This window comes from Ectothiorhodospira marina (genome assembly GCF_900109495.1).
Lineage (GTDB): Bacteria > Pseudomonadota > Gammaproteobacteria > Ectothiorhodospirales > Ectothiorhodospiraceae > Ectothiorhodospira > Ectothiorhodospira marina.
The window spans coordinates 54456-169798 of sequence record NZ_FOAA01000003.1 but is presented as its reverse complement, the minus strand read 5'-3'; the positions used below and the strand labels follow the sequence as shown (position 1 = coordinate 169798).

The 115343-nt window shown below is 61.1% G+C and carries 94 protein-coding genes and 2 pseudogenes (1 of these 96 only partly in view); 52 read left to right on the top strand and 44 right to left on the bottom strand.

All coding sequences use genetic code 11. The annotated features are described in order from the left end of the window. Positions 1-8: 8 nt before the first annotated feature. The gene (gene rep / locus BMY52_RS04680) at positions 9-2009 is read right to left on the bottom strand and encodes a DNA helicase Rep (RefSeq protein ID WP_090251526.1); all 2001 of its coding nucleotides are present in this window, start codon (positions 2007-2009) and stop codon (positions 9-11) included. A 408-nt stretch (positions 2010-2417) separates the two neighbouring features. Here rep and ampD point away from each other — a divergent pair, with 408 nt between their 5' ends. From ampD to BMY52_RS04660, 4 genes are all read left to right on the top strand, one after another. Further along, positions 2418-2981 carry a 1,6-anhydro-N-acetylmuramyl-L-alanine amidase AmpD gene (ampD, locus tag BMY52_RS04675; protein WP_090251628.1) on the top strand — a complete coding sequence of 188 codons (564 nt, stop codon included), beginning with the start codon at positions 2418-2420 and terminating at the stop codon, positions 2979-2981. 158 nt (positions 2982-3139) lie between these two features. Then, entirely contained in the window at positions 3140-4045 is a 906-nt protein-coding gene (gene ampE / locus BMY52_RS04670) for a regulatory signaling modulator protein AmpE (protein ID WP_090251524.1), read from the top strand. An 11-nt stretch (positions 4046-4056) separates the two neighbouring features. After that, a complete protein-coding gene (locus BMY52_RS04665; RefSeq protein ID WP_177169848.1) occupies positions 4057-4662 on the top strand; it encodes a histidine phosphatase family protein in 606 nt (201 codons plus the stop codon). Positions 4663-4717: 55 nt separating this feature from the next. Next, positions 4718-5488 (top strand): inositol monophosphatase family protein, encoded by a 771-nt coding sequence (locus tag BMY52_RS04660; RefSeq protein WP_090251521.1) that lies wholly within the window; start codon positions 4718-4720, stop codon positions 5486-5488. Positions 5489-5707: 219 nt separating this feature from the next. On the opposite strand, the gene BMY52_RS04655 is transcribed toward BMY52_RS04660, so the two are convergent. After that, the gene (locus tag BMY52_RS04655) at positions 5708-6415 is read right to left on the bottom strand and encodes an arginyltransferase (protein ID WP_090251623.1); all 708 of its coding nucleotides are present in this window, start codon (positions 6413-6415) and stop codon (positions 5708-5710) included. 292 nt (positions 6416-6707) lie between these two features. On the opposite strand from BMY52_RS04655, the gene metH reads away from it, so the two are divergent. Then, positions 6708-10469 (top strand): methionine synthase, encoded by a 3762-nt coding sequence (gene metH / locus BMY52_RS04650; protein WP_090251519.1) that lies wholly within the window; start codon positions 6708-6710, stop codon positions 10467-10469. A gap of 434 nt (positions 10470-10903) precedes the next feature. Then, positions 10904-12445, top strand: a complete 1542-nt coding sequence (locus tag BMY52_RS04640; protein ID WP_090251514.1) for a bifunctional GNAT family N-acetyltransferase/carbon-nitrogen hydrolase family protein — start codon at positions 10904-10906, stop codon at positions 12443-12445. Positions 12446-12777: 332 nt separating this feature from the next. Here BMY52_RS04640 and BMY52_RS04635 read toward each other — a convergent pair whose 3' ends face one another. Next, the gene (locus tag BMY52_RS04635) at positions 12778-13365 is read right to left on the bottom strand and encodes an FKBP-type peptidyl-prolyl cis-trans isomerase (RefSeq protein WP_245740588.1); all 588 of its coding nucleotides are present in this window, start codon (positions 13363-13365) and stop codon (positions 12778-12780) included. A 17-nt stretch (positions 13366-13382) separates the two neighbouring features. Continuing rightward, positions 13383-14078, bottom strand: a complete 696-nt coding sequence (locus tag BMY52_RS04630) for an SDR family oxidoreductase (protein ID WP_090251512.1) — start codon at positions 14076-14078, stop codon at positions 13383-13385. A 192-nt stretch (positions 14079-14270) separates the two neighbouring features. Here BMY52_RS04630 and BMY52_RS04625 point away from each other — a divergent pair, with 192 nt between their 5' ends. The 4 genes from BMY52_RS04625 (at position 14271) to BMY52_RS04610 (ending at position 18339) form a co-directional block, all read left to right on the top strand. Then, a complete protein-coding gene (locus BMY52_RS04625) occupies positions 14271-15845 on the top strand; it encodes a response regulator (protein WP_177169846.1) in 1575 nt (524 codons plus the stop codon). Between the two features lie 167 nt (positions 15846-16012). Continuing rightward, a complete protein-coding gene (locus BMY52_RS04620) occupies positions 16013-16870 on the top strand; it encodes an HDOD domain-containing protein (protein ID WP_090251505.1) in 858 nt (285 codons plus the stop codon). 1 nt (position 16871) lies between these two features. Continuing rightward, positions 16872-17399 (top strand): Slp family lipoprotein, encoded by a 528-nt coding sequence (locus BMY52_RS04615; protein WP_090251618.1) that lies wholly within the window; start codon positions 16872-16874, stop codon positions 17397-17399. 19 nt (positions 17400-17418) lie between these two features. Continuing rightward, positions 17419-18339 (top strand): pentapeptide repeat-containing protein, encoded by a 921-nt coding sequence (locus BMY52_RS04610; RefSeq protein WP_090251616.1) that lies wholly within the window; start codon positions 17419-17421, stop codon positions 18337-18339. Here BMY52_RS04610 and BMY52_RS04605 read toward each other — a convergent pair. Next, positions 18331-19269, bottom strand: coding sequence for a hydrogen peroxide-inducible genes activator (locus BMY52_RS04605; protein ID WP_090251502.1), 939 nt, complete (start codon positions 19267-19269; stop codon positions 18331-18333). The two genes, BMY52_RS04610 and BMY52_RS04605, sit on opposite strands and share 9 nt — an antisense overlap. A gap of 235 nt (positions 19270-19504) precedes the next feature. Here BMY52_RS04605 and BMY52_RS04600 point away from each other — a divergent pair, with 235 nt between their 5' ends. The 3 genes from BMY52_RS04600 to BMY52_RS04590 all read left to right on the top strand — a co-directional run bounded on the left by BMY52_RS04600 (position 19505) and on the right by BMY52_RS04590 (position 23366). Further along, entirely contained in the window at positions 19505-20941 is a 1437-nt protein-coding gene (locus BMY52_RS04600) for an adenylate/guanylate cyclase domain-containing protein (protein ID WP_090251500.1), read from the top strand. Beyond that, the gene (locus tag BMY52_RS04595; RefSeq protein ID WP_143050425.1) at positions 20938-22080 is read left to right on the top strand and encodes a coiled-coil domain-containing protein; all 1143 of its coding nucleotides are present in this window, start codon (positions 20938-20940) and stop codon (positions 22078-22080) included. Before BMY52_RS04600 ends, BMY52_RS04595 begins: the two co-directional genes overlap by 4 nt. 71 nt (positions 22081-22151) lie before the next feature. Beyond that, the gene (locus tag BMY52_RS04590) at positions 22152-23366 is read left to right on the top strand and encodes a TraB/GumN family protein (protein WP_090251494.1); all 1215 of its coding nucleotides are present in this window, start codon (positions 22152-22154) and stop codon (positions 23364-23366) included. Positions 23367-23380: 14 nt separating this feature from the next. Here the strand turns inward: BMY52_RS04590 and BMY52_RS04585 are convergent, their stop codons facing one another. Next, positions 23381-24328 (bottom strand): GGDEF domain-containing protein, encoded by a 948-nt coding sequence (locus tag BMY52_RS04585; protein ID WP_245740586.1) that lies wholly within the window; start codon positions 24326-24328, stop codon positions 23381-23383. 195 nt (positions 24329-24523) lie between these two features. Here BMY52_RS04585 and BMY52_RS04580 point away from each other — a divergent pair, with 195 nt between their 5' ends. After that, entirely contained in the window at positions 24524-26422 is a 1899-nt protein-coding gene (locus BMY52_RS04580) for an ATP-binding cassette domain-containing protein (protein ID WP_090251489.1), read from the top strand. A 218-nt stretch (positions 26423-26640) separates the two neighbouring features. Here BMY52_RS04580 and BMY52_RS04575 read toward each other — a convergent pair whose 3' ends face one another. From BMY52_RS04575 to BMY52_RS04565, 3 genes are read right to left on the bottom strand one after another with little or no spacing between them, the layout of a single operon-like run. Continuing rightward, entirely contained in the window at positions 26641-28812 is a 2172-nt protein-coding gene (locus BMY52_RS04575) for an HAD-IIB family hydrolase (protein WP_090251487.1), read from the bottom strand. Then, entirely contained in the window at positions 28809-30182 is a 1374-nt protein-coding gene (locus tag BMY52_RS04570; RefSeq protein ID WP_245740585.1) for a glycoside hydrolase 100 family protein, read from the bottom strand. Before BMY52_RS04570 ends, BMY52_RS04575 begins: the two co-directional genes overlap by 4 nt. Positions 30183-30222: 40 nt before the next feature. Continuing rightward, positions 30223-31296, bottom strand: a complete 1074-nt coding sequence (locus tag BMY52_RS04565; RefSeq protein WP_090251482.1) for an EAL domain-containing protein — start codon at positions 31294-31296, stop codon at positions 30223-30225. A gap of 154 nt (positions 31297-31450) precedes the next feature. Between BMY52_RS04565 and msrB the strand changes: the two genes are divergently transcribed. Then, positions 31451-31879 (top strand): peptide-methionine (R)-S-oxide reductase MsrB, encoded by a 429-nt coding sequence (gene msrB, locus BMY52_RS04560; RefSeq protein ID WP_090251479.1) that lies wholly within the window; start codon positions 31451-31453, stop codon positions 31877-31879. On the opposite strand, the gene BMY52_RS04555 is transcribed toward msrB, so the two are convergent. Further along, the gene (locus BMY52_RS04555; protein WP_090251614.1) at positions 31812-32798 is read right to left on the bottom strand and encodes a glutathione S-transferase family protein; all 987 of its coding nucleotides are present in this window, start codon (positions 32796-32798) and stop codon (positions 31812-31814) included. The two genes, msrB and BMY52_RS04555, sit on opposite strands and share 68 nt — an antisense overlap. A gap of 664 nt (positions 32799-33462) precedes the next feature. On the opposite strand from BMY52_RS04555, the gene BMY52_RS04550 reads away from it, so the two are divergent. Then, the gene (locus BMY52_RS04550) at positions 33463-36006 is read left to right on the top strand and encodes a protein kinase domain-containing protein (RefSeq protein ID WP_177169845.1); all 2544 of its coding nucleotides are present in this window, start codon (positions 33463-33465) and stop codon (positions 36004-36006) included. Between the two features lie 264 nt (positions 36007-36270). Here BMY52_RS04550 and BMY52_RS04545 read toward each other — a convergent pair whose 3' ends face one another. From BMY52_RS04545 to BMY52_RS04535, 3 genes are all read right to left on the bottom strand, one after another. Beyond that, positions 36271-37461 carry an efflux RND transporter periplasmic adaptor subunit gene (locus tag BMY52_RS04545; RefSeq protein ID WP_090251473.1) on the bottom strand — a complete coding sequence of 397 codons (1191 nt, stop codon included), beginning with the start codon at positions 37459-37461 and terminating at the stop codon, positions 36271-36273. Between the two features lie 341 nt (positions 37462-37802). After that, positions 37803-40166, bottom strand: a complete 2364-nt coding sequence (locus BMY52_RS04540) for an ABC transporter permease (protein WP_090251470.1) — start codon at positions 40164-40166, stop codon at positions 37803-37805. Positions 40167-40179: 13 nt separating this feature from the next. Continuing rightward, positions 40180-40839 carry an ABC transporter ATP-binding protein gene (locus tag BMY52_RS04535; RefSeq protein WP_090251612.1) on the bottom strand — a complete coding sequence of 220 codons (660 nt, stop codon included), beginning with the start codon at positions 40837-40839 and terminating at the stop codon, positions 40180-40182. A gap of 203 nt (positions 40840-41042) precedes the next feature. Here BMY52_RS04535 and kaiC point away from each other — a divergent pair, with 203 nt between their 5' ends. After that, positions 41043-42716 carry a circadian clock protein KaiC gene (gene kaiC / locus BMY52_RS04530; protein WP_245740583.1) on the top strand — a complete coding sequence of 558 codons (1674 nt, stop codon included), beginning with the start codon at positions 41043-41045 and terminating at the stop codon, positions 42714-42716. After that, positions 42713-42994 carry a circadian clock KaiB family protein gene (locus BMY52_RS04525; RefSeq protein ID WP_090251464.1) on the top strand — a complete coding sequence of 94 codons (282 nt, stop codon included), beginning with the start codon at positions 42713-42715 and terminating at the stop codon, positions 42992-42994. Before kaiC ends, BMY52_RS04525 begins: the two co-directional genes overlap by 4 nt. A 14-nt stretch (positions 42995-43008) precedes the next feature. On the opposite strand, the gene gshA is transcribed toward BMY52_RS04525, so the two are convergent. Then, positions 43009-44580, bottom strand: a complete 1572-nt coding sequence (gshA, locus tag BMY52_RS04520; protein ID WP_245740582.1) for a glutamate--cysteine ligase — start codon at positions 44578-44580, stop codon at positions 43009-43011. A 301-nt stretch (positions 44581-44881) separates the two neighbouring features. Here gshA and BMY52_RS04515 point away from each other — a divergent pair, with 301 nt between their 5' ends. The 5 genes from BMY52_RS04515 (at position 44882) to BMY52_RS15355 (ending at position 48219) form a co-directional block, all read left to right on the top strand. Beyond that, complete coding sequence (locus BMY52_RS04515; RefSeq protein WP_090251459.1) at positions 44882-45199, top strand: zinc-dependent peptidase; 318 nt, start codon at positions 44882-44884, stop codon at positions 45197-45199. Next, complete coding sequence (locus BMY52_RS04510; RefSeq protein WP_090251457.1) at positions 45196-45768, top strand: DUF2058 family protein; 573 nt, start codon at positions 45196-45198, stop codon at positions 45766-45768. Before BMY52_RS04515 ends, BMY52_RS04510 begins: the two co-directional genes overlap by 4 nt. A 63-nt stretch (positions 45769-45831) precedes the next feature. After that, the gene (locus tag BMY52_RS04505) at positions 45832-46254 is read left to right on the top strand and encodes a flagellar basal body-associated FliL family protein (protein WP_245740581.1); all 423 of its coding nucleotides are present in this window, start codon (positions 45832-45834) and stop codon (positions 46252-46254) included. 115 nt (positions 46255-46369) lie between these two features. Then, on the top strand, positions 46370-47104 hold the full coding sequence (locus BMY52_RS04500; protein WP_090251454.1) for a DUF2914 domain-containing protein: 735 nt from the start codon (positions 46370-46372) through the stop codon (positions 47102-47104). Then, positions 47101-48219, top strand: coding sequence for a CobW family GTP-binding protein (locus BMY52_RS15355; protein ID WP_090251451.1), 1119 nt, complete (start codon positions 47101-47103; stop codon positions 48217-48219). The genes BMY52_RS04500 and BMY52_RS15355 overlap by 4 nt, the downstream gene beginning before the upstream one ends. A gap of 134 nt (positions 48220-48353) precedes the next feature. Here BMY52_RS15355 and BMY52_RS04490 read toward each other — a convergent pair whose 3' ends face one another. Then, entirely contained in the window at positions 48354-48656 is a 303-nt protein-coding gene (locus tag BMY52_RS04490) for a BolA family protein (RefSeq protein WP_090251449.1), read from the bottom strand. Positions 48657-49601: 945 nt separating this feature from the next. On the opposite strand from BMY52_RS04490, the gene pepN reads away from it, so the two are divergent. Together pepN and recQ are read left to right on the top strand one after the other, a co-directional pair. Then, positions 49602-52247 carry an aminopeptidase N gene (gene pepN, locus BMY52_RS04485; RefSeq protein WP_090251446.1) on the top strand — a complete coding sequence of 882 codons (2646 nt, stop codon included), beginning with the start codon at positions 49602-49604 and terminating at the stop codon, positions 52245-52247. 13 nt (positions 52248-52260) lie between these two features. After that, positions 52261-54093, top strand: a complete 1833-nt coding sequence (gene recQ / locus BMY52_RS04480) for a DNA helicase RecQ (RefSeq protein WP_245740576.1) — start codon at positions 52261-52263, stop codon at positions 54091-54093. Between the two features lie 46 nt (positions 54094-54139). Here recQ and crp read toward each other — a convergent pair whose 3' ends face one another. After that, positions 54140-54778 carry a cAMP-activated global transcriptional regulator CRP gene (crp, locus tag BMY52_RS04475; RefSeq protein WP_090251444.1) on the bottom strand — a complete coding sequence of 213 codons (639 nt, stop codon included), beginning with the start codon at positions 54776-54778 and terminating at the stop codon, positions 54140-54142. Between the two features lie 191 nt (positions 54779-54969). On the opposite strand from crp, the gene BMY52_RS04470 reads away from it, so the two are divergent. The 12 genes and pseudogenes from BMY52_RS04470 (at position 54970) to BMY52_RS04415 (ending at position 69260) form a co-directional block, all read left to right on the top strand. Beyond that, complete coding sequence (locus BMY52_RS04470; protein WP_090251441.1) at positions 54970-55386, top strand: OsmC family protein; 417 nt, start codon at positions 54970-54972, stop codon at positions 55384-55386. A 280-nt stretch (positions 55387-55666) separates the two neighbouring features. Continuing rightward, positions 55667-56290, top strand: a complete 624-nt coding sequence (locus tag BMY52_RS04465; protein WP_090251438.1) for an XrtA/PEP-CTERM system exopolysaccharide export protein — start codon at positions 55667-55669, stop codon at positions 56288-56290. An 85-nt stretch (positions 56291-56375) separates the two neighbouring features. After that, positions 56376-57938, top strand: coding sequence for an XrtA system polysaccharide chain length determinant (locus BMY52_RS04460; protein WP_090251436.1), 1563 nt, complete (start codon positions 56376-56378; stop codon positions 57936-57938). Next, positions 57935-59008, top strand: a complete 1074-nt coding sequence (locus BMY52_RS04455) for an XrtA-associated tyrosine autokinase (protein WP_090251433.1) — start codon at positions 57935-57937, stop codon at positions 59006-59008. The genes BMY52_RS04460 and BMY52_RS04455 overlap by 4 nt, the downstream gene beginning before the upstream one ends. Beyond that, positions 59005-60417 carry a TIGR03016 family PEP-CTERM system-associated outer membrane protein gene (locus BMY52_RS04450; protein ID WP_090251431.1) on the top strand — a complete coding sequence of 471 codons (1413 nt, stop codon included), beginning with the start codon at positions 59005-59007 and terminating at the stop codon, positions 60415-60417. The genes BMY52_RS04455 and BMY52_RS04450 overlap by 4 nt, the downstream gene beginning before the upstream one ends. Positions 60418-60425: 8 nt before the next feature. Then, positions 60426-61460, top strand: a complete 1035-nt coding sequence (locus BMY52_RS04445) for an XrtA/PEP-CTERM system-associated ATPase (protein ID WP_090251428.1) — start codon at positions 60426-60428, stop codon at positions 61458-61460. A gap of 38 nt (positions 61461-61498) precedes the next feature. Further along, entirely contained in the window at positions 61499-62338 is an 840-nt protein-coding gene (locus tag BMY52_RS04440; RefSeq protein ID WP_090251604.1) for an XrtA system polysaccharide deacetylase, read from the top strand. Continuing rightward, positions 62335-63399 carry a FemAB family XrtA/PEP-CTERM system-associated protein gene (locus BMY52_RS04435; RefSeq protein WP_090251426.1) on the top strand — a complete coding sequence of 355 codons (1065 nt, stop codon included), beginning with the start codon at positions 62335-62337 and terminating at the stop codon, positions 63397-63399. The genes BMY52_RS04440 and BMY52_RS04435 overlap by 4 nt, the downstream gene beginning before the upstream one ends. A 127-nt stretch (positions 63400-63526) precedes the next feature. Beyond that, positions 63527-64819, top strand: a complete 1293-nt coding sequence (locus BMY52_RS04430) for a TIGR03087 family PEP-CTERM/XrtA system glycosyltransferase (RefSeq protein ID WP_090251424.1) — start codon at positions 63527-63529, stop codon at positions 64817-64819. A 160-nt stretch (positions 64820-64979) separates the two neighbouring features. Beyond that, positions 64980-66569 (top strand): exosortase A, encoded by a 1590-nt coding sequence (gene xrtA / locus BMY52_RS04425; RefSeq protein WP_090251422.1) that lies wholly within the window; start codon positions 64980-64982, stop codon positions 66567-66569. A 166-nt stretch (positions 66570-66735) separates the two neighbouring features. Further along, positions 66736-68646 (top strand): XrtA/PEP-CTERM system amidotransferase, encoded by a 1911-nt coding sequence (locus BMY52_RS04420; RefSeq protein ID WP_090251420.1) that lies wholly within the window; start codon positions 66736-66738, stop codon positions 68644-68646. A gap of 320 nt (positions 68647-68966) precedes the next feature. Then, positions 68967-69260: pseudogene (locus BMY52_RS04415) on the top strand (HigA family addiction module antitoxin). A gap of 114 nt (positions 69261-69374) precedes the next feature. Here BMY52_RS04415 and BMY52_RS04410 read toward each other — a convergent pair. Continuing rightward, positions 69375-70442, bottom strand: a complete 1068-nt coding sequence (locus tag BMY52_RS04410; RefSeq protein ID WP_090251417.1) for a 3-deoxy-7-phosphoheptulonate synthase — start codon at positions 70440-70442, stop codon at positions 69375-69377. A gap of 127 nt (positions 70443-70569) precedes the next feature. Here BMY52_RS04410 and BMY52_RS04405 point away from each other — a divergent pair, with 127 nt between their 5' ends. From BMY52_RS04405 to BMY52_RS04365, 9 genes are all read left to right on the top strand, one after another. Then, positions 70570-70821, top strand: a complete 252-nt coding sequence (locus tag BMY52_RS04405) for a type II toxin-antitoxin system Phd/YefM family antitoxin (protein ID WP_090251415.1) — start codon at positions 70570-70572, stop codon at positions 70819-70821. A gap of 291 nt (positions 70822-71112) precedes the next feature. Then, a complete protein-coding gene (locus BMY52_RS04400) occupies positions 71113-72027 on the top strand; it encodes a hypothetical protein (RefSeq protein WP_143050423.1) in 915 nt (304 codons plus the stop codon). A 44-nt stretch (positions 72028-72071) separates the two neighbouring features. After that, on the top strand, positions 72072-72914 hold the full coding sequence (locus BMY52_RS04395) for an FkbM family methyltransferase (protein WP_090251409.1): 843 nt from the start codon (positions 72072-72074) through the stop codon (positions 72912-72914). Between the two features lie 193 nt (positions 72915-73107). Continuing rightward, entirely contained in the window at positions 73108-73848 is a 741-nt protein-coding gene (locus BMY52_RS04390) for a class I SAM-dependent methyltransferase (RefSeq protein ID WP_090251406.1), read from the top strand. A 31-nt stretch (positions 73849-73879) separates the two neighbouring features. Beyond that, positions 73880-75007, top strand: a complete 1128-nt coding sequence (locus tag BMY52_RS04385; RefSeq protein ID WP_090251602.1) for a TIGR03088 family PEP-CTERM/XrtA system glycosyltransferase — start codon at positions 73880-73882, stop codon at positions 75005-75007. A gap of 57 nt (positions 75008-75064) precedes the next feature. Next, entirely contained in the window at positions 75065-76414 is a 1350-nt protein-coding gene (locus BMY52_RS04380; RefSeq protein ID WP_090251404.1) for a phenylacetate--CoA ligase family protein, read from the top strand. Next, the gene (locus BMY52_RS04375; RefSeq protein WP_090251402.1) at positions 76411-77607 is read left to right on the top strand and encodes a glycosyltransferase family 4 protein; all 1197 of its coding nucleotides are present in this window, start codon (positions 76411-76413) and stop codon (positions 77605-77607) included. Before BMY52_RS04380 ends, BMY52_RS04375 begins: the two co-directional genes overlap by 4 nt. Before the next feature lie 51 nt (positions 77608-77658). Then, complete coding sequence (locus tag BMY52_RS04370) at positions 77659-78816, top strand: glycosyltransferase family 4 protein (protein WP_425429218.1); 1158 nt, start codon at positions 77659-77661, stop codon at positions 78814-78816. Positions 78817-78881: 65 nt separating this feature from the next. Beyond that, the gene (locus BMY52_RS04365) at positions 78882-80120 is read left to right on the top strand and encodes a glycosyltransferase (RefSeq protein WP_245740566.1); all 1239 of its coding nucleotides are present in this window, start codon (positions 78882-78884) and stop codon (positions 80118-80120) included. Here BMY52_RS04365 and BMY52_RS04360 read toward each other — a convergent pair. Next, positions 80068-80349: an acyl carrier protein gene (locus BMY52_RS04360; RefSeq protein WP_090251397.1), complete on the bottom strand. Its 282-nt coding sequence runs from the start codon at positions 80347-80349 to the stop codon at positions 80068-80070. The two genes, BMY52_RS04365 and BMY52_RS04360, sit on opposite strands and share 53 nt — an antisense overlap. 40 nt (positions 80350-80389) lie before the next feature. Between BMY52_RS04360 and BMY52_RS04355 the strand changes: the two genes are divergently transcribed. From BMY52_RS04355 to BMY52_RS04340, 4 genes are all read left to right on the top strand, one after another. Beyond that, positions 80390-81877: a lipopolysaccharide biosynthesis protein gene (locus BMY52_RS04355; RefSeq protein ID WP_090251396.1), complete on the top strand. Its 1488-nt coding sequence runs from the start codon at positions 80390-80392 to the stop codon at positions 81875-81877. A gap of 94 nt (positions 81878-81971) precedes the next feature. Continuing rightward, positions 81972-85010 (top strand): pyridoxal phosphate-dependent decarboxylase family protein, encoded by a 3039-nt coding sequence (locus tag BMY52_RS04350; protein WP_090251393.1) that lies wholly within the window; start codon positions 81972-81974, stop codon positions 85008-85010. Positions 85011-85136: 126 nt separating this feature from the next. Then, on the top strand, positions 85137-85961 hold the full coding sequence (locus BMY52_RS04345; protein ID WP_177169844.1) for an FkbM family methyltransferase: 825 nt from the start codon (positions 85137-85139) through the stop codon (positions 85959-85961). Between the two features lie 250 nt (positions 85962-86211). Beyond that, entirely contained in the window at positions 86212-87000 is a 789-nt protein-coding gene (locus BMY52_RS04340; RefSeq protein WP_177169843.1) for an ATP-grasp fold amidoligase family protein, read from the top strand. A 24-nt stretch (positions 87001-87024) separates the two neighbouring features. On the opposite strand, the gene BMY52_RS04335 is transcribed toward BMY52_RS04340, so the two are convergent. The 22 genes and pseudogenes from BMY52_RS04335 to BMY52_RS15600 all read right to left on the bottom strand — a co-directional run bounded on the left by BMY52_RS04335 (position 87025) and on the right by BMY52_RS15600 (position 108237). Next, positions 87025-87795: a sulfotransferase family protein gene (locus BMY52_RS04335; RefSeq protein ID WP_143050422.1), complete on the bottom strand. Its 771-nt coding sequence runs from the start codon at positions 87793-87795 to the stop codon at positions 87025-87027. Then, positions 87792-88793 (bottom strand): glycosyltransferase family 2 protein, encoded by a 1002-nt coding sequence (locus BMY52_RS04330; RefSeq protein ID WP_177169842.1) that lies wholly within the window; start codon positions 88791-88793, stop codon positions 87792-87794. The genes BMY52_RS04335 and BMY52_RS04330 overlap by 4 nt, the downstream gene beginning before the upstream one ends. A 76-nt stretch (positions 88794-88869) precedes the next feature. Beyond that, a complete protein-coding gene (locus tag BMY52_RS15990) occupies positions 88870-89331 on the bottom strand; it encodes an FkbM family methyltransferase (protein ID WP_425429219.1) in 462 nt (153 codons plus the stop codon). Positions 89332-89453: 122 nt separating this feature from the next. Then, positions 89454-90464: a glycosyltransferase gene (locus BMY52_RS04320; protein WP_090251378.1), complete on the bottom strand. Its 1011-nt coding sequence runs from the start codon at positions 90462-90464 to the stop codon at positions 89454-89456. Between the two features lie 175 nt (positions 90465-90639). Continuing rightward, positions 90640-91407 carry a glycosyltransferase gene (locus BMY52_RS04315; protein ID WP_177169841.1) on the bottom strand — a complete coding sequence of 256 codons (768 nt, stop codon included), beginning with the start codon at positions 91405-91407 and terminating at the stop codon, positions 90640-90642. A 313-nt stretch (positions 91408-91720) separates the two neighbouring features. Next, on the bottom strand, positions 91721-92869 hold the full coding sequence (locus BMY52_RS04310; RefSeq protein ID WP_143050419.1) for a glycosyltransferase family 4 protein: 1149 nt from the start codon (positions 92867-92869) through the stop codon (positions 91721-91723). 261 nt (positions 92870-93130) lie between these two features. Beyond that, positions 93131-94108, bottom strand: coding sequence for a hypothetical protein (locus BMY52_RS04305; RefSeq protein WP_090251373.1), 978 nt, complete (start codon positions 94106-94108; stop codon positions 93131-93133). 188 nt (positions 94109-94296) lie between these two features. Then, complete coding sequence (locus BMY52_RS15100) at positions 94297-94860, bottom strand: hypothetical protein (protein WP_143050418.1); 564 nt, start codon at positions 94858-94860, stop codon at positions 94297-94299. Between the two features lie 476 nt (positions 94861-95336). Next, entirely contained in the window at positions 95337-95579 is a 243-nt protein-coding gene (locus tag BMY52_RS15985; RefSeq protein WP_177169840.1) for a transposase, read from the bottom strand. Positions 95580-95868: 289 nt separating this feature from the next. Continuing rightward, positions 95869-96213: pseudogene (locus BMY52_RS04290) on the bottom strand (UDP-N-acetylglucosamine 2-epimerase); the annotation flags it as partial. Between the two features lie 42 nt (positions 96214-96255). Then, complete coding sequence (locus tag BMY52_RS04285) at positions 96256-96924, bottom strand: PIG-L deacetylase family protein (protein ID WP_090251368.1); 669 nt, start codon at positions 96922-96924, stop codon at positions 96256-96258. Then, entirely contained in the window at positions 96921-97802 is an 882-nt protein-coding gene (locus BMY52_RS04280; RefSeq protein WP_090251367.1) for a methionyl-tRNA formyltransferase, read from the bottom strand. Before BMY52_RS04280 ends, BMY52_RS04285 begins: the two co-directional genes overlap by 4 nt. Then, entirely contained in the window at positions 97799-98959 is a 1161-nt protein-coding gene (gene neuC / locus BMY52_RS04275) for a UDP-N-acetylglucosamine 2-epimerase (protein ID WP_090251364.1), read from the bottom strand. The genes BMY52_RS04280 and neuC overlap by 4 nt, the downstream gene beginning before the upstream one ends. Next, complete coding sequence (gene neuB, locus BMY52_RS04270) at positions 98956-99963, bottom strand: N-acetylneuraminate synthase (RefSeq protein WP_090251361.1); 1008 nt, start codon at positions 99961-99963, stop codon at positions 98956-98958. The genes neuC and neuB overlap by 4 nt, the downstream gene beginning before the upstream one ends. Beyond that, on the bottom strand, positions 99956-100576 hold the full coding sequence (locus BMY52_RS04265) for an acetyltransferase (RefSeq protein ID WP_090251358.1): 621 nt from the start codon (positions 100574-100576) through the stop codon (positions 99956-99958). The genes neuB and BMY52_RS04265 overlap by 8 nt, the downstream gene beginning before the upstream one ends. Beyond that, positions 100573-101730, bottom strand: a complete 1158-nt coding sequence (locus tag BMY52_RS04260; protein ID WP_090251356.1) for a LegC family aminotransferase — start codon at positions 101728-101730, stop codon at positions 100573-100575. Before BMY52_RS04260 ends, BMY52_RS04265 begins: the two co-directional genes overlap by 4 nt. Continuing rightward, on the bottom strand, positions 101727-102728 hold the full coding sequence (locus BMY52_RS04255) for an NAD-dependent 4,6-dehydratase LegB (protein WP_090251353.1): 1002 nt from the start codon (positions 102726-102728) through the stop codon (positions 101727-101729). Before BMY52_RS04255 ends, BMY52_RS04260 begins: the two co-directional genes overlap by 4 nt. Further along, positions 102718-103401, bottom strand: coding sequence for an acylneuraminate cytidylyltransferase family protein (locus BMY52_RS04250; protein WP_177169839.1), 684 nt, complete (start codon positions 103399-103401; stop codon positions 102718-102720). Before BMY52_RS04250 ends, BMY52_RS04255 begins: the two co-directional genes overlap by 11 nt. Further along, on the bottom strand, positions 103398-104435 hold the full coding sequence (locus BMY52_RS04245) for a nucleotidyltransferase family protein (protein WP_090251348.1): 1038 nt from the start codon (positions 104433-104435) through the stop codon (positions 103398-103400). The genes BMY52_RS04250 and BMY52_RS04245 overlap by 4 nt, the downstream gene beginning before the upstream one ends. 21 nt (positions 104436-104456) lie before the next feature. Beyond that, on the bottom strand, positions 104457-105455 hold the full coding sequence (locus tag BMY52_RS04240) for a sulfotransferase family protein (protein WP_090251346.1): 999 nt from the start codon (positions 105453-105455) through the stop codon (positions 104457-104459). A gap of 120 nt (positions 105456-105575) precedes the next feature. Further along, positions 105576-107363 carry an ABC transporter ATP-binding protein gene (locus BMY52_RS04235; protein WP_090251343.1) on the bottom strand — a complete coding sequence of 596 codons (1788 nt, stop codon included), beginning with the start codon at positions 107361-107363 and terminating at the stop codon, positions 105576-105578. Positions 107364-107418: 55 nt separating this feature from the next. Next, positions 107419-108237: an arsenate reductase/protein-tyrosine-phosphatase family protein gene (locus BMY52_RS15600; protein WP_245740594.1), complete on the bottom strand. Its 819-nt coding sequence runs from the start codon at positions 108235-108237 to the stop codon at positions 107419-107421. Between the two features lie 399 nt (positions 108238-108636). Here BMY52_RS15600 and BMY52_RS15595 point away from each other — a divergent pair, with 399 nt between their 5' ends. Next, positions 108637-108927: a hypothetical protein gene (locus BMY52_RS15595; protein ID WP_245740596.1), complete on the top strand. Its 291-nt coding sequence runs from the start codon at positions 108637-108639 to the stop codon at positions 108925-108927. A gap of 11 nt (positions 108928-108938) precedes the next feature. On the opposite strand, the gene BMY52_RS04225 is transcribed toward BMY52_RS15595, so the two are convergent. From BMY52_RS04225 to BMY52_RS04215, 3 genes are read right to left on the bottom strand one after another with little or no spacing between them, the layout of a single operon-like run. Next, positions 108939-110222: a carboxylate--amine ligase gene (locus BMY52_RS04225; RefSeq protein ID WP_177169838.1), complete on the bottom strand. Its 1284-nt coding sequence runs from the start codon at positions 110220-110222 to the stop codon at positions 108939-108941. A gap of 20 nt (positions 110223-110242) precedes the next feature. Then, positions 110243-111226, bottom strand: coding sequence for a polysaccharide deacetylase family protein (locus BMY52_RS04220; protein WP_245740562.1), 984 nt, complete (start codon positions 111224-111226; stop codon positions 110243-110245). Then, positions 111226-112683, bottom strand: coding sequence for a putative O-glycosylation ligase, exosortase A system-associated (locus BMY52_RS04215; RefSeq protein ID WP_090251334.1), 1458 nt, complete (start codon positions 112681-112683; stop codon positions 111226-111228). The genes BMY52_RS04220 and BMY52_RS04215 overlap by 1 nt, the downstream gene beginning before the upstream one ends. A 380-nt stretch (positions 112684-113063) precedes the next feature. Between BMY52_RS04215 and BMY52_RS04210 the strand changes: the two genes are divergently transcribed. Next, positions 113064-113882, top strand: coding sequence for a GNAT family N-acetyltransferase (locus BMY52_RS04210; protein WP_177169837.1), 819 nt, complete (start codon positions 113064-113066; stop codon positions 113880-113882). 674 nt (positions 113883-114556) lie between these two features. Here BMY52_RS04210 and BMY52_RS04205 read toward each other — a convergent pair. After that, positions 114557-115343, bottom strand: the end of a protein-coding gene (locus BMY52_RS04205; protein WP_177169836.1) for a chondroitinase-B domain-containing protein. The gene runs 2063 nt beyond the window's last position; only the last 787 of its 2850 coding nucleotides appear in the window; the start codon falls outside the window, past its right edge — the gene reads right to left on this strand; the stop codon is at positions 114557-114559.

Here is a 115343-nt window from a genome sequence, read left to right as displayed (position 1 = left end):
CATGAGAGTTAACCCAGCAGACTCTTCAGGTTGCTCAGGTGGGCCTTGCCGGTCAGCTTGACCTCCTCCGGGTCCTGAGGCTTGGCATCCGGCCATTCCAGAAATTCTTCCGGCAATTCCTGCAGGAAGCGACTGGGCTCACAGTCCACGATCTCCCCGTAACGGGTGCGTCGGCAGGCATAGGTGAGGGTGAGGCCCTTCTGGGCTCGGGTGATCCCCACATAGGCCAGGCGGCGTTCCTCCTCCAGCGTATCTTCCTCCAGGCTCACCCGGTGGGGCAGCAATTCCTCTTCCATGCCCACCAGGAACACGAAGGGGAACTCCAGGCCCTTGGCTGCGTGCAGGGTCATCAGGTGTACCCCGTCCGCCTCGGCCTCGCCCCCAGCCCGGTCCAGGATATCCATTAGCGTCATATGTGCCACGATCTCGCCAATGTTCTTGCCCCCGGTGGCCCCTTCCCTGGAGAGACGCCCCATCCAGTCCAGCACCTCGTTCACATTCTCCATGCGCCGGCTGGCCGCCTTGGGGTTGGCGCTCTGTTCCAGCAGCCAGTCCTCGTAGCGCATGTCCTCCACCAGGGCTCGGGCCACCTGGGCCGGGTCCTCCTGCCCGGCCTTCAGGCTGTGCTCCCGCAGCCAGTCGGCAAAGCCTTGCACGCGGCCCACGGCACGACTCGACAGGACCTCTGTCAGCCCCATCTCCTGGCTGGCGGTGAACAGGCTCACATGGCGTGACGAGGCGTATGCTCCCAGCTTCTCCAGGGTGCCCGCACCGATCTCCCGGCGGGGGACGTTGACGATGCGCAGGAAGGCGCTGTCATCCTCCGGGTTGGATAGCAGGCGCAGATAGGCCAGTACATCCTTCACCTCGGCTCGCTCGAAAAAGGACTGCCCACCACTGACCTTGTAGGGGAGGCTGTTTTCCCGCAACAGCTTCTCGAACACCCGCGCCTGATGGTTGCCCCGGTAGAGGATGGCGTAGTCCTTGTAGTCGGTGCGGTGCTTGAAACGGTGCTTCATGATTTCCGACACCACCCGCGTGGCCTCGTGCTCACCGTCCTTGCAGGGCAGGATGCGAATCGCTTCCCCCTTGCCCAGGCCACTCCAGAGACGCTTTTCAAACACGTGAGGGTTGTTGGCAATCAGCCGGTTGGCGGTCTGCAGGATCACGTTGGTGGAGCGGTAGTTCTGCTCCAGCTTGATGATTTTCAGGCGCGGGAAGTCCTCCTGCAGGGTGACCAGGTTCTCCGGGCGGGCACCGCGCCAGGCGTAGATGGACTGGTCATCATCACCCACCGCCGTGAGACCCCCCTCCACGTCCACCAGCAGTTTCACCAGGCGGTACTGGCAGGCATTGGTGTCCTGGTACTCATCCACCAGCAGATGCCGCAGGCGATGACGCCAGCGCTCGCGCACCCCGGGGTTTTCCTCCATCAGGCGCACCGGCAGGATGATCAGGTCATCGAAATCCACGGCGTTGTAGGCCTTCAGGGCCCGCTGATAGGCGGCATACAGGCGGGCCTGGCCGGCCTCCACCTCGTCGGCCGCGTGGGACAGGGCCGCGTCGGCGCTGATCAGGTCGTTTTTCCAGCGGCTGATCCGATGCCGTGCGGCTTCCACCTCCACCCCTTCGTCATCGCGATGGGTCAGTTGCTTGAGCAGGGACAGGGCATCGGCGGCGTCGAAGATGGTGAAGCCAGGCCGGTAGCCCAGTTGCCGGATCTCGCGGCGGATGAAGTCCAGCCCCAGGGTGTGGAAGGTGGAGACCGTCAGCCCCCGGCTTTCCTCTCGGGAGAGCAGCTTGCCGGCCCGCTCCTTCATCTCCCGGGCGGCCTTGTTGGTGAAGGTGATGGCGGCGATATGCCGCGGCGCCATGCCCTTGTCCCGGATGAGGTGGGCGATCTTCTGGGTGATCACGCGGGTCTTGCCGCTGCCGGCACCGGCCAGCACCAGCAGGGGACCGTCCACATACTCGACGGCGGCGCGTTGTTGCGGGTTGAGTGTATCCATGGGCCGCCGGGGGCGAAGGGCAGGGGGCGTCGTATTGTACCTGCGAGGCCGGTCGGCTGACAGGCGTGGGTTGTCGTCGTTGCGCCGGTGCCCGCCGTCTCCCCCTCATCCCCGGCCCTTCTCCCCCGAGGGGAGAAGGGAGCAATAGAGCCTCTCTCCCCCGAGGGGAGAAGGGAGCAATAGAGCCTCTCTCCCCCGAGGGGAGAAGGGAGCAATAGAGCCCCTCTCCCCCGAGGGGGGAAGGGAGCAATAGAGCCCCTCTCCCCGAGGGGGAAGGGAGCAATAGAGCCCCTCTCCCCGAGGGAGAAGGGAGCAATAGAGCCCCTCTCCCCGGCGGGGAGAGGGGTTGGGGTGAGGGGGCGGTATCATCGATGATCCATGAATCCGATGATGTCCAAGGATCACTGCATGCACATCACCCCCCAGGGCTGGCTCCACCCCGCCACCCACATCCCCTCTCCCAACCACGACCCACGCCCGCCGGGCATGGCCCCCGAACTGATCGTGATCCATGCCATCAGCCTGCCCCCCGGGCAGTTCGGCGGGCCGTGGATCGACCGCTTGTTCACCAACGCCCTGGACCCCGCTGACCATCCCTATTTTGAACAGATCCACACCCTCAGGGTGTCGGCCCATTTGCTGGTGCGTCGGGAGGGTGCGCTGGTCCAGTATGTGCCTTTTCATGAGCGGGCCTGGCATGCCGGGGTTTCCCGGTTTGCAGGGCGCGAACGTTGTAACGATTTTTCCATCGGTATCGAACTGGAGGGCGCGGATGATGCCCCCTTTGCTGCGGTGCAGTATGAGCGCGCATCCGAGGTGATTGAGGTGCTGGGAAAACACTATGAGGGCTTGCAAGGCGCCCCCATTGTCGGGCACTCGGATATTGCCCCGGGGCGCAAGACGGACCCCGGGCCCTGCTTTGACTGGCAATGGTTTGAGGCGTGCCTGGGCAGGCCCTGCCACAAGGCGTAAATCCAGGTTGCTTTCTTGAGTTTGTGGTGTTTCCCGAAACCAGATCAAGTGATCGGGATTTAGTAAACCCTCGGGGGGGATTTTGCTATTGTTGGACCTTGCATGCGGAAATTCGAACAACGAAACTTTGTTCACTCTCTTAACCTTGGAAATCCACCATGTCTCTGATCACCATTCTCATCGCTGTCGTTGTGGAACGTCTGACCCATGCCATTGAGAACCTGCGGAGCTTCACGTGGTTGCCCCGCTTCACCGGCATGATTCGGGCACGCGCAGAGGGCTTTGGCCTGGGAGGTACGGCCGCCCTCGTGGTGACCCTGGCCGTGCCGCTGGTCATCGTGGCCGTGATCTTCCAACTGTTGGGCGGGCTGTTGGCCGGTCTTGTCGGGCTGTTGCTGGGTTTGATCGTGCTGCTGTTCTGCCTGGGGCCCCGGGATCTGAACCGGCAGGTGGATGCCTACCTGGAGGCGGGGGCCATGAAGGATGAGGACCGTGAACTGAAGCACGCCCGGGAATTGCTGGGTGAGGATAACGTGCCCGACGATGCCGCCGAGCGTTCCAGCGCTGTGCTGCAAAAGGCCCTGTCCGAGAGCAATCCCCGACTGTTCGCCGTGCTGTTCTGGTTCGTGATTCTCGGCCCGCTGGGTGCCGTGCTCTATCGGCTCTCCCACCTGCTGCAGACCCCCATGGCTCAGGAAGGTGATGAGAAGCCGCAGGCCGAGTCGGCCGAGGACGGCTTCCGGCAGGCGGCGGTGCGTCTGGTGGCCCTGCTGGACTGGATCCCGGCCCGTCTGGTGGCCCTGGGGTATGCCCTCACCGGCACCTTTGACCGGGCCTTTCCGGTGCTGCGCAGCAACTTCACCGGTCCGCTGGCCGGCATGGCCGAACAGAACGAACGCCTGCTGCGCGAGGCTGGCTGCGAAGCGGTGCAGTTGGACGACGTGAACATGAAGGATCCGCTGGAAGCCCGTTCTGCCGTGGAGAGCGCCTCCAACCTGGTGTTCCGTACCCTGATTGCCTTCGTGGCGGTGCTGGCCCTGCTGACCATCGTTGGCCTGGCCTGATCAGGTGTTGAATGATCTGTATTGATCTGCTGCGTCATGGTGAGCCGACCGGCGGCCTGCGGTATCGGGGCAGCGGGGTGGACGATCCCCTCACACAAGAGGGCTGGCGGCAGATGTGGGAAGCGGTGGGTGGCCAGGTGACCCCGGGTGGCCCCTGGGATCGTCTGGTCAGCTCGCCCATGGCCCGCTGCCAGGATTTTGCCGAACAATTGTCGCAGCGTCTGAGCCTGCCCCTGGCCATCGAGCCCGCGATCCGCGAGGTGGGGTTCGGGGCCTGGGAGGGGCGCAGTCACGATGACCTCAAGCTCAACAGCCTTGTTGAATACCTGGCCTTTTTTCAGGATCCCGTGAAATCCCGGCCCAAAGGGGCGGAACCCCTGGGCGACTTCCGGGGGCGCGTGTCTGATGCCCTGGCGCGGGTGGAAACCCGTTACCGTGGTCAGCACGTGCTCCTGGTGACCCATGCGGGCGTGATCCGTGCCGGCATCTGCGCGGCCCTGGATGTGCCCCTGGAGGCCATGTATCGCATCAAGGTGCCCTATGCGGGACTCACCCGCCTGCGCCGCGACGAGCGGGGGTTGATGCTGGAATTCGTGAACCGCACCCGGGTGTCGTGAAAGGCCGGGTAGCCCCAGCCGTGTTAACCTTGAAGGCCTTAAAAACTTTCAGGGGATCTTCATGAATCCATTCCTCAAGACTGCCATTGATGCCGCGCTCAAGGCCCAGGGCGTGATCCAGCGCCATTATCGTCAGGGCGTGGAGGTGGAGCTCAAACCGGACCAGACGCCCGTGACCATTGCCGATCTGGACTCGGAGAAGGCCATCAAATCCGTGATTTTCGGGGCCTTCCCCGACCATGGCACCTATGGCGAGGAGACCGGCCAGGAGCGCATGGACTCGGAATACCTCTGGTTGATCGATCCCATCGATGGCACCAAGAGTTTCGTGCGTCGTTACCCCTTCTTTTCCACCCAGATTGCCCTGCGCCATGGTGAGGATCTGGTGGTGGGGGTGTCGAATGCCCCGGAATTCGAGGAAATGGCCTATGCCGCCAAGGGAGAGGGGGCCTTCCTGGGGGAGCAGGCCATCCGGGTGAGCGATGTCACCACCCTGGAAGACGCCACCCTGTCCCTGGGTAACATCAAGACCCTGGCGGGTGGGCCGGGCTGGCAGGGTCTGTCGGAGATCGTGCAGCGGGTGAACCGCACCCGGGGTTACGGGGATTTCTATCACTACCACCTGCTGGCCTCGGGCCGCATCGACCTGGTGGTGGAGTCGGATGTCAATATCCTGGACATCGCCGCCCTGGCGGTGGTGGTGCGCGAGGCGGGCGGGGTCTTCACCGATCTCCAGGGTCAGCCCCTCACCCTGGAAACCACCAGCGCGCTGGCCGCGGCCACGCCGGAACTCCATGCCACCGCCCTCAAGATGCTGAACAGGTAGTCTGGGGGCATTGGATGCGCCAGCAGGGTCGTTCGCGAACGACCCGTACAGGTCATGGCACCCATCGATTCAAGTGAGGGGCGCGCAAAGGGGCGCTTCACCAGCATGGGCCGCGACGGCACCCGCCCGGGCAAATGAGGGGCGCGCGTAGGGGCGCTTCGGGAAGCGCCCGGCTGGGGTGCCCGATACCACCGAGCCCTTCCGGGCTGGCCGCCGCCCTCAGGGTGCCGGCCCCCAGATCCCGTCCACCAGGCCCTCGGCGGGTTGAAAGCGGATCTTGTAGGCCATCTTGGGCGTCTGCGCGTTCCAGAAGCCCAGATAGACATAGGGCAGCCCCATGCGTCGGGCTGCCTTCACCTGCCAGAGGATGGCCAGTGTGCCCAGGCTGCGGGCCGCCAGGTCCGGGTCAAAGTAGGTATACACCGCCGACAGCCCCATGGGCACCTGATCCGTGACTGCCACGCCCACCAGTTGCTCGCCCAGGCGAAATTCCACGAGCTGTGTCTGGCCCCAGTGACTGGCCACGAACCCCCAGTAGCTCTCCGGCGTGGGATCATCCATGCCGCCGCCCTGATGACGGGTATTCACATAGCGTTCATATAGTTGGAAATGCGCCGGATCGAACGCCGATGGGCGGATCCGCACGGTGATGTCCTGATTGCGCGAGGCCACCCGGCGCTGATTGCGATCCGGGCGGAACCGGTCCACCGGTAGCCGTAAGGGCACGCAGGCGTGACAGCCCCGGCATTGATGGCGATACACGTGATTGCCGCTGCGGCGAAAGCCCAGTTCGATCAGTCCGCCATACAGAGCCGGACTCATGGGCTGCTGAGGGTCGGCAAACACGCTCACCATTTCCCGATCGCCCAGGTACGGGCACACATCAGGGACCGTGGCGTAAAAGATCAGGGATTCCTTCCGGGGCACATGCACTTTCCGGTGGTTCCTTTTGGCGTCAAAAAAAGGGCCGCAAGGGTGTATGCGGCCCGCAGGCGTGAGGATGGAGAATCCGCAAGTCAATCAGGTGAATGGCCCGGAGACAGGAGACCCAGAGCATGCCTCGCGAACCATGATATAAGCGTAGAACAATGCCCTGTCGAAATCTCTGACATGGATCAGTTGAAAGCCGCGTGTGGCGCGGTTTTACGGCCTGTAAAAATCGTTTTATTCAATCATGTTATGATAGTTGGCTATCTGTGAAGCAACGGGACCGATTTTTATGAATTCCGACCGACTTAGAAAGCTTGAGAAAGAGATCGAACGCCGCATCATGATCCTGGATGGGGGTATGGGTACCACCATTCAAAACTACGGCCTGCAAGAGGCCGACTACCGCGGTGAGCGTTTCGCTGACTGGTCCTGCGACGTCAAGGGCAACAACGATCTGCTGGTTCTGACTCAGCCCAAGATCATTCGGGAGGTTCATGAAAAATTCCTCGAAGCCGGCGCTGACATCATCGAGGCCAACACCTTCAATGCCACCCGCATCGCCATGGCCGACTACGAGATGGAAGACCTGGTGCCGGAGATCAACCGCGAAGCGGTGCGCCTGGCACGCGAGGCGGCGGATGCCTGGACGGAAAAGACCCCGGACCGCCCCCGCTTCGTGGCCGGTATCCTCGGCCCCACCAACCGCACGGCCAGCATCTCCCCGGATGTGAACGACCCGGGCAAGCGCAACACCCACTTCGATGCGCTGGTGGACGCCTACAAGGAGGCCGCCAACAACATGATCGACGGCGGCGTGGACATCCTGCTGATCGAGACCGTCTTCGACACCCTGAACGCCAAGGCGGCGGTGTTTGCCGTGGAAACCGTCTTCGATGATCGTGGCGAGCGTTGGCCGGTGATGATCTCCGGTACCATTACCGATGCCTCCGGCCGCACCCTCACCGGTCAGACCACCGAGGCCTTCTGGAACTCCCTGCGTCACGCCCAGCCGTTCTCCGTGGGCCTGAACTGCGCCCTGGGGCCCAAGGACATGCGCCCCTATGTGGAAGAACTCTCCCGCATCGCCGATACCCGCGTCTCGGCTCACCCCAACGCCGGTCTGCCCAATGAATTCGGTGGCTACGACGAGACCCCCGAGCAGGTGGCCGAAGAGGTCGCCCGCTGGGCCAAGGAAGGTCATCTGAATATCGTCGGCGGCTGCTGCGGTACCCAGCCGGACCACATCCGCGCCATCCGCGAGGCGGTCAAGGAATACGAGCCGCGCCAGATCCCCGAGATCCCGCCGGCCTGCCGCCTGTCCGGCCTTGAGCCCTTCAATATCGACCCCGACACCCTGTTCGTCAATGTGGGCGAGCGCACCAACGTGACCGGCAGCGCCCGCTTCAAGCGCCTGATCAAGGATGGCGACTTCGAAACCGCCCTGGAAGTGGCCGCCGAGCAGGTGCAGAACGGCGCCCAGGTCATCGACGTGAACATGGATGAAGGCATGCTGGATGCCATGGAAGTGATGCCGCGCTTCCTGAACCTGGCTGCTGCCGAGCCGGACATCTCCCGGGTGCCGGTGATGATCGATTCCTCCAAGTGGGAAGTGATCGAGGCCGGCCTCAAGTGCATCCAGGGCAAGGGGATCGTGAACTCCATCTCCCTGAAGGAGGGCGAGGAGAACTTCATCTACCAGGCCAAGATGCTGCGTCGCTATGGTGCTGCTGTGGTCGTCATGGCCTTTGACGAAGAAGGCCAGGCCGACACTCAGGCACGCAAGGTAGAAATCTGTCAGCGGGCCTACAAGATCCTCACCGAGCAGGTGGGCTTCCCGGCCGAGGACATCATCTTCGACCCCAACATCTTTGCCATTGCTACCGGTATCGAGGAGCACAACAACTACGGCGTGGACTTCATCGAGGCCACCCGCGAGATCAAGAACACCCTGCCGCACGCCATGGTGTCCGGTGGCGTATCCAACGTCTCCTTCTCCTTCCGGGGCAACAACCCGGTGCGCGAGGCCATTCACGCCGTGTTCCTGTATCACGCCATCAAGGCGGGCATGGACATGGGCATCGTCAACGCCGGCCAGCTGGCGGTGTATGACGAGATCCCCGAAAAGCTGCGCGAGGCCGTGGAAGACGTGGTCCTCAACCGCCGCGATGACGCCACCGAGCGCCTGCTGGACCTGGCCGAGGAATTCCGCGGCAGCGGCGCCGAGGCCAAGAAGGAAGACCTGGCCTGGCGCGAACTGCCGGTGGCCGAGCGTCTCCGACACGCCCTGGTCAAGGGGATCGATGCCTACGTGGTGGAGGACGTGGAAGAGGCCCGTCAGACCTTCGAACGGCCCATCCAGGTGATCGAAGGACCGCTGATGGATGGCATGAATGTGGTCGGTGACCTGTTCGGTGCCGGCAAGATGTTCCTGCCCCAGGTGGTGAAGTCCGCCCGCGTCATGAAAAAGGGCGTGGCCCACCTGATCCCTTACATCGAGGCCGAGAAGACCGACGACTCGAAAAACAATGGCCGCATTCTCATGGCCACGGTGAAGGGCGACGTGCACGACATCGGTAAGAACATCGTCGGTGTGGTGCTCCAGTGCAACAACTTCGAGGTCATCGACATCGGCGTGATGGTGCCGGGCCAGAAGATCCTCGAGGCGGCTCAGGAACACAAGGTGGACGTCATCGGCCTGTCCGGCCTGATCACCCCCTCCCTGGAGGAGATGTCCAACTTTGCCGCCGAACTGCAGCGCGTGGGCCTGAAGACCCCGCTCATGGTGGGCGGCGCCACCACCTCCCGCGCCCACACCGCGGTGAAGATCTCGCCCCAGTACGAAGGCCCCACCGTCTGGGTGAAGGACGCCTCCCGCGCCGTGGGCGTGGCCCAGAGCCTGGTCAGCCCGGAACTGCGCGGCCCCTATGCCGAAAAGATCTCCAAGGAATACGCCGAGGTGCGCGAGCAGCACGGCGCCCGTCAAAAGAAACAGGACTGGCTCAAGCTGGATGAGGCCCGGGCCAACAAGGCCCCCATCGAATGGTCCGGCTACACCCCGCCGCGCCCGGCAGTGCTGGATGGCGACGCCGGCATGGACAAGGGCGGCCCGGCCCCGAAGATTCTGCGCACCGAAGGCCAGGACAGCGTGCTGCTGCGCTTCGAGGACTACCCGCTGGACAAGCTGGTGGACTACATCGACTGGACCCCGTTCTTCCGCGCCTGGGACCTGCACGCCGCCTATCCGCGCATCCTGGATGACGAAGTGGTCGGCGAAGAGGCCCGCAAGCTGTTCGCGGACGCCAAGCCGATGCTGCAGCAGATCATCGACGAAGGCTGGCTCAAGGCCAGTGGCGTGGTGGGCTTCTTCCGCGCCAACAGCGTGGACGAGGACGACATCCAGCTGTTCAAGGACGAGGCCGGCAACGAGGAGTTGATGCGCCTGCACAATGTGCGTCAGCAGACCCGCAAGCCGCGCCAGGCCCCCAATATGTGTCTGGCGGACTTCGTGGCCCCCAAGGACACGGGTCTGAATGACTACCTGGGTGCCTTTGCCGTGACCACCGGTGGCGACATCGACAAGCACGTGGAACGCTTCGAGAAAGGCAACGACGACTACTCCGCCATCATGCTCAAGGCCCTGGCCGACCGCCTGGCGGAGGCCTTTGCCGAGCACATGCACGCGCGGGTGCGCCGTGAGTTCTGGGGCTACGCTCCGGATGAGGGCCTGAGCAACGAAGAACTCATCAAGGAGAAGTACCAGGGCATCCGCCCGGCACCCGGCTACCCGGCCTGCCCGGAGCACACCGAGAAGGGCCTGCTGTGGGAGCTGATCGATCCGGTGGAAAATGCCGGCATGACCCTGACCGACAGCTTCGCCATGGACCCGGCCTCGTCCGTGTCCGGCTTCTACTTCTCGCATCCCGAATCCCGCTACTTCGGCGTGGGCAAGCTCAACCGGGATCAGGTGGAAGACTATGCCAAGCGCAAGGGCATGGACCTGGACGACGCCCAGCGCTGGCTGGCGCCGAACCTGGGGTACGATCCGGACTGATCCGGGGCGGGGGGCTGCATTGTGTGGCCCCTTGGGCTCCCGCGCCCTCACCCCCGGCCCCTCTCCCCGAGGGGAGAGGGGAGCATGGCGTAGGCTCTGGAGGTGAGTGTCCTCTCTCCCTATTGCTGGGGAGGGCAATGATGCAGGCCCTGGGGTGGGTGTGACCTGCGCCGGGTGTCGACCGCAGGGATGCGGTCGTCAAGCCTCCAGGGAAGGATTCACGGCGTCCCGGCGCGGGTCATACCCACCCCAGGGCCGTCCCGCAAGCCACCCGTCCTCCCTGCTTGCCCGAAGTCGTATCGCAAGCCCCCTGCCTGCCCGTCCAGCGAGCCCTCCGCCCCATACTGGGGGCGCCTCGACACCCCCCTGTCAACCGCATTTTCCGCTATCCTAATCGGCCACCCAAACCCCATCCTGTGCCGGAGCAACACCCCATGTCGGACGCACCCGAATCGGAACATGACGAACACCGCCTGACCCTGCGCAATACGCGTGTGGATGATTACAAGGACATTGAAGAGATCATGGAAGCGGTGTACCAGGGCCTGGACGGTGCCTGGACCCGGGAACAGTTCGAATCCCAGATCAACCGCTTCCCTGAAGGCCAGATCTGCATTGAGGACAACGGCAAGGTCGTGGCCGCTGCCATCAGCCTCATCGTCGACTACCGCCGCTGGGGCGACCGGCATCGCTACTGGGAAATCACCGGCAAGGGTTACCTCACCACCCACGACCCCGACGGCGACACCCTCTATGGTGTCGATGTCTTCGTGCATCCCGAATACCGCGGCCTGCGCTTGGGGCGACGCCTCTACGATGCCCGCAAGGAAGTGTGCGAAAAGCTCAACCTGCGCGCCATTGTCGCCGGTGGCCGCATCCCGGGTTACTACAACCACCGGGAAGAAATGAGCCCGCAACAATACGTGGAACTGGTCAAATCCAAGGAAATCATCGACCCGGTGCTCACCTTCCAGCTTTCCAACGACTTCCACGTGCGCCGGATCATCAACGACTACCTGCCCGACGACAAGGAATCCCAGGCCTACGCCACCCTGCTGGAATGGATCAACATCTACTACGATGAAAAGGAAAAACTCATCGGCGGCACCAAGCAGGTGGTGCGGGTCGGTGCCGTGCAGTGGCAGATGCGTCCCCTGAACTCCCTGGATGACCTGCTGCAGCAGATGGAATACTTCGTGGATGCCGTCTCCGGTTACCAGTCGGACATCATCCTGTTTCCCGAATTCTTCAACGGCCCCCTGATGGCCCAGTTCAATCAGGAAAACACGGCCGAGGCCGTGCGCCACCTGGCGGAATATACCGAGCCCCTGCGCCAGGAAATGGTCAAGCTTGCCCTGTCCTACAACATCAACATCGTTGCCGGGAGTATGCCCGAGTACGAAGACCAGGAACTGCGCAACGTCTCCTACCTGTGTCGACGTGACGGCAGCTGGGACAAACAGTACAAACTGCACATCACCCCGGACGAGCGCGCCTACTGGGGCCTGCGCGGCGGCAACGACGTGCGCATCTTCGACACCGACTTCGGCAAGATCGGCATCCTCATCTGCTACGACGTGGAATTCCCCGAACTGCCCCGCATCCTCGCCGAGCAGGGCCTGCAGGTGCTGTTCGTCCCCTTCTGGACGGATACCAAGAACGCCTACCTGCGCGTACGCCGCTGCGCCCAGGCTCGCGCCATCGAAAACGAATGCTACGTGGTCATCTCCGGCAGCGTCGGCAACCTGCCCAGGGTGGAAAACATGGACATGCAATACTCCCAGGCCGCCGTGTTCACCCCCTCCGACTTCGCCTTCCCCCACGACGCCGTGGCAGCTGAAGCCACCCCCAACACCGAGATGACCCTCATCGCCGACCTGGACCTTGACAACCTCAAGGAGCTGCGCACCCACGGCAGCGTCCGCAACCTGGTCGACCGCCGCCTGGACCTCTACAGCGTCCGCTGGAAACGCTGAGAATTTCAGGTCAACCCCCCCCCCCTGTAGGGCCCCAATGTGTCCGGGTCAGTCGGGGTGGGGTATTCCTTGGAGCGGGTGTCAGCCGCAGGAAGCGGCTGCCCAAGCCTACATGGACGTATTCACGGCGACCCGCGGAAAGGAATACCCCACCCCGACTGACCTGACCCCGAAACCAACCCAACCACGATGTGTCCAGCCTGTTGGTGCGGGGTATCCCTTGGAGCGGGTGTCAGCCGCGGGAAGCGGCTGCCCAAGCCTACAGGGACGTATTCACGGCGTCCCGCGGAAAGGGATACCCCGCACCAACAGGCCTGCCACCCAGCCCCAACTCACCGCCCCAGCCCAGGCACCGTCTCCTGCATCGGGTCCAACACCTCCTCAACTTCCTCCACCGGCCCCAACACCTCCAGCAACGCCAACTCAAAGATCAACGTCTCCCCCGGACCGATCACATCCCCCATCCGGCCGCCCCCGTAACCCAATTGATAAGGCACCACCAACCGCGCCTCGCTGCCCGCGGGGAGATTCACCAATGCCTCCTGCCAACCGGGGATCATATCCTCGACCGTCACCACGGACGGCACCTCCCGACGATAAGAACTATCAAAGACACGCCCATCCAGATGCATCCCACGGTAATGCACCACCACCCGGTCCTCCCGTTCCGGCACTGGCCCATCACCCAACTCCAGCACCTCCACCTGCAGGCCACTGGACAACGTCACCACCCCCGGCCGCGCCGCATTGGCCGACCGGTAGGCATCCCCCTCCTCAATATTCAACTCCGCCAACAACGCCTCCTCCGCCCGCTGCTCCGGCGTCAACCCACAACTGCGGGCACCCACAAAAATGATCACCAGCGAGATCAGACTGACCACCGCCAGAAACAACACATTACGCAACAGCGAAGCAAGCATCGTTGGTATCCCACTCCCTACCAGGGAATATCCGCCCCATTGATATCCATGAACCGCCCCGCATCCGCCGGCGTGATGTCATCCATCAGCCCCCGCAGCGCCGTTGCACTCTCCGTGACCGTCATCTCCGCACTGGGGCCCCCCATGTCCGTCAGCACCCAGCCCGGATGCATCGCCACCACCGTGATCCCCCGGGGCTGCAGATCCAGCGCCGCGCTGGCCACCACTGCGTTCAGGGCCGCCTTCGTGGACCGGTACACATACAAGCCGCCCGAACCATTGTCCGCGATGCTGCCCATCTTGCTGGTGATGTTCACCATCAGGCGCCGATCACTCTCCGCCACCCGGTCTACCAGCGCCTCCATCATCTTCAGCGGCGCCACCGTGTTCACCCGGAACGTGTCCATCCAGGCCTCCACATCCGTATCGCCAAAAGGCGTTGCCGGACCAAAGGCCCCCGCGTTATTGATGAGAATATCCAGCGGCGTATCCCCCAGCATGTCCACCATGGCCTGAATCTGTGCCGGGTGGGTTACATCCAGCGGATGCAGGCTCACCTGGCCCTGTTTGCTGGCCGCCAGCCGGCTCAGATCCCGCGCGCTCTCCGGATTGCGGCAACAGGCAAACACCCGAAAACCCGCGTCGGCGAACTGACGGGTCATTTCCAGACCGATGCCGCGGTTGGCCCCGGTGATGAGTACGGTTTCAGACATGTCAGGCAATCCTCCCAGATGGAATATGATGATGGCTTGATGATGAACCGCCCCGGGGCCGCTATCAAGGCGCCGACGAAAGGAAGCGCCCACCAGACTGACAGGTCGAGACCTCACCGGGGTTACGGCTACACTTGCCGCGGGGCATACTGAAGATCAGAACAACCACCGTGGAATATGGGGGAAGGGCCAATGACTTCACCGACCGATACCACCGGGCCGCAGGATGACGCACCACTGATTCTTGTGGTGGACGACTCCCGGGTGATGCGCCAGGCGCTCAACAAGATCCTGCGGCGGCGCTATCAGGTGGTGGATGCCCCCGACGGCATGGAGGCCTGGACCCTGCTGGAGCAGAATCCTGGGATCGCCTGCGTATTCACCGACCTCTCCATGCCCCAGCTGGACGGCTACGGCCTGTTGCAGCGCATTCGTGACAGTGACGACACCCGTCTCAAAGCCCTCCCCGTGGTGATCGTCACCGGCAACGAGGACGACGAAGGCACCCGGCGCAAGGCTGCCGAGCGCGGCGCCAATGACGTGGTGATGAAGCCGTTTCGCGCCGACAATGTATTGGAGACCACCGAGCAACTCCTGGCAGGGGACGCGGCGGCCCCCCTCACACCTCCGGCAGAACCCACCACCCAGCCTGTGCCGGAACCCCACCCCGACACGGCAGCGCTTGCGAACGCCCAGACCGAAATCAAGAACCTGCGCGAGCAACTGGAACACGCCCAGACCCAGGCCCGGGCCGCCGTCAAGGAACGGGAACGGCTACAGGGAGACATGCGCCAGCTGCGCACCGAACTCATGCTGCGCCAGCAGACCTCGGACGAACGGGAAGCCAAGGACCGCATCGCCGCCCTGGAGGCTGAACTGGCCCAGGGTCGCGAGGCCCTGGAAGAGGCCGAACGGACCCATGGACAGCTACGTACCCGGCTGCGTGAACAGCAGGAAGAGGCCAGTCGCGCCCAGGAGCGCGTGGAAGGGTTGCAAGGGGAGCTGCGGGAAGCCTCTGCCCAACTGCTGGAGCGCGATGCCCAGGTCCGGGAGGCCGCCACGGCCCGGGAACAGGCCCAGGAGGAACTCCACGCCCTGCGCCAGGAACTGGAGCAACTGCGCCAGGAGCCAGCCGAGGGGGATGCGGACGAAGTACGCCGACTCAAGGCTGAACTGGAATCTGCTCGGGAACGCACGGGTGCCGCTGAGCGCGCCCTGGCCAGCTCCAACGGCGAGGCCCCTGCGGAACCGCAAGGCAATCTTCAGGCCCGGGCGGAGGCCGCGGAACTGGCTCGTCTGCAGGTGGAGGACGAACTGGTACAGGCCATCTCGCGGGTGGAACGTCTGGAGCAGGAGCGCGAGACCTCACAGGGCGAAGTGCGTACCCTGCGCGGTGAGCTGAATCTGCTGGAGAAGAAGCAACAGGAGCTGCAGCGCCAGGAGGCGGAAAAGCGCAGACACCTGGAAGCCCAACTCTCCGAGGCCCTGGATACCCTGGAACGCTCCGTGCCCCGGGGGGATGAGAACGCAGCGCCTCAACAGCCCGCCAAGCCCGCGGCCGGCCCGGCGGATCAGGTGTCCCTGGATGGCGTCGACCGCCCGACCTCCCCGGAACGCCCATCCTCCCAGAGCGCCCGCGACACCTCGGTGCATCGCTGGGAGGAAAACCAGCAACGCCGACGATTCCAGCGCAATCTGGCCCTGGCGGGCGTGGGTGTCGTTGCCCTGGCGCTGCTGGCATTTTTTCTGGGCGGGGCGCTGCTGTAGGCCCCGGGGAGGGGAGGGTTGAGGAGCGTGTTTCCTGTCCATGCATCAGGATGCTCCCGAACGCTGAGGGTGTATGATGGGGTCACGTGTCCTGGGCGTCGTGATCTGGTCTATCATCCAGAGGAGTCTGCCCGCTCACGCCTGGCAGTGGAGAATCGGGGGATGGCATGTCACTGAGTATTGAAAAACTGGTGGAACAGGGGTCGGGACTGGTCTCTCTGCCCGCGGTGGCCAGCCGCTTGAATGCCATGGTGGACGATGATGAATCCACCGCAGCCGATATTGGCCAGGTGATCAGCCAGGATCCGGCGCTCACCATTCGCCTGCTGCAGGTGGCCAACAGCCCCTTCTACGGCCTCTCCCACCGCATCGATACCATCACCCGGGCCGTACAGGTGATCGGCACCCGCCAGATCCGCGACCTGGTACTGGCGACCACCGTGACCAAGGCCTTTGATGGCATCCCCAACGATCTGATGTCCATGGAGGACTTCTGGCGTCACAGTATCTATTGCGGCCTGGTGGCCCGGTTGCTCAGCGAAGATCTCAAGATGCGCGATGGCGAGACCATGTTCATTGCCGGTCTGCTGCACGACATCGGGCGCTTGCTGATCTTCAACCGCGAGCCCGATGAGGCCCACGAGGCCTTCCTGCTGGGGCTGCAGAACGCCGGTCGCATGCCCCCGCAGAAGGCGGAGCGGGACGTGCTGGGCTATGACCATGCCCAAGTGGGGGGTGAATTGGCGGCCCACTGGCATCTGCCCGAAAAGCTGCTGGCCTGCATCCGCTACCATCATGAACCCACCGCGGCCAAGGAGCATCAGACCGCCGTGGCCCTGGTGCACATTGCCAACACCGTTGCCCACATGGCCGAAGTGGACACCCGCGACCCCAGGGATGCCCCGCCCATCCAGCCCGAGGCCTGGGAGCGCTCTGGCCTTGATCCCTCCGTGCTGCCGTCCATCATCGATCGGGCCCAGCATCAGGTGGTGGAGGTAGAGGCCCTGATCCTCGATCATGGATGACATGTCCTCTTGTACCTGGCGACCCCGATGCCGATGCGGATGGTGGGGGCTGCTGGTATTGGTGGCCCTGGGACTGGCAGGTTGTGCCACCGGGCCCCAGTTCGATACCCGGGACACCCTGTCCGCTCTCACTCCGTCACAGGTGGCCTTGTCCGAGGAGGGGGCTGCCGGAGCGCGCGTGGTCTGGGGCGGTATGATCGTCAATACCCGCAACCTGGAGCAGGCCACCCAGGTGGAGATTCTGGCCTATCCCCTGGACCGCCAGCAGCGCCCCCGGACCGATCGTACGCAGCAAGGGCGTTTCATGGCCCGGGTGCCCGGTTACCTGGAAAGCGTGGACTACAGCCCCGGTCGTTTGCTTACGGTCACGGGTAGGCTGGAGAAGGTCGTCACCGGTCAGGTGGGTGACACCCCCTATCGTTACCCCGTGATGGCAGTGGACAATGATTACCTGTGGCCGCAGGAGGCCGACCCGGTGAACACGCGCCCGCGTTTCAATATCGGTATCGGTGTCATACTGAGCAACTGAGACCCTCGTGACCGAGTTCATGGAGCTTATGGAGAATGAGCATCAACTCTGGTTCACTCGCCGCAATGGAGAGGTGAGGGGACCCTATCCGGAACGGTTGATCCGCAGCTACCTATTGCTGGGGCGGCTGCGCATGGATGACGAGGTCAGCCTGGACCAGCAGCGTTGGTATGCCCTCCGCTCCCAGCCTCACCTGATCCCGGTGGAGTTCTACGATACTGACACCCCGGAAGGGCGAGAGCGTCTGCTGCAGGCCAAGCGCCGCGAGGACGAGCGCTCCCCCGAACGTCGGGCCCGACCCTATCCCGATGAGCTGTCCTCCCAGACGGATCAGCGGGCGGGCGATCGCCGTCGCCCCGAACCCCCCGAACTGGTCAGTCACCGCTACCAGCGGGTGCAGTTGCTGCAGTCGCCCAAGCCTTCGAGCAATCTCCCGCAGGGGCCGCGCCTCTGGATCGGGCTGGCGGTCGGGCTGCTGGGCCTGTTGTTGTTGCTGTGGCTGGGAATGGACCGTCAGGAGCCGGACGCTGCGGCAGACTGCCTGGCGCCGGCCCAGCCGGGGGTCAACTGGAGCTACTGCCGCATGGTGGGCATGGACCTGCGCGGGCAGGATCTCACCGGCGCAAACCTGAGCAACGCGGACCTGCTGGGCGCCAAGCTGTCGGAAGCACGCCTGGTTGGGGCCGATCTCGGTTATGCAGACCTCAGGCGCGCCCGGCTGGACCGGGCTGATCTGAGCGGCGCGCGCCTCACCGGTGCGATGCTCCAGGAAACCGTGCTCACCGACACCCGTCTCGCGGGTGCCGACCTGAGCCATGCCGACCTGCGTGGCGCCCGGCTGGACCATGCCGATCTGACGGGCGCCATTCTCAGTCGCACCCTCTGGACCGACGGACGCGTCTGCGCTTCTGGCTCGATAGGCACCTGCGAATCACCGTGAGGGATCGCCGATCATCTCCAGGCAGGGGACGTGCGTGTCAAGAATGGCCTGGCGGATCACCTCGATGGCCTTGGGGCGCGGGAAGCTGGTGCGCCAGGCCAGGGCCACCTGACGGGTGGGCACCGGCTCCTGGAAGCGACGAATGGAGAGCAGGTGCTGGGCATAACGATCTGCACCCGCGGCCGAGCAGGGCAGGATGGTGACCCCCATGCCCGTGACCACCATGTGGCGGATGGTCTCCAGGGAACTGCCCTCCACCGTGTGCTGGATGCTGTTGCCCGAGGACATGGTGGCGTGGCAGTCCGGACAGAAGTGCAATACCTGCTCCCGGAAACAATGGCCCGCGCCCAGCAGCAGCAGGGTTTCCCTGGCCAACTCGTTGATGTCCAGTTTCTGCCGTCGGCTCAAGGGGTGATCCGCCGGCAGCACGGCCACGAAAGGCTCTGAATACAGGGGCAGGGTGACCACGCCGGGTTGCTCGAAGGGCATGGCCACGATGATGGCGTCCAGCTCTCCCTGCTTGAGACTCTCCGCCAGCCGGGCGGTGTAGTTCTCCTCGATGATCAGCGGCAGTTTGGGGGCGCGCCGGTGTACCTCGGGCACCAGATGGGGCAGAAGATAGGGGCCGATGGTGTGAATGGCCCCCAGGCGCAGGGGGCCACAGAGTTGATCCCGCCCCTGTCGGGCGATGGTGGTCAGACTGTCTGCCTCCTCCAGCACTCGCTGGGCCTGACGAACCACCTGATCCCCCACCGGGGTGATACTCACCTCCGTCTTGCTGCGCTCGAACAGCACCACCCCGAGTTCCTCCTCCAGTTTCTTCACGGCCACACTCAGCGTGGGCTGACTGACGTGGCAGGCCTCGGCCGCCCGGCCAAAATGCCGTTCGCGGGCCACCGCGACGATGTAGCGAAATTCGGTCAGGGTCATGTCGGCAAATTGTCCAGCGGTGACGGTGATCCCGAGTGTACTGAACGAGACTGGGTGAAGGCCATCACGGTGATCAGCGCCGCGCGAGACATTCTTCAACGGCCCGTGCGAGTGCCCGATTCCACCGGGATTTCGGCACCGGTGGGGGCGGTCGGGGGGCCGCATGGCGTGTTATGATCCTGGCAACCGCGACCCCCGGATGGCGGGGCCCACATTCACTTCAGCGAGGCCATACATGGCATCCCTGCTCGACAGGCTGCGGAGCGGATGGGCCGCATTCCTGCCCGATCATGTGCCCGTCGCCTTCAAGCTTGGTCTGACCATCTGCGCGCTGATCGTCACCTGCATGGCCCTGGTGGGCGTGGTGATCCTCAATCAGCAAAGTGCCCTGCTGCGCAGTCAGATGGACGATTTCGGTCAGGCCATGGTGATGCAACTGGCAGAGTCCTCCAAGGAACTGGTGCTTGCCGACGACAGCCTGGCCCTCAACGCCCTCATCACCAACCTGGCCGGCAGCGAGGCCGTGCTGGGCGCTGCCGTCTTCGACCGGGACGGCGAACGGCTGGCCCATTCCGGCATGATCCCCGAAGCGGAGAAGGACCAAAAGGGGTCCTTCTCCGACACCGAGGCCACCGCCTACCGCGGCGAGATCCGTTTTCAGGACATCACCCTGGGGTCCGCCATGGTGACCCTGAGCCGTTCAGCCCAGCAGATCGGTACCCGCACCACGACCCAGGCCATCATCCTCACCACCGTGTTCATGAGTGTGCTGGGTGGCGCCGCAGCCTTCATCATGGGGCAGCGTCTGTCTCGCCCGGTGCATCGCCTGGTGGAGGCCACCCGCGCCATCGGTGATGGTGATTACCGCTATCGCCTGCCGGACGGGCGCCGGGATGAGATTGGCCACCTGATGTCGGCCTTCAATCGCATGGCTCAGGGGTTGCTGGAAAAATCCCAGGTGGAGGGGGCCCTGAGTCGTTACGTGTCGGCGGGCGTGGCCCGGGAGATCATGAGCAATCTGGACCGGGTGAGCCTGGGCGGGCGCCAGGTGGAGGCCTCGGTCATGTTTGCCGACATCGCCGGGTTCACCCGGCTGTCCGAGACCATGGATCCGGATCAGGTGGCGCGGCTGCTCAACGAATACTTCACCCACATCAGCCATATTGCCCGGCAGCATCAAGGCAGCATCGACAAGTTCATGGGAGATGGCGTGATGGTGGTCTTTGGCGTGACCGACGAGGATCCGGACCACCGCTTCCATGCCATTGCCAGTGGCGTCATGCTGCAGCATCTGGTGTCCCGGCTCAACCGGGTGCGCGAGGAGGGTGGCCAGGAGGCCGTCCGTTTCCGGGTGGGGATCAATAGCGGCCCCATGATGGCGGGCAACATGGGGGCAGAGGACCGCATGCAATATACGGTGGTGGGGGATGCGGTAAACCTGGCCTCGCGCCTGATGACCGCCGCGGAGCCCGGCCAGGTACTGATCCATCAGGCACTGTTCGATGACCCGGATATCCGCTGGCGGGTACGCGGCCAGCCCTATCGTTCCATTGCCATCCGCGGCAAGTCCCAGCCCGTGGCCACCTGCCAGGTACATGATCTGAGCGACCTGTACCAGGAGGCGATGGAACGGCAGATCGAACGGCTGCTGTGCCGGGAGCGGATCACATGAGGCATGAGGCGCCACCCTGGGCTGCCCTGATGCCGGTGGGCCTGCTGATGCTGCTGGTCGGGTGTGCCACCCTGGAGGTGGAAACCACGACGCTGACCGAAAAGGTGGATGCAGCCTTTAACGCCCATGAATACCAGCGTGCCCAGACCCTTCTGGCACAGTTGCCCCAGGAGGATCGCACCGCGCGAATGATATCCCGGGAAGCGTGGCTGGCGCGGATGACCCGGCACCTGGAGCAGGCGATCCTGATGCAGGCGGCGGCTCAACTGCGGCGTGAGCAGTGGCTGGACGCCCTGGCGTCCTATGACCGGGGGCTGGCCATGCTGCCGGACAGTGCCGCCCTGCGGGCCGCGCGGGACACGGCCAGGGCCCAGCATGAGGGTCGCCTGACCGACCTGCAGGTGCGCTTGCTCATGGCCCGTGGACGTTCTCTGGCCGCCTTGCGCCCCATTTACGCGGAATTGATCCGGGTGGATCCCGCGGATGTGGCTGCCGCACGGGAACTGGAGCGCATCCGCGAGGAATCCCGGGAGGTGGCCGATGACCTGCAGACACTGGGCCGACTGGCCCTGGCGGCCGAGGAGTTGCGTCTGGCCGTGGATGCCTTGAGCCTGTCTCAGGCCCTGAGGCCGGCGGATGATACCCTGGAGATGCTCCACGCGGCTCAGCAGGCGAGGGCGGACATCCTGGCGACCCAGCGCCAGGCCGATCATGCCCGCCGTCAGGCAGCCTGGGAGGCCCGCTCCCGGGAATTGTTCGACCGCTACCACGAGGCCATGCAGTCGGGCGACCTGACTGCCGCCAGCCGACACCTCAAGGGGCTTGAGCGCACGCGCCCGCGGGATGACTCCCTGCCGCGCCTGCAGCGGGAACTGGATCAGGCCATCGATACCCGCATCACCCTGGGCCTGGAGGAGGGGCGGCGTCAGTACCTGGACGGAGACATCGAGCGGGCGGTGGAGACCTGGCGCGAACTTCTGGATCTGCGCCCCAACCATGTCGAGCTCCAGGCCCATGTGCAGCGTGCAGAGCGGGTGCTGGAGTCCCTGCGGGGGCTGGAAGGGGAGACGCCGCCAGTGACGGTGCCCGTGCCCCAGCCCATCCTGGATGTGGGAGAGCCGGCCGCCGAGGCGCAATAGCAGACAGGGCCCCCCGCGCCTGCTAAGGTTGCGATCTTTCATCAGAACCGCCGTACCCCTCTGGACACCCCATGGACTCTCAGCAGACCCCGCATTCGGAAGACCCCCGTTTTCACACTGAACTGGACGGCACCCGCATCACCGTGCTGGGCACGGCCCATGTCTCCCAGATATCCGCTGATACGGTGAGCGAGTTGCTGCGTAGCGGCGATTACGATGCCGTGGCCGTGGAGCTCTGTCCCAGTCGGCATAATGCCATTGTTCGGCCCGATGACCTGTCCCGCATGAATCTGTTCCAGGTGCTGCGTCAGGGCAAGGTGCCCATGGTCACGGCCAGCCTGGCCCTGGGCGCCTACCAGCAGCGCCTGGCGGAGCAGTTCGGCATCGAGCCCGGGGCCGAGATGCGTGCCGCCATCAACGGGGCCCGTCATGCCCATCTGCCGGTGCTGCTCATCGACCGGGAGGTGGGCACCACCCTGAAGCGCTGCTATCGCAACGTGCCCTGGTGGCGGCGCATGAATCTGTTCGGCGGGCTGATGGCCAGCGTCATGAGCCGTGAGCAGGTCACCGAGGCGGAGATCGAACGCCTCAAGAGCGGCGACATGCTCGAATCCACCTTCAACCAGTTTGCTGAGGAATCCCGGGCCCTGTACGAGCCGCTGATCCAGGAGCGCGACCACTACATGGCTGCCCGTCTGCGACAGGAAGCCGCCAACAAGGACTATCGGCACATCCTGGCGGTGGTGGGCGCCGGGCATCTGTCCGGCATTCGTGAGGCCCTTGGGGAGCAGGGGGGGCAATCTCCCGACGAGGTGGTCGAGAGACTGGACAGGGAGCCTCCGCCGGCCCGCTGGCCCAGGTTGATCCCGTGGCTGATCGTGGCGCTGATCGTCACCGGCTTTGTCATCGGCTTTACCCGCAACCCGGATCTGGGCTGGCAGCTGGTGGCCGACTGGGTGCTGATCAACGGCGGACTGGCCGGATTGGGGGCCATCCTTGCCTCGGCCCATCCCTTGACGGTGGTCACTGCGGCGCTGGCGGCGCCCTTGACGTCACTCAATCCAACCATCGGGGTGGGCTTCGTGGCTGCTGCTATGGAAACCTGGCTGCGTAAGCCCACGGTGGGAGATTTTTCCCGCCTGCGCCAGGATACCGCTCGTTTCAGAGGGTGGTGGCAGAACCGGGTCTCCCGGGTGCTGCTGGTGTTCATCCTGACCACCCTGGGCTCGGCCATCGGCACCTATGCGGCGGGGTTCCGGATTGCTGAGCGCCTGCTGGGGGGGTGAGTCCAACGAGGGCCTCAATCCGCCCATTCGATCCGGTCGCGACCGCCATGCTTGGCGCGATACATGGCCTGATCGGCCCGCTTGAACAGACTGGCCGGGCTGTCGTCAGGGTGCTGCAGGGCCACACCGATGCTTGCGGTGATCCAGATCTGCTCGCCTGCATCCAGCGTCAGGGGGGCGCTGCGTATCACCTCCTGCACGCGCCCCGCCGCCGTGGCGGCCGACTCGGCGTCGGTCTCGCTCAGCACGATCACGAATTCCTCGCCACCGTAACGGAATACCATGTCACTCTTGCGGGTAAGGGCACTCAGCCGTTCCGCCACCGCCACCAGCACGTGATCACCGGCCTGATGGCCATGGGTATCGTTCACCCGCTTGAATAGATCCACATCCACCACCAGCATGCATACCTGTCGCCCGGAACGGGCGGCCATGGCCAGCTCCCGGTCCACCATGCGGGTCATGGATATCCGGTTCAGTAGGCCGGTGAGCGGATCGGTCTGGGCCGAGGTGAGGGCCTGGTGATAGAGCAGGGCATTGCGCAGAGGGTAGGTAAGGGCGCTCAGGGCCTCTTCCAGCGCGATGAGTTCGCTCTCCTTGAACTTGCGCCCCCGCAGCAACCGGATCTGGCCGATCTCCGTGCGCTCCACCATGAGGTTGTAGCTGCATACATGCCGGGACAGGCGACCGCGACTGATGTGGATGCCCATGTCCGGCTGGTCGAAGGTCAGCCCGTCGTGGGGCACCATGCCGGCGACTGCATTGGCGAAGATCTCCAGCAACTCTTCCAGATCCAGGGTGGTCTGCAGCCGATGCAGCATCATGGCCGGGGTGATGGCCGGTACGCTGGGGGCGTGACGCTCGGATTGTGCCAGGCCGCCCTGGAGTAGTTGGGGGCCCGCCATCAGGGTGTTGTCGCCATTGTTGGCCTGTTCCAGCATGGGGCGTATGACATGTCGCATGACAGGGTCTCGGCTGAGTTTGCCCTGTCTGATGCGATTTTTGTGCCATGATAATAACTTCATTTGAAACAAAGAAGTGCATGTTCTTTCTTCGGCGGTGCCGGAAATCCGGCGTCCCGGGCTGCAGGGTTTTGCCGCTGGACGTCAGAATCCCGTGATGCCTGTGAGCGATCCGGACTGATAAACTCCGCCACCATGCTCCGATTCGATCACCTCACCCTGCGCCGCGGCACCAAGGTCCTCTTCGAGGATGCCGATCTCACCATCCATCCCGGCTGGCGGGTGGGCCTCACCGGCGCCAATGGCACCGGCAAGTCCAGCCTGTTCGCCCTGTTGCAGGGGGAACTGGGGGCCGACCAGGGTGAGTGTTCCCTGCCGTCGGATTGGGTGATCGCCCATGTGGCCCAGGAGGTGGAGGCCAGCGAGCGCTCCGCCCTGGACTATGTCATGGATGGGGATGAAGAACTGCGTCGCTTGCAGGCGGCCGTGGCCGAGGCCGAGGCGGCCCGGAACGACAGTGACCTGGGTGAGTTGCATGCCCGACTGGATGCCATCGATGCCTGGACCGCCGAGAGCCGGGCCGGGCGGTTGCTGCATGGCCTGGGCTTCAAACCGGGCCAGGAGGTGGCGCCCATGGCGTCGTTCTCCGGTGGCTGGCGCATGCGCCTGAACCTGGCCAAGGCCTTGATGTGCCGCTCCGACCTACTGCTGCTGGATGAGCCCACCAACCATCTGGACCTGGAAGCGGTGCTCTGGCTGGAGCAGTGGCTGGGGGGGTATCCGGGGACCTTGCTGCTCATTTCTCACGATCGGGACTTCCTTGACCGGGTGGTGACCCACGTGGCCCATATCGAGCGGGGCGGCATGACCCTGTATACCGGCAACTACTCCGCCTTTGAGCAGGTCCGCGCCGAGACCCTGGCCCTGCAGCAGGCCCAGCACGAGCGTCAGCAGCGGGAGATCGCCCACATGGAGCGCTTCGTGGAGCGCTTCAGGGCCAAGGCCACCAAGGCCCGACAGGCCCAGAGCCGTCTCAAGGCCCTGGAGCGCATGACCCGGGTGGCGCCGGCCCACGCGGATTCCCCCTTTCGTTTCAGCTTCCGTGCCCCGCAGCGCTTGCCGGACCCCCTGCTCAAGCTGGATGGGGCCTGCGCCGGTTACGGGGACCCGGCCGTGCTGCAAGGGGTGGAACTGTCCCTGCACCCTGGAGAGCGTCTGGGTCTGCTGGGTCCCAATGGGGCCGGCAAGTCCACCCTGATCCGGCTCATGGCCGGGACCTTGATGCCGCTGGCCGGTGACCGGGAGCCGTCACCGGACCTCAAGGTGGGCTATTTTGCCCAGCACCAGCTGGAGCAACTGGACAGCCAAGCCAGTCCGCTGCTGCATCTGCAGCGCCTGGATGAGAAGGCCCGGGAACAGGAGTTACGGGATTTTCTGGGGGGCTTTGGTTTCCATGGCGATCAGGCCCTGGACCCGGTGGGGCCATTCTCCGGTGGGGAAAAGGCCCGGCTGGTGCTGGGTCTGCTGGTGTATCAGCGCCCGAATCTATTGCTGCTGGACGAACCCACCAACCACCTGGACATGGACATGCGCTATGCCCTGGAGCAGGCCCTGCAGGGATTCGAGGGGGCGCTGGTGCTGGTGTCCCATGACCGTCACATGCTGCGCAGTGTCTGCGATGAGCTGCTGCTGGTGGCCGACGGGCAGGCGGTGGAATTCGATGGTGATCTGGAGGACTATCGGGCCTGGCTGGCGGCCCGGGAGAAGGCCGCCGATGCGGCCCGCGACGTCAACCGGGACCTGGGGGAGCAAAGCGCTGCTTCCCGCAAGGCCCGGCGCCGGGACGAGGCGGAGCAGCGGCGCCGGCAAAAGCCCCTCAGGGACAAGGTGGCCAAGCTGGAAAAGGCCCATGCCCGTCTGGAGGAGGAACGCACCTCACTGGAGGCGGAACTGGCCGACCCCAGCCTGTACGAGGCCGACGGAAAGGCCCGACTCCAGGAGCTGCTGGGGCGTCAGGCCCAGGTCAACCGGGAGTTGGAGGATGTGGAGGCCCAGTGGATGGAAGCTTGCGAGGCCCTGGAGCAGGCCGACTGATCCCCGCGGACAGGAACCCTTGTGGGAGTGGGCCCTTGTGGGAGCGGGCCTCGCCCGCGAATGGGACCGGAGCCGCGCCGCCTTCAGCGGCGATTCGCTGGCAGGCCAGCTCCCACAGGGGGGCTTCCACAGCTCCCACAGGGGGGGGGGCTCCACAGAGCTCCCACAGGGGGGGGCTCCACAGAGCTCCCACAGGGGGCAGGGGATACAAAGGGGGCTCAATCCCCTTCGGGCACCCCGCAGTCACCGAAGAACTGATAGTGATCAAAGGCCTCGGCGATCCCTCCCGCATGAGTGGCATCGGCAAAGTACACCCGCTTGAATCCATACAGCCGCTCCAGCTCCTGCTGGTGATTGCCCACCACCACCCCCAGGGTGCTGCCGCGGAGCATGTCCTCGTCGTTGCCCGAATCCCCGGCCACCAGCACCCGCTCCAGGGGGATGCCCCACTTGTCGGCGAAATAACGTACCGCGAACCCCTTGGAGGCCCGCGATGGCAACAGGTCCAGGTAATGGTCGTGGGAATAGATGATGTTGGCGTGCAGATCCTTCTGGTGTAGCAGACGCTCGATCTCCTTCATGGAGGGGGACAGGCTGGGGTCCACGAAGAAGCTGATCTTGTGGCGGCGCTGGTCCACCTTGGGCTGCAGGGTGATGCCCGGCAGTTCCAGCAGGGCCTCGCGCAGTGCGTCCGGCTGCCAGCGATAATCGATGTGCCGGGCCCAGCCGTCGTCCTTGGTCATCTCGGGGCCGTAGTGGATCTCCGAACCCACCGAGGTGATCATCACGTCCGGCGTGGGCACGCCCCATTCCTTGAGGATCTCGATGGCAGAGTCCAGGCGCCGGCCGGTGGCGATACCGAAGGCCACATCCCGACCCTCCTCTCTGAGCCGCTGCAGCATGGTGCGCAGGCCGCCCTTGTCCCCCAGCAGGGTATTGTCGATGTCCGAGATCAGGGCCCGGTCGGCCTTGGCCAGCTTGCCGGACAGGCGCTGCTGACCCCGACGGCTGCGGCTGGCCTCGCGGCGCAGGCCCTTGATGCGCCTGACGTAGTTCTGGGCATGACCCTCCCAGGCGTAGTGCTTGCGCACCCCCTTGAGCCCCCGTTCCGAGAGCTTCTTCCAGTGATCGGCATCGCTGAGGATCTTGAAGATGGCCTTGCCCATGCCCTCCACGTCCAGGGGGTCCACCAGGACCCCGTTCTGGCAGTAGCGCAGGATGTCCCGGGGGCCGCCATCGTCAGTGGCCACGAACGGTGCGCCGCTGGCGGAGGCCTCGATCAGGGTCAGACCGAAGGGCTCGGTCAGTGCCGGATTGACGAACACGCCCCGGGTGCGGGTGACCAGTCGGTACAGGTCCGGCACATCATCGGCGCTGTGCTGCTTGGGATAGGCCACGGAGCCGTAGAGGTCGTGATCGTCGATGAGCATCAGCACCTCGGTGAGTACGTCCCGGGCGCCCCGGTCCAGGGTGCGGATGGCGTCACGGTTGCCGGCAACGATCACCAGGTTGGCCAACTCCCGAAGCGCCGGGTGCTCGGCGAAGGCCTTGATCAGGGTGGGGATGTTCTTGCGCTCATCGGGTCGCGACAACGCCATGACCATGGGCTTGTCCGGCTTGCTCAGGAACCGGGCGAGGGTCTTGTAGATAGGGGGGCGCGGTGAGCGGGCCTTGGGGGGGTGAAACCGACGCAGGTCAGTGCCCGGGGGGATCACCACCATGCGTTCCGGCTGATAGTGATCATAGGAGGCATACTGCTCTTCCACTTCCTGCTGGGTGCTGGCGATCACCATGTAGGCGTTGCCCAGTACCTCCTCTTCGGCTTCAATGCGGCGGCTGATGCTGTAACGGGATTCGACTTCCTTTTCCGAGGCCCCCTTGGCCAGCAGGCGGTCGCGCTTGACCCGGCCCAGGGAGTGCCCGGTCTGCACCAGGGGCACGCCCATCAGATTGGCCACCCGTACCGCCACATGGCCGGCATCGGCGTAGTGGCCGTGCACCACATCCGGCATCAGACCGACGCTGCGGATGTGCTTGATGGCGTTGTCGGCAAAGCAGTCCAGATAGGGCCAGAGCTTCTCCTTACGCAGGTAGCGCCGCGGGCCACAGTCCAGGCGGATGATGCGTACCCCTTCGCCCAGATCCTCCTCCGGTTGGGCGTAATCATCCGACACCCGACTGTCCTCCACCCGGCGGGTGAGCAGATCCACCCGGCCCACCTCCGGGTGCCCGCCCAGGGCCCGGGCCAGTTCCACCACGTACTTGATCTGGCCGCCGGTATCCGCGTCGCGGCCCAACTCCAGGTTCTCGCCACGCACCAGACCATGGACGCTCACCAGAACGATATACAACCCCTCGCCTCGGGTTGCCTTGCTTTGGGTCTTTTTCATGCCTTCTCAAATCCCTTCAGACTCAATACGTCCAGAGTGGACGGATCATCGATGAACTTATGGGTGAGGATCAGCGCGGTGGCGGACCAGGTCTGGTTGTAATTGGCGCGACGCCCGATCAGTCGACCGTTGCGACCATCGTAATACTCGGGCCAGCCGTTGGCGGCCAGGCGTCGAGTGGCCGCTTCCCGCGCCCGCAGGGCCAGATCGCCGCGACCGGCATGCAGTGCTGCGGCCGTGAAGGCCCAGAGCAGGGCGGGCCAGTTGCCGCCATTGTGATACGACCAAGGGATGTTCTTGGGGTCCGAGCCGGTCTTGAGGCGCCATTCCTCGCCCTGCATGGCGGGAAAGCACAACTTCACCGGCATCATGCCCATCAGATCATCCCAGCGCTGGTCATACAGGTGCATCACCCGCCTGGACTGCGACTCATCGGCCAGCCCGAACAGCACCGACAGCAGGTTGCCCAGGGCAAAGAAGCGAAAATCCATGCGCCCCGGGCCCAGGTTGCCCACCAGGTAGCCTGCGTCCAGGGGCAGCCAGTCGCTCACCCAGTCGGGGATGCTCTCCGGATGAATGTTCAGGGCGTTTTCCGAGTCGTAGCCGAAGATCTCGGTCCGGAAGCGGTGGATGCGGTTGAGCCGATCATCATCCAGCCAGTAATAATGACGCACATAATCCACCAATTGTTCCAGACGCTTGGTGGATTGTTCGCGCACGCCCTGGTTGTCGGGTTCGGTGTCATCCAGCATGGCCAGCGCAGCCTTGAGGGCCCCGAAGAACAGCGACTGGATCTCCAGGGGGTGTCCATACACGCCCATGCGCCGATCCACCATGAAAGATCCATCGGGCACCAGCAGGGTGGGGAAGATCTCGAAGCGATCCTGCAGGCAGATGTTCAGGATCATGCGGATACCCCGCTGACACTCGCGCGAGCGGGTGAAGGCGGTATCCCCGGAAACCCGTTCATAGGCTACCAGCAGGATCAGCCACCACATCATGGAGTCCACCGGGGCCACCCGGCCGATGGCGCGGTCGCCAAAGTCGGTGTGGATCTCTTCCTCGCCCTGCTCATTGCACAGCACGCGGAAGCTGGCGGGCATCACCTTGGCCACGGCCCGGTGACCTTCCACTTCTTCCTGCTGGTCACGCAGCTTGAGCACCAGGGAAAGGAAGTTGCGCACGATGTCACCGCGGCCGTCCAGCAGAAACACCAGCGCCGAGGGGACAAAGTCGCGCACAAAGCAGTCCGAGTAATTGTCCGCTGGTGCATGGGAGTCGAGGCTGGCAATGGTGCCCACGACATCCCCCCGGTGATACACCAGGGAGGCCTCGAGCAGCCGGTAGGCGGAGCGGATGGGGTCGGTCAAGCGCGAAGATCCTCGGTGGCGTGGGGGGGGGAGGTGAGGTTTACGTGGGCACCACCGGTCGGGGCGGAGGGGAGCCGGGCCGGGCAAACAGATAACCCTGAACATAGTCCACGGCATGGGCCTTGAGCCACTGCCATTCGGCCTTTTCCTCCACCCCCTCGGCAATGGTCGTGATGCCCAGGTCGTGGGCCATCTCGATGAGTTTGGCGAGCACCTTCTGCTTGAAGGCATCCTGATCCACCTGGCTGACCAAGGCCCGGTCGAACTTCACGAAGTCCGGTTTCAGTTCCGAAAGCAGGTTCAGTGAGGCATAGCCCGCCCCCAGATCATCCAGAGCCACCTGAAAACCGGCCTCGCGGTAGAAGTCCACGATGCGCCGCAGGTGCCCCGAGTCGGTGACCTCTTCCGATTCCACCACCTCGAACACCAGTCGATCGGCGTCGGCCCCCAGGCGCTCCACCTCATTCAGGGTGGTCTGCAGGCAATAGGTGGGATCGTAGATGGTGGTGGGATTGAAGTTGATGAACACGCGCCCGTCGAAGCCATGCCCCACGGCCTGGCGAATGGCATTGACGCGCGCGGCGCGATCCAGCTGGAACATCATCCGGGAGGCGCGGGCCTGACCAAACAGGCGGTCCGGAAAGACCAGGCTCCGGTCCTCTTCCGACAGATACCCCCGCACCAGGGCTTCATGGGCGAAGACATGTGCCGGGTCCTGGCAATGGACAATGGGCTGGAAGTGGAAGATGAAGCGTTCCGCCTCGATCAGGTCGGCCAGCCAGCCGCTGCCCGCGCGGGCCAGCAGGGTCATCAGGCTTTGGGTGTGGGGCAGGGTGGCCAGGGTGAAGGGTTCGCCCTCGGGCAGGAACACGGCGCGGCAGTCGGCGATCTCTGCCTCGCTCAGGTGTTGGCGCAAGGTGGCGTCCATGGCCCCGGGGCCGCCGGTGGACACAGGCACTTCCAGCACCCCGGGATGGGTCTCTCTGGCCTGAATCCCCAGGCCATTCAAGTGTCGCTTGAGGGCCTTGAGGGTGTGGGACAGGAAGGGGGCCAGGAACAGGCTGCCCGGGCCCTGGGAACTGCGTTCAATGACCTGGCAATCTTCGCATCTCATCCTGTTCATTCCCCCTGGGCGGTATTCTCCTGGAGCCTTTGTCGACCAGAATGGTCCAATGCCCTGAAGGCATGCCCCATGATGCCGTGAGCTGTTCATGCTCCGAGGGGATCATACCCGATCCATTGTCAGCGTTGAAAATATGAGGTGTTTCATGACGCGGAAGATCAGTCAATCCGATGCCCAGTGGCGGGAAACGCTCAGCCCGGAGGCCTATCGGGTCACCCGGCAGGCAGGCACCGAGCCGCCCTTCACGGGGCAATACTACGACCATAAGGCCCAGGGCCTGTACCGCTGCATCTGCTGCGGTGCGCCGTTGTTCTCCAGTGAGCACAAGTATGATTCGGGCAGCGGTTGGCCCAGTTACTGGCAGCCAGTGGACGAGCAGGCGGTGACCGAGCATACCGACCGCAGCCTGCTGATGAAGCGGGTGGAGGTGCGCTGCGCCTCCTGTGACGCCCACCTGGGGCACGTATTCAATGACGGGCCCCATCCCACCGGTCTGCGCTACTGCATCAATTCCGCCGCCCTGGATTTCGAGTCGTCGGAGACGAAAAATCCAGATCCGGACCGCGAGGGATGATGCCACTGGGGTTCAGGTGCTTGTGGCTGCCATAGTAGTGGGTCTTGATGTGGTCCATGTTCACCGTCTGGGCCACACCCGGCACCTGGTAGAGTTCGCGGGTGTATTCCCACAGGTGGGGGTAGTCGATGAGGCGGCGGCGGTTGCACTTGAAGTGGCTGTAGTACACGGCGTCGAAACGCACCAAGGTGGTGAACAGTCGCCAGTCCGCTTCGGTGATCTGGTCTCCGGCGAGATACGGTTGTCGGGATAGACGCTCCTCCACCCAGTCCAGGGTGTCGAACAGCTTCTCGTAGTTCCGCTCGTAGGCCGTCTGCTCGGTGGCAAAGCCGCAGCGGTAGACACCGTTGTTCAGGTTTTCGTAGATGCGCTCGTTGACCAGGTCGATCTCCCCGCGCAGGTCCTTTGGATAGTAATCCGAACGCCGGTCGATGAAGGCGTCGAAGGCGCTGTTGAACATGCGGATGATCTCCGCCGATTCGTTGTTGACGATGGTGCGGCGCTTCTTGTCCCAGAGGGTGGGCACCGTGATGATCCCGGTGTATTCCGGGTCCGCCAGGGTGTAGGCCTGATGGAGGAATTCGAAGCCGTTCACTTGGTCGGGGGTGCTGCCCGGGTAGGGATGAAAGTTCCAGCCCTCGTCCAGCATGTAGGGATTCACCACGGACACGCTGATCAGATCCCCCAGCCCCTTGAGGGCCCGGAAGATCAGGGTGCGATGGGCCCAGGGGCAGGCCAGGCAGACATACAGATGATAGCGGTCCGGTTCGGCGGCAAAGCCCCCCTCGCCGCTGGGGCCAGGAGCCCCATCGGGAGTGATCCAGTGGCGGAACTGGGAGTCCTGGCGGATGAACTCGCCATCCTCGGTCTCCGCGGCCAGCCAGTTGCTGCGCAACTGACCCTTGATGAGCAGACTCATGGTGCCTCCCTGGGCAATGGTGGACCGGTCTGAGCCCCGAACCGTGGCGATCCGCTGGCCCCGGCCCATGGGTATCATCCCATGAGACCGGGATGCAGCAACAATCGTTCACCGTCCGCGTGAGGCGGCGTCCCCAACCGAAGCTTTCGTACGTGCGAAGCGGCGGCCCCGGCGGTGGGGCATCGTCGGGGCTGATGGCTGGCACATGCCCCCGTAGGGGCCGTTCGCGAACGGCCCGTGCGGTGTCTCTGAAATCGATGGCCTGTCGGGTGAGTGGGGGGTATCCGCAGCCCCGGCGGGGCGCTTCCCGAAGCGCCCGTACGGGTGAAGCGGCGGCCCCAAGCAAAGTGCCCGACCGGGTGAGGCGGCGGCCCCAAGCAAAGCGCCCGACCGGGTGAAGCGGCAGCCCCAAGCAAAGCGCCCGACCGGGTGAGGCGGTAGCCCCGACCGAAGCTTTCGTACGTGAGAAGCGGCGGCCCCGGCGGTGGGGTATCGTCGGGGCTGATGGCTGGCACATGCCCCCGTAGGGGCCGTTCGCGAACGGCCCGTGCGGTGTCTCTGAAATCGATGGCCTGTCGGGTGGAGGTAGGGGCATCGGCAGCGGATGGGCTTTACCCCGGATTTTCTGGTAAAACGAGGGCGACTGCATAGGAGATCCGGTCCCTTGTCCTTCCCGACGCTGCCCAAGGCTTTTCGCGGCCCCGTTGGCCTGATTGGCGTGTTGTTGCTGGCCGTGCTGGCAGGCAGCTTCAGCGATGTCCTGCGCCCTCTGGATGAGGGCCTGCAGCGACTGGCCACCGGGCTGGTGCCGGACATGCGCCCCGGTGTGCCGGTCACCCTGATCGAGATTCACGCGTCCGGGCAGGCCCTGGATCGGGCCCGCCTGGCTCGTGCCGTGGAACGCCTGGATGCCATGGGGGCGGCGGCCATCGGGCTGCATCTGCCCCTGGATCATCCGCACACGCCGCCCCGGCTGGAGCAGTGGCTGGGCCAGGCGCGGGCCTCCCTGGGCCTGGAGGCAGTCGAACCCTGGCAACGCGACCTGGCTACCGATGATCGCTTGGCCGAGGCGTTGGCCAGGCATGGCCGGGCGGTGCTGGCCGCGCCGCAGGCCATGGGCGCCGGGCCGGCTTTGGTGCCTCATCCCGACGCCTTGCTGGCAGTGGATGCCTCGGCCCGTGCCTGGTACGACTGGGCCGTGTTCCGCCCCCTGTTCCGACCCGCCCGGCTGCCCGGTGCCGACCTGGCGGTACACTGGCCCACGTCGACGCTGGCCAGTGCCGGCCTGCCCGCCGTCACTGCCACGCCGGATCGTCCTCGACCCCTGGCCCCTGGGGTGGTGCCGATGGCAGAGGGCTATCTGGCCGGTTTCGCCCTGCCGCTGGCGGCTGCCGCTTGGGGCGCCGAACTCAATGACATCACTGTGGAACCAGGTCGGGGCGTGCGCCTGGGAGAGGCCCGAATCACCCTGGGGCCGGATCGTTCACTGGGGGTGATTCCGCCCCGACATGATCCCCGCGGTCGGCAGGTGGAGACCCACCGCCTGGATACCCTCATGGCGGGGAATCTGGGTAACAGCCAGATCCAGGGGCGTGCGGTGATTCTGGGCATGGCGGAGGGCACGGGTCAGCCGCTCATGTCCCACGCGGGCCTGACCCTGCCCCAGGCCACCTGGAGTGCCTGGTCCACGGCCGCCCTGATCGAAGGCCATCGGGTGGGCATGGGGGGCTGGTTCCATGGTGCCGAGCGATTTCTGATTATCCTGGCGGCCCTGTATCTGCTGTGGTTGCCGGCGCGGTTGCATCTGTCCACCACGGGGGCATTGATCAGCGGGGTGAGCGTGTTCCTGCTGCTGAATCTGGCCCTGGGGCTGGTATTGTTCCTGCAGTGGTGGATCCCCGTGGTGTTGCCGGCCCTGGTGATCGCTCTGGGGCATCCGCTGCTGGCCCTGAGATACTGGGTGCTGGATCGCCTGCAGCGCGATCGCCGCGAGGCTTCCGAGGCCTGGCTGCAACTGGGTATGGGTCAGCAGGGGCAGGGTCACCTGGAACCGGCCTTCGAGGCCTACAGCCACTGCCGCATGGACAGCGACACCCTGTTTGCCCAGCTGTATCAACTGGGGCGCGACCTGGAGCGTCGACGCCAGTACGGGCGTGCCGTGGAGGTGTTCCGATTCCTGCAGGCGCGGCATCCGGCGTTTCGTGACACCACCCAGCGCCTGGAACGACTCAAGCCCTTCGTGGGCAGTCGTCAGCCCCGGCTGGGGGAGATGCAGCGCATGGGTGGGGGCAAGGAGCTGGCTGTGGATGACGACAGCCTGGAAAAGCCCATGATCGGACGCTATAACGTGGAGCGCCAGTTGGGTCGGGGCTCCATGGGGATCGTCTACCTGGGGGTGGATCCGCATATCCAGCGCAAGGTGGCCATCAAGACCCTGGCCCTGAACCGGGAGTTTGAGCCGGAACTCCTGGAACAGGCCAAATGGCGATTCTTCCGGGAGGCCGAGGCCTCCGGTCGGCTCAATCACCGCAATATCGTGACCGTCTACGACGTGGGCGAGGAGCACGACCTGGCCTTTATCGCCATGGATTACCTGCAAGGGGTGTCTCTGGACCAGTTCACTCGGTTTCCGCATCTGCTGCCCATCAACGAGGTCCTGGAGGTCTGCGCCCAGGTGGCCGATGCCCTGGACTATGCTCATCAGCAGGAGGTGATCCATCGGGACATCAAGCCGGCCAACGTGATCTACGATCAGGACAAGGGCCTGGTGAAGATCACGGATTTCGGCATCGCCAGCGTGACCGATCACAACAAGACCCGCACCGGCACCATCCTGGGCACGCCGGCCTTCATGTCGCCGGAACAGGTGGCCGGCAAGCCGGTGGACAGTCGCACCGATCTATTCTCGCTAGGCGTGATGCTTTACCAGATGCTCAGTGGCCAGTTGCCCTTCACCGCCGACACCATGGCCGGTCTGGTCTATCAGATCACCCAGACCCATCCCGCCGAGATCACCGACCTGCGCCCGGAATTGGGCCCCCTGGTGGGGGTGATCGTCACCAAGAGCCTGCAGAAGGACCCGGCCAAACGCTATCAGACCGGCGGCGAGATGGCCCGCGCCCTACGCGGCTGCATCGAAGCCTTCCGGCGCATGCCCAGGCCGGGGCAGTTCAGTGGGACGGCATCGGATTATTATCATGACCATTGATGGGGGCTGGATCCACGGCTCGGGTCGTTCGCGAACGACCCGTACAGGGCTCCTCGGGCCTTTGTCGGGCACTGGCCATTCGTAGGGGCGCTTCGAGAAGCGCCCGGCCAGGCCTTTGGGAGCCCTCGGGCCTATCGGTTCAACTGTGGGAACGGGCAGCCCCAGGGGGTAGACAGCCCCAGGGGTCGGGCAGCCCTAGGGGTCGTTCGCGAACGACCCGTACAGGTAACGACCCGTACAGGTTGGGTGGGATTATTTGCCGGACTACTCCGCCACCCTCACCCCATCATTCACTCGCTCGCCCGGATGGGTGATCACCTGCTCCCCGGGCGTCAGGCCCGACTCGATCTGGGTGCGCAGGCCGCTGCGACGACCCGTTTCCACGGGGCGCAGATGTGCCCGCCCGTCCTCCACCACGAAGACCGCCCAGCGATCCTGATCCCGGAACAGGGCGCTGGTGGGGATGTGCACCACATCCTCCCCCTCCCACAGCACGAACCGGGCCTCCACCCGGTAACCATCCCCCAGGTGTGCCCAGGCCTCCCGGGGTGAGGTGATCCGCGACCACACCCACACCCGCTGCTCCTCCACCCCCAGGGCCGACACCTTCTCGAATCCTGCCGGCTCCACCCGTCTGACCCGGGCCTCCAGTTCATTGCCGCCGCCCCAACGCTCCAGTATCACCCGCATCCCCGGCCGCACGCGCACGGCTTCCAGGGACAGCAGATCCACCCTCACTTCCAGATCGTCCAGGTTGCCCAGCTCCAGAATGGCCTCCCCCGCCTGGACCGGCCCCTCGTCGCGCCGATGGCGCCGGGTGATGACGCCGTCGATGGGGGCCTCCAGGGCAAGGGCAGGGATTGCCTCGTCGGCCCGCTGGCCATCGATAATCTCCAGTGGCAGCCGGGCCGAGGCCAGGTCGAAGCGGGCCACATCCACCGCATATCGGGCGGCCTGTTCTGCGGCCCGGGTGGCATCCCGCCGGGCGCGGCGGCGGTCCCGTTCCTCGGAGGAGATCAGAGCCCGCTGGTGCAAGTGTTCGGACCGTTCGTATTCCACCTGTGCTAGCTCATGCTCAGTGGCGCGGGCCTCCCGGTTGGCCTGGGCAGCCTCCAGGCGCGCCCGCGCCGCCGCCACCGCCTCGCGGGCCTGCTCCCGGGCGCGAGGGTCCAAAGCAGGTGCCGGGGCGGGTTCGATCTGGAACAGGGGCATGCCCGCCTGCACGGCATCGCCCGGCTCCAGGGTGACCCGTCTCAGGTAGCCGTGGATCGGGGCGGTCACGGTGAAGGGTTCGCGCAGGCGGGTGCGGCCCTCGTCCTCGATCACCTCGGCGAAATGGCCTTGCTGGACCTGGCTGGTGCTGACCGGGATCGGCGATGGCATCAGAGCCAGGGTCAGCAGGAGCAGGAGGGTGGCGGCTGCGAGGATGGTGAGGAGCTTTTTTTTCCAGGTCATACTGGCTTACCTTTGACGGTCTGGCGGCCCATTGTCTTGCGGGGGCTCCGTTTGCCCCTCATCCCCGGCCCTTCTCCCCAGAGGGGAGAAGGAAGCTAACTTTCCCCTCTCCCAAAGGGGAGGAAAGAGCTACCTTTCCCCTCTCCCCAAGGGGGAGGAAGGAGCTACCTTGCCCCTCTCCCAAAGGGGAGGAAGAAGCTACCTTGCCCCTCTCCCCAAGGGGGAGGAAGGAAGCTACCTTGCCCCTCTCAAAGGGGAGGAAGGAGCTGCCTTGCCCCTCTCCCCAAGGGGGAGAGGGGTTGGGGTGAGGGGGAAGCGGCGGGCACCATGCTTCCAACCCCTCACTCTGCCGTCTTCAACGCCGACACCATATCCAGTCGCCTGAGGCGCCGTGCGATCAACAACAGAGACAGCACCGAGGCCAGCAGCACGCCGCCGGCGGAGAAGGCATAACTGCGGGGCGTGATGATCATCGGCACCCGGTACATGTCCATGGTCATGGCCTCATTGAGCAGATAGGCGAATCCCGCCCCCAGCAGCCAGCCCAAGGGGATGGCTGCCAGGGTGATCACGCTGATCTCGCCGATGAGGATCCAGCTGACCTCACCCCGACTGAAGCCCAGCACCCTCAGCGTGGCCAGTTCCCGCGCCCGCTCGGCGAAGGCGATGCGGGCATTGTTATAGACCACCGCAAAGGTGATGGATCCGGCCATGAGCAGCAGGATGCCCATGGTCACCAGTACCGTATCACCGATGTATTCCCGGAACTGACGCTCCATATCATCGATCTGACCGATGCCGGCCACCCGTGGGGCCTCCCAGAGCCGATCGAACAGATCCGCTTGATACGCCGTGTCGGCGAGCAGCCAGACGCCGCTGATGGCCGGGCCCTCGCCCATGAGCCGGTTCAGGGCCCGACGTTCCATGTAGGCGCTCACGCCGATGGGCTCATCCACCGTGCCGGCCACCTCCACCCTCAGGGTGCGCCGGTGCCCCTCCAGGATCTCCACGTCCAGGGTGTCGCCCGGATGCACGCCCAGGTACTGGGCCAGATAATCGGTGAGCAACAGGCCCTCGGGTGGCAGGCGGATGGGGCGATGGTCCTGGTCCAGCAGACCGCGCAGGGCGGGCTCGGCCTCCATGCCCATGATGGCGGTGCGATAGTCCAGCCGGCCATGGGTGAGGTGCACGGGCACACTGCGATAGCCCTCGGCGAAGCTCACCCCCGGCATCGAGCGCAGTTCCGCCAGGGCCCGTTCCGGCGTGGGGTCGGTGAAGGTGACATGGAGATCCATCTTCATCACCAGCCGGTATTGCAGGTCCAGCAGGTGATCCACCGCATTGAACTGGTAACTGCCCAACAGCAGCAGGCTGCCGGAGAGGCCGATGCCCACCATGGACATCAGCCCCTTGAGTCGATGGCGGGAGAGGTTGCGGATGATGATGCGGGTGGGCTGATCCAGGCGCCGACCCAGGGCGGAACGTTCCAGCCAGGAGGGCCGAAAGCGCTCCGGGGCCGGTGGGCGCATGGCCTGGGCCGGAGGCAGGCGTACTGCCGCGCTTACCGCGTGCCAGGTGCCCAGCAGGGCAGCGCCGGACGAGATCATGAAGGCCAGGGCCAGGATGCGCGGCTGCAGCCGGAAACTGAGCTCCGGAAAGCGGAAGTATTCCGCGTAGATCCCGGCCATGCCCTCCGCAGCCCAGGCGCCCAGGGCCACGCCCAAGGCGCCGCCGCCGGCCACGATGACGCCAGTGAACAGGCCGTAATGGATCGCCAGGTCCCGGTTGTCATAGCCAAAGGCCTTGAGCAGGGCCACCTGCTGGCGCTGGGTGCGGATGATGCGGGCCATGAGCACGTTGAGCAGAAAGGCCGCCACCCCCAGGAAGATGGCGGGCAGCACCCAGGCCATCACCCGCAGCTGGTTCAGCTCCTCCGTCAGAAAGCGATGCGAGATCTGATCATCGCGCCCGGTGGCGCCGATGCCGCCGTACAGGGCCAGGGCCTGGTCCACCGCATCGATCACCTGGGCCTCCTGGGCCCCGGCCTGCAGGCTGAGCACCACGTTGTTGAAGGCCCCGTCCATGTCCATGGCATGGCCCAGGGCGCGACGGTTCATCCACAACACCGTGAAGCGGGCATAGTCGGGCAGCAGATCCGCCGGCCCCAGTTGATAGATGAACTCGGGGGAGAGCGCCACGCCGCTGATGGTGAGTCGCTCCAGGCGGCCATCAATGATCGCGGTGAGGGCGTCCCCCGGTGTCAGGTCATGGGCCTGGGCGAAGGGCTCGCCGATCACCACCTGGTCGCCCCGGCCGGACGCGGGCAGCGACCCCTGGCGCAGGTACAGCCGGTTCAGTTGGGGCTGTTCGCCATCGGGCAGCGAGATCAGCAAGCCCCGCACCGGGTCGTCGAAACCGGGCACCTCCAGGCGCACCGGGGCCTTCACCCGGGTCTGCACCTGGTTGACCCCGGGGATGTCGGCAAGCCGCCCGGCCACCCCCTCCGGGGCCCGTTTCAGGTCGGCAAACACCTGGGCGAAGTGATGGCTGTCGTAGAAGCGGCCTTTCGACAGGGAGATGGCATCGTGGGTGGTGACCGACAGGATGAGTACCATCACCCCGGCGGCGATCACCACCCCGATGGCCGCCGCCTGACCCTTGAGGCGGGCCAGATCTCGGAGCAGTTTGCGGTGCAGCGGGGCCATCACAGCAGGGCCATCACCAGGAGAGCTGCGCCGGGGATTTGCGCTGCGGGTTGTCGGTCACCTCCTGCACCCGTCCATCCGCCAAACGAATCACCCGGTCGGCCATCTCGCCAATCACGGCATTATGGGTGATCACGGCCGTGGTGGTCCCCAGTTCATCATTGATATCCTGCAAGACCTGCAGCACCCGGATGCCGGTGGTGGAGTCCAGGGCACCGGTGGGCTCATCGCAGAGCAGCACATCGGGGCGCTTGGCCACCGCCCGGGCAATGGCCACCCGCTGCTGCTCCCCACCGGAGAGCTGGGACGGGAAGTGATCCAGCCGTGAAGACAACCCCACCATCTCCAGGGCCGCCTCGGGCGTCATGGGATCGCGGGCAATCTCGGTGACAATCGCCACATTCTCCCGGGCGGTGAGGCTGGAGATGAGGTTGTAGAATTGAAAGACGAAGCCTACGTGATGGCGACGAAACCGGGTGAGGCGCTTCTCGGTGGCATGGACCAGATCCTGGTCCCGGTAGCGCACCTCGCCGCTGGAGGCGGTATCCAGGCCGCCCAGGATGTTCAGCAGGGTGGATTTGCCGGAGCCTGAGGCGCCGAGCATCACGACCAGTTCGCCCGCGTAAAGAGACAGGTCCACCCCGCGCAGGGCGTGGATCTCTACCTCTCCCATGACGTAGGTCTTGGTCAGGTGGCGGGTGAAAAAGACCGTCTCGTGGGCATCGGCATGACTGGGCACACGCTATTCCCTTGAAACCAAAGGGCCATGGACGCAGTATGCGATGCACGCATGAGCGCCACAAGCCACCGATTATCGCCCATGGGTGCCCGGATGGCCCTCCGGGTGAAACCACCCCCCATGTAACGGAGATCACTGTGAATTCATCGAAACCGGAAACCGTCAACACCGGCATCCAGGGCCTGGATTTCGTGCTGCAGGGGGGGTTGCCCCGCGGCCGACCCTCCCTGATACGGGGCGGTCCGGGCACGGGCAAGACGGTGATCTCCCTGACATTCCTGTGCCATGGCATCAGCCAGGGCGAACCCGGGGTGCTGGTCACCTTCGACGAAGATCCCGAGGCCCTGCTGCATCATGCCCAGGGGTTCGGCTTTCCCGCCGACACCTACGTGAAGGAGGGTCGCCTGCGCATCCTCGACATGCGCCCCGACCAGAGCGAGTCAGCCGGGGAGGGGATCGAGCTCACCGCCATCCTCACCCGCATCGAATACGCCCTGAAGCAGACCGGTGCCGAGCGCCTGGTGCTGGATGCCATCGATGGCATGGAGGGGGCCTTCCTCGGCCAGTCCGGGCTGCGCAAGGAGCTCAACCGCGTCTTTGATTGGGTGCGTGATCAGCGGGTCACCACGTTGATCACCACCGGTGAGTTGGAGAATTTCAGCACCCGCTTTGGTCTGGAGGATTACATCGCCGACTGCGTGATTGCCCTCAAGCAGGAGGTGCAGCACCGGGTGATGACCCGTCTGTTGCGTGTGGTGAAGCGTCGCGGTGGCCCCCACAGCGCCGGGGAGTTCCCCTTCCTGCTGGATTCCCGGGGCATCTTCATGGTGCCGGTGAGCGGTGCGGCGCTGGACGCCCGTGTTTCCAGTGAGCGCATTTCCTCGGGGGTGCCCGGGCTGGACGAGATGCTCGGCGGTGAGGGCCCCTACAAGGGGTCCACCATCCTGCTGTCCGGACAGGCTGGCACCGGCAAGACCAGCCTGGCCTCGGCCTTCGCCCAGGCAGCGTGCCGGCGTGGCGAGAAGGTGTTGTACATCAGTTTTGAAGAGAGCGTGGATGAACTGGTGCGCAATCAGAGCAGCATCGGTGGCAACCTGGCCCATCATGCCGGCCCGGAGGGCGGGCATCGCCTGATCATGGAGCCAGTGCGCGCCATCGAGATGGGGCTGGAAGAGCACCTGATGCGCATCATGCGCTCCGTGAGTCATCACGGTCCCGATCTGGTATTGCTTGACCCTGTCAGCAGTTTCACCAATCGACACGAAGGCGAGTGTGCCAAGGAGATGCTCCTCAGGCTCATGTATCTGCTCAAGGAGCAGCGAGTCACCACGGTGGCCACGGAGCTGCTGAGCGACTCCAGTGGCGGAGTGAGTCACCTGGATGTGTCATCCATGATCGATGTATGGATCAAGCTGCGCCGCCATGAGGGTAACGGTGAAATGAACCGCTTGATCAACGTGATCAAGGCGCGGGGGCTGTCCATCTCCAACCAGGTGAAGGAATTCCGCATGACGGATGCGGGCATGACGATCGAGACGCCTTACATTGGCGAAAGCGGCATTGTCTATGGCACGGCCCGGCACGCGCGCCAGGAGGAGGACGACCAGATCATTGCCCAGTTGCAGCAGGAGCTGGACCAGGCCCAGCGGCTGCGCGAGGAGATGGAGGAGACCAACGCGGCCCGCGAACGCCTGGCTCGGGCCGAGCGCGAAGCCAAGGCGGTGGAACTGGATCGCCAGGTGATGGAGCTGGAGCGGCGTCTGGCCTCCATTGAGGGGGCTCGTTCGGCCATCCGCAGGAGTCGCCAATGACGAAATACCTGCTCAGGCTCTACATCGCCGGCATGACCCCGGCCGCCCGACGCGCCATCGAGAACCTGGAAGCGTTGACGGCGGACATGGCGACTCAGGACCAGGAACTGCAGGTGGAGGTGGTGGACATCCTCGAGCGCCCGCAACTGGCGGAGGATGAGCGCATCCTCGCCACCCCGGTGGTGGTACGCAAACTGCCGCTCCCGGTGCGGCGGGTGGTGGGGGATCTGTCCGAACGGGAGCGGGTGCTGGTGGGGTTGGATATTCTGGAGCGGTGAGGGGGGCGCCCCCCTCACTGGGCAAAATAGCGCCGCAGATACTCCCCGAACTCCAGCTCATCCTCCGCCTCCATGGCCTGCTGTTGCTCCAGCGACGCGCGGGCCTGCGCCTCCAGCTCCGCCTCCCTGGCAGCCTCCAGCCGTGCATCCCGGAAACACGCCGCGTGTTCCCGGGACATGCGCTTGGCGAAGTGATGGAACCCCTCCTCGTTGTTCATCATCCGCGCCAGCATCTGCGCTGACGGGGTCAGGTCCGCGTCGCCCACCTTGGCCTTCTGGTGCGCCAGGGAGGCCGTGTAGGGCTTGAGTGGATCCTCGCCATCCAGGATTTCACACAGCGGTTCCATGGCCTGCAGCACCTCTTCCGCCCAGTAACGCAGCGAGATCGACTCGCCATCGCGCATCAGCTTGAGGGACGGATCCCGGCCCCGATGCGCGGTGGCGCCCTGGTTGTGGTCGATGGCGAACCGCTCCACCTCGTTGATGGGGGGGCTATCGTTGAGCAGGGCGAAGATCATCAGGGCTTCCAGGAAATGCAGCTGGGACTCGCCCACCCCCAGGGGTTCAAAGGCGTTGATGTCCACCGAACGCAACTCCACATAGGCCACCCCGCCCCGGCGCAGGGCCGCCGTGGGTTTCTCGTTGCCCTGGGTGATGGGTTTGGGCCGCACGGTACTGTAGTACTCGTTCTCGATCTGCAGGATGTTGGCATTGAGTTGACGGTATTCCCCGTCCACCACCACGCCCAGGCGTTCGTACTCCGGCGAGGGCGTGGCGATGGCGCGGGCCAGGCTGCGCACGTAGCCATCCAGGCAGTCGTAGTTGGCCTTGATGCCACTCTCTTCTTCCTTGCGGTTCTGGTAGCCGATGTCGCCCATGCGCAGGCTGGTGGCGTAGGGCTCGTAATAGGTGCTCTCATCGAACTCTGCCAGAGTGGTGGGCTTGCCCGCCAGGAAGGACTTGCATACCGCCGGCGAGGCGCCGAACAGGTAAGGCACCAGCCAGCCCAGGCGCTGCAGGTTGCGCAGCATGCCAAAGTAGATCTCATCCCGAAACGCGCGCGGGTCGCCGCCGTCACCCAGGGTTTCCTGATATGCCGGCCAGAAGGCCTTGCTCATGGAGAAATTGAAATGTACCCCGGCGATCACCTGCATCAGTCGCCCGTAGCGCAGCCCCAGGCCCAGGCGATAGACGGTCTTCATGCGTCCTGCGTTGGAGTGTCCGTACCAGGCCACGGGGATCCCGCGCTCGCCCTCCAGCACACAGGGCATGCTGGTGGCCCAGAGCAGTTCCTCGCCGATGCGCGGGTAGGTGAAGGCATGCAGGTCGCGCATGAAGTCCAGGGCCTCCCGGGCGCTGGCGCAGGGCGGCGTGATGAACTCCAGCAGGGCCTCGGAATAGTCCGTGGTGATCCAGGGGTGAGTGAGGGCGGAGCCCAGGGCGGCAGGATGCGGGGTCTGGGCGATGCCGCCGTCGGCACGCACGCGCAGGCTCTCCTTTTCCAGGCCGATCAGGCCACTGCGCAGGGTATGTGCCTGTCCGCGGGACAGGAGGCGCTCCAGGCGGGCTTCGTAGGATGCGTACAACGTGGCGGATCCTTCGTCTTTAGATGGGCTTTTATGGATGCTTGTGCCCTCAAGAATACTGCATGGCGGCGTGCCTGTGGGCCGCGCCCCATGACATGCCGCCGCATCTGGCTGATAATGCCCCCAGACCCAAGCCCGCGCCGACCCACTCCATGGCCTCCATGCTCCGCGTCTGGCAACGCCGCCGGGCGCTCGCCCCCGATCCGATTCCGCCCGCCCTGTGGCAGCAGGGGGTGAACGCCCTGGTGCTCCTGGATGGCCTGGACGCCCCCGCCCTGGAGCGGTTGCGTCAACGCTGGACATGCGTAATGGTTCGGCCAACGGCATGCCGCCCTTGCATCGGGAAATGCGGGTGCAGGACTGGACCCGGATCATGACGGCGGCCTACGATGACCTGAGTCGGCGTCTGGACCTGGAACAACCCTGCGATTTTGACCCCTACGCCGTAACGGATCCCGGAGAGTTTTTCGCCGTGATGAGTGAGTATTTTTTTGCCCAGCCCCGGGTGCTTCAGCGGGGCTATCCGGATGTGTATGCACCGTTTCGCCAGTTCTACCGCCAGGACCCGGCAGAGCGTCGAATGTTGAGGGCGCCCATGCCCATCAGGAGTGACAGATGAGCCAGCTTCGCGATCAACTCCTCAAGGCCGGCCTGGTCACCGAGGAACAGGCCAAACAGGCCGAGGAGGTACAGACGCGGCCGCCCCGTGCCCGGGATGGACGCCCACCCCGGGGGGGGGGCAAGGGCCGGGCGGACAACCGCAAGGGTGGCGCGGCTCGCGCCAGGAAGGCCCGCCCCCAGAGTGACACCGACAAGCCCCGTCGCGCGCCTGGCCGCGGAGCCCGGCCAAAGCCAGCCGCCAAGCCCGCCAGGCCCGACAATGGTCAGCCCACACCGCAGGCCCGCGCCCTCAAGCAGGAGCTCAGGGAGTTGATTGCCGCCCAGCGTGTCAATCAGGACCAGGCGGAACTGCCCTATCATTTTCAGGTGGGTCAGACCATCAAGCATCTGTACGTCACCGAACAGCAGCAGACGCAGCTGGCCGAAGGGCAGCTGTGCATCGCCTTTCTGGATGGACGACGCCATCTGCTGCCCGCGGCTATCGGGCGTGACATTCTTGCCCGGGATGCGAATCGGACCGTTGTGTTCCCCGGTGCGCCTGAAGCGCCCGGCCCGGATCCGGCGTAGGTCCGGACCCGCGTCATTTGCCCTGTCGAACCTGACCCCTTTCTCCGGAGACAAGACACCCCCATGAAGACACGCAGATACCTCCTGAAGGCATTGGCCATGCTCCTGCTTGCAGGCGCGCCGATGGGCGCGTGGGCGGCTGCCCCAGCTGCGGATAAGGGCGAAACCTATCCCGGCTATATCGCCCTGGACCCCCCTTTGGTGGTCAACCTGGACAACCCGCGCCGTGCGCAGTTTTTACAGATCAAGGCCCAGTTCTACGTGGAGACCGCCACCGACGCGGAACAGGTGCAGCGGCACATGCCGGTGCTGCGTGACCGCATGATCACCTATTTTGGTGGCCGGGATCCGGAGAAAGTACGGGGCGCGCAGGAGCGCGAGCGGATGCGTGGCGAGGTGCTTGATCAGCTGCGCCAGGCCATGGAGGAGACAACCGGGGCCCCGTGCATCAGCAGCCTCTATTTCACCGGCTTCATCGTGCAGTGAGCCCGTCCCGTCGGGACGGGGCGGGTTCCCATCCGTTGAGCCGGGTTAGTGGCAAGGGGGATCGATTCCCCCTATGCTCCACTGAAAACCACACCAGCAGGGAGTCCATTCCGTCATGAGAAACAATCCACGTTCCTCCAGCGTTGTCGGTTCGGTGCTCATGCCCGGCATTCTGGCCCTGGCCTGCGCCTCGAGCACGGCCCTTGCCCATAATCACACTGAGCACGAACAAACCGCTGATGCCCACGAGGCCGCAGGGGAGACCATGCCCTCGGCGCCGGATCGGAACGCCGAGACAGCCCCAGCCATGGATGAGACGCCTCATTCCAATTTCGAAGAACCCTCCGAGGCGATGCCGGATGCGGCGCCCGCCACCGAGATGCCGGCCGCGCGGGAGGATGCTCCTGACGGGGATGCCCCGGCCTTGGATGAGCCCTCTGAAACCGCGTCTCCCGCCGAGGAACCGACCGAGCCGGCCCAGCCGGAAACTGCCGACGAAGTGCCTGAATCGGCTCCAGAGCCGGGTCCGCGAGGGGATGTATCCCGCGCCCAGTTCACCTCGGCCGTTGAGGATCGTGAGCCCGTGGACACTCTGACCCGGGTGGATGCCGACATGGACCACGTTTACTTCTTCAGCGAGATCATGGATCACGAGGGGGGCGAGATCATCCACCGCTGGCGTTATCGGGACGACCAGGACATGGGGGAGGTCCGTTTCGATGTGGGTGGCCCCCGCTGGCGCGTCTGGTCCATGAAAACCCTGGACCCGGCCTGGACCGGCCCCTGGCGCGTGGAGGTGGTCACGCAGGACGGCGAGGTGCTGGACACCTATCGGTTTGAACTGAGGTGAGTGCAGTCATCAACCTGATCACCGGCTTTCTGGGGGCCGGCAAGACCACCGCCATCCTGCATCTGTTGGCCCACCGTCCGGCTCATGAACGCTGGGCGGTGGTGGTCAACGAGTTCGGCGAGGTGGGCATCGACGGCGAAATCCTCGCCGATGCCGCTGGAGATGCAATCCGGGTGCGAGAGGTGTCGGGCGGCTGCATCTGCTGCACCGGGGCCATGAATCTGCGGGTGGCTCTCACCAAGATACTGCGTGAGATCCGCCCGGATCGGCTGCTGGTGGAGCCCACCGGGCTGGGGCATCCCACGGGCATCGTCGACACCTTGCGCGACCCCTGGCTGGCCTCTGCCGCCCGGCTGGGCAACATCACCTGCATCGTCGATCCGGCCGGTTTCACCCAGGAGCGTCTGGACAAGTCCCTGATCTACAAGGATCAACTCACCCTGGCCGATGTGGTGGTGATCAACAAGACCGATGTGGCGCCGCCTGACCGGCTGGCGGCGCTGGAGGCCTTCGTGGCGGGGCTATACCCGCCCAAGCAGGCCGTGGTGCGCACCGCCCACGGGCAGATCGATCCGGCGCTGCTGGATCTGGAGGCTTCGGGGGTGAGCGGCACGAGCGGCGCCGGGGGGCAGGGTGTCTTCACGCGGGTGATGCCAGTAGTCACCCCTCAGTCTGGTACATCCACCGGATACAGTGCATCCAGTGCATCCAGTGCATCCAGTGCTTCCGGTGCTTCCGGTGCTTCCGGTGCACCTACTGTCTCTGCTTTGTCTTTGAGTGCCCCTAGCCAAGGCACTCAGGCGCCGGCGGCTGATACCGCCCGCGGCTGGCGATTTCCGCCTGAGGATCGTTTCGATCTGAAGGTGCTGGAGGGATTGTTCAGTGAGCCACCCTTCAGTGAGTTGGTGCGGGCCAAGGGTGTGCTGCGTACCGGTCGGGAGTGGTATCGCATCGACTGGGCCGAGGGCCGATTCTCCACCGCCCCCATCGCCTGGCGGCGGGACAGCCGGTTGGAATTGATTGCCGATGAGGTGCTGGATTGGGAGGCGGTGGAGTCATTGTTGCTGCAGGCCCTCACCCCACCCCCTCTCCCGCAAGCGGGAGAGGGGCTTTGACTCCCTTCTCCCCCACGGGGAGAAGGGGCGCAGCACCGGCCACCATGGAGCTCAAGCGCCGGCCTCCCTTCTCCCCTACGGGGAGAAGGGTTGGGGATGAGGGGGCGGTGGGCTCCCTGTCTCTCCCGCCGCCTTCACCCCACACACGGCGGCGATTCCTTCACCCGCCCGCCACGCGCCGACCACTCCGCGGGCGTAAAGGTATGCAGCGCCAGCGCATGTACCGTGCCCTGCAGCTCATCCATCAACAACGCATTCACCTGACGATGCCTGGCCAGCAGGCGCTGACCCTCGAACGCATCAGCCGCCACCGTCACCTTGAAATGGGACTCCGAGCCGGCAGGCACATTGTGACCATCGCTCTCGTTCTCCACTTCAAGGTAGGCCGGGTTCAGCCCCTGGGACAGCTTGCGTTCGATCTCTGATTGGATGCTCATAATTCCTACCATGGCGCTATGGATTGTGGCCTGCATCATCCGATACCCAGCCACGACAGGCAAGCCGTGCGAGAGCATCCGTCAAGTTCATTGCCCGGCACGCGCCCCCCCCCCCCTGTAGGGGCCGTTCGCGAACGGCCCGTGCGGAGTGTCCAGGGTCGATGGCCTGGGCGGAGGCTTCGGGGTCGGTGGCTTGTGTGGAGGCTTCGGGGCCGGTGGCCCGGCGGGTGGCTATCGTGGTATCCGAAGCCCCGGCCGGGCGCTTCTCGAAGCGCCCCTACGGTTTTGGTGGTCCTTTGTGAATGAACGCATCCCCCGTTGATGGTCCTTCGTGAATGAGTACATCCCCCTGTAGGGGCCGTTCGCGAACGGCCCGTGCGGAGTGTCCAGGGTCGATGGCCTGGGCGGAGGTTTTGGGGTCGGTGGCCCGTGCGGAGGCTCCGGGGTCGGTGGCCTGGCGGGTGGCTATCGTGGTATCCGAAGCCCCGGCCGGGCGCTTCTCGAAGCGCCCCTACGGTTTTGGTGGTCCTTTGTGAATGAACGCATCCCCCTTTGATGGTCCTTTGTGAATGAACGCATCCCCCGTTGATGGTCCTTCGTGAATGAGTACATCCCCCTGTAGGGGCCGTTCGCGAACGGCCCGTGCGGAGTGTCCAGGGTCGATGGCCTGGGCGGAGGTTTTGGGGTCGGTGGCCCGTGCGGAGGCTTCTGGGTCGGTGGCCTGGCGGGTGGCTATCGTGGTATCCGAAGCCCCGGCCGGGCGCTTCTCGAAGCGCCCCTACGGTTTTGGTGGTCCTTTGTGAATGAACGCATCCCCCGTTGATGGCCCTTCGTGAATGGCTCTTGGGGGCTGGGCAAACCCTTGGCCACCTCTAACCCAAACGTTATAGTGAGGAATAGCCCGTCACCCCAGCCCGAACGCCCGGTCAGAAGGGACATCGCCCCATGAAAGAATCCACCCCCGCCGCCATCCACCTCACGGACTACGCGCCACCCCAATGGCGTATCGAGCAGGTGGATCTGTGCTTCCTGCTCGACCCAGCCGACACCCGCGTGCGCTCCCGGTTGCAACTGCGGCGCACGGTGAGTCAGGAGGCACCGCTGGTGCTTCAGGGGGAAGAACTGAAACTGATCAGCCTCACCGTGGATGGGCAGCCCATGGCCTCGGGCAACCTGCATCAGGACGAGAACAGCCTCACCCTGCATGAGCTCCCGGCCCAGTGCACCCTGGAGATGGAGACCGCCATCAGCCCTGAAGCCAACACCGCCCTGTCCGGGCTGTATGTTTCCGGCGGCAACTTCTGCACCCAGTGCGAGGCGGAAGGGTTCCGGCGCATCACCTGGTTCCTGGACCGCCCGGATGCCATGACCCTCTTCACCGTGCGCATCGAGGCGGACAAGGCGCGTTATCCGGTGCTGCTGTCCAACGGCAATCTCACCGATTCCGGCGACCTGCCCGAAGGGCGCCATTACGTCGTGTGGCACGACCCCTTCCCCAAGCCCAGCTACCTCTTTGCCCTGGTGGCCGGGGATCTGGTCTGCCAGCAGGACCGCTTCACCACCTGCTCCGGCCGGGAGGTGGACCTGCGCATCTACGTACAGCGTCACAACCTGGACAAATGCGACCACGCCATGCGCTCGCTGCAAAAATCCATGCGCTGGGATGAGGACACCTACGGCCGCGAATACGATCTGGACATCTACATGATCGTGGCCGTGGACGACTTCAACATGGGGGCCATGGAGAACAAGGGCCTGAACGTCTTCAACTCCAAATACGTCCTGGCCCGCCCCGACACCGCCACCGACGATGATTTCGTGGCCATCGACAGCGTGATCGCCCACGAGTATTTCCATAACTGGTCGGGCAATCGGGTCACCTGCCGGGACTGGTTCCAGCTCTCCCTCAAAGAGGGGCTCACCGTCTTCCGCGACCAGGAATATACCGCCGACCAGAGCCTGCGGGCCGTCAAGCGCATCGGTGACGTGCAGCGCCTGCGCTCGCTGCAGTTCCCCGAGGACGCCGGCCCCATGGCCCACCCGGTGCGGCCCCAGTCCTACATCGAGATCAACAACTTCTACACCATGACGGTGTACGAAAAGGGCGCCGAAGTGGTGCGCATGATCCAGACCCTGGTGGGCCGCGAGGGCTTTCGCCGCGGGCTGGACCTGTATTTTGAACGCCATGACGGCCAGGCCGTCACCACTGACGACTTCGTCAGGGCCATGGAAGATGCCAACGCCCGGGACCTGCGCCGCTTCCGCCGCTGGTATGACCAGGCCGGCACCCCGGTGCTGGACGTGGCCGGGGAATATGACGCCGCCAGCGCCAGTTATCGCCTCACCGTGCGCCAGTCCTGCCCGCCCACCCAGGGGCAATCGGAAAAGCTGCCCTTCCACATCCCCCTCACCCTGGCCCTGCTGGACAGCCAGGGTCGGGAGATCCCCCTGCGCTTGGAAGGCGAGAGCCAGGCCAGCCCTGGCGAGCGGGTGATCGAACTCACCGCCCCGGATCATGTGCTGGTGTTTCACGACGTGCCCGAAGCCCCGGTGCCCTCGTTGCTGCGCGGCTTTTCGGCACCGGTGAAACTGCGCTTCCCCTACACCCATGAGGAACTGGCCTTCCTCATGGGTCACGACACCGATGACTTCAACCGTTGGGAAGCGGGTCAGCAGTTTGCTGTACAGATGTTGCAGGGGCAGATCCATGACATCCAGGCGGGCCGTGAGCCCATGCTGGATCCGTTGTTCCAGGAGGCCTTCGCCCGGGTGCTGGATAATGACACCCTGGACACCGCCTTGGTGGCCGAGGCCCTCACCCTGCCCGGTGAGACCTACCTGGCCGAGCAGATGCAGGTGGTGGACGTGGATGCCATCCACCAGGCCCGTCAGTTCACCCGTCGCGCCCTGGGCGAGGCCCTGGCGGCGCGCTTCCGGGCCGTGTACGACGCCTTGCGGGACAGTTCCGGGGTAGCAGGCGAGCAGATGGATGCCGCCGCCATGGGACGTCGACGCCTGCGCAACCTGTGCCTGGCCTATCTGTGTGCCACGGGTGAAGAATCCGCCCCGTCCCTGGCCGAGGCCCAGTATCAGGCCGCCGACAACATGACCGATGCCATGGGCGCCCTGCGGGCCCTGATGGACTGCCCCGGAGCGATCCAGGAGCGCAGCCTGGCCCACTTCGAGGCCCGCTGGCGGGACGAGCCGCTGGTGCTGGACAAGTGGTTCGGCCTGCAGGCCACCGCCAGCGACGCCGGGGCCCTGGAGCGGGTACGCCGCCTGATGCAGCACCCGCGCTTCTCCATCCGCAATCCCAACCGGGTGCGCGCCGTGCTCGGGGCCTTTGCCATGGCCAACCCGGTGCATTTCCATGCCGCCGATGGCAGCGGCTACGAATTGATCACCAACCAAGTGCTGGAGCTGGATGCCCTGAACCCCCAGATCGCCGCGCGGCTGGTCACCAGCCTGAGCCGCTGGAAACGGTTCGATGCGCAGCGCCAGGGGCTGATGCGGACCTGTCTGGAGCGCATCGTGGCGCACCCGGGGCTGTCGCGGGATGTCTACGAGATTGCCTCCCGGAGCCTGGGGTGAAAAGATAGGCGGCATGCAGACTCACAATGTGACGATCATGGACGATCAACCCCTGGACATCCTCCGCTCCACCTTCGGCTACGAACAGTTCCGACCGCCCCAGGACCAGGTCATCGACACCCTCATGCAGGGCGGCGATGCCTTGGTGCTCATGCCCACGGGCGGCGGCAAGTCCCTGTGCTATCAGATCCCCGCCATGGCCCTGGCGGGCACGGGGATCGTGGTCTCGCCCCTGATCGCCCTCATGCAGGACCAGGTGGCCGCACTGCGTCAGGCGGGGGTGCGCGCCGCCTATCTCAACTCCACCCTGGATTGGGAAGAGGTACAGGCGGTGGAGCGGGATCTGTTGCGCGGCGAGTTGGATCTGCTCTATGTGGCCCCCGAGCGCCTGCTCAACGAGCGCACCCTGGCCCTGCTGGAGCGCGCCCGCATCAACCTGTTCGCCATCGACGAGGCCCATTGTGTCTCCCAGTGGGGGCATGATTTCCGGCCCGAATACATCAAGCTCTCCCTGCTGGCCGAGCGCTGGCCCGATATCCCGCGCATCGCCCTCACCGCCACCGCCGATGAGCGCACCCGTCAGGAGATCCGTCAGCGCCTGGGGCTGGAGCAGGCCCGGGTGTTCATCAGCGGTTTTGACCGGCCCAATATCCGTTACCGCATCACTCAGGGCAGCGGCAATGCCCGTCGGGACCTGCTGCGCTTCATCGAGCAGACCCACCCGGACGAGGCAGGTATTGTCTATTGCCTGTCCCGCAAGCGGGTGGACGAGATGGCCCAGTGGCTGTGTGACCGGGGGCTGACCGCCCTGCCTTATCACGCGGGCCTCAGCGCCCAGGTGCGCGAGGCCCATCAGCGTCGCTTTCTCAACGAGGAGGGGGTGATTGTGGTGGCCACCATCGCCTTCGGCATGGGCATCGACAAGCCCAATGTGCGCTTCGTGGCCCACCTGAACCTGCCCAAGAGTATCGAGGCCTATTACCAGGAGACCGGCCGAGCCGGCCGGGATGGCCTGCCGGCGGATGCCTGGATGAGCTATGGCCTGCAGGATGTGATCACCCTGCGACAGATGGTGGACAGCTCCGAGGCGGACGAGAGCCACAAACGGGTGGAGCGCCACAAGCTGGATGCCATGCTGGGGCTGTGCGAGATGACCACCTGCCGTCGCCAGGCCTTGCTGTCCTATTTTGGCGAGACCGAGTCCCAGCCCTGCGGCAACTGCGACACCTGCCTGGAACCCCCCGAGACCTGGGACGCCACGGTGCCCGCCCAGAAGGCCCTGTCCTGCGTGCATCGCACCGGTCAGCGGTTCGGGGTGAACTACCTGGTGGATGTGCTGCGGGGCAAGGATGACGCCCGCATCAAGCAGTTCGGTCATGACCGGCTGAGCGTCTTCGGTATTGGCAGCGACCTGGGGGTGAACGAATGGAAGGGGATATTTCGGCAGATGATCGCCCGGGGTCTGCTCACGGTGGACCTGGAGGGTCATGGTGGGTTGCATCTGAATGAGGCCTGCCGTCCGGTGCTGCGGGGGGAGACGCAGTTGATGCTGCGCAAGGAGACACGCCCGACTCGCATCCCCCGGGAGCCCCGGCGCACGGCGGCGGCGGGTCTGGACAGCCCGGAGGATCAGCGGTTGTTCGAGGCCCTGAGGACCTGCCGGCGTCGGCTGGCGGACGAACAGGGGGTGCCGCCGTATGTGGTGTTCCATGATGCCACGCTGATGGAGATGGCGGAGATGCGCCCGGAGAGCCTCAGGGCCATGGCCGCGATCTCCGGGGTGGGGGAGCGCAAGCTGGAGGCCTATGGGGATGAGTTCTTGGAGGTGATCCTGAGATTCGAGTAGGGGCCGTTCGCGAACGGCCCGGGGCAACCATCGGGGAGAAAGGGTCTTACCGGGCGTTGAACACCACCACCGTCTTCCCGTGGGCCGTGATCAGCTCGCGCTCTTCCAGGTCCTTGAGCACCCGTCCGGCCATTTCCCGGGAGCAGCCCACGATCTTGGCCAGTTCCTGGCGGGTGACGCGGATCTGCATGCCCTTGGGATGGGTCATGGCGTCTGGTTGCTGGGCCAGTTCCATCAGCGTGCGGGCGATGCGGCCGGTCACGTCGAGGAAGGCCAGGTCGATCACCTTGCGGCTGGTGTCGCGCAGGCGCACGGCCATCTGGGTGGCCAGGAGAAAAAGAATGCTGGGATCCTGCATGGCCAGTTCGATGAACTTGGGGTAGTGGATCTCCGCGGTTTCAGTGGGGGTACGGGTCACGATGCCGGCGCTGCGCGCCTGGGAGGAGAATACGCCCATTTCCCCGAAGAACTGACCCGGGTTGAGATAGGCCAGCACCATCTCATGCCCCAGCTCATCCTCGATCATCACGCTGACCGAACCCTGAATGATATAGTACAGCGTATCCGGGCGATCCCCCGCGTGGATGATGGTGGCACGGGCGGGGTATTGGCGACGATGGCAATGGGCAAGCAATTTATCCAGTGCCTCTTCGGGCATCTGTTGTTGCTTGAGTAGACTACTCATTGTCCACCTCGTGGGGGCCGGACGACGAAACGCCAACGCGAGCAAGGGGGAAGGCGGGGCCTGTATCCGCTGATGCGTCGGATGAGCTTCGGGTGCTTATCTTATAATTTTCCCAGTGTCGAGTTTATGGTAGGCCGGGTGGATTGTCGAATATTTGCAGCGGCGAAGTGCGCCGAAGGGGAGAAGAGTCTGTGAAAACCCGGATCAAATGGCTGGATAACGCGACCTTCGTGGGCGAGTCGGGCAGTGGACACGCCGTGGTGATGGATGGCCCGCCAGAGCACGGCGGTCGCAACCTGGGCCCCCGGCCCATGGAGATGCTGCTGCTGGGCATGGGCGGCTGCACCGCCTTTGATGTGATGCAGATCCTCAGGAAATCCCGCCAGGCAGTGACCGACTGTGAGCTGGAGGTGTCCGCCGAGCGCGCGGAGACCGACCCCAAGGTGTTCACGCGTATCCATGTGCATTACATCGTCACGGGGCACGACCTGTCGGAAAAGCACGTGGCCCGGGCCGTGAGCCTGTCGGCGGAAAAATACTGCTCGGCCTCCATCATGCTGGGCCAGGTGGCCGAAATCACCCATGATGTGGAGATCCGGTCGCCCTGATGGGCGGCCCGGGCGGCGGTATCTGTCGTTGCCGCGAACTCGGGTGATACACTCAATCGTCTCTGGGGGGATCAAATCCATCACCCATCTCTCCGGTGCGGCATTGAAATGTGAACTGGTTCACATTATTCTCTCAAGCAGTGACCGTCGCCCTTTGGCTTCGGGTCCCGCCTGTGCTGCAGGCGTCAACCCGTTGGGATGAAGGGTTTCACGCAAATATTCTGCCCACCCGGGTGTTCGAATCAGTGGGGCAGGGTCGGCGCCAGAAAAGGAGAAGCACGTGAGCAAGCGTAGTGTCCAGGGGTTCATCCGGTACCTTCTCGTCGTTCTCGCGGCACTGGCGCTGAGCGCCTGTGCGACCAAGCATCCCCCGCTGGAAGATGTGTCGCTGGAAGGCAGCCCCGATTACATTATCGGCCCTGGCGACAATGTGAATATCTTCGTCTGGCGTCAGCCCGAGTTGTCCATGTCGGTGCCCGTGCGCCCCGACGGCAAGATCACCACCCCGCTGATTGAAGACGTGCCCGCCGCCAACAAGACTCCGACCCAGCTGGCCCGGGATATGGAAGAAGTCCTCTCCGTGTACGTGCGAGACCCGGTGGTCACGGTCATCGTCACCGGCTTTAGCGGCCCCTACGATCAGCAGATCCGGGTGGTGGGGCAGGCCGCCAATCCTCAGGCCATTCCCTTCAATGAGAACATGACGGTGCTGGATGTCATGATCGCCGTGGGCGGGCTCACCGAATTTGCGGCAGGCAACCGGGCGTCCATCGTGCGTCATGCCAACGGGGAAACCCGACAGTTTAATGTGCGGCTGAACGATCTGCTCAACCAGGGTGACATCGAAGCCAATGCCCCGGTGCTTCCCGGGGACATCCTGATCATTCCTGAGTCCTGGTTCTAATGCCCGTGTCGGGTGGCCAGGGATGGCGCCCCCTTTTGTTGATGTGCAGTAAGCAGCAGTTCGCGTAGGCGAGGAGGTCGCCGCCATGCAGGAAATCCTGAATCAGATCCTGGGTTACGTCAGGTCCACCTGGCGCTACCGATGGATCGTGCTCATCGTGGCCTGGATCATCAGCCTGGCCGGGTGGGCTCACGTCACCCAGATTCCCGATCAATACCGAGCCTCCGCCCAGGTCCACGTGGACACCCAGTCCATGCTGCGCCCCTTGCTGCGGGGCCTGGCCGTGGATACCAATATCTCCCAGCGGGTCAATTTCATGACCCGCACCATGCTCACCGGCCCCAATCTGGAAGAGGTGGCCCGGGAGGTGGATCTGCATCTGCAGGCGCGCGACGACAGTGACATGCAGCGGATTGTTAGCCAGTTGCGAAGTGGTATCAATATCTCCTCGGGGCGGAGAGATGAGATCTATACCATCTCGTATACTCACGGTAACCCTCAGCATGCCTACGATGTGGTACAGGCGCTGCTTAATCAGTTTGTGGAAGGGGCTCTGGGTGATACCCGTGCCGGCACCGATCATGCGCAGCGTTTTCTGGATCAGCAGATTGCGGAGTACGAGGAGCGGCTGACCGCTGCCGAGCGACGGCTGGCGGAATTCCGGCGCGAGAATGTCGGAATGTTGCCAGGGGATCGCGGTGACTACTACGGGCGCCTCCAGCGGGAGCGGAATCAGCTGGAAGCCACTCAACAGCAAATCAGAGAACTTGAGAGGAGGCGGGACGAGATCCGACGTCACCTCTCCGGTGACGGGGCTTCTGTTGGGCCTTTGGGAGGAGTGAGAACGTCCCAGGCGACCGCCGCTATCGACGAAAGGATTCAGAACCTCAGGACGCGGCTGGATGAGTTGTTGCTAACGTATACCGAGCGACACCCGGACGTTCAAAGTATCCGGCGGACCATAGAGGACCTCGAAGAGCAACGTGAAGAAGAATTGATGCTCGCGAACAGAATAGGTCCCACCGAAGATCAGTTGGCTTCGAACCCTTATTTCCAGCAATTGCGCACAAACCTCTCCAATACGGAAGTGGAACTGGCCAGTCTGCGTTCCCGTGAACAGCGACAGCAGTCGGAGTTGGAAGAGCTGGAAAGGCTGGTGAACGTGATTCCCGACATTGAGGCAGAGTTGAAAAGGTTGGACCGGGACTACAGCGTAAATCAGCAACAATACAACCAACTGCTGCAACGCCGAGAATCCGCAGCCATCAGTCGTAGCGTGGAAGAAGAGGGTGAGCAGGTGCAGTTCCGGGTGATCGAGCCGGCTCGAGTGCCTTCCTCCCCATCGGCACCGAATCGCCCGGCCATGTTCAGTGCCTCCCTGGTGGGTGGCCTGGCGGTGGGGGGTGGCCTGGCCTTCCTCATTGGCCTGCTGCGACCGGTGTTCGACAACCGTCGCACACTCAATTCAGTCACCGGCTTCCCGGTGCTGGGGGTGGTCTCCCAGGTCGCCAGCGTCAGAATGAAGCGGCGTGAGCGAGTCGAACTGGTCGCCTTCGCGTCCTTCGGTGGCCTGCTGATCCTCACCTATTTCGTGGTGGTGGCAGCAGGCGGAATTCATCTACCCATCGTGGAGCGGCTGCTGGGATGAGCGATAACGATCGAGATCTGAGCCTGATCGAAAAGGCGGCGCGCCGCCTGAGGGAGCAGGAGGGAAGCCAGGCACACGTCCAGTCGGACGTCTCCGCTTTTGAGCGGACACGGTCCGATGCCCAGGCGTCCGGGCAGCCTGAATCCTCCCTGGATAGCGCCCCGGAGGTGAGCCAGGCCACTACCGAGGGGAGCAAAGCAGATGAAACCAACCCCGCGATGCAGGCGCCCCTGAATCCCCTGCCGGATGTGCCACCGCCCCCGCCGGACCTGAATCCGGATCAGGATCGCTATGTGGAACTCAACCTGGCCCACCTGCGTGAGCAGGGCTTTGTCACGGCCGGCTCGGAACGCACCCAGGTGGCCGAGGAGTTCCGTATGATCAAGCGGCCCCTGCTGGCCAATGCCTTCGGCCGCGGCGCCGACTTGGTGGAGCAGGGCAATCTGGTGATGGTCACCAGCGCCAAGTCCGGCGAAGGCAAGACCTTCACCGCCGTCAACCTGGCCATCAGCATCGCCATGGAAATGGACAAGACAGTGCTGCTGGTGGATGCCGACGTGGGCCGATCACGGGTTCACGAGATTCTGGGCACCCCCATGGGCCCGGGCCTGATTGATCTCTTGCTGGACGACCACCTGGACGTGGGCGATGTGATGATCAAGACCAACATCCCCAAGCTGCGGGTGGTGCCCATGGGCAAGTACCATCCCCATGCCAACGAGTTGCTGGCCAGTGAGGACATGCTGCGCCTGACCAAGGAACTGGCAGAACGCTACCCGGACCGCATGGTGATCTTCGACTCCCCGCCACTGCTGCTCACCAGCGAGGCGGCCGTGCTGGGTGGCCTGCTGGGGCAGGTGGTATTCGTGGTGGAATCGGAAAAGACCCTGCAGGGGGCCGTCAACGATGCCCTGGCCATGCTGGACCATTCCAAGCCCATCGGCCTGGTGTTGAACAAGATGCGCTCGTCTTTGATCAGTCGCTATGCCGGGTATGGCTATGGTTACGGGTATGGCTACGGTTACGCCCGCCCGGCCCAGGATGAACCGGCCCAGGGATCCGCCGCATGAGTCGTCCATGGAGTGGCGCGCTGCTGGGGGGCGCGGCCCTGCTCATCCTGAGCAGCCAGGCCACCGCCAACCGTTGGGAGTTCACACCCCGGGCCAGCGTCTCACAAACCTACACGGACAACGTTAACCTGGCCTCGGACGCTGGCGATAAGGAGTCCGAATCCGTTAGCCAGCTCAACACCGGGTTCTCCCTGAGCCGTTCGGGGGGGCGCACGGATCTCAGCATGGGCTACAACCTGCAGGGCCTCGCCTACTGGGGGGATGATGGCCGCAACACCGTCAATCACACCTTCTCGGGCAACAGCACCACCGAAGTGCTCAGTGAAACCTTCTTCGTGGATGCCTCTGCCAGTTATCGGGACCGACTGGTGGATGGCCGCGATGGCTTCGCGGATGACACCATCACCGATGGAAACAGAACAGGGGTGGCCACCTACCGCGTGAGCCCTTATTGGCGCCAGCAGTTCGGGCAGTTTGCCAGCAGTGAGGTGCGATATAGCTGGGATACAACGGACTACGAGGATTCAAGCGTGGAGGGTTCAGGCAGTGAATCCAACCGTGTCCAGGCCAGCCTGAACAGTGGCCCGCAGTTCACCACCATCGGTTGGGGGCTGACCTACAGCTGGGATGAGGCGGAGTTCGAGGAGGGGACGAAAAGCACCTTCGAATCCCTTGAAGGGCTGCTCCGGCTGAATCTGACACCCCAGTTCAGTGTGTATGCTGCCGGGGGAGAGGAGCGTAATGATTTTGAGCGGGCCGAGGGCCGTAATGATCCTGACGACACGTTCTGGCGGGCAGGATTCACCTGGACGCCCACCACACGCACTTCCCTCGATGCCTATCAGGGCGAGCGGTTCTTCGGGGATACCTATGGACTGACGCTGAACCATCGATTCCGGCATGCGTCGTGGTCTGTTGCCTATTCGGAGACCATCACGACACAGAGTCGTGTTGAACCGGTTGATTTCGGTGCCGGCGGTGTGACGGAGCCGATTGAGGATCCGAGTGATCTCTTCGAGATCGTCCCTGATGTCTTCATCTCTCGCCAACTCACCGTCAGTGTCTCCGGCCAGAAGTCCAAAGTCTCCTGGAGTGTCCGCGGCGCTCGCCAGGAGCGCGAATATGAGACCGGTCGCGGCGACCAAGATGTCAACAGCCTCACCACCTCCGCCAGCTACCAACTGGCCCCCCGCACCAGCGCACAGTCCACCCTCCAATGGCAAGGCACCGACTACGAGGTGGACAACCGCAAGGACGACCTCTATGCCCTCAGCTTTGGTCTGAGCCGAACCCTGGGGCCACGCACCTCCGCCTCGTTGACCTACCGCTACCAGCAGCGTGACTCGGACCTGCCGGACGGCGATTACGAAGAAAACCGGGTGACCGCCACACTCAGCGCCACGTTCTAGGGAGCGTCATGTACGAAGCCTACTTCAAGCTGGACCGTAAGCCCTTCCAGCTCAGCCCCGACCCGCGCTACTTCTTTGGCAGCCGCATTCACAAGCGGGCACTGGCCTATCTGCGCTACGGCCTGAGCCAGGGGGAGGGCTTCATCGCCATCACCGGCGACGTGGGCACGGGCAAGACCACCCTGGTGCGCATGCTCTTCAACGAGCTCAATGACGACAACCTCGTCGCCGCCCAGATCGTCACCACCCAACTCCAGGCCGATGACCTGCTGCGCATGGTGGCCATCGCCTTTGGCCTCGAAGTGGAGAAGGATAGCAAGGCCGCCATCCTCACCCGCATCGAACGCTTCCTCACCGAAAAGGCGAGGGAAGGCAAGCGCATGCTGCTGGTGGTGGACGAGGCCCAGAACCTGCCCCCGCATGCCCTGGAAGAGCTGCGCATGCTCTCCAACTTCCAGGTGTCCGGTCGCCCGCTGCTGCAAAGCTTCCTGCTGGGGCAGAACCAGTTCCGCCGCACCCTGCAGATGGCCGAACTGGAACAGTTCCGCCAGCGTTTCCTGGCCGCCTGTCACCTCACGCCCCTCTCGGAAGAGGAAACCCGGGAATACATCGAGTATCGCCTGGAAAACTCCGGCTGGCAGCGGGATCCGGACTTCACCCCCGAGTCCTTCGCCGAGATTCATCGCCAGACCGAGGGTATCCCCCGGCGTATCAACAGCCTGGGCGACCGCCTGCTGCTATACGCCTTCCTGGAAGAGCGTCACCAGATCGATGACGCCGTGGTGCGTACCGTGGCGCAGGAACTGGGCGAGGAGATGAATTCCCTGGCCGAGGACACCGGGTCCGGGCCGCTGGAAGGGGGGCTGGATCGCGGTGGCGTCTACGATGCCGAGGGCCTGCCGGCCCATTACTCCTGGAGCAACCTGGATCTGCGGGTTTCAGCCCTGGAAAGCCGCATCCAGACGATGGAGAAGACCTTTTACAGGGAAATTTCCCAGGTGCGACGCTTCATCAAGCACTTCCTGAAGGAGAAGCCCCAGTGAATCAGGTCCCCAACGCCCCCCAGGGCATCCGCAATGCCATGACCGTGGATGTGGAAGACTATTTCCAGGTGTCCGCCTTCGAGGAGCACATCTCCCGGGGCAGTTGGGACGAGCTGCCCTGCCGGGTGGAACAGAACGTGGATCGTATCCTGCAGTTGTTCGCCGACCAGGAGGTGAAGGCGACCTTCTTCTATCTGGGGTGGGTGGCGCGCCGCTATCCGGCGCTGGTGCGACGCACCCGGGATCAAGGCCACGAGATTGCCAGCCATGGCTGGTCCCACATCCGCGCCACCGAACAGACCCGTGAGGCCTTCCGTCAGGATGTCAGCCGCACCCGGGCGCTTCTGGAGGATGTGACCGGCGAGCCGGTGAAAGGCTATCGGGCGGCCAGCTATTCCATCGGCCGGGATAACCTCTGGGCCCTGGATATCCTGCAGGAGACCGGACACCGCTACAGCTCCAGCATCTATCCCATCCGCCACGACCTCTACGGCATGCCCGAGGCCCCCCGTTTCGCCTTTTACCCAGGGGATGGGGATTTGCTGGAGGTGCCGGTGACCACCCTGGAACTGGCCGGCCAGAAATTCCCCTGCGGCGGGGGCGGCTACTTCCGGCTATTTCCTTATCACCTGTCCCGCTGGGCCATCCAGCACATCAACCAGTCTGAAGGCCAGTCGGCGGTGTTCTACTTCCACCCCTGGGAGATCGACCCGGAACAGCCCCGCCAGGAGAATATCGGCCTCAAGACCCGGGTACGCCATTATCTCAACCTGGCGCGCACGGAATCGCGCCTGAAACAACTGCTCAAGGATTTTCACTGGGACCGCATGGATCGCGTGTTCCTGGAGCCTGCCCCCGGCCCATGCCCAGCGCAATGAGTGAACAGCCCCAGACTGCCAGCCCTTCCACCAACCTGACCATCCAGCGCCTGGAACCGGCGATGGAGCCGGCCTGGGAGGCCTTCGTGGAGGGCTGCCCCACGGCCACCTTCTTTCACCGGGCCGGCTGGAAACGGGTGCTGGAACAGGCCCTGGGCCACACGGGGTATTACCTCTATGTCGAGAGCGAGGGCCGGATCCGGGGTGTGCTGCCCCTGGGGCATGTGAAGACCCTGCTGTTCGGCAATGCCCTGATCTCCGTCCCCTTTTGCGTGTATGGCGGCGTGGCCGCCGAGGATGCCGAGGCCGAACAGGCCCTGATCCGGGCGGCGCAGGATCTGGCCGAGGAGCTTCAGGTGGACTATCTGGAACTGCGCCACCGGGAGCGGCGTCTGCCCGACTGGCCCTGCAAGGATGACCTGTACGTGACCTTCCGCAAGCCCATCGATCCCGACCCGGAAGTGAACATGAAGGCCATCCCCCGCAAGCAGCGGGCCATGGTGCGCAAGGGCATCAAGCGGGAACTGGCCTCCGAGCGGGATGCAGGCATCGACCGCTTCTTCCCCATCTACGCCGACAGCGTGCGGCGCCACGGCACGCCGGTGTTCGCCTGCCGCTTCTTTCAGGCCCTGAGGGATGAGTTTGGCGAGGCGGCCCAGGTGACCACGGTCAACCATGACGGGCAGCCGGTGAGCAGTGTGCTGAGCTTCCTGTTTCGGGATGAAGTGCTGCCTTACTACGGTGGGGGCACCCCGGAGGCACGCGACCTGGCGGCCTTCGATTTTCTCTATTGGGAGGTGATGCGCCGGGCCGCTGAAGAAGGATATCGCCTCTTTGATTATGGTCGCAGCAAGCGGGGTACGGGGTCGTTCAGTTTCAAGAAGAACTGGGGTTTCGAGCCTGAGCCTCTGTATTACGAATACCATCTGGTGCGGGCGAAGGATGTCCCGGACATCAACCCGCTGAACCCCAAGTACCGGTTGTTCATCGCCGGCTGGAAGCGGCTGCCGTTGCCGGTGGCCAATGTGTTGGGGCCGGTGATCTCAAGGGGGTTGGGGTGATGGGGTGGAGTCCGTGCCTTCGACTTTCGCGACCAAGGGTCGCTCCCACAAGGAGCGGGGCCAGCCCCACCCTGAGGAGCACCACCCCGTGGGAGCGGCCCTCGGCCGCGAAGGCCGGAGCCCGGTAATGACAAAACCCCAACTTCTGTTCCTGGCACACCGGATCCCCTATCCCCCCAACAAGGGGGACAAGATCCGCTCCTTCAACCTCCTCAAACACCTGGCGGGGCACTACCGGATCCACCTGGGCTGCTTCGTGGACGACCCGGCGGACTGGTGCTACCAGGACGACATCACCGCCTACTGCGAAGATGTCCACCTGCAGCCCCTGAACCCCCGCATGGCCAAGCTGAAGAGCCTGCGCGGGCTGCTCACCGGGCAGGCACTGACGGTGCCCTATTACGCCGACGCCCGCATGCATGAGTGGGTGCGCAAGAGACTGGACTCCGGCATCGACCGGGTGCTGGTGTTCTCCTCGGCCATGGCCCAGTACCTGCAGCCCGAGGACCATGCCCGGCGCCATGTGGTGGTGGACTTCGTGGATGTGGATTCGGACAAGTGGCGTCAATACGCCCCATCGCACCGCTTCCCCATGAACCAGCTGTACACCCGGGAGTCTCACAAACTACTGGCCTTCGAACGCAAGGTTTCCAGTCGGGCCACCGCCGGTGTGTTCGTCAGCCACGAAGAGGCTGCACTGTTCCGCCAGTTGTCCCCGGAGACGGCTCAAACCACCCATGCCATCGATAATGGCGTGGATGTGGATTACTTCTCACCGCAACATGTGTACCCCTCTCCCTATCGGGCAGGGGAAAGGCATCTGGTCTTCACGGGTGCCATGGACTACTGGGCCAATGTGGATGCGGTGTGCTGGTTTGCCGAGACAATCTTCCCGAGTATTCGCGAGCGTTGCCCCAGGGCCCGTTTCACCATTGTGGGTGCCCGTCCCACACCGGAGGTGAAGCAACTGGAACAGGTGGACAGCGTGCACGTGACCGGTGCGGTGAAGGATGTACGCCCGTATTTGGCCTATGCCGCAGCGGCCGTTGCCCCCCTGCGGATCGCGCGCGGGGTGCAGAACAAGGTCCTGGAGGCCATGGCCATGGCCCGCCCGGTGATCGCCACCTCCCAGGCCATGGATGGGCTGCGGGTGTGCCCGGATGTGGAGCCCATCGTGGGTGACACCTCCGAGGCCCTGATCGAACTGGCAGTCGCGGCGCTGACGGGGGAGATCCCGGAGGATACCGGGGCGCGGAATCGGACCTGTGTCTGTCGACACTATAGTTGGGCAGAGCACATGGGGCGATTTGTGGATCTGCTGGAGAGTGAGCGGGCCCTCACCCCAACCCCTCTCCCGCAAGCAGGAGAGGGGCTCAACAGCTCCCACTCCTGTGGGAAAAGTGAGAGAAGGGCTCAATAGCTACCCCTCCTGTGGAGAAAGTGAGAGAAGGGCTCAATAGCTCCCCCTCCTGTGGGGAAAGTGAGAGGAGGGCTCAATAGCTCCCTTCTCCCCTCTGGGGAGAAGGGCCGGGGATGAGGGGAACGGCGGGCACCATGCCCATAAAACGCTAGGAAAACAGATGAACACCAGCCCATCCAGCACACAAGCTCAACCCGCTGCCCCGGCCCCCCTCAAGGCCGGCAAGAAGGGCCTCCCCTGGCCCCTGGCCCTCGGCCTACTCGGCTCCGCCTTCCTCGTCATGCTGGCCCTCTACTGGCCCAGCGTGGAGCGCCTGGTGAACATCTGGGCCAGCTCGGATACCTACGCCCATGGCATGGTCATCCTCCCCTTGAGCCTCTTTCTGGCCTGGACCCAACGCCACCGCCTGGTACAGGTGACTCCCACTCCCAGCCTCCTCGGCGCCCTGATCATCCTCGCCCTGGGGGTGGGCTGGTTCCTGGCCCGGGCGGCGGATGTCACCGTGGTGCAGACCTTCGTGGTGGTGGCCATGGTACCCGCCCTGGTGCTGGCCATCATGGGTTGGCAGGTCTCGCGGGTGATCGTATTTCCCCTGGTCTACCTGTTCTTCGCCTGGCCGGTGGGAAGTTTCCTGGTGCCCATCCTGCAGGACTACACCGCCTGGTTCACCGTGTGGATGCTACGCATCAGTGGCATCCCCACCTTCAGCGAAGGCTATTACATCAGCATCCCGGCCGGCGACTTCGTGGTGGCCGATGTATGCAGTGGCATCCGCTACCTGATCGCCTCCGTGGCCCTGGGGCTGGTGTATGCCTATCTGGTCTATCGCAGCATCTGGCGCCGTCTGGCCTTTGTGGCCCTGTCGATCATCGTGCCCATCGTCGCCAATGGGGTGCGCGCCTACGGGATCATCATGATCGCCCACTGGACCAACTTAGAGCACGCCGTGGGCGTGGATCACCTGATCTATGGCTGGCTGTTCTTCGGGTTCGTGATGTTCCTGCTCTTCTGGATCGGGACCTTCTTCCGGGATGATCATGAACCGCTGAGCGCCAAGGTGACCGGGGATGACCCCAGCCCGGTTTCAGGCACGCGTGCCCCGATGACCCGAAGCCTCGCCTCCCTCGCCGCCCCCATGGTGGCCGTGATTGCGGCTCTTGCCCTGGCACCGGCCAGTGAGGTGTGGTTGGACCAGCGCATGGATGCACTGGCAGGTGAGCAGCGGCCGTTAGCCCCGTTCATGGCCGGCTGGCAGGGTCCGGAAACCATGGAAGATCCGGCCTGGAGTCCACGTTGGGCCGATCCCGATGAGAGGGTGCAGGTCGCTTATGAGGGTGGTCCTCGGGGGAGGGTGGAGTTGCACCTGTTCCATTATCATCAGGATCAACCGGGCACCGATCTGATTCGTTATGACAACCGCATCTTCGACGGTGAACGGTGGCGCAGGGCTTCTCAGGGGACCCATAACCTGACCCTGCCGGACGGAGGCCAACGTGCCGTTCGTGAGACCATCATCAGGGGGCCGGGAGGGTTGGATCGCCTGGTATGGCATTGGTACCAGGTGGCTGGCAGCACCACCGTAAGACCCATCGAGGTCAAACTGCGTGAAGCTCAAGCCAGGCTCACCGGTAACCCCGAGGGTTCCATGCTGGTGGCCGTGAGCGCTGAGTTTCAGGTGACGTCAGACGAAGCAAGGGAAATCCTGGCGGAGTTTGTAGCCAAGCTACCACGCCGGGTGGCTGTGGAATAGGGAATACATTCTCCCTCTTCCCAGTATGGCGTCACCAACTCCCTTCTCCCCTCGGGGGGAGAAGGGCCGGGGATGAGGGGAGCGGAGGGCACGGTACCAGCGGGGGCCCTCACCCCAACCCCTCTCCCGCAGGCGGGAGAGGGGTTCAATCAAAGAGAACAAGTTTATGTGCGGCATCACAGGGATATTCGACACTCGCGAACAGCGACCCATCGACCGGGCACTGCTGGAACGCATGAACCAGACCCAGTTCCACCGGGGGCCGGACGAAGGCGGCATCCATGTGGAACCCGGCGTGGGCCTGGCGCATCGGCGCCTGTCCATCATCGACCTCTCCAGCGGCCAGCAACCCCTGTTCAACGAGAATGGGTCCGTCGTGGTCACCTACAACGGTGAGATCTACAACTTCCCCGAGCTCACCGAAGAACTCAAGGCCGTTGGCCACCAGTTCCGCACCCACTGCGACACCGAGGTGATTGTCCACGCCTGGGAACAATGGGGCGAGGCCTGCGTGAAGCGCTTCCGGGGCATGTTTGCCTTTGCCGTGTGGGACCGCAACCTGCAAACCCTGTTCATCGCCCGTGATCGCCTGGGCATCAAGCCCGTCTACTATGCGCTTCGGCCCGACGGCATGCTCACCTTCGCCTCCGAGCTCAAGGCCCTGATGGCCGACCCGGACCTGCCCCGGGCCCTGGACCCCCAGGCCGTGGACGACTACTTCGCCTATGGCTACGTCCCCGAACCGCGCACCATCTATAACGCCGTGCACAAACTCCCCCCGGGGCACACGCTGTCCATCCATCATGGTCTGCCCGTCCCCGAACCCCGCATCTACTGGGATGTGCCGTTCCACAACGCCGGCCCTATGAGCGAGGCCGATGCCATGGAAGGGCTGGAGGAGCGTCTGCGGGACGCCGTGCGTGTGCGGATGGTGGCCGAGGTGCCGCTGGGCGCCTTCCTCTCCGGTGGCGTGGATTCCAGTGCCGTGGTGGCCATGATGGCCGGCCTGTCATCCGACCCGGTAAAGACCTGCTCCATCGCCTTCAGCAACCCGGCCTTCGACGAGTCTGCCCACGCCGCCCAGGTGGCGGAGCGCTTTGGTACCAGTCACCAGGTGCGCCAGGTGGACCCGGACGACTTCGGGCTGCTCGACCGTCTGGCCGAGTTGTACGACGAACCCTACGCCGACAGCTCGGCCCTGCCCACCTACCGCGTCTGCGAGCTGGCACGGGAGCAGGTGACCGTGGCCCTGTCCGGTGATGGCGGCGATGAAACCCTGGCCGGCTACCGGCGCTACCGCTTCCACGTCCAGGAAGAACGCCTGCGCTCCATGATGCCGCTGGGCCTGCGCCGCCCCCTGTTCGGGGCCCTGGCGCGCCTGTACCCCAAGGCCGACTGGGCACCCCGCATGTTCCGGGCCAAGGCCACCTTCCAGGCCCTGGCCCGCGATGCCGTGGAGGGGTATTTCAACAACAATGCCATCATCCGCGACGAGCAGCGCCAGCGCCTGTACAGCCCATCCTTCCGGCGCAGCCTGCAGGGGTATCACCCGGTGGAAGTCCTGCGCCATCATGCCCAACGCGCCCCCACGGACCACCCCTTGTCCCTGGTGCAGTATCTGGACATGAAGACCTACCTCCCCGGCGATATCCTCACCAAAGTGGACCGCGCCAGCATGGCCCACGCCCTGGAGGTGCGGGTGCCGATCCTGGATCACCCGCTGGTGGAATGGATCTCCGGCCTGTCACCGGACATGAAGCTCAAGGGCGGGGAGGGCAAGTACATCTTCAAGAAGGCCATGGAGCCGCACCTGCCCCACGACATCCTCTACCGCCGCAAACAGGGCTTCGCCGTGCCCCTGGCCCAGTGGTTCCGCGGGCCGTTGAAACAACGCCTGCAGGAAACCATCCTGGGCGACCGACTCAGGGATTCAGGCATATTCGACATGAACACCCTCCAGCACCTGGTGGACGCCCACATCAGCGGCCAGCGGGACTACAGCGCCCCGCTGTGGAGCCTGTTCATGTTTGAGGCGTTTTTGCGGAGGAATGAAGGGTTGGGGGGAGGACTGCGCTGACTCGCATGACGTGAAGGCATTGTTGCGCGGTGCGCTACGCTTGTCTGTCATGATCAAATCATGCGACTCACTCTCATGCATCACAGTGGTGAGGTACCTCCGCGATGATGAAACACGCTCGAAGCCCCTCTCCTCTGTGGGGAGAGGGGTTGGGGTGAGGGGGGAGGACCGGCACAGCGCCTCCCTCACCCCCTCATCCCCAGCCCTTCTCCCCCGAGGGGGAGAAGGGAGTGTCTGTTGCTGAACCTTGCTTATTTCACGCTAACCCTCGAATTCTACGATGGCAATGCGTATCTGCTCGATTACGAGGATTATCACTGATGGCTATGTACAATCCCCCCCATCCTGGCGAGTTCATCCTTGCAACCTATATGGAGCCCTATGGGCTCAGTTGCCGGTACCTGGCAGAGCAGTTGGACGTCTCTCCATCTACTCTGAGCCGGATCCTCAAGCAGCAAAGCGGCGTCAGCCCTGAAATGGCATAGCGTTTATCGAAAGCACTTGGCCGCACACCGCAAAGCTGGCTTGCGATGCAAGATTCCTATGACCTTTGGCACGCAGGCAAAAGCATTAGCCTCGACAGGGTTCACAAAGTCCAGTTGAATCCCGCATAACCATGAGCCGGTGAAGAATTCACTCTGGGTCATAGCCGTATCCCCGTTTTCAGCGCCCGATCATGGATCAGCTAACAGCCGCATCGGCTCACTCGAAGACTGAAAGCAGGCCCCTCAGGCCTGTTTGCGGACCTTCCGCAACACCTCGGCCCCTTCACGGATCATCTCCTCCGTGGTGGCCCAGTTCACGCAGGCGTCGGTGATGGAGCAGCCGTAACGCAGTTTTGAGCGATCCTCCGCCATGGGCTGGTTGCCGGCCTCGATGAAGCTCTCGATCATCAGGCCAACGATGGACTGATTCCCCTCGCGGATCTGATGCATCACATCCTTCATCACCAGGGGCTGCAGTTCCGGCTTCTTGGAGGAATTGGCGTGGGAGCAGTCCACCACGATGTTCTTCGGGATGCCCGCCTTCTCCAGGGCCTGCTCCGCCAGGGCCACGGAGACCGTGTCGTAGTTAGGCTGCCCATTGCCACCGCGCAGCACCAGGTGCCCGTACCGGTTGCCCCGGGTGCGCAGGATCACCGACTGGCCATCGCTGCCGATCCCGAGAAAACTATGGGGACTGGAGGCCGACAGGATGGCGTTCACCGCCACGCCCAGATCGCCATCCGTGCCATTCTTGAAGCCCACCGGCGTGGACAGCCCCGAGGACATCTCCCGGTGGGTCTGCGACTCCGCCGTGCGGGCACCGATGGCCGTCCAGGCGATCAGATCCCCGTAATACTGTGGCGCGATGGGGTCCAGGGCCTCGGTGGCCGCCGGCAGGCCCAGCTCGTTGATGTCCATGAGAAAACGCCGCGCCTTGGCCATGCCCTCGTCAATCCGGAAGGTGTCATCCAGGTAGGGGTCGTTGATGAAACCCTTCCAGCCCACGGCGGTGCGGGGTTTCTCGAAATACACCCGCATCACCAGCAGCATGGTGTCGGCCACCTCATCCGCCAGCACCTTCAGCCGCCGGGCATAATCCAGCCCGGCCTCCGGGTCATGGATGGAGCAGGGCCCCAGCACCACAAACAGCCGCGGATCCTTGCGATCCAGAATGTCGCACAGGGTCTGACGCCCCTGCAGCACCGTATGCTCCGCCGCCTCGGACATGGGTAACTGGGTCTTGATCTCCCGCGGCGAAGGCATGTAATCCACGGAGGCGATGTTGAGGTTGTCAGTCTGTGCGCTGCTCATACGGCGTGTCCGGGTGATGTGAATGGCAATCTTCCCAGTTTAACGCGAAAAACGGGGGCTGTGCGTTGCGGGGCAGGGGGGCGGTCAAATAGACTGGTCTGCCAAGCTAGTCTAGTGCAAAGTGCCCATGTCCCTGAAGGAAACGATTGGCGCATATCAGGCCAAGACCAACCTGCCAGCGTATCTTCGTCGGGTTCAGGCGGGCGGGCGGGTAACCATCACGCAGCGCGGTAAGCCCGTGGCTCAACTGGTGCCTTATGTGGAGCCCGAGGCCAGTTCAGCTCAGGTGGCGGCAACACGCATGCGGGCCTTCATGCGCGATCGCGTGCCCATCACTGGCGTCGATATCAAGACCTTGATCGAGGAAGGCAGGGACTGATGCTGTTCGTCCTGGATAATTCCGTGACCATGCGATGGCTGTTTGCGGATGGCAGTGATGAAGATCTTGCCTACGCTGAATTTGTATTGTTGTCCTGGTCCAGGGCGCGGTGACTGCTTGAGGCGAGGGTATCTGAGGGGCATCTGGTGTGCCCAGCTGGTCCAGTAAAGTGGACTGACTTTCTCGATTATCTTATTGTTTTTGAAGATTCATCATGAAGTGTGATGAGGGTTCGTCACGGATTCAGGTAGAAGCCTGAATGACTGGGGGCTTAAAATGTTGGATTTCCTTATGCGACTGCAACGGCGCCTTCGTCGTGATTTTTATCGGTGGCGTTTCTCACGTGATGAGGCTTTCATTGTAGAAACTGAACCTGTTTTTGCCAACGTCGAAGCGGGAGTGGTTGTCGTATCGCAAGTTCATCATGCGGCAGTTAAGGCGGCGTTGATTGCCATCAAGTCCTTCATTTACCAGTTTGGTCAAGTCAAGGTAGAAATTTTAGATGATGGGAGCCTGACGGCGGATGACTACTCGACCCTCAAGCACCATCTTCAAGGGGTTCAGATCACGCCAATAGCCGATGTGGAATTGGGTCGCTGTCCTTCCGGTGGCACGTGGGAGCGCCTGGCTTATATTATTAAGCGGTCCCAGAATGCCTACGTGATCCAGATTGATTCTGATCTTCTTTTTATTGGTCCTTTACCGGAGATCAATAATGCCGTCCGGGCCAACCAAAGCTTTATGATAGGAGGGCCGATGTGGACGGATGGTGCGGACCTCGCGTACATGGCGAAGCTGGCCAAGCGCTGGGGGAACTCGCACATTCAACCCATATGCGAAGCACACCTAGATCAAATTCCCCTTGATTGCGTTGATAGATACCTCAGGGGCTGCTCGGGCTTTGCAGGTTTTGCCCAAGGCGCTTTTCGATTCGGCGACCTGCAGGCGCTGAGCGAGTTCTATGCGCAATTGCTCGGCGACGCGGTTTGGCAACAATGGGGGTCAGAGCAATTTGCGTCAAACGTGATGATTTCGAGTGATTGCGGCGGGATGCTTTTACCTTGGCCCAAATATCAAAATTATCGATTTCCGGTATACGAGGGTGGATTTTCAGGTCGGGTTTCGGCTGTGCATTTTATAGGATCGGATCGATTTCACACAGATGACTACCGGCGATTCGCCAACCGTGTGATGCGGAATCTGTAGGTGTCCTCTGCTTCATGCCGCTTAAAGCATAGGGGGTGTTATTCATGAATCGCTTGTATCGACTCATTGCCAAAGTGCCAAATTATGTTCGCGCCTTTGGGTTTTGGCGTGGTTTGCAGTTGCTGTTTTCAAGCGAGTCACGGTTGTTACGAAAGCATGACTCTTTGTTGGAATGCCGTTTGCCGGGTTATCCTAATAGTGTGTTTCTTAGGAATACAGTAAGTGATCATGCAATCTTTTGGCAGTGCTTGGTGACCCAGCAATATAGGCTTGAAAAGTTTTCCCAAAGTGCGCGTGTCTTCGAGTCATATCGGTCGAAGTTAGCCAATAACCAGCGCCCTGTCATACTGGACTGTGGGGGTAATATTGGGCTTTCATCGCTATATCTTGCTAACATGTTCCCCGAGGCCACAATAGTGGTGGTGGAGCCAGATAAGGAAAACTTCAGCCTTCTAGAGAAAAATCTGGCTGGTTTGGGGGGGGCGGTATTGCCCGTGTGGGGTGCTGTCTGGAGTGAGGGTGGCTATGTGAATATTAAGAACCCTCAGGCTGGATCCAGTGCCTTTCAAGTGGGAAAAGGTGAAGTGCAAGTCGAGAATACTGTCCCGGCGTATACTGTCGAAGACCTCTGCAGGCGGGCCGGAGTGGATTCACCATTTATCATCAAAATCGATATCGAAGGTGCTCAAGGCGAGCTTTTTTCCCGGAATTGTGAATGGGTCGAAGACTGTCACCTTATAATGATTGAGCTGGATGACTGGGTATTGCCCTGGCAAGGAACTAGTCGTTCGTTTTTTTCATGCGTGAGCCAATATCCCTTCGATTATATCCTTTCCGGCGAGACCTTGTTTTGTTTTCATGATAAGAATATACAGGGAGCCGCCTAACTGCATTGAGACTGGATGGGAATTTAGAATGCTCGCAGGGTATCGCACATCCGTGCCGTTCTTGAAACCCACCGAATCCGACAGCCCCGTGGGTCTCGTCGGAGTAACGCTAAAAGCGACTTGTGCGTTTCGGGGAATGACCCGGGCGGATGGGATCCGTTACACTTGCCGCAAATAACCAAGAAAAGCCCCCATGACCCGCCCAGGATTCGAAGAACAATGGCGACGCCGCTTTGTGGAACGCGGCCAACGGTTTCAGGATGATGCCGAGATTGCCGGATGGACGGCTTCGGGCCTGGACACTCGGCTGCGCAACTTCCAGCGCCTTTGGCCCGGGGATGTGCCCGGCTCGCTCTGGCTGGATGCCGGCTGTGGTGCCGGCAGTTACACCCGTTACCTTTCCGAACAAGGCGTCAGCGCCATTGGGCTGGATTACTCCCTTCCATCCCTGCAAAAGGCCTGCGTGCGAAACTCGCTGAATAACACCCCCTGGGCCGTAGGGGACGTCACGCAACTTCCCATCGAGTCCAGCGCATTGGACGGGATCATCTGTTTCGGTGTGATGCAGGCGCTATCACGTCCCGAACGGGCAGTGTCCGAAATGGTGCGGGTGGTCAAGCCAGGAGGCCAGATCTGGGTTGACGTGCTGAATCGCAATTGCCTGCATACCCTTGCCAAACGTGCGCAAGCCCGCCTGCGGCGGCGTTCGCTCAATCTTCGCTACGATCGCGTTTCGCAATTCGGAGCATGGCTGGAGGCGGCGGGTGCTATGGACGTGCAGGTGCACTGGGTGCCCATCGTGCCCACCCAATGGCACCGGCTGCAGTGGGGCGTGGAAACCCGGTCCGCGCGAAAACTGTTTCACGCCTTACCCTGGCTTGGTTCCCTCGCGAGTCACGCCGTGCTGTTGTCGGCGAGAAAGCCCAGTGAGTAGCGCAAATGCAAGCCCTGGCCCCCGTCCCTTGGTGGCCCATCTCATCTATCGCCTGGATGTGGGGGGGTTGGAGAACATCCTGCTGGAGCTCATCCAGGGTTTGCCCAGCGACCGGTATCGCCACGTGGTGGTGTGCCTCGATGATTTTAACCCCGACTTCCTCCATCGGCTTCCGCCTGATACCGCCATCCACGCCCTGCACAAACCCCCCGGGCTTGGGCTCACGACCGGGTATCGATTCTGGCGTCTCATGCGGCGGCTGCGTCCCGATATCCTGCACTCGTGCAATATGGCCGCACTGGAATATCAGCCGCTTGCCTGGCTGGCGGGCGTGCCGGTGCGTATCCATGCCGAGCATGGGCGCGATATGGGTGACCTGGATGGCAGTAACGTCAAGCTTCAGCGCCTCAGGCGCCTGCTCAGCCCCTTTGTGCATCGGCACCTCGCCGTGTCCAGTGATCTCCTGGAGTACTTGCACCGAATAGGCATACCCGGTGGCCGTGCGGCGCTCTTGTACAACGGGGTGAGTACGCAACGCTTCAAACCGCGCTCACCGGCCGATGCGCCCCTGATGCCGCCGGGATTTGACACCTCCCAAGGCACCCTCGTGATAGGCACGGTGGGTCGCATGCAGCCCGTCAAGGATCAAGTATCCCTGGTGCGAGCCTTTGCCCAACTGCGATCGCTGCGGCCCGAAATGTTTGAACGTTTGCGGCTCGTGCTGGTGGGGGATGGGCCGGAGCGTGATGCCATCGCCCGCGAGGTGGAGCACCTCGATGTGTCGGATCAGGTCTGGCTGACGGGGGCACGGGATGACACCCCAATCCTACTGGCTGGCATGGATATCTTCGTGCTTCCCTCACTGGCAGAGGGCACGCCGGTCACGGTGCTGGAGGCCATGGCCAGTGGACTGCCCGTGGTGGCCAGCCGAGTGGGGGGGCTACCCGAACTTGTGGTCGAGGGCGAGACAGGCAGCCTCGTTCCGCCGTCAAGCCCGGCAGCATTGGCGAAAGTCCTGGTTCATTACCTGGATGATCCAGCGCGGATCAGGCGAGAAGGGCAAGCCGCCCGAAAGCGAGTGGAGACGGCCTTCAGCCTGTCGGCAATGATCCATCGGTATGATGAACTGTATGCCGGATTGTTGTGCAGGGTCCGCTGACGGCCGCTGACGGCCGGTGATTGCCGCGTGACCATTAGAGCCATGAGGTAGGATGCATTGGACGAAAGATTGACGCGTTTTGTGTTATTGCCGCTGCATGAGCGCCTCAGGGGGCGGGGCACCATGTCTGCCTATGCCGGCTATCATCGACTGGAGCAGCTTGATGCGTCGACGCGCCAGGAAATGCGCTGGCAGCGTCTTCAAGCCTTGCTAACTCATTGTCAACGGCACGTGCCTTACTACAAAGAGACATTGTCGGCTGCCGGTCTGAGAGACATGGAAACACTGACGCCTGAAGGCTTTCGCAGGCTCGCCGTGCTCACCCGCCACGACATTCGCAACCATCGCGAAGACCTGGTGGCCCCCATGTGGAGGGGGAGGCTGATTCCATCCAATACGGGGGGCTCCACCGGTGAGCCCCTTACGTTCTATAGCGACAAGGTCAAAGAATCACGCCATAACGCCCAGAAATACTTTGCACGGAGCTGGTTTGGCGTGCTGCCTGGGCAGCGCCAACTGGATTTCTGGGGGTCTCCTATCGAGCTGGGCAAGCAGACACGTCTTGTTGCATTCAAGAATCGATGGTTACTGAACCTGGCACTGCTCTCTGCATTTGATCTCACAGACGCCCGCCTGCAAGGGTATGCGGCCTACTTGGCCAGCTTCAAGCCAAGATTGATCTACGGATATCCCACTGTCATTTATCGCATGGCCTTGTGGTTGTTGGACCATCCCCAGGCTTTAGGCAATTATCGGCCCGCCCTCGTGTCCTGCACCTCGGAGATGCTGCTTGACCATCAAAGGCAGGCCATGCAGACGGCCTTCGGCTGCCCTGTGGTCAATGAATATGGTTCTCGAGATGGGGGGCTCGTGGCCCACGAGTGCCCTTTCGGCCATCTGCATGTCATGGGGGAGCACGTCCATGTGGAGGTGGACGAACCGGACGCCGAGGGTGTCGGTGAGCTGCTGGTGACCAACCTGGATGGCTATGGGATGCCCCTGGTGAGATATCGAATCGGTGATCGGGGCAGTTTGAACGAGGATGCCTGTCCCTGCGGTCGCCCTGGCCCATTGCTTGGCAGGCTGGAGGGGCGCTCGAATGATTTCCTGGTGGGGCGTGACGGGAAGACCATACACAGCCTTGCCCCGGTTTATGTCTTGCGTGAATGGCCGAAACTTCGACAGTTCCGCATCTATCAGCGCCCCGACCACAGCCTGGATGTGCAGTTGGTGTGCTCGCAAAGCCTATCCGATGCCGAATTGGCGACCCTTCGGGAAAAGCTGCAGGCCATCCTGGATGAGCCCGTGGCAGTGCGATTTGAGTTCCCTGAAGCTATCCTCCCTGAGCGCTCGGGCAAGTATCGCTGGGTGCTCAGTGAGGCCTGCAGCGGACGTTTCGAGCCTTGAAGATCCTGGCGGTGTTTACCGGCTACCCCTCTCCGCCGACTGACGGGCAGAATCTGCGCCTGACCCATTACGTGCCTGCCCTGGCCACGCGCCATCGAGTGGACTTGGTGCACGCAGGGGCCAAGCCGGAACCCTACGAGGGTTTGCAGGGGTGTTTTGGAGAGATCCTGCACGTGGCAGATTGGCTGCCACCACGGGGCAGGGGGGCATGGCATCGGATCATGGATGCCATGAATCCGCAAAAACTGGTGCCATCAAGCCAGACCATGCTGCAGGCCATCAGGCGACTACACCAGGAAAACTCGTATGATGTGTTGTGGGTGGGCGGATTCAGGCTCATGCCTTCGGTGCCGGATGATTTGAACATCCCCGTGCTCGTCGATGAGTGCGATCACGATGGCTTGACGCTGCGTCGGCTTTTGTTGCGCGAGCGTCGCCCCTATCGATGGTTAAGGCTGTATAAGCGCTATCGACTCACGCTGGCCTTCGAGCGCAGGCTGGCACCACGGGCGCGCGCGGTTCTATTTGTGGCACCGGCGGATCGTGAATCCTTTGTTCGAAACTGCCCCCAGGTGCCCACGCACGTCATCCCCAATGGGGTGGATGCAACTTTTTTCGCGCCGCCTTTCAAGAAGGCGCAGAACTCGGGTGAGATCGTGTTCGAGGGCAATCTGAGTTTTCCGCCCAATGTGGATGCGGCCTGCCACCTGGCACGGGACATTCTCCCCTGTATCCGGCGTGTCATGCCCCATGTCCATCTGACCTTGGTGGGGCAGGATCCATCCGAGGAAATCAAGGCATTGGCTCACGATAAGGCCATCGAGGTGACAGGGTTTGTCAGCGATATCCGACCGTACCTGGCCCGTGCCCAACTCTTTGCCTGCCCCATGCGCCTGGGCTCTGGTATCAAGAACAAGATCCTGCAGGCCTGGTCCATGGGGGTGCCGATCGTTGCCACGCCCCTGGCCGTGGACGGGTTGGAGGCAAGGGATGGCGCGAATGTACGGATAGCCGTCAAACCCCAGGCATTTGCAGATCAGGTCCTGGCCCTGCTAAGCGATAAGGGGCAAAGAAGGCGCATGGCAAGCGAGGGCCGAAAAACGGTGCTTGCTCACTACACGTGGGAGGCCCAGGCAAAAAAGCTGGAGTCTCTGCTGACTGAGTTCAACACAACCCAGGGTCACTCCACTTAAAACTCCACTCTTCATGCAACCAGCGACACAACGAACTTGATCATGGGGCAAGTGCCATTGAAAATTGTCTATCATCATCGCACTCGAGGCGAAGATGCCCAAGGGATCCACGTACATGAACTCTGCCAAGCGTTTGAAGAGCTCGGGCATCAGGTGTTGAAGGTGGCGCCGCTGGCAAGGCGTTCATCCACAAGGTCCAGCGGTTCCCTGCAAGGCAACTCCTTGTTTGGTCTTGGGGTGCCGCATGCCCTGTACGAGCTGATGGCCATGGCGTATAACCTTGTCGCCTTCATCGTCTTGAGCGGCGCGATTCTGCGCTTTCGACCGCATTTTATTTACGAGCGTTACAGCCTCTTCTGCGTCAGTGGTTTATTGATGGCGCGCCTGCTGCGCAAGCCTTTTATCCTCGAAGTGAATGCGCCTTTGAGCATGGAGTTGGACCAACACGGTGGTCTGGTATTTCGTAGGCTGGCCCAGGGAGTGGAGAACTGGCTGATTCAAAACGCCGATAAAACCATCGTGGTCACCAGTGCAATGGCGCAGATCTTTGTGGATCGAGGCATCCCAAGAGAAAAGTTGCTGGTCATGCCCAATGGCGTCAATCGTGACATGTTTCATGCTGGGGTTGATGGCACACTCGTGCGGGATCGATACGGATTCCAGGCCTCTACCGTGATCGGTTTTGTGGGCTGGATTCGGCCGTGGCATGGGGTTGACGGCCTGCTGGCCGCCGCCCCCAGGCTCTGCGCCAGATTTCCCGAGGCTCGTTTCCTGATCGTGGGGGAGGGGCCGGCCTTGCTCGAGCTCAAGGAGCAGGTGGCTCGGCAGGGCCTGGAGGACAAGATCATCTTTACCGGGTCTGTGCCCCGGGAGGGCATTCCAGCCCATATCGCCGCCATGGATATTGCGGTACAGCCAGATGTCACCAGCTACGCATCCCCGATCAAGCTGTTTGAGTATCTGGCCATCGGGCGTGCCGTGGTGGCGCCGGAGAAACCCAATATTACGGAGGTCGTGGATAGCCGCGTCGCCGCACTCTTTCCAGAGCGGGACTGGCCAGCCATGGAGGAGGCGTTGGCCGCCCTGCTGGTAGATCAAGACCGCCGCAGGGAAATGGGCCGATGCGCCGCCGAGCGGGTGATTCAGCAGGGCTACCACTGGCAAGCGAATGCCGCCCGCGTAGTGGATCTGGTGGAGCGTGCCCATTGAGATCACAAGTCGCGCAAGGGGGGCCGCAAACGACCCCGAGTGAGCCTGCGCCAAGGGGCGCTGTCGTGGTGTTATCTCACGTCTATCCCAATGGCGCCCAGCCGACATTTGGTGTATTCGTCCGGGAGCGCATGCGCAGGGTGGGTGAGACGCTGCCCGTCGTGGTGGTGGCCCCCGTCCCCTGGACACCCGGGCAATCGTTGCTGCGAAGGCTCCGGCCGGGATACAGGCCATCGGTTCCCTACAAGGAGATACAAGAAGACCTGGTGGTCTACCATCCGCATTTCTTGTGCATTCCCGGGATGTTCAAGGCGCTGGACGGCCTATTCGAGGCCCTGGGAAGCCTGCGAACCCTGCGTCAAATTCAGCGTGACAGGGGTATCGGGGTCATCGATTCCCATTTCATCTACCCTGATGGCGTGGCTGCCTGGCTGCTCGGGAGAGGGTTGGGGGTGCCTTATACCATCACCTTGCGTGGCACGATTAATCGCATCGCCAAAACCCGGGTGCGTCTTTGGCTCTCCCGCAGGGCCATGGCGGGAGCGGCGCACATCTTCACGGTATCGGCCTCACTGCGCGACACCGCCATGGCACTGGGTGAATCCCCGGAGCGGGTTACCGTGATGTCCAATGGGATCAATCTGGATCTGTTCCGCCCGGAACCTCGGGCTGAGGCCCGTTCCCGATGGGGGGTTCCGGAGGACGCCCGTGTATTGGTGTCTGTGGGAAGCCTCAATGAGCGCAAGGGGCATCACCGTGTGATCGCCACCATGCCCCATCTGGCCCGTGAATACCCCAATCTCTACCTGCTTATCGCCGGTGGCGGGGGGCCGGATGGCAATAACGAGCACGCACTGCAGGAACAGGTGCGCGAACTCGGGCTTGGGGATCGTGTGCGTTTATTGGGGTCGGTGCCCGCCGATGAGCTGCGCTGGGTGTATTCCGCGGGAGATGTCTTCGTCCTTGCCACGCGTTTTGAGGGGTGGGCCAATGTCTTTCTGGAGGCCCAGGCCTGTGGTCTGCCCGTGGTCACCACCAACGTGGGGGGCAATGCCGAAGTCATCAACCACGAATCACTGGGGAGTATCGTGCCCTTCGGGGATTCGGCGGCATTGTCGGCATCCTTGCACAAGGCCCTGGCTCGGCAGTGGGATAAAGAGCCCATACTCACCCATGCTCAAGAACAGGTCTGGGAGAAGAAGATCCCCCCTTTGGTGGCTGCCCTGCAAAAGATACTTGAGTCTTCCTGCTCTAGTTCTTCTGCAGCCAGTCACGCACGCGGGCGGTCAAGGTCCCCACGGTAGCAAAGGCCTCTGCGTCCACGCAGTCATCGTTGATCTGGATACCAAAACGCCCTTCCAGTCCCTGTATCAGCCAGGCAACGGCCAGTGAGTCCAGTTCCGGTAGCGCACCGAGTAGGGGCGTGTCCGCATCGAACCTGGCCGTGCGACCTTTCAGTTCGAGGGTGTCGTCAAGCACCTCAAGGACTGCCCTTTGAAGGTTCGAATCGTCAGGAGTGAGTCTTGCGTTCATGCCTCGATGTTAACGTATTTGACACCATGAGTGAGCGGGCGTGACGTCCGAGCCGCCCGTCGATTCATCCGGTTACCGCCGGCACATGGTGATCGGCACGCTTTGGACCGTGGGCATGCGCTGGGCCATGCGCGGCATCGGGCTGATCAGCACCCTCATCCTGGCACGGTTACTGGCGCCGGAGGACTTCGGCATGGTGGCCATGGTCATGGTCCTCCTGGCGTTTATCGGGGTGTTCCTGGATTTCGGGGTGGAAATGGTGCTGATCAGGATGAGTCAGCCAAGCCGCGCCCATTATGACGCAGCATTCACCCTCCAATTGATACAAGCCGTGGTGACGGCCTTGCTGCTGGTCTTGGTGGCGCCCCTTGCCGCGTGGTACTACGACGAACCGGCGGTGCAGACCCTCATGTGGGTATTGACCCTCTACGTCCTGCTCAGCGGCCTCGAGAATGTGGGCATTATCGATTTTCGGCGCCATCTGCAGTTTGAACGGGACTTTCGTTTCATGGTGATGGTCAAGCTGATTGCCTTTGTTTGCACCATATCTGCCGCCTTTGCCCTGAGGTCCTACTGGGCCCTGGTCCTGGGCATGACAATCAGTCGTCTGGCGGCCACGGTATTGAGCTATTACGTGCACCCTTTTCGCCCCAGGCTGAATCTTTCCCATATCCCTGAGCTCTGGCGTTTTTCCAAATGGCTCATTGCCGGCAACGTGGGCCGTTTTTTCGAATACAAGGGCGATATCCTGATCGCGGGGGGGGTGTCGGACGCCCGCGGCACGGGCATGTACTCCCTGGGGCACGAACTGGCCACCCTGCCGGCTCATGAGTTGTCAGAGCCCATTGGTCGCGCCTTGTACCCGGTGATGTCCAGGATCAATAACGATATTGCGCGCGTCAGGGGGGCTTACCTGCAGACGGTGGGTGCTACCGCAACACTTATCCTTCCCCTTTGCATCGGGATGGCCTTGGTGGCCGAGGATGCTGTGCCGGTGTTGTTGGGTCCGGGATGGAGCGAGGTGATTCCACTCCTCCAGATTCTGGCTTTGTATGCTGCCTTACGGACCTTGCTGACCCACGTCTCGGACACGCTCAACGTGCTCGGCCTGCCGCGCACGGCGGCCCTGTTCTGGTTGGGGCAAGGTGGTCTGACCATGCTGGCCTGCGTGATCGGCGGGATCATCTGGGGTTTGCCGGGTATCGCCTGGGGTAACGTCGTGGCAACGGCCTGCATGGTCGTGCCTTTGCTGATCCTCCTGAGGGTGACGCTGCAGCTTGGGGTGGCACGTTTCATTCAGGCCATCTGGCGCCCCTGGTTTGCGGCCGGGGTGATGGCGTTAGGGTTGTGGTTGTTCCCGGGGATTGATACCCAGTGGGTCTTGCTGAGCCTGACACAGGATGTCGTGCTGGGGGCCGGCATCTATGTCCTTGCGCTGTTCCTGGGATGGTTGGCAAGCGGACGACCCAATGGCATCGAAACGCTGGGGCTTCAATACCTTGGGAGAAGTTTTCGCATTGTAAAGTGAGTCGTCATTGCCCGGATTCGTGGTGCGTGTAACAATGCACACCACGCCTATCCATGAGCCCAAGTCCACAATGTTTCCAGAGAGTGGGTTTTGAATGAGCGATTCTGATACCCCCCGATCCTCGGCGGGAGATGATCTGGACCCTCAAGACTGGGACACGTTGCGTGAACACTGGCGACGGTTCGTGGATCTTGGGGTAACCCATCTCGAAGGCATCCGTGGACAGCCTGTCTGGCGTCCCATCCCCGAACAGACCCTGCATCTCCTGGCCAGGGACCTGCCCAAGACCCCCGTCTCCCTGGAAACCCTGTACCAGGAGTTTTCCAAACTCTGCCTTCCCTATGGTAATGGCAACACCCACCCCTCGTTTTTTGGCTGGGTGCACGGAGGTGGCAATGTATATGGCGCCATCGGGGAGATGTGCGCGGCCTTCATGAACAGCAATGCCGGTGGGCGGGATCATGTGGCCATTCATATCGAACGCCAGGTGTTGCGTTGGTGCCGGGAACTGTTCGGGTATCCCGCGGATAGCTCCGGCCTGCTCACCTCCGGGACCTCCATGGCCACGCTTATCGCCCTGGCCGTGGCGCGAGAGCGCGCCTGCCAGCCCCATGTGGCTAAAACTCAGGGCCTCAAGGCCTTCCCCCATGCCCTGACGGGATACTGCTCCCAGGAGTGCCATCACTCCGTGGCCAAGGCGTTTCAGTTGTTGGGGCTGGGAGAAGACGCGCTGCGCGTGGTGTCCGTGGATGAGAGCCATGGGATCCACGTGCCATCACTTGCCGCCCGCATTGCAGAGGATCGCGAGCAGGGGCACGTGCCCTTTGTTGTGATCACCACCATCGGCACCGTCAACACCGGCGCGATCGACGATGTGCCGGCCGTGCTCGATCTCTGCCAGCAAGAAGGGCTCTGGGTGCATGTGGACGCCGCGTTCGCGGGTGCACTGGCCCTGGGGAAGAAGTATCGCCACTGCTTTGACCAGGTAGGGCAGGCCGACTCCATCGCCTTTGATTTTCACAAATGGTTTCAAGTGCCCTATTCCGTAGGGGGCCTGCTGGTGCGGGACGCGCAGGCCCATATGCATACCTTCGGCAGCCGGAAGGATTATCTTGCCACTGAGTCCATCGGTCTGGCCGGTGGGCAACCCTGGTTTTGTGATTTTGGGCCTGAACTTTCCCGATCCAGCCTGGCCATCAAGGTGTGGTTCACGCTCAGGGCATTAGGTGGCGAGCGGATCGGTGCAATGGCAGACCGTCATTGCGACTTCGCGGCGGGACTTGCCCGCCGTATCGAGGACAACCCCGATCTCGAACTCCTGGCGCCGGTACGAACCAATATCGTCTGTTTTCGCTATCTCCATCCCGATGAAGAACTGAGGGACGCATTCAACCGCGCCCTTGTGTCTCATCTGCAGTTCACGGGGCGCGCGGCCCCCTCCACCACCCGTATCAACGGCTCACTGGCCATCCGCATCGCCATTGTCAATCATCGCACCCGCATGGAAGACCTGGATCGGATGGTGGATGATGTGATCACCTTGGCAAGCCACCTGTCCCAGCCATCCTTGACGGATCTGCTCCGCCCCACCCATTGGCACCTGATGCATGGAGGGGATGCACGGTTACTGGTGGACCCGGCCACCGGCTTGAATCGCTATGGCTGTGCGCCGTTCCTTCGCGAACATGCCTACACCTTTGCCTCATCCACGGCCACTTCGGTGTCTGGCCATGCCTATGAGCATGCGGATATCGACAGACAAAAGCTCCTCCACGCGGCATGGGAGGCGGATGCGTTCCTGGATGTGGCCCGTGAACACGCGCAAGGCTTGTGTGGGGACATCGCCCGAATTCTGGGTATTCACGACCTGGCGCCTGAAATCCGGCTGTCTCCATCCGGAACGGACTCCCAGCTCCATGTGATGGCCGCCCTGGCCACAATCGTGGACCGCCCCCTCATCAGCCTGGTCTGCGCCGCCGATGAGACCGGCAGCGGCACGCCATTTTCCGTCACCGGGCGCCATTTTGATGCCACAACCGCCCTAGGCGCCAAGGTGCCCAAAGGGGAGCCACTCCGGGGGATGCCCTACATCGGTTTTCACGGCGAACCCCTGCACGATGCGACCGGGCGGCTTCGTGGTATCGACGAAGTGGACGGCGCCATCGAACAGAAAGTAGCCAAGCTGATTCAAGACGGCCAGCATGTTGTCTTGCATGCCATGGACTATTCCAAATTAGGGTGCTGGTCACCTTCCCGTCACGCGCTGGAACGGCTCCACGATCGTTTTGGGGCGCACATGACGGTCATCGTGGACGCCTGCCAACTTCGAATCGACCAGGAAGACCTCAGGCAACACCTGGCCAAAGGATTCATCGTGCTGGTCACCGGGTCAAAATTCTTTACCGGCCCCCCGTTCAGCGGCGCAGCCATCTTCCCACGCGCGTTCGACCAGCGCCTGCGTGAAGACGGCCGCGATCTCCCGGCGGGCGTGGCCGACTATCTGCCTGGAGCCGACCTGGGCAGCTGGCATGGAAAACTGGCCGAAGCCACGAATCGGCCCTTCAATTCAGGCGCATACCTGCGCTGGAGGGCGGCGCTTGCCGAGATGCAGCGCTACTATTCCGTGCCTGTGGAATACCGTTGCCAGGCACTGGATTCCCTATGTGCCGGCGTGATCGAGGCGGTGGGTCGGCACCCCTTCCTCGAACTGCTGTTCCTTGAGGGAGAGTCCTATTTTGAACGCACCCAGTGGCTGGGGCGGGAGCTGTCATCGCGGCGAACCATCATCCCCTTCCTGATCAGGGATGAAGCCGGATATCTGGCGGAATCGAGGGTCAAGTGTCTGTATGAGTTGCTCAACCGCGACCTCACCATGATGCTTTCGGATCAAATGCCCCACAAGATGGGCCCCGAGGCACATGCCATTGCTGCCCAGGCCTGCCACATCGGCCAACCCGTCAAGATAGCCGGGCGCAATACGGCCGCTCTCAGGATCAGTATGGGTGCACGGGCCGTGGCAGAACACTGGCAAGGGCATCCCCAGGGCTATCTGCAATCGGTTGCTGGTGAGTTGAAACAGGTTGAGATGATTCTGCGCAAGATCGGTCTGTGTCTTGAATATCGATTATGTTGAAGGATGGATAAGCAGATCATGCAAGTCCGCCGCAAGTCGACTTGAATCCCTAAAGGATCACAATATGCCTCACCCATACAAGAACATGACCTACTTCGCAGCGCTCACGCTTGCGCGAACGCTGGGTTGGTTGAAAAAAGAAGAAATCAGGGATGTCGCCCGGTTACTGTCGCACAAAAAAATAACAAGCACATCGATCATCTTTCGGTTTTTTGTCGGTCATTTGATCGCGAGTACCACGGCATCGAGAACAAGATCCGCATCAATGGAGAGGCTTGGCTCCTCGAAATCCTGGCACCGCTGCAGTTTCAAACGATCTTCGATGTGGGTGCCAATGTGGGCAACTGGTCACGCATCGCCTACACCCATCACGCTCACGCTCAGATCCATGCATTTGAAGTAGTGCCAGACACACGCGAAGTACTCGTTAGCAACCTGAAGGAGATGATGGATAGGGTGGTTATCAATGACGCAGGGCTTGGCCCAGAAGAAGGTAGCCTGCCCATTTGGTACGAACCTGATCAAAGCGTCCTTTCAAGCGCATTAAATTTCCAGTCAGCTAAAGCAAAGCAAAGAGATTGCCCGATTACTACAGGTGATGCCTATTGTAAACGGCACGGCATCGATCGCATCGACCTGCTCAAGATCGATGTGGAAGGAGCGGAAAAAATGGTCCTCGATGGGTTTGAGGGCATGCTAGAGGAAAAAGCCATCCGCCTGATTCAGTTCGAATACAACCAAGGCGCAATTTTAAGTAAATTTCTGCTACGTGATTTCTACGAGTTCTTTGAGCAGCAAGGGTATCGGGTTGCCCGTCTGTTTCCAGATCGAGTTCAATTCAAATCATATGGTTTTGATGATGAAGACTTCAAGGGGCCTAATTATCTCGCGATTTATACAGATGATACACAAGTCCTCGAAGCGCTTGGAATGGCACCGGTCCACCGCTAAGATATTCGGCCGACGGATCACTGCAAACCCGGTCGTGGGGCGTGACCTATCTGCCCAAGGCCAGTGTACATGATCATCGATATCTACAGCCGCATGATCGTCGATGGGGCACCGTGGTTCGCATTGTAAAATCGCAGAACGAAATTAGGAGTGGTATATCATTATGTCGTCTGGCCTAAAGAGCCTTATGATTCGCGCGTTGCCGGCCTATATATATGTAGTACTCCGCTATATCTATAGCTTTAGGCGAATGCCAAGCCTCATGTTTCCTGGACGACTTAGTGAGCTAATTCAGCATAAGAAGCTAAATGCCAAGGATATACTTGTTGCCTTTACATCCGATAAAGAGTACGCGCGCCAATATGTTAAAGCAGTTGTTGGCGAGCAGTATTTGATTCCATGCCATGGTATTTTCAGGTCTGCAGAGGAGATTCCGTTTGACCGATTCCCTGATGCCTTTGCATTGAAAGGTACCCACGGGTCCGGATATAACGTGATTGTAAGGGATAAGCACGGCCTTCCCGAAAATTTAGTACAGACATTGGCGGCTTGGGGCCAGGCAAATTATTACTGGGTTTCTCGTGACTGGGGTTACAAGTATTTGACCCCAAAATTTATCGTTGAAGAGTTATTAGTGCATGACGGTGCGCTTGCGGTTGACTATAAGATATTTGTTTTTTCTGGCAAGGCGCGATTAATTCAGCTAGATTTTGATCGCTACACAAAACATAGTCAGGCGTTTTTCAATGAGAACTGGAAGCGGCTTAATATAAGTTTTGGTGCTGGCCTACAGTATCCTCAGCAAGTGCCGCGGCCAGATCGTTTGGAAGATGCTATAACGGTAGCAGAGGCCCTTGGTGCAGCGTTTGATCTCGTGCGGATCGATCTCTATCTGCATCAGGGCAATATCTACTTCGGGGAGTTTACGCATTACCATTTGTCGGGATTCTGGAGTAAAGAATTCGACGAGGTAGACCGCGAATTATTCGAGGTGTTCTCTGAGGATAGGCCGATCGCCAAGCGTTTTTATATGGACTGAAGAGTGGCCGCTGGTCCCCCGCGTTCAGTCAGGCATCACGAGATGCTGGCGGCTGTTCTGAATGAGCATCTCACGAGCCGCCTGGTAGGCTTCGCGCGCCTCGGCCAAACGCGCTGCATCAGTTACCGGTGAGTGGAGGGTAGCCTTGCGCGAGATGTGTCCGGTGTGAATATTGGAGGACGAGTCGCCCCGTTTGGCGAGGCCTGTCAATGGCTTGACCTCGTACTCTTCACTCAGCGGTTGTTTAACGCCAATATGGTCCGCAAGCAAAGGAAGTGTCTCGGCAGTCCGAGACCGAAGGCATTCGGCATCCAGGTAAAGGTAACGCCCGCTGAGTGACTGGGAGATGTCGCATAAAGTCTCTAGCCTGTCAAGGTAATAACAAAAAGCGCCGAGTTCAGTGGCAAGTGGGTTCTGTGGGTCCACTCGGGCGTACAGTTCATTGATGCTGGGGATTGTTTCATGCGGTGGTCTCAGCGCTAGAATAAAGCTGAAGCCCTTGCGCGTGAGTATGGTATCACTGAGCCTGTGATCATTGTGCAAGACCTTGTCGAATAAGAACCGTGCGCCCCGCTTAGGGTTGTGGTTATCTCGCACAAAATACACCAGCTTCTGACGTAATAAACTGCGCCAGCTATAATATCCAATATGGAGTTCATAATAACCGTCGATCTCGGGATGACTGCCCAGGATGTGAGCAAACAAGCTGGTATACGCCCGCATATGGCTTAGTAGAAAAATACGTCCGTAAGGCCTGGCTGCGGCCCAGTAATGAATCGGTGTTCTGATGCTCATGCTGAGTGCCTTGGCCTCCGGAACCGATGGTCTGCCCACAGCAGAAGCGTTCGCGCTCTCCATTTCCAGCCACCATCCAGTGCCAGCGCTTTCTGTGCATACCGCAGGGCATCGTCTAAACGTCGCTCTCTCGCTAGCTGCTCGGCCAAGTTCTTGTAAACGTAACTCAAGCCCACCCGGCATGCATTACGTATCGCTGGCCGCCGAGACAACAGCTGATTCTTCTCGTACACGGCGATCTGGTAAAGTGCTTTCTGATAGTCCGAAACGAGTGTGGACATATTGTCACGGCGGCCCTTTTCGGGAATATGGTGTCGTGAAGTGAATAGCGGGCAATAGAGAAAGTTCTCTGCGGCATCAAGCGTACGCAGGAAGAAATCGCGATCACATTCATACCGGATATTTTCATCCATGCCGGATAATTGTAAGTAGAGCTCGCGTCGGATGATAGAACAATTCAAGTGGGCAAACCCTTTGCTGCTCAGGAGAAATTCCGGTGAGACTCGGTAGGCATCTCCATATGCCTGGCCTTGGGTTACCACCTGGCTGGCAAGATCCTCTATCCATACAGTGCGCGCAGTTTCCGACCCGTCAGCGAAATACGCCCGTTGATCCGAATAGTAGGCATCCACTTCTTGCTGAGACGCTTGAATGGCCGTATGTGCGCGCGCTAGATGCTGTGGATCGGTCCAGTAGTCATCGTCATCCAGGAATGCAACGTAATCGCCTTGGGCGATGTACGCCCCGGTATTCATTGAGTAGCTCTGCCCATGCCCGTTGGGCCGATGGGGTTGCCTGTGCGTGCAAGCATTGGGCGCCTCTGCCAAAACGACTGCGTATTCAGGGTCGTGCTGCGGATCTGAGCCGTCCATGACCACAATGATCTCGATCTCACGAAACGATTGCTCTAGTACGGAACGCAACGCCAGGGCAAAAAGCTTTGGGCGGTTACGAGTCGGGATGACCACTGAAAAGAAAGGTTTAGCTAAGTTATCCATAGGTGACAGCATACCGCCAATATGGTACGGGGTAAACGCTAAAATGAGCTCGCAGCGTGAAGGAGGGGCGGGAACTTCAGTTGCTTAACACTATCTCTTCTGGAGCAACTACGTAGTCACATTGGGTGAGATTAGAGTGGATGCCGATAGCATCTATCTTTGACAACGACGAAAACTTATCGCCATTCTTGGCGATCCTGTGAATTACATAGTTAATCCTTCTAAATATTTGCTCTATTTCTTTTTGCCGGTCAAGTCGGAAATTATTTGCCTCGTTATACACGGGTAAGATTTCCAGTACAATTATGGGTCTGTATAATTTAATTGGCTCCAATAAGCTTTTTATGACCTCTAGCTCTGCGCCTTCCACGTCTATTTTTATGATGCCTATGTCGTCGAAACTTATTAGATTCGAAATGCTCTTAAAGCTAAATGCTGGGATAAAGAGTTTCTCAGCGACCTCGCTATTTGGCCTAAAATTTTCGATTAGTGAAGCACTCGAATTGGTTGGTTCGCTAGTAAAAAGATTTAGCGACATTGTCATTTATATGAACGTTCCGATTGGATAGGGGGGGCGGAGTGGATATGCGCCGGCAAGATGGTGTCTTTTTAACGTTGCTGCGCCGCCGGATGCCAGCCACTTAAAACCACGCAAACGGGTTAGTCATCGCCGATGATATGTTTCGCAAGCCGGTCAATTGCCTCACGAGAGAACGCCGACTCCGCAGTATCTCGGGCCCCAATTGATAGGTTAACGTAAAGTTTGGGGTCGGAACGTAGCTCCAACATTCGGGATTCTGCCTCCTGGTTATCAGAGATAATATAACCGTTCTTGCCGGGTCTCACCCATTCAATAAACCCACCCAGGTCGCCACAGATCACCGGAAGCCCTGTGGCGAGTGCCTCGGTGACAACCCGACCATGGGGCTCGACCCACTGTGCGGTGTTCGTGCGGTAGAAAAACACATCGAGCGAACGCAGAAAGTCATCCGCTGCCATAGCACCTTCCGGAAGAATCTCAATATTGGGGTGTGGCGCCGTTCGGAGGCTGTCGCCGCCCATCACTCGCACCTTGAACCCTTGTTGAGCGAGACGTTGATATAATTGCGAATCGTCAGGGTGGTGCTTGTATGGAATATCGCGACTCAATCGTCCAATGGTAAACGGCCTGCTCCGAATCTGCGCTTCCAGTGAGAGTGGCCGAAATCTTTCAATATCAATGGGAGAGATCAGGACCGGACCGGGCCGGCCGACGGCGCTACGAATCCACTCCGCCGCATACGCAAAGTGTATCCGGCCCTGGAGCCCGTAGGATTCAAGTTCGCGTATGCGGTTGTGGATTTGTTCAATGTCGGGGAGGTTGCAGATATAAACGACGCGTCTTGGCCTGAAGTATTTTATCCAATTACCGATCCACCAAGGACCAGCTGCCGCCAAAACCACTGTGCCTCCAAAGGGAAACTGCAAGCGCCTTGGGCGAATTCTCCTGATCGGAAGTTGAGCTGTAAGCAGGGGTGATGGACTGCTTCCGGCGGGGCTCCAGATGTTGACGGTTGTTCGGGATTTGAGGACGTGATAAAGCTCCTTTACCCGGTTTTCCGCACCCCCGTGGGGGTTGACCATCGGGTTAATCAAGTGCACGGTACGTTTTCTATTGACTAAGATCGGCATGTTATCAAGTGGCTGCGTCACGGGGTATGTGATCAAGGGGTAATGCCTGAATCAGCGGGGCTTCTACAACTTGCGTGCGTCGAGTATGTTTTGGTGGCGTCCCTGGATTGTGAATAGATAAGCGCCGCGCGGCAGCAACATTATATTATGCTCATCTGAGGAGTGTTTGTGGTTTCTATTCGAGGCCGATCTCGCTTCGGCATTCACTGCTTAACTGCCGGATACCCTCAATCCCTTTTTTGCCTTTAATCCGAGCAAAGTAATCTGCCTCCCGCCGCTTGCGCTCAGTCACGAAATGGTCCGTTGACCAATGAGCGAATTCATCTCGCCGAAGATCCTTGTGCTCATATATTCGGAAGCAGTCGAAAGTCTTATGTTTCGCCAAGCAATTTTTGGTGAGCAGCTCAAAGTACCCATTTTTTGCAAAGAATACATCCGATCGATTTGGCGCAAGGTGGGTTTCGCAGTTGACGTCATCCTCAGGAGCGTACACGCCATCATCGCTTACGTAAATGGTCTGCAATTTAAAGGAACCCCATATCGGCCAATATGGCGATAGCGAGTCAAGGTAAAGGCGTAAATCGGTGGCGGAATCGGGGTGGAGTAGCATATCCGCGTCCCATTTAAATAAATACGCGTATGATGCGTGTTTTAGCGCCCAATTACTGAAATAAACAAAGCTGTGTATGGATTTATCATCAGTGGCTGCATTCTCCGGGCCGATCCGGGAAAGGTCAAATGGGTATGTGTGGAGCTTTATCTTGCCCTTTGAGTGAGTCTTTTCAATGTCTAAAACGACCTTCTGCGTCTGATCAGCACTATTATTGTCGACGACGATGATCTCGTCGAAGACAGGGTAAATCAGATCAAGGCAGCGACCGATGATGTGGGCTTCGTTCTTTGCCCGGATAATTGCCGATACCCCCCGCTTTCGTGAAATCATCGGCCTTCTAATCCTATATTCGTCGTGGCCTTCCTTATTGTCTATTATCAGTCCATTGGCCGGCCCAAAGACTCTTTGCGTGTACTGACGCGGATGCCTCGCTACATTCATGAGTTTTTGTAAAGCTATATTTCTAGGAATCATTTCACTTGGTCTCTGCGATTTCCCGAATAAGATGGTGAGGAATGATGCTGATAGAAGTCCCTGAGTTGGTTTAAAGCAATGAGACCACTGACGCCGTACCGAAGAGCTGGCTAGAGTGCGCGCGGCCAATACCTGTGACACCCGCTCGATTCAGATAAGTTGGAACAGCTTAGAGTCGCTCAAAATATGTCTCGTATTGCTGAGCGCATTTGGCGGGATCCCATTGCTCTAGAACATGCTTCTGCCCAGCCTCGGATACTCGGGCGAGATCTTCAGGTCGCCTGCTTAGCCCGATCATCCGGTCGGCCCAGGACTCGGGGTTGTTATCAACTAGAAATCCTGTCTCACCCTCTCGAATGCAACTATTAACTGAGGCCACATTTGAAGCCAGTACGGGCAGTCCCTTGGCCATAGCCTCGAGTATCGCTTTCGCCAAACCCTCAGAGTTTGTTGCGTGGCACAGAAGATGTTCCTCCTGCAGTCGTTTCCATAAGATCTTTTGGTCGATAAAGGGTATGATCTCAACTCGGTGACTCAAATTGAGCTGCTCAACTAGGGCCTGAATGGCCGGCCTATCAGGCCCTTCACCAACCAGCGTTAGTGAAACAGGTATCTCTTCGGGTATCAGAGCGACTGCTTTTACGAGCAGATCTTGACGCTTTGAATAACTGGCAAAGCGTCCAACCATCAGCATTCGAAACGGTGTTTGTGGAAGGCTGTTGTACGGTAGCGTCCTCACGGGTGCGGATGAACAGCCAATGTCATGGACGAAGGTATCACGGAACCGCACTTGCATGCCCAGCTCAGCGGTCCCTTTTTCGGTCATTTCAACCAAGCCTTCTGTAACGAAATTGACGCTATCCACAGAATTAAATGCCAGCTCATATCGAGTTCGAAGCCTCGGGTCACGCGTGGAAGTTGAATGCCAAAGAAAGCCAGCCATGCGTACTACAACCTTCGGACGTCTCAGCCAGTTCCGAACGCGAAGCGCTGCTTCCATGACGTCGATTTCGTAAAAGCAATAGAGGACGTCAATCCTGTATCGAAGCGCTAGCAACGCAATCATGGCTGGGAGGCGAAGCTTCCCGACCGCCCGAACAAGTCGGAAGCGGTTTCCACGAAGCGCAGGGACCGCCCAAAGCTTAACACCAGCTGCCTTGGCGATTTCGTAATCCCGCTCTTCTGCGCGCAGGGTTAGATAGATCACCTTATGGCCGCGTGCCGCCATGCTTTCGGCAAGTAGCCGGATCGATGTCTCAGCGCCGCCGAACGGCCTGCTTCCATAGGGGTTAAGTCCTGTTGTAAAAAGTAGATTCAAGCTTTCGTTTCCCCCGTCTATGACTTTAACGACGCGTTAAGTATTATCATTATGGTGGCTAATCTTTCTGGGAAAAATTACCGTGCGAGATGCAGGTATGTCATGCTGGGCTGTAGAGACATTACTTTAAGTCGCTACATGGTGGTGGCTTGAAATGCAGCCTTCACTAAAAATTGGAGTATAACGGCAGCTCCACGATGTTCTGGGTGAACTCAAGAAGAAATTGACTTCCATCATATCGCAGATGAAGTATGGTGGTCGTCAGGCCTGATCTGCTATCCGCTGAAGCCTCTCGCCTATCATGATGAATGTCCAGCCCGCGGCGCGCGACATTGTTTTCTTTAAGCCATGGCGCTCGAGATGTTTGCGGAGCCTTTGTATGGATGAGCGTACGTTGATTCGCTTATCTGGCTTATCAAGGTCAAAGCGAGTGGGGTACCATTGGCGATAGACGGCAGGCTCCTGCCAGTTCTGAATGATTGCTTCAATGCGCGCGCTGGGCCAAGCTCGTGTGTCTATGGGTAATTTCTCGCTGAGGCCGAACTCGTTGAGACTCATTTTGAAATGCTCGCCCCTGATATCTATGTGAACATCATCATAGTGTTCGATTCCACGTGCAAAGCCGGCCAGTGCTACACGATAATCAGTGTCATCGGCGCTACCTTCGCGCCAGATTGTCATAAAAAGGGGAGTTAACCCCAGATGCTTATGCGCCTGAACAAAACATTTCCGGAATATGTCCTGATAGCTTTGCTCAAAGTCATGCAAACCCACCACATAAGGCACCTGCACCCACGGGTAGCCAGCCTTTTTCATTGACCTTAGCGTATGGCCCTCTGGGCGTATATTCGTACCCTCATTCGGGATGCGGGCGATGACCTCTTCCAGGTGAGCAGTGCGATAAAGGTGATTTCCGGCTGGACGAGGACCGCCAAAGAACTTGTCTAGAACCAAGCCTTGAATTTCGCAAGCATTTGGAGGCTGTTGCTCAGCGAGTTCCAGCATATGTGCAATCGCGCCTGGACGGAGCAGTAGATCGGCGTCCACACAAAATGTCCAAGGCCGTCCTTGCTCCAGTCCTATACGAAACGACGTGCGCATGGATTGGGAGAACGGCACCTCACGGACGACGAACACTGCTTCCGCCGGTACTTCCTGAGCGAGAACTAGCTCCCTGCAGAGGGCCTCGGTGCGTTCCCGCGCAGAGCGGATGATTACGGTTGCTGTATTCGTGGTCATCGGATTAGGCTCTTTGGACCAAGCCGAGTTTTTTGGGCTTATGAGTGATAGATTTCAATTTACTTGCCAATAAGTTGCTCTCGCAACAGCTTCAATTAGATTCGATTTAATGATGTAAGCTGTAGTTCCGCTTTGCCAAAGGGGCGGCCCTGGCCGTACAGTGAAATTTTGAAATCGGTTTTGATTTGTCAAGATAAGGACCATACAGGGAGAAAGTCTGCCAGTGCACTATCCTTGTTTTCTACATAAAATTCAATTCCTTCTTGACTGTAATGCTCTGAATAGCACCGAATTACATCGGTGACTATCATGTGTCCATATTTTTGTTGAGGGTCGTTTGTTTTGTGTACGGCGCCTACTTGGTCTGTCGAAGGTATTAAGTGCTTATTTCTGAGCGCTAAGTACCTTTCCTCATTATAAAAATAATTCGTATTATTTAAGTCAATACCCACGAAGACGATTTTTTTGTAACCTAGTCTAACGCAAAAATTGGAGATGGTTTCAATAGAAGCGACGCCTTGGCCATGCATTATGGATAAATGGCGATAAATAATATGACGGTTGTGGTGCTCAATAGCCTTGATTAATTCTGAGCAATTTTCTGCGTTAATCGTCACGCTAGTGACAACGTGGCAAGGGATATTAAGCTCCTTGAATAAAAAGTAAAGCTCAGCATACCCGGCGCGTGGTTTTATTAGTGGTACCGTTTTCCGCCAGTACTCATCTCCCTTGAATAGCACCAGTCTTTTCATGCAATTCCTAGAGTCCGGATCTCTGGGTGCTTCAATGCAGTAATAGGTCGGCACATGGTTATGTATCATAAAAAAATTAAAGCCGATCGAATCATGCCTAGAAATTAAGGACCAGTCTTTTATGTTTTCTAGGGAAGATCCTGAGCCAAGGATGAATATTGTGTCGGAGGTTTTTTGTTTTTTTAGGTGCTTATGGAGCCATGCGCTCTGCAGTACGTCTCTACCGCTTCTGGCGAGATTCTTGAGTGCGTGAAAAGGTTGCGTCATTAAAAGACCCTTATTAGCCTGGTAAACAAATAGGCACACTACTGCGTACTGAATTAACGGCCCTTAAAAATAGCCGGTAACCCACTTGGGCAGCTTTTGCTGCTTCCGCATGTGAGAGATCGCGTTCTGTTTCAGTTTTTGTTCTTGGTTGCACTCTTGGCGAACCGCTGTGAACGCTATTAACCTTGATGCAAAAAGTTAGGTCTTTATCAGGGGCGAACTCCCGGCGAATACTGCGGCAAATAAAAGACCTCGATCTCATGCATGTGATCACTCAATCGGCCTCTGAATTTATACGTATGGTGCGCCTGGAAAGAATCCAAAACCAGGAAAATATTCTGGTAACAAGTCTTGGTCTGTCGCTTCATGAAGTCGGTTTGTAAATCAGCATTCGTATTGTCTTCATAAATCCGGAAGCAAAGCTTACCGCGATTGGAAATCGTGGCAATCAAGTTGATGAAAGCGCGCTCGCATGCTGCCGCAACACTGGTTTTTTCCCCTTAGGCGCATAGCCACGCACATGCTGGCAATCCGATCTCAAGCCGGTCTCATTACCTCAGTGGATCTCCGCTTTCTCCGCGTTGGCAAGGGCCTGGGTCTTGGAGTCCACCGTCAGCCAGCGCTTAACATCCGCTGGCTGCTATTCATGTGACTTCTCCTTAGACTTTTGCACTGCCGTATTTCATCTCCGGGGTGATGGCGCATGCGCAGAGAACTCAACAGCACCAATGAATAGTATTCTCATTTCTCCGGGTAATCGTAAAATCGTTTCTTCAGGAGATCATCCAGCGAGCGCTGCTCCAGAACCTTGACGATGGCCTCACTCGCCCCCCCCCCCCGTCCGTAGGGGTTTTCTACCAACGGAAGCTGCGACTGAAATTCAGTCGAGAACAATTCATCTAGTGCAGTGGTGATGGAAGCACGTTCAGGCTCGCAATCGATCACACTCGCAGCTTGCAACCGACCCCGCTGCCGATCCCCAATATTGATTGTACCCTTCTTGAAGCTGGGCACCTCGAGTAGGCCGCTGGAGGAGTTCCCGACCACGCCATTCACATGCTTGAGGCATGAGAGGTAGCACAACTGCCCGAGCGATTTATCCCATTGCTTACAATTGTCTCAATATCTCTAATGTCTCTCTCGCAATAGCGTGAATACCTCCGCGGCCATAAAGCCTGCCCGCGCGCCATGAAATTCAGCCTGCACCCGCAACGCCCTCTCACTCCTCGGAAACGGGAAGTCTCCCATCTCACTTGCATAGACCCGCATCAGTTCAATCTTTCGATCCAGGTAATCACTGATGTCCACAAATACCGTTGCTCGGAAAAGACGTTCAGGATCAAGCCCGGCATCTGTCTCCGACAGCGTTTCGTACGTGAGCACGCGCTGTACACTGGGATACCGAAACCATTTGGTACACGCGCTGACGGCCTCGAACGTGATGCGATGGTCGCTGTGCGCATCGCCAGGATGTGGGAGCAGCACCTCCTCGGGTTCGAAATCCCTGAACACCTGGGAGACACGGGAAACGAGGGTGTCCATCGGTTGCTGATCAAGTTGTGCGGTCGGGAGGTTGAGTTGATACATATGCTGTGGGTCAATACCGAGACCGACACGAACCTCCTCTATTTCTTTCGCTCGCTGCTCGATCCGCTCAAGGCCCCAACCCCCTTCTTCCGTGATCGCAGTCATCAGCAACCAACCTACCGTGCCGCCTTCAGCGGTTCGCCGCAACAGTGTACCGCCACAGCCGAGCAGTTCATCGTCGGGGTGTGGGGAAACGACCAGTGTCTTCACAAATAGTCTCCTGGGGTCAGGGAAATCCGGGGCTCGTACTCAAGCAAGCGGATGGCACCAATACCTGCCTTGACGAGAAGACCCTCTTCCTCTGCCGCCAACACCTTGCCGGGTTCGAGGTTGGCGGCTATGTCAAGCCCTATCTCAGTTCGCCATACCTTGACGGAGTGTTTCCCAAAATCGAAATGCGCACCGACATAAGGCCGTGTGAGGCCCCGTACCAGGTTATGGATGGTCTCGGCCGACATTCGCCAATCAATGCGACCATCGGTGATACCTCGTTTACGCCACACATTGGCTTTGCTGTGCTCCTGTGGCTGAGGCTGATATCGTCCGCTTTCCAGCAGGGGTACAAACTCACGTATCTGACCCATGGCGACCTCTGTGACACGGGTATAGAGCGTCCGTGCATCATCCTCCGGCTCGATAGCAATCTTCCTCTGCGACAGCAGATCGCCTGAATCCGCCCCCTCATCCATGAAAAAGAAGGTAGAAGCCGTTTCCTCTAGGCCGAGCACCAGAGCCCAGATCAGCGGATGCCGCCCCCGATTTTCTGGAAGGGCTGCGGGATGAAAACCGACGACACCCAAGCGCGGAAGTTCGAGAAGGGGTGAACGAACCAACTTGGACCAGCCGAAACAAAAGATGACATCTGGTTCACATCTGCGGATCCAGTTCAGAGCCTCTTCCCCGTTGATGTCCATTGTGGAGCACACGGGAATACCAGCCTCTTCAGCGATCGGAGTGAGATCGACATGGTCGGCATTGAAAATCGATTCTAAAAGGGTGCAAACGCCAACAACATCCGCCCGCATCTCGATGAGTTCACGTAGCGCACACGCGGAGAATTCAACAGCACCAATGAAGAGTATTCTCATTTTCCAGGGTAATCGTAAAATTGTTTTTTCAGGAGGTCATTCAGCGAGCGCTGCTCCAGAACCTTGACGATGGCCTCACTCGCTCCCCCCTGTCCGTAGGGGTTTCCTACCAACGGAAGCCGCGACTGAAATTCAGGCGAGAACAACTCACGTAGTGCAGATTCGATGGAAGCCCGTTCGGGTTCACAATTAATTACACTCGAGGCTTGCAATCGACCCCGCTGCCGATCCCCGATATTGATCGTACCCTTCTTGAAACTGGGCACTTCGAGTAGTCCACTGGATGAATTCCCGATTACCCCGTCCACATACTGAATGCAGGAGAGATAGCGCAACTGGCCCAGCGACGTATAGGCCCTAGAGCGAGGCTGCTGGGCACAGAATGACTCGATCTTGTCGAATAGCCCCCGCCCCTCAGTATCGGCATTGGGCATGGTGAAGATCAGACCGGTATCCTGTAATTCCGCTAGTGCCGCGAGCAGCTCATCCATCTGCTGTCCGCTGGTGTTGTACTCCAGCGTCACGGGATGAAAGGTGATCAGTAGATTGCGCGGCGCTAGGTTGAAATCCAGTGCCTCTTCTAGCTCTTCACGCGAGAGCAGCTTCAAACGCAGGATGTTGTCGATGCCAAGGCCACCGACATTGTAAACCCGTTCCGGCTCCTCACCGAGCTGGATCACGCGACGCCGGTACTCCTCCGCCGCGACGAAGTGCAGATGCGACATCTTTGTGACGCTGTGACGAATAGGTTCGTCAATAAGACCTTCAGTGGCCTCACCACCATGCAGATGCGCCACAGGTACGCGCGCAATCATCGCAGCACCGGCAGCAGCGAAGATCTCGTAGCGATCCCCCAGCACCACCATCAGATCCGGCTTCAACTCGGCCAGCGCATCGGCAAAGCCGATCATTCCCAGCCCCATGGACTTGGTCACGCCAACCGCTGTATCCGAACTCAGCAGCATCTCGACCTTGCGGTCGACCTGGAAGCCGTCCTCCTCGATCGCCTCGACCGTCAGCCCGAATTCGGGTGACAGGTGCATGCCGGTGGCGATGAGCTGCAACTCCAGCGCAGGCGACTGGCGGATACCCTCCATCACCCAGCGCAGCAGACCGTACTCGGCGCGGGTGCCGGTGACAACGCAGATCTTCTTCATGGTTCAATGAACTCGTCGGCGGCGTAATCCCGCGTGGCTGCCCGCCCGATCACTTCGTCCCAGCGCATCGGCGAGATGCCGGTCCCGGGGCGCTTGGCGGTCACGTTATTCGGTGTGAACGGCTCCCCAGTGCGGATCGGCCCGGAGGCGACCAGCGACTTGCGCGCTATGGGCCGATTTCCCATCTCGCTGGGGCTCGGGCGCTTGATACCATCGCCCAGCGCCTGCTCGATGTTACGGATGGCCCGCACCATGGCGGTGAACTCACCGGGTTCGAGGCTGGCCTTATGGTCTGGGCCGGGCAGGGTGCGATCGAGCGTCAGGTGCTTCTCGATCACCGTGGCGCCCCGTGCCACCGCGGCGATGGGCACCTCGATGCCCGGCGTGTGGTCCGAGTAGCCCACCGCCACGCCAAAGGCGTCGCGAATGCGGGTTATGGCGCGCAGGTTCACGTCGGCCATGGGGGTGGGGTATTCGGTATTGCAGTGCAGTACCGTGATCCGCTCGCGCGGGGTACCGGCGGACTCCAGCGCCTCCAGAGCGTCCTCGATCTCCCCGAGCGTGGCCATCCCGGTGGAGAGGATCACCGGCTTGCTGAAGCTGCCAATATGGCGCAGATAGGGCAGGTTGGTGATCTCGCCCGAGGGCACCTTGAAACGCTCCGCACCCAGCGAGGCCAGGTAGTCGAGGCTCGGGATGTCGAAGCCGGTGGAGAAGAAGCCGATGCCACGCTCTTGACAGTGGGCCATGAGTGCCCCATGCATCTCGTCATCTAGCTCGAGCTGGCGCAGCATGGTGAATTGCGACTCGCTCTTTTCCGTGGTGCGTGTCTGGTAATCGGCCTTGGGGGCGCTCTGGGTCACCAACCGTTCGGCGCTGAAGGTCTGGAACTTGACCAGATCGGCACCGGCTTCGGCGGCCGCGTCGATCAATTGCTTGGCAAGCTCAAGATCACCATTATGGTTGACGCCGGCTTCTGCGATGATGGTGGTATGTTCAGTCACGATGGTTACTCACGGTTTTTCCGGCTTCCACATCCTGAAGCACGACCTGACCGGCGCCGATGATCGCGCCATTGCCGACTTCGATGCCCTCCCTTAGGATCGCGCCACTGCCGATGAAGCAGCCCGTACCAATCCGGACACCGCCATTGACTCGAGAACCGGTCGAGATGTGGCAATGAGCACCGATCTCGGCATCATGCTCGATCAGCGCCTGGCTGTTGACGATGCAGTTCTCACCAACATGAGCGTTGGCGTTGATCAGGGCGCCGTGCATCAGGATGCACCCCTCACCCAACTCGGCATGTGGGGAGCAATACGAAGACGGCGATTTGATTACCGGAATTTCGGCGCCGTGGCTTTTGAGCAGCTCGAAGAGGCGAATGCGGGTTGCGGGGCTCTTGATCTGGCCGATGGTGACCAGTGCCCGAGGGGTCTCCGCCAGCAAGGCGGACAAGTCATCATCGGTGCCCACCACGGGGTATCCCAAAACTGGCGCTGAACCAGCGACCGATGGTTGCACAACGCCGACGATCTGATACACCGTCCCGGCTTCGATGACATCAACAGCCGCGTGGCAATGGCCGCCCCCCCCCAGAAGCAACAGCGGTTTCATACTAGCCCCGCACTGCTGGGCAGGTTAATGACTCGACGTGCCAGTGACTCCGCCACCGGCAACGGTGCACGCGGACAATCCCGGTACGGTACCAACTGGTGCATCAACGCCCAGGCCGGCCGTGTCATCAGGCCGGCCTCGTTGGTGGCCTCAAGGACTCGATCCCGTTGTTCCGCCTCACCCTCGTCCAGCAACAGTGTCTGAAACCAGTAATTGCTCTTGGTACCTTCCGGTTCTCTTATCAGGTGTGCACCTTCAACACCGGAAAAGGCTTCCTGATAGCGATCGGCCAGCTGCCGCTTGGCAGCGAGGAAATCGGGCAGCTGCTCCAACTGTGCGCAACCCAGCGCGGCGTTCAGGTTGGGCATGCGGAAGTTGTAGCCGATCTCGTCATGCACATACTCCCAGCGGTGCGGCTGCTTGGCCGTGGTCGTCAGATGCTTGGCGTGGTCGGCCAGACGCTCATCATTGGTCAGTATGGCGCCACCGCCGCCGGTGGTGATGATCTTGTTACCGTTGAAGCTCAGCGCCCCCAATAGTCCGAAGGTTCCGGTATGACGGCCATGATACCGGCTACCAAGGGACTCAGCCGCATCCTCGACCAGGGTCAGGCGGTAGTCGTGGGCAACCGCCATCAGGCCATCCAGGTCACAGGGGTGGCCGAAGGTGTGCATCGGCACGACAGCGCGTAGCGGTCGGCCCGTATGGCGGTTGCGGATGCCATCGGCCGTGCGCTCGGCCGTGTGTTCCAGCCAGTCCCGTAGCGCATCCGGATCGAGCCCCAGGGTCGCTTCGCTGCTATCCGCGAAATGCGGTGTCGCCCCCAGATAGTGCACCGCATTGGCGGTGGCGACAAAGGTAAGGGCCGGGGCGATGACCTCATCGCCCGCCCGCACGCCGGCCAGCCGCAGCGCCACCTGCAATGCCGCCGTGCCATTGACCACGGCCACCGCGCGCCGCGCGCCGGTGTACTCGGCCAGCGCGCGCTCGAAGCGGTCGACGTAGGCCCCGACGGAGGAGACAAAGGTGGACTCGATGCAGTCCTGCACGTAGCGTTGCTCGTTGCCATGGAAGCGCGGCTCGTGCAGTGGGATGGGGCCTTCACCCAGCACCGACTGCAGGGCCTCGACCACGGCTTTCGGTAATGGAGTCATAGGTTGTACTGATCCGCCTTGTAGCGCGCCAGGTTGGCGGGGTCCGTGAACCACTCCGCCGTTTCCGCCAGCCCGCGCCGGAAGCCGTCCAGCCCACCATATGCCGGGGTCCAGCCGAGCAGGTCACGGGCACGGGTATTGTCCGCCCAGAGGCGCTCGACCTCGCTCTTGTCCGGGCGCAGCCGCTGCTCGTCGGTTTCGATCTCGATCTCGGCATTCATTACCTCGGCAATGGCCTGGACGGTGTCTCCGATGCTGATCTCGAAGTTACTGCCAACATTGATCACCTCACCTACGCCCGCATCGCTCTCCAGCGCCTTGATGAAACCCTGGACGGTATCGGCCACGAAGTTGAAATCGCGGGTCGGATGCACGGCTCCCAGCTTGAGCCGCCGCTGGCCGCTGGCGATCTGGGTGATGATGGTCGGGATGACCGCTCGCGCGGACTGGCGCGGGCCATAAGTGTTGAAGGGCCGCAGCGTCACCACCGGTGTACTGAAGGAGAGATAAAACGACTGGGCGATCTGGTCCGCCCCGATCTTGCTCGCCGAATAGGGGGACTGTCCTTGCAACGGGTGGTCTTCGGTGATGGGTACGAACCGCGCCGTTCCGTAGACCTCGCTGGTGGAGGTGTGGACGACCTTACGAACACCAAGCTCGCGCGCCGCCTGTACCACGTTGAGCGTGCCCTTGATGTTGGTGTCGACGTAAGTATCCGGCGAGTGGTAGGAGTAGGGGATGGCAATCAGGGCCGCCAAGTGCAGGACGGCATCGCACCCCGCCATCGCGGTGCGCACCCCGTGCGGGTCGCGGATGTCGCCGGCAAAGACCTCGAACTGCCCACGTACATCATCGGCACAGTGATCAAGCCAACCCCAGGAGTTGAAGGAGTTGTAGAGGACGAAGGCTTTCACGTCATAGCCTGCGCGGACAAGGGCTTCCGTGAGGTGGGAGCCGATGAAGCCGTCGGCGCCGGTGATAAGTATTTTATTTGGCATTTTCGCGCTCGATTAAAAATTCAACCCAATCCCAGTCCCGGGGTGTATCCAAATCTACGGAACGCTCCGGTGGCATGACGTAGCCCAGCGTATCAGGCCCCACGAACCGGCGCTGTTCCAGCAACCAGTCCCTCCGGGCCAGATAGAGGGCGCCATTGAGGACATAGGTTGGTGGCAGTTCCTGTCGTGTGGTGATTGCGGGCTGGTCCGGAATCATGGGCTCCAGGCGGTCTTTTTCGTCGCGTTGGTACATCCAGTACGGGTGCTTGTCTACGGCGGTTACCGATACGGCTGAAGGGGCTTCTCGCTCCAGGCAGAGCTGCACGATGCCCTCGATGTCCTCTGCAGCCCGCAAGGGGGAGGTGGGCTGGAGCAACAGCACCCAGTCCACCTCGGGCAGCTGTTCGAGCGCATGGATTACCGGTTCGATACCCGGGGTATCATCCGCAGAGAGTGCCGCCGGTCGCATGAAGGGAACTTCCGCACCCAGGTCGCGGGCAAGGGCAGCAATCTCCTCATCCTCGGTACTCACAACGATGCGGTCAATGGAACCCGCTTGTCGGGCCACATCAATGGTCCATCCCAGCAGTGGCTTCCCCGCAAGTGGCTTGATGTTCTTGCGGGGAATGCCTTTAGAACCACCGCGTGCCGGTATAAGTGCAAGGAGCCTCATCGCCACTCCTGGTGTGCCCGATCCAGTGTTTCGGGTAGACCGATATCGAGCCAGTACTCATGGATGGGAAAGGCGCTGACGCGATATTGCTGTGCCATCGCCTTTTCCAGTAGCTGCGGCATGTCGAAGAACTGGTCGGACGGGACCAGCTTCAGCAAACTGGGATCCAGAAGATAGATTCCCGCATTCACGTAGTGGCTGAGGACCGGCTTCTCCTCCATCGCATGCACCATGACGTCATCCATTCGGACAACCCCGTAGGGGATCTGGGTGGTGTGCTCCCGTACACAGAGGGTCGCGGCTGCCTCATGCTCTGAATGGAAGTGCAACAAGCGCCCGTAATCCACGCGGGTGAGTACGTCGCCATTCAGAACCAGCAGGGGATGCTCGGGCATGGCTGGTAGCAGACTCAATGCGCCGGCCGTGCCCAGTGGCTTGTCCTCTTCAATGTACTGAATATTGACCTGCCAGGATTCGCCATTTCCGAAGTGGTCCTGGATCTGTTCCTTGAGGTAGTTGACGGAGAAGTAGAACTCCCGAAACCCCGCCTTGATGCACTGCTCAAGGATGATTTCCAGAATGGGCTTGCCACCCACTGGCAGCATCGGCTTGGGGCAATCGCTCGTCAGATGTTTCAGTCGCTCCCCTTTCCCCCCGGCCATGATCACGACCGGGTTAGGTCGTTTTTTGGGTTTTATGAGCTCTTCGAGGAGAAAGAGGCGTACCACTCGGCCGGTATCATCAATAACCGGAATCTGATGAATGACCTCATGTCTCATCAGGTTCAGTGCATCTTCTTCTGTGGCTGTTACCGGGAGGGAACGAAAGCCACGATGCATCACTTCTTCGATCGGCGTTTCGAGGCCCTCCCCCCGGAGCAGCGCTCGGCGAATATCACCGTCGGTGACGGTGCCCAGCAAGTGGGCATCATGATCAACCACCAAAGCAATCTGAGCTGCTCCGCGATCGATTACGGAGATTGCTTCCCGCACGGTGCAGGTTGGGGGAACCTTGTATTTAGATATTTTCTGCACGTTTACTCCGTGTTCCAGATCCTAGCATGCAGGGGGCGGCGAAGACATTGGAGATGTGGGTATAAGGTGCCTACCAATCCGAGAGCACGTTGCGATTTCGGTGACCCAGGCGACTTGTTGGGGGGTGAGTTCCTGTCGCCAGGTATCCACTTGAGTTTCTGGTGATCGTTGAATATCAAAATATCCGGATTGGGCAGAGTCAGCGCTTAGTGAGGATATGAAATTTTCTGTTTGTTCGTTCCATTGGAGTCCCGCATGGGTGACGAGTTTTTTTGTTTCTGTCATTGTGGATCTGGATAGTGACTCGTGTGTCACCAGAAGGTAATTCGGGTTTCCATTTAGCGAGGTGAATACTGCCTCGTTGATGGCCATCCATTCGAAGGTCATTTGTTTTTCGATCGGCCAGCGTTTCACTTCATCACGTCCAAATGTCCACGAGTCGGTGTATCCCGCGTCAAAAATGTCGTCGATGTAAACTGTCGGGCTCATCACGCCCTGTTCCGCACCCCGCAATCGAGAGGCGACTACGCCCGCAGGGTGTCTGACGATATGGATAATCCGGATGTCCGGAAATGCCGCCGCAAAAATGGGTGCTCTCGCGACGGAGTTCACGCTTTTGATCACCGTGGTGGCCTGAGCGAGCAGCCGGCGAGGTGCCATGTCAAGTATGAGGTTTCGCTTGCTGCCAAGTCCTGCGCGATCCACAAGGCGTGCGGCCATGGCATTCAGGCGAAAAAGAACCTCGAGTGGTGCGGATCGATACGCCTTCGGAAAAAAGGGTGTTTTGCCGCTCACTTTGGGTGCGCGGATTTCCATGAGGGCGCGGATGTAGTCTGCCGCTTGTTCAATAAAGGCCTCTGGAATGTCTTTGGGTGGCAGGAAGGGAAGTGTGCTGTTAACGTAAGCCCAGTCGGGTTCGTGGCGATATCGGACCTCCGGGTGACTGTCCAGGAGTTTTCCAAGGAACGTCGTACCCGAGCGTCCACTACCCACAATCAGTACAGGGGGGAGGGCTGACATGGTATTCCCTTCAACTAGGCTGTTTGGGGGTTGCCGTGGCCGAGTGTCTGTGAGTAGTAATCCGGGCGCCAACCGGAATGCAGGTTAACCATGTCAGGCTGCCAGAGTCTTTGTGCTGGATCAATGGAGTTGTTCCTCGGGATGGATGTCTGGGAGTTCTGACCAAGTGCCTTGAGCGGTGATTCGTCCGTGTTCGAGCACGTAGATGCGACCACAGTCTTTAATTGTGGTTAAACGATGGGCGATGATGATGATCGTCTTTTTCCCACTCAGATTGTGTACGGCACCCATGATATTAGACTCGGTTGCATTGTCCAGTGCGCTGGTCGCTTCATCAAGCACCAATACCGGCGGGTCACGATAGAGGGCGCGGGCAATGCCAATACGCTGTCTTTGGCCCCCTGAGAGGCGTACACCGCGGTCGCCGATAATGGTGTCGTACCCATTGGGTAGCTCGTTAGTAACGAAGTCATGCAGTTCAGCAATCTTGGCGGCCTGGATTACCTGTTGCATGTCGAGTTCATTTTTGGGCACACCTAAGGCGATGTTGGCCGATACCGTATCGTCGGCAAGAAAAATATGCTGTGGGACATAGCCGATGGAAGCCTGCCAGTTGCGGATGTTTTGAGCAGTGACGGCTGTTCCATCAATCTCGATTTTGCCAGAGTCCGGTTTGAGAAGGCATAAAATGACGTCCACGAGGGTACTTTTGCCTGCACCTGATCGACCAATGAAGGCGACCGTGGTGTTGGCCGGGATCTGAAAGTTCACGTGATTGAGTGCGGGTTCGTCAGCGCCCGGGTAGTAAAACGTTAACTCCGTAATGGAGAGCGAATGCTGTGGGAAGAGCCGGGGTGGGCGTTGCCGCGGGGGCAGCGAGGTTGAGTCCTTGCGATCACCAAGATCGGACAGAATATTGTCCACGGCAGGCATGGTGAACCGAAGGGTTGAAAAGGCTGCGTAGATGCCGTGAAAGGCGGGGATAAGTTTTTTACCCGCCAGGGCGTAAGCCCCGATGACCGGGATGGCGGCAGCGAGGCTGCCGGTTTCGGTGCCCACCATGACGAGCAGTGCCAGGATGATGGTTCCATAGGCCATGAGTTCGATGGCGTACTGTGGTATTTGCGATAATATGGCGGATGTGGCCTGGTGCCGGGCGAAGCGACGGGCTGGATTGGAGAACCGATCAAGGTAGACGTTCTCCCGGCCAAGAAGTTTGATTTCCTTGACGCCTGCAAATGCCTCACCGGCCGCCGTGAACCGCTGCTTGTTGGCCAGCACACGGTCAGCACCGATTCGGTTTAATAATGGCCGGATGAGCACGTAAGTCAAAAGGTACGAGGCAGCCAACGCTGCAGCCAGCCCGATCGCTACCCATGGGTGGATCAAAAGCAGAAAGGTGATCAGTGCCAGGGTGAGTAAGCCACGGTTGATGAGCTGTAGGCTGGGCATCAAGCAGCCGCCGATGACCTGTCGGCTTTCCTCTAGGACGTTCTTGGCGAGGTCGGATGAGTTTCTGAGGAGGAAGAAACCGTAGGGTCGCTTCAAGTAATCAGTCATCAGTCGTCTGGATAAGGCGAATTGGCGCATGCTGGAGAACCGCTGCAGGGCCCATGTGGTCGTGACAGTGAGGATGGAGCCCAGCGTGATCATGAAAAAGGCGATCGCACCCAATGCCAGTAGAAAGCCTTGATTTGTCGTGAATCCCAAGGCTTCATAAGCCATGCTCAACCATGCGTTGTCATGGATGATGTCTGGATTGGAGAGCACTGAGAGAAATGGCATGATGGATGCGACGCCTGCCATCTCAAAGAAGGCAGTGACGACCATCAGGGCCAGGAGAATCAGCGCTTTTAGCCGTTCCCGTCGTTCGAGCAGAATGAGAAGTTTGCGGGGTAAGCTGAGCATCAGTATGAGTCGTTATCCATCGGGGTGGGCCAAGCGACCAAATGGTCTCGGCGTGTCAGGAAGTATGTTGCCTTTGGGTGGCTTGGGTCAGCGCGGTTAACCCTTCATCGATCACGCGATAGGTTTGGATGAATTCGTTGATGTCGCCGCCGTAAGGATCGGAAATCTCGCAGCCTTGTCTGCTAGGTGGCAAATAATCTCCCAGCATGGCGACTGCAATCCCTGGATGCCCCAGGATCCCTGTGTCTCTGAGGTGGTGGAGGTTTTGGCGATCAAATATCAAAATCACGTGGTGCTGTGTCAAGTCGCAAGGCGCCGAGTGCCTGGATGAGTGGGCATCGATAGGGGTCCCCAGGGTTTGTGCCGCGATTTGCGCTTCGTGAGGCGGTTGGCGCCCGGGTTTCGGTAAAATCCCTGAGGATTCAATATGCCAACAGGGGCTCGGAGCATTGCTGCAAAGGATTCGCTCCAGTCGGTACGCTGCGTAGGGGCTACGGCATATATTGCCAAAGCATAGGGACAGCAGTCGAGTGCTCCGGTCAGCTTGCTCATCGAGGCGAATGCGGTGGTGGACCCGTCGTGCTCTCTGCCGTGCCTGCCAGCGACGCAGGGTAGCGATGCGTGCCGACGCATCGGAAACCAGCTGTGCAAGGATGCGAGCATACTCTGTCCACTGGGGGTTCGGGTCTTGCCAGGCATGCGACCCATGGACTTCCTTTCTCCATGCGGGTCGTAGGATTTCAAGGAAGGTTCGCGCGAGGGTGCCAAACAGCTGTCTCGTGCCTTTGCGCCTCGCCTGGCCAAACGCCTTCTGGAGCAGGAGGCTGTCATGACGACCGTTTCGGCAATAGATTCCAGGCCGGTAGGATGGCATTGGCGTAGCTGCCTGGGGCGGAGCGATCCAGTGGATTGGGAGGTCTGCGCCTACATGAACCGCCAACGGTAAGGCGTCATCCCAGTGTGGGATGGCGCCGATGATGTGGTACCCGTCTGCCCCTGGGGTGTATGCGAAATAAAGGGTTATGGGGCCCTCGAGCCTATGAAGGCGGATAAACTGCTCTGCCAGGCGCAGAATCTGTTCATTGGGGGCCTCGCTTACGCAGTATCCGTGATGTCCCCGCGTGTCATGGCGCAGGCTGCGGAATTGCACTGCGGCTGTGATCTCTTGGTTGTGCGCAAACGTCAGTAGGCCGATTATCTTAGTCTTGACATCGGGGCTGGTACGGGGAGCCTGTAAGGTTATGGGGGCTGGGTGGCTTTGATGGATGCGGGCGTGCCCGAAACGATCCGGGTATTGTGTTCGAGTGGTCTGGATGTGGTGCGAGGCGTTTGCGTCCAGCGGGACGATGTGGTCGTATTGCCCTTCCGCAAGTGCCTTGATGAGTCGGTCCTGTGCCTCCTTGGGGTCATGAGGAAAAGGCAGCACCTTTTGGAGATATCGCGATTGGCAGGCATGACTGAGGGGGGTATCGTTCAGGCTGTCGAGGCGGTGACCTTGTCGGGCAAGGCTGCGAACAAAGGTCAGGATTACCTCGGGGCTGCCGCCGACCAACAGGATGTCTGAATGCGGTGCCTTCATGGCGTGGTTCGTCGATGGTGAAGGCTCTGTGTAATCCGCAGAAAAGCGGTTTGAAGCCATCTTTGAATCACCTGCCCCAGTTCAGCAAGGCCGGGGAGAGGGTCGTCGAGACTCAGGGTGTCTGCATATTCTCGCAGTTGTAATATAGGAACGATCTCCCGTGCGATTTCCGGGAGTCGGCGTGTGTGGAGCGTGGGATCTTCTTTGTTTGCTCTCAGGTTTGCACGAAACCAATCCAGATCTGCCACCCAGTTTCGGCAATAGATGTCTGCGGGGTAATCTTGCGGGAAGTCGCTGCGTTGATGAATCAGCATCTCGGCCAAAAACCGGGGGAAGTCGATGCCCGCGGCAACTGGCAGTGCGACAGATCCCCATAGTCGTGCGTTAACCTCGATGAGCATCCATTCATCGGTGGTTGGATTGTGCTTGTACTCGAACATCCCGACTCCGGTGTAACTGACGGCTTTTACGAGTGCCGTGGTGGCCGCGAGCATGCCGGGATGGAGTGGGATGCTTTTTCGATAGGAACTACCCCCCCCGTGAAGAGGTTCGTGGAGTCGTAAGTGTTGGAATGCAGTGAGGATTTTCCCGTCCTTGGCCAATACTTCCACACCTGTTCCCTGGCCGATGAAGTGTTCTTGAATTAAAAGTGGGCCTTCGGAAAGGGATTGTCTCCCCAATTGGCTGGCTTCTTTTGGCGTGTAGGCCTTAAGTACTCGTCGCCTGTTATCGGGGTCGCACTTGTTGTGCGAAGATGCTGGCTTGAGGACGATTGGGAAAGAAAAGGCTTCCAAGCCCTCTTCCAGTTCATGCTCGTTGGTGACCAGCACTTCTCTGGGAGTGGGTATGCTTAGCGACCGGGCAAGTTGTCCAGTCTGTTCCTTGTGATGAAATGTCTCAAATACAGCGTCGGGCAATAGGGTGATGCGGGCGTATGGCTCGAAATCATTTCGATGCAATTGTAGCGGGATGATACTTTCATCGCTGCAGGGGATGATGAGATCGAATTTTTGCGCCGATAGGACTGCCTTTAATGCACCGATCCACGCTGGGTCTCTTGGGTCGTAAGCGGGGACAGCGTGCTTACGGTTAAGGTAGCGAGATCGGTTGGCGGCTAGATTGTCCGGGGTCCAGGCGCTGTGCACCTCCCATCCTGCCCGGCCCAGCGACCTGACCGTGGTTAAGAATGACCGATTGTCATTCCCAATGACCAGCGCTTTTCCTGGCGAGGGATTTTTCGGTGAATTGCCGTTTGACTCATGGGGAGGGGTGCTGGGCATGGTTGGTGTGTTTGGGCGGGTCAGGATGCCAGTGTACCAGCACGCCGCGCATTTACGGCGAGGCGCATCAAAAAACGCGCATCGGTGCGATCCCATGGTGTGAACCGTGGAACCTGAAAGGGATCCATCCTGGAGGATGCTGCGCCAGGGCTGGTGCTGACAGCGTACTTGAAGCCTGCGGCCTGCACCAATTCGCAGTCGCGTCGAGCATAATCGTGGTTGGGCTTACCATTCGGGTAGGCGAAGACTTCGATGGGGGTTTGGAGAATTCCCTCGAGATCGGCTCGACTCCCCTTGATTTCCTCATGGGCCATGTCAGCTTGCAGTTGGCTAAGGATGGGGTGCGTGCGCGTGTGGGCGCCAATGGTCATGCCCGCCGCCTGGAGTTCACGAATCTGCGTTGCATCCATCATCAGTCTCGATTCGGTGTGTAAGCTGACTCCGGAATATCGAACGATCATGTCGACTTGTTGAGCGCGCGTTTTGGGGGGCGCATGCTTCACCTGTTGTATGAGGCTCGAAGCAGCAGTATGGCGGGCCTTCCAGTTGTCAAGGTGGTGAGCACCGAGATTTGCGTCGCCAAGATCCAGAGTGCATTTGGGGCATCGCCTGATTGCTTCGATGATCGAGTCGTTAAACATGATTCCTGTTCCAACGAATCCCGTTGCAATGAAAAAGGTCGCAGGAATTCCCCACTGCTTCAGGACGGGTAGGGCATTTAAATAATTATCTTGATAACCGTCATCAAAGGTAACGCATGCTGCCCTGGGGGGGAGCGTGCCATCTTGCACGCGGTGCAAGGCCTCGGGTAGCGGCAAGACGTTCGCATGGCGAGCCAGTAAACCCATCTGCCAGTCAAATTGGGGGGTCGTGATCTCCCCCGGTCGCATTGGGTCTGGTTCCTTCAGTACTTGATGGTAGATCAGTACCGAAAGACGTTGTCGTGCGCTCAGTGTCCATGCCATTTTGGGCGCGTACGTGGTGAGGTGTTGGGTTGGACGCATCAGGGGCGGCGCTCCTGAATGGGGTGGTTGGGACCATTCGGTTTGCTACGAACGAAATCTGCGCCCACCTGTGTGGCAGGCGAAGTGCCTGGCGCAGGTTGTCTGGATTCCTCCAGTCCGTGGGTTGAGAAAGCATGCTGTCGCTGGGCCATGCGAGCAGTCTCGCACTCATGCAGTTCTCGTCTGAGGACGATGGTCAATGCGACCATTGCGTAGAATAGATCGAAGTAGGCAAGGCTGAGGAAGGCTCCACAAATCATGTAACCGAATATTCCGATCATCATGGCCCATGCGATGCCGCTCATCCAGCGTGTATCCTCGTAACGAGCAGCGCTTCTCCGGATGCGGTTGAGCGTGAAGAGAGTGACGGTCAATAAAAGCAGGAAAAGCGCCAGTCCGGGAAAGCCGTGTTGGCCAAGCATCTGGAAATAAATGCTGTGCTCTACGAGTGTGCGAGAAAGCGGATCAGTCCAGGTCACGTAGCTGTTCCAGACATCCCTTGGCAAGTGGAAGGTTTGAAATCCTGATCCTGTAAGGGGGGTTTCCATGGCGATATTCCAACTCACGCTCCAGGCAGCGATCCGCCCCATGGACGAGCTATCCTCTTCGTATTCCTGGAGTGTTTGCATGCGCTCAACAATCTGGTCCGGCACAGCCAGCCCAAGGCCGAACACCGCAATCAGTGCCGCCGATACTATGAGGGTTTTGTGTCTCAGCGCCTTGAAGATGAAAGGGGAAATGATGATGAGGGTCAGCATGGCTCCTCGAGAGTGGGTTCCTATGATGGCTGCGGCAGTCAGCCAGAAGACTGCGTACATCCCCAAGCCTATTTGGGATCGCCACCGGTCGAATAGCGCATTCTGGAAAGGTAACTCAAATTCGTTGTTCCGCAGGAGTCTGGCAAGCACCAGTGTCATCGGTAGAATCATAATGAGTGCCATGCCGATGTCGGTATTACCCCCAATGAAGCTCCGTTGCGGACCGAGCACCATGCCGCCAAATCCAGTTGTGAGGGAGTGAATTCCGCCCTTGAGTCCGTAATATCCGATGGAGAGGGTGAGAATGGCAAACAGCATCATGATCCGCTGTTTGCCGAATATGAGCATGGGGGTGATCAAGGTGATGAGAAAGATTTTCATTACCTTGTCCCACTGCGCCCACGCCGGGCCAGGTGACCACGCAAGGTAGGTGGTAATGGTGAAGTGAATCACCATGAGCACGAGGATGACGATTTCAGGGGTAAATGGGAGCGCGCGCCGATCTTTTGTAAGCAATAGGCCGACTAGAGTGGCGCCGGCAATGCCCATGGCAACGGGAAGCTCACGGGCAAAGCCCCAGGTCAGCTGGTGGGGGTTCATGATGCCAATCCAGTACCAGCCCACAATCCCGATCCACGGTCGGAAGAGTGCGGCTGCGACCAGGCCCATCCAGATTCCGCTGAAGATGATGTCGCGCATGAAGAACGGTGTCTCACCCCTGATAGTCCAAGTGCTATGCTAGCAGATCAGTCACGCGGGGTATGTATCGGTCGATGGATTCAGGGGGCAAGATTCTCGGGAAGGTCATGTCTGTGCCGGAGCAGGTTTCGTTGCGACATGAATGGGAAAGGCTGGAGCGCGAGGCAGAAGGCTCGCCCTTCGTCTCCTGGCCCTGGGTGGGCTGCTGGCTGGAGTGCCTGCCTGCGGCCATAGTGCCGAGGTTGGTCGTCATCCGTGATGATAACCGGACCCGGGGTATGGGATTGGTGGTGCCCAGGCTGCTATGGAGGTTGGGAGTTTTTCCAGTCAGGTGTTTGTGGTGGCAGGAAACGGGCCGACCTGACCTGGACCGATTGACCGTGGAACGTGCCGGATTGTTGCTCGGAGAGGTGGAGGCACATGAGGCTTGGGGCGCGGCGTTGAAAGGTTTGCTGCAGGGGGGCGACGATTGGGACGAGCTCCATGTCCGGTGGGTTCCACTGACTCAGGTCCAGGCGATGCGGGAAGCTGCCGGGCGGCTGGGTTTGAAGACCTGCGTTTGGGCGCAGCAGCCTAATTATCGAATGAAGCTTGGTGGGGTCGAGGGTGGGCTGGAATCGTATCTGCAGACCTTAAGTAGAAATACTCGTTATCAAGTGAGACGCTCGATACGTCTTTATCGTGAGTTGGGCGACCTCACGGTTCACCCGGCGCATGACGAAAGCACTGCCGTGGAGTATTTTGAGGCATTGGTCAGCTTGCACGAACGGCATTGGCGCCGCAGGGGGCGTGAAGGGGCGTTTGGTGGGCATTTTATGTATGAATTCCATCGGCGTTATGTTCGGGCGGCATGGGCACGAGGGGATGTGCAGCTGTTGCGGATATCCGCGGGATCCCGATGCATTGGCTACCTTTACAATATGGTTTACCGTGGCGTGGTAAGCAATTATCAGTGTGGTTTTTGTTACCCTGAGGATCCGCGTTTCAAGCCTGGCCTGGTTAGCCATGCCTTGGCCATTGCGCATAATGCCGCCCTGGGGATGCAAGTTTATGACTTTCTCCTGGGTGATGCGCGCTATAAGCGTACATTGGCGAATGATTGTGAAGAGCAGTTCTGGGTGGTTTTCCAGAAACCCAGATGGTGGTTGCAAGTGGTGGATAGATTGCAGGCGCGGCTCCATCTAATCAAAGGGAGATGATGCTTTCCCAGGAGGCGTTGGTATTTGTATTTGTGGTACGGGCGACGCCCGTGTGGTTACGGAGAGGTATGGCGGCAACCTGCAACACATGACCTCGAGCGGTCCCAGGCATAGGAAGGTCTGCCATCCGATCGATCGTGCGCCCAGTCGCTCGTGTGCCTTTATGGAGGTCTTGTTGCGAGTGTCGATGCGGCAGATACTCGCGCGTAGGCCCTTTTGCTTGAGTACCACAGAAGCTTCGGCCCAGAGTCTTGCGAAAGTCAGGCTACCGCGCGCGTGGCGCGCGATATAAACGTCCACGTCCATGGCCGTGTTCGGCGGCAGGATGAGCGTGCAACGGTGCTCCGGCTCGGTGTAAGGAGCTTCCAGCAACCAGAGATACCCGTTGAGGCTCGTGGAAGAAGGAGGAGCCTCTCCGATGCAGGTCCCTTTGCATTGGAAGCGATAGGCGATTTCCTCTTGGGTGCGTGGTATTTGCGACAGCGCGGGATCGGTTGGGTGTAGCTGCCTGACGTGTGACCGCGCTAAAAATCTCGGCACCTTGATGTCTTCGACGGACAAGGCATAAATGCGGTAAGTGGTGATGTTATATCGCCGCCTAATGTGGCGTAGAGGGGCTTTGAGTCTTTGTGTAATGGTGTTCTGCAAGGGTTAGCTCGTTAAAGAGGGCTAATTCAGCAGTGTTGGCAGCCGGGGATCGAAGGCCCCACGCCATCTGCCCGGCCCGGGTTCATCGGCTTTGTGGCATCAAATGCTCCCCAGAATGAGCCCTCACGGGGCCGGTGGTTGTAGTCGTGTAATAGGTGAGGGAGATGATTCGGCAGGGCTCCTTGTTGCGGGCGCGCCAGCGAACCAGGCTGAGGATAGAGGTTCAGGTGGGCTAGGCGCGAATCAAGATGATTCAGTTCTGCCCCGGCTTCGTCCAGGGAGGCTGTGAAGTTCTGGCGAGTGTCGATAGAGCCCGGTGCGCGAATGGTATGGGGCGAGAAGATGGCATTGCCGGAAATCTGCTGTGGGTAATCCGGATCAGCACCGGTGACGTGTATACCGGTGCCTGCGGTGACCAGGGTGTTTTGCAGGATGTGAATCGCCTTGGGTACGTCGTTGTGGGGCCTGATGATGAGCCCGTCGCCGTGGCTGTTGAAGAGCAGATTATTGTAAAGCGCAACACTCCCTTCTCCCTGAAATAGGCGCTCGTGGGGGTTTTCGTGGAACAGGTTGCCGTAGATCAGGTAGCTATCATGGCGCCCCGGTCCCTCCGGCGGCCAATGGCCCACCAGCAGGTTGGGGCGTGCTGACGGGCCGCTACTGGCTCGCTCGGCCTTGCTGAAGAGGTTGTGGCGGATGATGGTCTGCCTGGCTTGGGTCGGGATGTCCGGGAGCCGGTCACGCATGTTCTGGTGCTTGATCTGCATGTTGTAGCCCGGTGTCCGCTGGATGGCATTGCCTTCGATAAGGCCA

Coding starts and splice junctions, on each gene's coding strand:
- rep (WP_090251526.1), bottom strand. CDS start 2,009: ATGGATACACTCAACCCGCAACAACGCGCCGCCGTCGAGTATGTGGAC.
- ampD (WP_090251628.1), top strand. CDS start 2,418: ATGCACATCACCCCCCAGGGCTGGCTCCACCCCGCCACCCACATCCCC.
- ampE (WP_090251524.1), top strand. CDS start 3,140: ATGTCTCTGATCACCATTCTCATCGCTGTCGTTGTGGAACGTCTGACC.
- BMY52_RS04665 (WP_177169848.1), top strand. CDS start 4,057: ATGATCTGTATTGATCTGCTGCGTCATGGTGAGCCGACCGGCGGCCTG.
- metH (WP_090251519.1), top strand. CDS start 6,708: ATGAATTCCGACCGACTTAGAAAGCTTGAGAAAGAGATCGAACGCCGC.
- BMY52_RS04640 (WP_090251514.1), top strand. CDS start 10,904: ATGTCGGACGCACCCGAATCGGAACATGACGAACACCGCCTGACCCTG.
- BMY52_RS04635 (WP_245740588.1), bottom strand. CDS start 13,365: ATGCTTGCTTCGCTGTTGCGTAATGTGTTGTTTCTGGCGGTGGTCAGT.
- BMY52_RS04630 (WP_090251512.1), bottom strand. CDS start 14,078: ATGTCTGAAACCGTACTCATCACCGGGGCCAACCGCGGCATCGGTCTG.
- BMY52_RS04625 (WP_177169846.1), top strand. CDS start 14,271: ATGACTTCACCGACCGATACCACCGGGCCGCAGGATGACGCACCACTG.
- BMY52_RS04620 (WP_090251505.1), top strand. CDS start 16,013: ATGTCACTGAGTATTGAAAAACTGGTGGAACAGGGGTCGGGACTGGTC.
- BMY52_RS04615 (WP_090251618.1), top strand. CDS start 16,872: ATGTCCTCTTGTACCTGGCGACCCCGATGCCGATGCGGATGGTGGGGG.
- BMY52_RS04610 (WP_090251616.1), top strand. CDS start 17,419: ATGGAGCTTATGGAGAATGAGCATCAACTCTGGTTCACTCGCCGCAAT.
- BMY52_RS04605 (WP_090251502.1), bottom strand. CDS start 19,269: ATGACCCTGACCGAATTTCGCTACATCGTCGCGGTGGCCCGCGAACGG.
- BMY52_RS04600 (WP_090251500.1), top strand. CDS start 19,505: ATGGCATCCCTGCTCGACAGGCTGCGGAGCGGATGGGCCGCATTCCTG.
- BMY52_RS04595 (WP_143050425.1), top strand. CDS start 20,938: ATGAGGCATGAGGCGCCACCCTGGGCTGCCCTGATGCCGGTGGGCCTG.
- BMY52_RS04590 (WP_090251494.1), top strand. CDS start 22,152: ATGGACTCTCAGCAGACCCCGCATTCGGAAGACCCCCGTTTTCACACT.
- BMY52_RS04585 (WP_245740586.1), bottom strand. CDS start 24,328: ATGCGACATGTCATACGCCCCATGCTGGAACAGGCCAACAATGGCGAC.
- BMY52_RS04580 (WP_090251489.1), top strand. CDS start 24,524: ATGCTCCGATTCGATCACCTCACCCTGCGCCGCGGCACCAAGGTCCTC.
- BMY52_RS04575 (WP_090251487.1), bottom strand. CDS start 28,812: ATGAAAAAGACCCAAAGCAAGGCAACCCGAGGCGAGGGGTTGTATATC.
- BMY52_RS04565 (WP_090251482.1), bottom strand. CDS start 31,296: ATGAGATGCGAAGATTGCCAGGTCATTGAACGCAGTTCCCAGGGCCCG.
- msrB (WP_090251479.1), top strand. CDS start 31,451: ATGACGCGGAAGATCAGTCAATCCGATGCCCAGTGGCGGGAAACGCTC.
- BMY52_RS04555 (WP_090251614.1), bottom strand. CDS start 32,798: ATGAGTCTGCTCATCAAGGGTCAGTTGCGCAGCAACTGGCTGGCCGCG.
- BMY52_RS04545 (WP_090251473.1), bottom strand. CDS start 37,461: ATGACCTGGAAAAAAAAGCTCCTCACCATCCTCGCAGCCGCCACCCTC.
- BMY52_RS04540 (WP_090251470.1), bottom strand. CDS start 40,166: ATGGCCCCGCTGCACCGCAAACTGCTCCGAGATCTGGCCCGCCTCAAG.
- BMY52_RS04535 (WP_090251612.1), bottom strand. CDS start 40,839: ATGGGAGAGGTAGAGATCCACGCCCTGCGCGGGGTGGACCTGTCTCTT.
- BMY52_RS04525 (WP_090251464.1), top strand. CDS start 42,713: ATGACGAAATACCTGCTCAGGCTCTACATCGCCGGCATGACCCCGGCC.
- BMY52_RS04515 (WP_090251459.1), top strand. CDS start 44,882: ATGCGTAATGGTTCGGCCAACGGCATGCCGCCCTTGCATCGGGAAATG.
- BMY52_RS04510 (WP_090251457.1), top strand. CDS start 45,196: ATGAGCCAGCTTCGCGATCAACTCCTCAAGGCCGGCCTGGTCACCGAG.
- BMY52_RS04505 (WP_245740581.1), top strand. CDS start 45,832: ATGAAGACACGCAGATACCTCCTGAAGGCATTGGCCATGCTCCTGCTT.
- BMY52_RS04500 (WP_090251454.1), top strand. CDS start 46,370: ATGAGAAACAATCCACGTTCCTCCAGCGTTGTCGGTTCGGTGCTCATG.
- BMY52_RS04490 (WP_090251449.1), bottom strand. CDS start 48,656: ATGAGCATCCAATCAGAGATCGAACGCAAGCTGTCCCAGGGGCTGAAC.
- pepN (WP_090251446.1), top strand. CDS start 49,602: ATGAAAGAATCCACCCCCGCCGCCATCCACCTCACGGACTACGCGCCA.
- recQ (WP_245740576.1), top strand. CDS start 52,261: ATGCAGACTCACAATGTGACGATCATGGACGATCAACCCCTGGACATC.
- crp (WP_090251444.1), bottom strand. CDS start 54,778: ATGAGTAGTCTACTCAAGCAACAACAGATGCCCGAAGAGGCACTGGAT.
- BMY52_RS04460 (WP_090251436.1), top strand. CDS start 56,376: ATGCAGGAAATCCTGAATCAGATCCTGGGTTACGTCAGGTCCACCTGG.
- BMY52_RS04455 (WP_090251433.1), top strand. CDS start 57,935: ATGAGCGATAACGATCGAGATCTGAGCCTGATCGAAAAGGCGGCGCGC.
- BMY52_RS04450 (WP_090251431.1), top strand. CDS start 59,005: ATGAGTCGTCCATGGAGTGGCGCGCTGCTGGGGGGCGCGGCCCTGCTC.
- BMY52_RS04445 (WP_090251428.1), top strand. CDS start 60,426: ATGTACGAAGCCTACTTCAAGCTGGACCGTAAGCCCTTCCAGCTCAGC.
- BMY52_RS04440 (WP_090251604.1), top strand. CDS start 61,499: ATGACCGTGGATGTGGAAGACTATTTCCAGGTGTCCGCCTTCGAGGAG.
- BMY52_RS04435 (WP_090251426.1), top strand. CDS start 62,335: ATGAGTGAACAGCCCCAGACTGCCAGCCCTTCCACCAACCTGACCATC.
- BMY52_RS04430 (WP_090251424.1), top strand. CDS start 63,527: ATGACAAAACCCCAACTTCTGTTCCTGGCACACCGGATCCCCTATCCC.
- xrtA (WP_090251422.1), top strand. CDS start 64,980: ATGAACACCAGCCCATCCAGCACACAAGCTCAACCCGCTGCCCCGGCC.
- BMY52_RS04420 (WP_090251420.1), top strand. CDS start 66,736: ATGTGCGGCATCACAGGGATATTCGACACTCGCGAACAGCGACCCATC.
- BMY52_RS04410 (WP_090251417.1), bottom strand. CDS start 70,442: ATGAGCAGCGCACAGACTGACAACCTCAACATCGCCTCCGTGGATTAC.
- BMY52_RS04405 (WP_090251415.1), top strand. CDS start 70,570: ATGTCCCTGAAGGAAACGATTGGCGCATATCAGGCCAAGACCAACCTG.
- BMY52_RS04400 (WP_143050423.1), top strand. CDS start 71,113: ATGCGACTGCAACGGCGCCTTCGTCGTGATTTTTATCGGTGGCGTTTC.
- BMY52_RS04395 (WP_090251409.1), top strand. CDS start 72,072: ATGAATCGCTTGTATCGACTCATTGCCAAAGTGCCAAATTATGTTCGC.
- BMY52_RS04390 (WP_090251406.1), top strand. CDS start 73,108: ATGACCCGCCCAGGATTCGAAGAACAATGGCGACGCCGCTTTGTGGAA.
- BMY52_RS04360 (WP_090251397.1), bottom strand. CDS start 80,349: ATGAACGCAAGACTCACTCCTGACGATTCGAACCTTCAAAGGGCAGTC.
- BMY52_RS04350 (WP_090251393.1), top strand. CDS start 81,972: ATGAGCGATTCTGATACCCCCCGATCCTCGGCGGGAGATGATCTGGAC.
- BMY52_RS04340 (WP_177169843.1), top strand. CDS start 86,212: ATGCCAAGCCTCATGTTTCCTGGACGACTTAGTGAGCTAATTCAGCAT.
- BMY52_RS04335 (WP_143050422.1), bottom strand. CDS start 87,795: ATGAGCATCAGAACACCGATTCATTACTGGGCCGCAGCCAGGCCTTAC.
- BMY52_RS04330 (WP_177169842.1), bottom strand. CDS start 88,793: ATGGATAACTTAGCTAAACCTTTCTTTTCAGTGGTCATCCCGACTCGT.
- BMY52_RS15990 (WP_425429219.1), bottom strand. CDS start 89,331: ATGTCGCTAAATCTTTTTACTAGCGAACCAACCAATTCGAGTGCTTCA.
- BMY52_RS04320 (WP_090251378.1), bottom strand. CDS start 90,464: ATGCCGATCTTAGTCAATAGAAAACGTACCGTGCACTTGATTAACCCG.
- BMY52_RS04315 (WP_177169841.1), bottom strand. CDS start 91,407: ATGATTTCACGAAAGCGGGGGGTATCGGCAATTATCCGGGCAAAGAAC.
- BMY52_RS04305 (WP_090251373.1), bottom strand. CDS start 94,108: ATGACCACGAATACAGCAACCGTAATCATCCGCTCTGCGCGGGAACGC.
- BMY52_RS15100 (WP_143050418.1), bottom strand. CDS start 94,860: ATGAAAAGACTGGTGCTATTCAAGGGAGATGAGTACTGGCGGAAAACG.
- BMY52_RS04280 (WP_090251367.1), bottom strand. CDS start 97,802: ATGAGAATACTCTTCATTGGTGCTGTTGAATTCTCCGCGTGTGCGCTA.
- neuC (WP_090251364.1), bottom strand. CDS start 98,959: ATGAAGAAGATCTGCGTTGTCACCGGCACCCGCGCCGAGTACGGTCTG.
- BMY52_RS04265 (WP_090251358.1), bottom strand. CDS start 100,576: ATGAAACCGCTGTTGCTTCTGGGGGGGGGCGGCCATTGCCACGCGGCT.
- BMY52_RS04260 (WP_090251356.1), bottom strand. CDS start 101,730: ATGACTCCATTACCGAAAGCCGTGGTCGAGGCCCTGCAGTCGGTGCTG.
- BMY52_RS04255 (WP_090251353.1), bottom strand. CDS start 102,728: ATGCCAAATAAAATACTTATCACCGGCGCCGACGGCTTCATCGGCTCC.
- BMY52_RS04250 (WP_177169839.1), bottom strand. CDS start 103,401: ATGAGGCTCCTTGCACTTATACCGGCACGCGGTGGTTCTAAAGGCATT.
- BMY52_RS04240 (WP_090251346.1), bottom strand. CDS start 105,455: ATGTCAGCCCTCCCCCCTGTACTGATTGTGGGTAGTGGACGCTCGGGT.
- BMY52_RS04235 (WP_090251343.1), bottom strand. CDS start 107,363: ATGCTCAGCTTACCCCGCAAACTTCTCATTCTGCTCGAACGACGGGAA.
- BMY52_RS15600 (WP_245740594.1), bottom strand. CDS start 108,237: ATGCCATCCTACCGGCCTGGAATCTATTGCCGAAACGGTCGTCATGAC.
- BMY52_RS04225 (WP_177169838.1), bottom strand. CDS start 110,222: ATGCCCAGCACCCCTCCCCATGAGTCAAACGGCAATTCACCGAAAAAT.
- BMY52_RS04220 (WP_245740562.1), bottom strand. CDS start 111,226: ATGCGTCCAACCCAACACCTCACCACGTACGCGCCCAAAATGGCATGG.
- BMY52_RS04215 (WP_090251334.1), bottom strand. CDS start 112,683: ATGCGCGACATCATCTTCAGCGGAATCTGGATGGGCCTGGTCGCAGCC.